Origin of the sequence: Anaerobacillus sp. 1_MG-2023 (assembly GCF_030547345.1) — a bacterium.
In the GTDB taxonomy this organism is placed as follows: Bacteria; Bacillota; Bacilli; order Bacillales; family Guptibacillaceae; genus Guptibacillus; species Guptibacillus hwajinpoensis_B.
In genome coordinates this window covers 1-115,343 of the sequence record NZ_JAUORD010000003.1, presented here as the reverse complement: position 1 = coordinate 115,343, position 115,343 = coordinate 1, and the positions used below count along the sequence as shown (strand labels likewise).

The window sequence follows — 115,343 nt, the reverse complement described above, 5'->3', positions numbered from 1 at the left end:
TTTGCTTCATATTCTTCAATCATTTGTTCAGTTCGCTTAATGTTATCATAGACAGCCTGACGGCTAACTTGAAATTCTTCTGCGATTTCACCAAGTGAATAATCATCAAGGTAATACAATGCCATATAATTACGCTGTTTCGGTGTTAAAAGCGACTGATAAAAGTCGAATAACGAGTTAATTCTCATCGTTTTCTCTAGCATTGTTAACAGCCCCTTGTTAAGGTAATCACCTTTACGTTAATTATATTACTATGCGTCATTTTATTTGTCAAGATTTTTTCTTAACACAAATAATTTAGAATTTATTCTTCGTTTTCTTCCTCTTCTTCAATGATTGAGGAGAAGAGTCCGTATACGAATGTATCAGGATCAAACTCCTGCAAATCATCCATTTTCTCCCCTAGACCTACGAGTTTAACAGGGATATCAAGTTCGTGTCGAATGGCAAGCACGATTCCACCTTTTGCTGTTCCATCGAGCTTGGTTAACGCTATGCCAGACACGTCTGTTGATTGTCCAAATTGCTTCGCCTGACTCATCGCATTCTGTCCTGTAGTAGCATCTAGAACGAGAATCACCTCATGTGGACCCGATGGTACTTCACGTTGAATAACACGTTTTACTTTTTCGAGCTCATTCATAAGGTTTACTTTGTTCTGAAGACGCCCCGCTGTATCACAAAGCAATATATCTGCGTTCCGTGATTTAGCAGATTGCACAGCATCGAAAACAACTGCTGCTGGATCTGAGCCTGCTTGGTGTTTTATTACATCAACTTCAGCTCGTTCCCCCCATACTTCTAATTGCTCGATTGCTCCTGCTCGGAACGTATCCCCCGCTGCAAGAACCACTTTCTTTCCTTCTTGTTTAAACTTATGTGCAAGCTTTCCAATAGTAGTTGTCTTTCCTACCCCATTAACTCCAACGAACAAGAAAACCGTTAAACCTTCTTCTTGTACATTAAGAGAGCCATCTTCATCGGACTTATGAAGAAGCTCTGCTAACTTTTCTGAAATGACGCTTTGCAGTTCTTTCGTATCTTTAATGTTACGCGTTCTCGCTTCATCTTTTAATACGTCAATGAGATCCATTACAGTCGCAACACCGACATCGGCACTTATAAGAAGCTCCTCTAGCTCTTCGAAAAAATCTTCATCAACTTTGCGATAGTTTTTTACGAGGTTATTCATTTTTGTTGAGAAAGACGTTCGTGTTTTCTCAAGACCGTCTTTAAATTTCCCGCTTACTTCATCTGTTTGTGTTGTGAACTTGTCTTTTAACTTTTTAAAAAAACTCACGTTTAATCCCCCTACTCATTATTGCGATATTAATTGCTTCGATTCTTCTAGTCTAACGGAAACGAGTCGGGATACACCTGACTCTTGCATGGTAACGCCATATAGAACATCAGACTCTTCCATTGTACCTTTTCTGTGTGTAATCACAATAAACTGCGTTTTTTCACTAAATTGCTTTAAATATTTCGCAAATCGATTGACGTTCGCATCGTCTAGCGCTGCTTCTACTTCATCCAGAACGCAAAACGGAACAGGTCGAACTTTTAAAATCGAGAATAAGAGAGCGATGGCCGTGAAAGCTCGTTCTCCTCCCGATAGAAGCGCTAAATGTTGAAGTTTCTTCCCTGGCGGTTGCGCTAATATATCCACGCCTGTTGAAAGAAGATTATCCGGATCCGTTAGTACGAGATCTGCTTTACCTCCCCCAAACAATTCCTTGAAGACAATTTGGAACTGCGCTCGTATTTTAGTAAATGTATCTTCAAAGCGCTTTTTCATCTCTTGATCCATTTCCTCAATCACATCATACAGTGTTTTTTTCGCTTGAAGAAGATCCGCTTGCTGTTCACTAAGAAATGTATAGCGATCATTCACTCGTTCATACTCATCTATCGCACCAAGATTAACGGTACCAAGCTCATCAATTTCTAGCTTAATGAGCTTTAGCTTACGCTTAGCATCTTCAGGTTCCAGTGTAAGAATGTGCTTTTCTTTCGCCGCTTCATAAGTCAGTCCATACTCTTCACTTAAAATAGCTAACCTGTTCTCAAGTTCCACATCAAGTCTGTTAATCCGCACCTCAACGGCCTGCATTAATCCCGAAAGCTGCTTTTCCTCTGCGATTAATAGATCGAGCTTGCTACTGACAGATTCAATCTCCTGTTGTAAAGATAACTTCACTTCACGTTCATTCTGTAGTGTTGTAAGAAGCTTCTCTTTCTCTGATCGGAATGAGACGATATTTTGGTCAAGCTTCTCCTCACCATTAGAATTGGAAGACATAGCTTCTGATAGGAGCGTAAATTCTTCGGTTGTTTCGGTTAGCTGAGCATTCGTTTCACTTTGTTCAGACGTTAAGCGGTCGAGCGTCTCTTTCTGATTCTGGAATGATTGCTGGTGCTCCGCCACTTTCACTTTAAGGTCTGTGATCTCAGTTTGAATTGTCTCACGAGACGTTTGCTGCGTTTGTTTCTTTGCAGTCAGGTTCTCGATCTTACCTTCAAGTTCTTCTGCTTGTTGAGTAATCACCTCAAGACGTTCGGTCAAATACCCGTGTCGCTTCTGATGAGTTTCTACTTCCTCATCGATCGCTTTCTTTTCTCGATCGTATAGCTGTAAACGTTCGTTTGTATTCCGTTCGTCTCCTTCAATTGCTCTCAAATCACCAAGAAGAGACTGTTCTTCAAGTCTAAGGTTCTCTCCTCGTTCACGCATTTCATCAAGATTCTCTTCAAGATCAGCTAATATTGCTTTATCCTGTTTAATCTCCTGCTCGACTACAGCGGTCTTCTTCTGCATATCATCAAGCTTGTTGATCAGTAGTTCAAGATCTCGCTGACGACTTAGAAGCGATGATGATTTTTGCTTCACACTACCTCCGCTCATAGAACCGCCTGGATTAACCACATCCCCTTCAAGGGTTACGATGCGCGTTCGATATTGCATGATTTTTGCAAGTTCGTTTGCACCCTTTAGGTCTTTAGCTACGAGAACGGAGCCTAATAAATTCTCCATCACTGCTTGGTACTTCGGATCGTACGTGATGAGTTCGGAAGCCACGCCTACGAAAGCTTCATTTTGCTTCACACGTTCTAAATCATAGTTCGAAATTTTTCTGGATTTCACGACTGACAGTGGAAGGAAGGTGGCTCTTCCGGAACGGTTCTTCTTCAAGAATGAGATCGCCTGTCTTCCTGCAGCCTCATCACGAACAACGACATTCTGCATCGCACCGCCAAGGGCCGTTTCAAGCGCTGTCTCTACATCTTTAGGTACTGTTATTAGTTCCGCAACTGCCCCTTCGATCCCGGTAAGGTCTTCGCGAGCTTTGAGTACTTCTTTAACACCCTGGAAGAAACCAGCATAATCGTCCTGCATTTCTTCTAACATTTCTTTCTTAGACTTATATTGTTGAATATATTGATAAGCTTGATAAAGCTTAGATTCTTTCTCACCAAGCTCTTTCTTTTTCTCTTCCACGTCATGCTTGCTTTTATAGAAGCGTGACACGTGCGCTTCAAGTAGCTTCTTGGATTCGGCTAACTTGGCAGAACGCTCCTCTTTCTTTTCGTCCACAGCGCTTCGTTCTTCAATGTATTTATGATTATCTCCATCGAGTCGCTCCTTACGCTGATTAAGAACAGAAAGCTGATCTTGAAGATAGCGGTTTTCGTTACGAATCGACGCTTGTTCGTTAAGTAGCTCGAAGTAATCCGATTTCATACGATCAAGTTCTTGTTCAATGTCTTGCTCAATATCAGAAAGAAGCTCTGTTTCTTTTTTAAGACTGGCCTTTAAGTCACTTAATTCTTTCTTTTGCTGATCAAAGCGTTTATAGTGATGCTCAATTTCTTTCTCATAATAACTTTTTTTCTCTTGTAAAAACGTCATACGCTCACTCAAATTAGTGCGATTTTGATGCGCATTTTTTTTCCGTTCCTTAAGCACTTCTTTCTTTCCTTCAAGCTTCTCTAACTCTTCACTCGTATCAAGGAGCTGCTGCTGATAAGCTTCTAAATTACGCTCAGACTGATCAAGCTTCAATCTGATATTCGTTAGCTCGTCTTTCTTAACCTTAATGGAATCGCCGAGACTGCTTTCTCTCTCCTTTAACGAATCCAATTCAGCTTTCTTTTGCTTCCATGATTGATGATACTCTTCAATTTCATGAACCGTTAGTGCCGCTTCAATCTTTTCCAAGTCTTCTCGCTTTTGCAAGTAATCTTTGGCGATCGATGCCTGCATGCGGAGTGGTTCAACTTGATCTTCCAGCTCATAAAGAATATCCTCGACGCGATGGAGGTTATCTTCCGTCTCTTTTAAACGAGTTTCCGCCTTCGTCTTGCGGGTTTTATATTTCAACACGCCCGCAGCTTCTTCAAAAATCTTGCGACGTTCTTCAGATTTGCTACTAAGAATCTCTTCAATTCTACCTTGACCAATAATGGAAAATGATTCTTTCCCTAACCCAGAATCCATGAAGAGCTCAATGATATCTTTTAAACGACATGTCTGGTTATTTAATAAATACTCGCTATCTCCTGATCGATATACACGTCTTGTGACACTAACCTCATTATAGTCAATCGGTAGATATTGATTTGTATTATCAAGCGTAAGCGTTACTTCTGCTAAGTTAACCGCTTTTCTCGTATCGCTCCCTGCGAAAATGATATCTTCCATTTTAGCGCCTCTAAGTGACTTGGCTGATTGTTCACCAAGTACCCAGCGAATGGCGTCATTTATGTTGCTTTTGCCGCTCCCGTTCGGGCCGACAACTGATGTTACTCCTGGGACAAACTCAACTGAAATACGATCGGCGAATGACTTAAAGCCGACTACATCTAATCGTTTGAGGAACATCATCTTTCCCCCTCATCTGTTTCATCTATGTATGCGAATCAAAACGTTTGGTTTACTTTTTTCACTAACTGTCTTATTTTATCATAAAACAATGACCTCTACGATACTGAGCTGAGACATGTTACAATAAGGAAAACCCTAAAGCAAGACAATGATTCTCTCATTGTTACTTGATTGGGAAATGGTACATAGCATGGCGACATGTCGTCATTAATTAAGTCAAATGAATAAGGCAGGTGTTACGAATGGATCTTTCCATTAAATCAGAAGAAAATCTAGCATTTATGGTCGAGAGCATTAAAGAAAAAATGCAGGTCATCAATTCTGGCATGATTAAGCCAGAAGCATTCGATTTATCTTCTTATGAAGATATTCATGAAATCTATGTGATGTTAAACAAAAAACAATCACTTAGTGTTGCAGAAATGCAGGCAATCTTAGCTGAACTAGGCAAATTGCGCGCATCCTAAATCGTTAGTTAAAAGAGAATGAATCTAATGAAAAAGAATCCTGGCATCAGGATTCTTTTTCATTACGATCTTTTAAGTTTATAAGTGCTTTTTGAGCAGCCATTTGTTCTGCTTCCTTCTTTGAGCGTCCGACCCCAACACCAAGATCACTTCCATTTAACATAACTTTCGAGGAGAACTCTCTGTTATGTGCGGGTCCTTTTTCATCGGTAATAACGTAATCAATCACGCCAAGGCTTTCACGCTGAATAACTTCCTGAAGCTGGCTTTTATAATCCATCACATGAGAAAAAGCACCGGCGTTAATTTTGGGATAAACAAACTTCTCAAGAAATTCAAAGACGACTTCAAGACCTTGATCAAGATACAAAGCACAGACGAATGACTCGAATACATCAGCAAGAAGGGCAGGGCGCATTCTACCACCCGTCATCTCTTCTCCTTTGCCAAGAAGCACGAGATGTCCAAAATTCATGTCATTTGCAAACTGAACAAGTGATGGTTCACAAACAATTGCCGCTCTTAGCTTCGTTAGCTGGCCTTCACTCATATTCGGGTACTTTTCATATAAGTATCTTGATATCGTAAGTTCAAGTACGGCATCTCCAAGAAATTCAAGACGTTCATTATCCATCTGCGGATGCAGTCGATGCTCATTCACATAGGATGAATGGGTAAAAGCTTGAAAAAGAAGCTGTTCATTTTCGAACGATACACCAATTTCCTTTTGAAAAGCAGTGAATTGCGATCTGATTGCCTCTCCAACCACGAGTTGTCGTGAATGCTTAGGTTTGAAACGTCTGGCTCTCGTTTTTGGTGAATGTTTTGATTTGGACATAGATACCTCCACGACTTATCACTATCCTCTTTGTACTCTGGAGCTTTAATCATTAATAGGAATAAACCCCCAGGCTAGCGAGGTTTATTCCACAACTTCAGGATGATCCTGAAGATTATTGATGGCTGTTTATGTAATCAATTACATCGCCAACTGTTACAATTTTCTCAGCATCTTCATCGGAAATTTCAAGATCAAATTCATCTTCAAGTTCCATGACTAATTCCACTACATCAAGGGAATCGGCACCAAGGTCGTCTTTGAAAGAAGCTTCTGGTTTAATTTCAGATTCTTCAACTCCAAGACGATCAACAATAATTTTTGTTACACGCTCTAGTGTATCTGCCATTAGACTCACCTCCCCTCAAGCTATTATAGGATATATAAAACAAAAAAACTAGATGTTGTTGAAAAGTTACATGATCATGCCGCCGTCAATATGAAGCGTTTGACCTGTAATATAATTGGCATCGTCAGAAACGAGAAATTTCGTTGCTTTAGCGATGTCCTCAGCTGCACCGAGTCTTCCAAGTGGAATTTGTCCTTTCATTCCGCTTTTCACTTCATCAGAAAGTTCGTCTGTCATATCAGTTTCGATGAAACCAGGTGCAAGCGCATTAACCGTAATGTTGCGACTAGCAAGTTCTTTAGCAGTTGTTTTCGTTAATCCGATTACGCCTGCTTTCGCTGCTACGTAGTTAGCTTGACCTGCATTCCCAGCTACACCAACGACAGATGCTACGTTTACAATGCGACCATAACGCTGTTTCATCATTTGACGAGTAACGGACTTCGTACAGTTAAAGACACCTTTTAAGTTTGTGTCGATAACGGAATCCCACTCTTCTTCCTTCATACGCATAATGAGATTATCACGTGTAATGCCGGCATTATTCACAAGCACCTCAAGACTTCCGAAAGTTGAAACAACTTCCTTAATCATGCCCTGAACTTCTTCCATGCTTGCTACGTTTGCTTTAATCGCAATCGCATTTCCACCAGCCGCTTTAATTTCGTCTACAACGCTATTTGCTTTCGCTTCACTTCCTGCATAATTGACAGCTATGTTCATGCCCTCTTTAGCAAGCTCTAATGCAATAGCGCGTCCAATACCTCGGGAGGCTCCTGTTACTAGAGCCGTTTTATTTTCAGCCATCGTTTATTCCTCTCCTAACTTAGCAATGAGTTGATCGAGTTGTTCTGGAGTTCCGACTGCATGAACAGATGCACGACGGTTAACCTTTTTGACTAGACCTGAAAGAACATTACCTGGACCAATTTCAATAAACGTATCAACACCAAGGTCCATTAGTTTTCTTACCGTATCTTCCCATAGAACAGGTGAATAGATTTGCTCCAATAAGTGGTTCTGAATCTCTTCAGCAGAAATAGATGGTTCAGCCGTTACGTTAGCAATGACTGGAATCGATGCATCCTTTATCTCAATTGCTTCAAGTATGCCAGATAGTTGGTCTGCAGCAGGCTTCATAAGACTAGAGTGGAACGGCCCACTTACTTGAAGTGGAATCACCCGCCTAGCGCCCTTCTCTTTTGCTACTTCTGAAGCTTTCTCAACACCTGCTTTGGCGCCTGAAATGACAATTTGTCCAGGACTATTTAGGTTTGCAAGCTGCACAGTATCAGTAGAAGCCGATACCTCGTCAACTACTTGTTGTAACTCCTCTCGCTCCATTCCCATAATGGCTGCCATTGCACCTTCACCTGAAGGAACTGCTTCTTCCATATAAAGCCCCCGGTTTCTAACCGCAAAAACGGCATCGGAAAAGGATAGAGCACCTGAAGCGACAAGGGCAGAATATTCCCCAAGACTATGACCAGCCGTATAATCAGCTGTAATGCCTTTTTCGCGAAGAGCTTCAAGAACTGCCACGCTCGTCGTCACAAGAGCGGGCTGTGCATTTTCCGTTCTCGTTAGCGTCTCAATTGGACCGTTCATAATCAATTTAGTTAATTCAAAGTTTAAGCGATGATCTGCTTCTGTAAATACATCTTTCGATACAGAATAAGCTTCCATAAAATCCTGTCCCATCCCGACAGCCTGTGAACCTTGGCCGGGGAATAAAAAGGCTGTTTTTCCCATAATTACTCTCCTTCCTCTTTAACAAGAGATGATTGAATGGCGGTCACAACATTTCCAGTGACCATCGTTCTAGCTTGTTTAATCGCACTGAAAACAGCTCTTCCATTTGAAGATCCGTGCGCTTTAATAACAGGAGCGTTTAAACCAAATAAGCCTGCTCCACCGTACTCTGAATAATCTAGCTTCGTACTTAAATTCTTCAGCTTCGGTTTTAATACTCCTGCTGCTAATTTACTTGTAAATGAGCTTGTGAGCTCTTCTTTTAGCATCTTAAACATTGTGAGAGCCGTTCCTTCAATCGTCTTTAATACTAGATTCCCTGAGAACCCATCACAGACGACGACATCCGCTTCATTACCAAGGATGTCCCTTGACTCTACATTTCCAACAAAGTTCAATCCACTTTCTTGAAGCAGTGAAAAGGCCTGTTTGCTTAGCTCATTCCCTTTACCTTCTTCTGTTCCAATGTTCAAAAGACCTATGCGAGGGTTCTCGATACCTCGTACTTTCTCAGCATAAACCGAGCCCATATGTGCGTATTGGAGAAGGTGCTCTGGTTTCGCATCCATATTGGCGCCAACATCAAGTAGCACAAAACCAGCTTCGTCAATTGTTGGGAGCGTAGGAGCTAATCCTGGACGATCAATGCCCTTAATACGGCCAACGTAGAGCAATCCAGCTGCCATTAACGCACCAGTATTACCAGCTGATATAGCCGCATCTGCCCGACCTTCCTTTACTTCGTTCACGGCTAAAACCATCGAAGCGTTTTTCTTTCGTCGAACAGCTTTTACTGGTTGATCTTCTGATGATATGTATTCTTCCGTATGTAATACCGTGATTCGATCCATGTTTCCTTTTAATAGCGGATTGATTTTCGTTTCGTCTCCTACAATCGTTACAGACAAATCACTAAATGCTTCAATCGCTTCATATACCCCATCTATGATGGCATCAGGTGCGTTGTCTCCACCCATTGCGTCAATTGCAAGTCTCATTTTCAAACAACTTCCCTTCAGGATTTAGTCGAGCGATACATGACAAATTCACCAGAAAAGACATTCTCATTCTGGACGAAGCTATTCACTTCAACCGTTGTCCGGTCTTTCCGTTGATCTATCACTACAGCTTTCGCAACTACTCGCTCTCCTTCATTCACCTGACTTGAAAAGCGAATATTTGCTTTTGCTGTCAGTGCAAGTTCATCATCAATTATAGCAACAGCAAGTGAATTCGCCTGCGCAAAAAGGTGATGTCCTCTTGCGATTTTGTTTCTTGAAAAAACGTGTTCAGGGCGAATGTCCAATATGGAAATCGCACTTTCATCAAGCTGTAGATCGATCACCTGACCGATTACTTCATCAATCGGAAGTGCTTTCACCTCATCAAGCTGCTGTTGTGCCACATACTTAATTCGTTCTCTTAATTCTGGAATGGAGAGCTCAAGACGATCGAGTCTGATGGTTTGAATGCTCACATTAAATTTATCAGCAAGCTCCTCATCTGTGATAAAGGGAGTGCTCTCAATCGTTTCCTTTAGCTGACTTTGCCGATCTTTCTTACTCCTCTTCATATACTACCGCCGCCTATCTAGCATTAATAAACGGATAAAGAGGATCAAGTTGATCCTCTTTATCTCAGTCTTATGACTAGGTCCTAAAAGGTAGTATATACCGAGCATGTTGATTATGCAAGCTAATCCAATTTTTCTCCACTTAAAACGCCCTGCTCTGTCAGATAGTCTCGTAAACTGCGGTATGTCCCATCTTCCCAAAATGCGGTGGACTCTACGAGAGCAGCTGCATCATTTCGAGCTACTTCTAGCACGCGATAATCATGCACCAGGTCGGCTACTTTAAATTCAGGCAAACCACTTTGTTTACGTCCAAAAAAGTCTCCAGGTCCTCGAAGTTCTAAATCACGCTGAGAAAGAACAAAGCCATCATTCGATTCTGTCATAATTTGCATTCGCTCTTTGCCTACTTCAGATTTCGGATCTGCTAGTAATATGCAATAAGATTGCTCACTTCCACGACCTACTCGACCTCTCAGTTGATGAAGTTGAGCAAGACCAAATCGTTCTGCATCATAGATTACCATAATTGTCGCATTTGGGACGTTTACCCCAACCTCAACAACCGTTGTAGATACAAGAAGCTGGACGTCATTCGTACTGAATTCCTCCATTACGGCTTCCTTTTCATCTGAGCTTAGACGTCCATGCATTAAACCTACTTGATAGTCAGGCAATGCTGTTTGCATTTGAAAATGAACATCAATCGCATTTTGTACATCCAACTTCTCTGATTCTTCAATAAGCGGGCAGATCACATAGCCCTGTCTGCCTTGATCTAATTCTTTTTTCACAAAATCGATAACACGCGGTAGCATTCCTGGCTTTGCCCAATATGTCTCAATTGGTTTACGCCCTGCAGGCATTTCATCTATCGTCGAAACATCCATATCCCCAAATACCGAAATAGCAAGCGTCCTTGGGATAGGTGTTGCCGTCATATAAAGAACATCTGGACTTAGTCCCTTTTCTCTTAGTACTCTGCGCTGCCCTACTCCAAACCGATGCTGTTCATCTGTAATAACTAGGCCAAGATTTTGAAATACCACTTCATCTTGTATTAACGCATGTGTCCCAATTAATAGATCCACTTCTCCAACCGCGAGTCGTTCAAGTATCTCTCTACGCTTCTTACCTTTCACAGACCCAGTTAATAGTTCCACCTTTAGTCTGTTACCTAAGAGATCCTGAAATGATTCGTAATGCTGTTCTGCTAGAATTTCCGTCGGAACCATTAACGCCCCCTGGTGACCAGCTAAGTAAGATGCATATAAGCCAATAGCCGCTACTACAGTTTTACCAGAACCTACATCACCTTGGAGCAGGCGATTCATGCGATAGGAGCTTTCCATATCCTTCAATATCTCTCCTACTACGCGATTTTGTGCACCTGTTAATGGAAAAGGGAGGCTTTGTACAAACTCCTCTAATTTTTCCTTTTCAAAAACTTGTGAAGCTCCTTCAGTGTTTTCACGTTCCCTTTTTCGGAAAATCTGCATTTTCAACTGAAATTGGAGTAGTTCTTCATAAACAAAACGACGTCTCGCTTGCTTAAGTCCTTCATGAGAAGGAGGCGAATGCATCATCAAGACGGCATCCTTCCTTGGCATCAACTTATACCTTTCAAGCATTTGAGGTGGAAGGTTTTCTTCAATTTGTTCTCCAAACTGATTCAAAGCAAGCTGGATATATCGCTTCATTGCTTTCACCGTCACATCTCCACCTACAGGATAGATCGGCTCAATTGTGCCGTCTGGGTTATGACTGGAGAACGTGATTTCATTTGCTGAAAGCGTCATTTTATGTTGATCCCATTTGCCAGTAACAGTAACAATCTGTCCTAACGTAAACTGCTTTTTTAGAAAAGCACGATTAAAAAAAACGGCTGTTATGAGGAATTTTCCTACTAACAGCCTTACGGACAATCGTGATTTTTTCTTTCCATAAAAGCGAACTACCGGTTCACTATGAACTTTCCCTTCAAGTGTAGCTCGCTCTTCATGTTTCACATCAGCGAGATCTTTCAACTCATAATCTTCATAGCGAAATGGAAAATATTCAATTAAATCTTGTATTCTGTTTATGCCGATTGATGAAAGAGACGCTGCTTTCTCATCACCAATTCCTTTTATCTGTGTAATCCGATCGTCCATTGATCTTCACTCATTTCCTATCAAGGGATACTCCAAATATTTTCGCTTCTAACTCTCGGCCAGTTGGCGTTGCTGCAAGTCCTCCTTGAGCCGTTTCTCGAAGAGTAGAAGGCATAGATTGCCCAATTTTGTACATTGCATCAATCACTTCATCACAAGGAATGCGACTTGTAATGCCCGCAAGAGACATATCTGCTGCAACTAGTGCGTTGGAAGCGCCCATGGCATTTCGCTTAACGCAAGGAACCTCGACAAGTCCAGCTACAGGGTCACATACAAGACCAAGCATGTTCTTAAGTGCAATCGCAAACGCATGAGAAGATTGTTCAGGAGTACCACCCATTAATTCTACAATCGCTGCCGCAGCCATCCCAGTTGCTGATCCTACTTCAGCCTGACAGCCACCTGCAGCACCTGAAATGGAAGCATTATTAGCTACAACAAACCCAAATGCTCCTGAAGTAAAGAGGTATCTTACCATCTGCTCTTCTGTAGGATTCACTTTCTCTCGAATTGCAAAGAGTGTCCCAGGCACCACTCCTGCAGACCCTGCTGTTGGCGTCGCACAAATGGTTCCCATCGCTGCATTCACTTCATTCGTAGCGATCGCTTTACTTACCGCATCAAGCATTGTTTGTCCAGACAGTGAATTCCCTGTCTTCATATAGTTTTGAAGCAGCACTGCATCTCCGCCAGTTAATCCTGAATGAGAGCGAACATCCTCATTAATTCCCCGTTCAACTGCTTGCTCCATAACAACAAGGTTATTTTTCATTTGAGCATAAACTTCTTCTCGGGTATTTCCTCTGAAATCCATTTCCTGTTCTATCATAATTTCAGAAATTGGTTTATCTTTCGATTGCGCTAACTCTACTAGTTCTGCTACGTTACGAAACATTCCCATTCCTCCTCTATATCTTAATCGCTAATTTTTGCGACTTGAATAATATTCGGTAATGACTCAACCTCATCTAATACAACTTGAGGGATATTTTGATCCACTTCAATCGTCATCAATGCTTCCTTGCCCTTTTCTTTTCGCGAAACGTTCATATGACCGATATTAATTTCATGTTTTGCTAATGTATTAGATACACCTGCAATGGCACCGAAACGATCATTATGGACTACAAGAATAGCTGGACTGTTCCCTGAAAGACCGAGCGCAAACCCATTTAACTCAATGACTTCAATTTTACCTCCACCTATCGAGATCCCGACAAGCTCAAGTTCACCCTTCTCATCAGTGAGATGAATTCGAGCAGTATTAGGGTGATCTGTTAAGGCATCCTCTTCAGTAAAACGAACTTTGATTTTCTTCTCTTTCGCAATTGTAAGCGCATTCACTATTCGCTCATCGTAAGTATCAAAATCAAGCACGCCACCGATTAGGGCAACATCCGTACCGTGTCCTTTGTACGTTCTTGCAAATGAACCATATAAAGAAATTGTAATTGTCTTTGGCTCACGACCAAACAAATGTCTAGCAACTCGACCAATTCTTGCTGCTCCAGCCGTATGGGAGCTTGAAGGACCAATCATAACAGGACCAATAATGTCAAAAACACTGCGAAACTTCACATTGATGCCACCTTTCACCATATACACTTTATCTCACAAAAGATGTTCTTTACAGAAAAAGAAAACCTGGCTCAAGCCACGTTTCTTTTTCTGCAAATATGAAACATTTATTCCACTGCCATGATATAGCTATATATCGGCTGTTTACCTTCGTGAAGTTCTACTTCTACTTCATCAAACTGCTCTTCAATATAAGCAACAATACTTTCAGCTTCTACTTGATCTGTATCTTCACCATATATGATCGTAACGATTTCATCATCTTCGGTAATCATAGAAGACAGAAGCGACTTCGCGACTTCAAGACGTTCCTTTTCAGAAACAATAATTTTGCCATCTGCGATTCCCATGAAATCATCTTTCGTAATATCGATACCATCAATCTTTGTATCTCTAACCGCAAACGTAACTTGTCCTGATTTAACAGCTGACAGGCTTTCTTTCATTGCTTCCTCATTAGCTTCAGGATCAACCGATGGATTGAAGCCAAGAAGACTAGAAATACCCTGAGGAACTGTTTTAGAAGGAATCACAATTACATTCTCATCTACGACTGAAGCTGCCTGCTGTGCAGTCATCACAATATTACTATTATTCGGTAAGATAATAATATTCTCAGCATAAACTTCTTCAATCGCTTTAATGATATCTTCAGTACTTGGGTTCATCGTCTGGCCACCTGGGATCACATAATTCGCACCTAAGCTTTCAAACAAAGTAGCGATTCCGTCTCCCATGGAAACCGTAATAATTCCGTATTTTTTTCGTTCCGCCGGCTTCTCCTGCTTAGCAGGCTCGGGACGTTCTTCTTTTAAAATTGTAGAATGCTGCTCACGCATATTCTCAATCTTAATTTTAATTAAGCTCCCATAATTCTGTGCATACGTCATAATATTTCCCGGGTACTCTGTATGCATATGTACTTTAACGAGATCTTCATCAGATACGACCAAAAGCGAATCCCCATGTTTATCGAGTTCGTTTCGGAATGCTTCCTCATCATATGGCGATTTTGCAAGCTTCTCATTTTCGAATTGAACCATGAACTCTGTACAGTAACCAAATTCAATGTCTTCCGTTTTCATATGACCCTGCGCACTTTTGTGGTGCTCAGCTCTAACGAGTTCGTCCATTTTCTCTTGATCAACGGATGAATCGGGCGTTTCTTTTCCTTCTAGAACCGCTAGAAACCCTTCATAAATAAGTAAAAGTCCCTGGCCGCCTGAGTCAACGACACCGACTTCTTTCAGAACTGGAAGAAGATCAGGAGTACGATTGAGGGATTCTTTCCCCTCTTTAACTACTACCTGCATTAATTCAACCACGTCTGATATTTTCTTTGAAGACTTCACTGCTTTTCGAGCAGCGTCTTTAGCTACTGTAAGAATTGTACCTTCCACTGGTTTCATAACGGCTTTATAGGCAGAATCCACCCCGTTTTCAAGAGCAGCGGCTAGTTCTACACTTGTGATCTCAGACTTTCCTTCGATCGATTTCGAAAATCCTCGAAATAGCTGAGAAAGAATTACGCCAGAGTTTCCCCGTGCGCCCATTAATAATCCTCTTGCAAAAAGAGATGCGACATCTCCTACTTTATCTGAGCTGCTCGATCTAACTTCAGCTGCTCCAGACGTAATTGTTAAGTTCATGTTTGTACCAGTATCTCCATCCGGCACTGGAAAAACATTAAGCGCATCTACCATCTTGGCATTCTTTGAAAGATTGTTTGCTCCTTCAAGGACCATTTGCGCAAAACGCTTCCCATCAATCTTTTGAATCGTCACAGACTTTTCCTCCTAACTCCGTTTAAGGGTTCGTCACTCTAACCCCTTGGACGTATATGTTTACTGAATCAATTGATAGCCCAAGCATTTGATCAAGCTGATATTTCACTTTTGTTTGCACATTGTGGGCTACTTCAGAAATCTTAGTACCATAGCTCACGATAATATACATGTCAATGTTAAGGTCATCGTCTTCTTCTTTGCGAACGACAATCCCTCTGCTAAAGTTATCTTTTCCCAATAGTTCTGTAATACCATCTTTCAATTGCTTTTGTGAAGCCATTCCAACAATACCATAACAATCAATCGCAGCGCCACCTGCAATCGCAGCGACTACTTCCGTCGAAATATCAATCTGTCCATATTGGGTTTTCATTTCAATTGCCATTATATTTCCTCCCTTAGCGATTTGGGTACTGATCTTTTGACTACTTCTATCCTCGTATAGATTCTGTTCATAAAATAATGGCTAAGTTACTGAACGATGAGTAAAACGAATGTTTCAAGCAAATGAGCCAAAATCGAGAATTCAACACTATAAGCTTACATAGCCAAAATAATAAATAAATAAATCCTATGCACAGCTACCGTTATTTTACTACACTATTAGTCATAATAAAAGTTCATCGTATAAAACCTCTAATATGATAAGCTTTTACTGTTAAGTTTTTTTCTTGATAAGACGTGTTAAACATCTTGCATTCACTACACCTACATGATACTATAGTGGAGGATTTATCCTGCACTTCTTGTGCAATGTAGGACAGTAAGGAGGTAGAAACAATGGCTAAATGTGCAATCACTGGACGCAAAACTTCGTTTGGTAACAAACGTTCTCACGCGTTGAATACAACTAAACGTAAATTTGGTGCTAACCTTCAAAAGGTACGCATCATGGTAGATGGTAAACCTAAGAAAGTTTATGTATCTGCTCGTGCTCTTAAATCAGGCAAAATCGAACGCGCATAGTAACATGCAAAAAAGCACCCACACGGGTGCTTTTTTTTTGTTTCTAAGCTATTCATTTTTTTTGAAAGACCCTAGCACTGCTCTCACAAAACCGCCGAGAAACTTTGGTAATTTAATCGTATAGAACTTCATATTTCCCCCTCCTCAGAAAGTCAAAGATGGACCCCAGGATGAACAATATGAGAATATAAGATGCATTACTATTATATTCGCCGAAATTAAAATAGTACCTAAACCTGCTCGGCGTCCGAACTTCTTACCACCAATAGTATGCCCTGATTAAATGAATAAGACCCATTTTCCTCGATCAGTTCATTGCTAATACATAAACTTGACCCCCATGAAATATGTCTATTCTTAAGGGGATAACGATATCCAATTAGCGTTAAACCTTTGACTTCAGGAGTAAAGGAGAGAAAAGACATATAGGGAAAACGATGATCCTTTTGGACAGTATATGTGCCAGGCTCTTTCATTTCCAATCGATTTAATTTATCCTCAATAGCAAGCTTCACGTGTGACTTCACGCCCTTAATTAACATCTGAACATTCATCCAGCTATGATCAAGCCTACCACCCGTTACCCCATACATTGTAATCTCTTCAGGATCTTCATCGATGGCCCAATCAAGAGCGATTTCTAAATCTGTGTGGTCCTTTTCAGAAGGATAGACGGTAAACGATAAATCGTGTGACTCCATCCATTCTCTTTCTTCATTGGTTACTGAGTCAAAATCCCCGAATCCATGTTCAGGAATAATGTTGTTTTTCAGAAGCGTATAGACGCCTCGGTCGACCCCAATCCACCTTACATTTCTTTCAGTCAAAAGATGAGTTGGAAGATCTTCTTCCGGCCCTCCTGCAACAATATAAATAGGCTTCCTCATTGCTCATGCACCAGCTTAGGTGCTTGATGTGAGAGCAGCGCCAGGACGACAATTGATACAGCAGCAGTTGGTAACAAATAAGATGCATTATAAAGAAAGGAATATAAGGCCACAGGGGTACCTTCTGGTGCCATTTCGCCGAACCAGATCACCCCAGATATAAAATGACTCACAAGTCGAAGCAATGATCCGGTTAAACAGCCAAGAATGATCATGGTGATGCGCTTCCGTTTCGCCTCGTCAACTTTGACACTAAAAATCCCAGCCATACCGACAACCATAAATGCAATTGGATAATCTAATAGAAATTGAATAGGATGCACATAAAAAGGCGGCACGATTAGAGGTTGTAAAATACCAACTAATAGCCCTGTCGTTAAACCGGCACCAAGTCCTCTTCGATAAGCAATTAGAAAAATAGGTACCATTGCTAGCGACACAGAGCCGCCATTTGGCCAAAGCCTGAGTGATAATAAGTCTAAAATCACTCCAACCGCAGCCATTAAAGCTATTTCTACAAGCAAAAGAAGTCGATTATCTTTCTTCATGAATCATAATTCCTCCATAACCTAAACTTTTGTATAAATTCTTATTAAAAAACAGCGGGAGGAGCCCCGCTGTTTTATGATTGACGTATCTGATCAATGGCTGCTTTCCGATCAGAATGATTATAAATGGCTGAACCCGCTACGAGAACAGTGGCACCTGCTTCAATACATGCACGAGCCGTCTCCGCGTTCACACCACCGTCTACTTCGATTTCAGGAGCTACACCAAGAGAATCTGCTAACTGCTTCGTTTCCGTAATCTTCGCAAGAACTCTCTCAATAAAAGCTTGACCACCAAAACCTGGGTTGACCGTCATTAATAGAACTAGATCTACATCCTCAATCACGTGCTTAATGGAATCAACCGGCGTCGCAGGATTAATCACAACACCCGCCTTCACACCTTTACTTTTAATGAGCTGAATAGTGCGGTGGAGATGCGGACAAGCCTCTGCATGGACGGTCAAAATATCTGCTCCAGCTTCAGCAAACTCTTCGATATATTGGTCAGGATTTTCTATCATAAGATGAACATCAAGCGGTAGTGATGTCACTGGACGAAGAGCTCGTACGATTGGTGCACCAATCGTAATGTTCGGAACAAAATGACCGTCCATCACATCTACGTGAATATAGTCAGCACCTGCTGCTTCTACGTCTTTTACTTCTTCACCTAATCTGGCAAAGTCTGATGCCAAAATAGAAGGGGCGATTTTTATCATAATTAATACCTCCGTTTTTGGTCCTTGATTTCCTGGAAGAAAGAAGAATAATGGTCATAGCGATACGCTTGAATCTCTTCTTTTTCGACGGCTACTTTTACTGCACAACCCGGCTCTGATTGGTGGGTGCAAGCGCGAAATTTACATTCACTGCTTTTCATTCTGATCTCCGGGAAGTAGAGCCAAAGATCATCGGCTTCAATTCCTCTAAAATCCAATGAGCTAAATCCAGGAGTATCTGCCACAAGGCCTGAGCCGAAAGGAATAAGTTCTACATGTCGCGTCGTATGTTTTCCTCGGCCAAGGTGAGTCGATATATCACTTGTATCTAGTTCAAGGTCAGGATTAATAGCGTTTAATAAGGAAGACTTCCCTACTCCTGACTGTCCTGCAAACACCGTTACCTTTTCTTGGAAATAAGGCTCGATTTCTGAAACGCCTGAAAGGCTTTGAGCAGAAGAAACGATGACGTCATATCCAATCTCACGATAATCATCAGCATAAGCCATGATCTCACTTTCTTCCACCTCTGCAACCAAATCAATCTTAGTAATACAGATGATTGGCTTAATATCACTAGCTTCAATGTGCACAAGAAATTTATCAAGAAGCTGTGTGTTAAACGTAGGTTGCGTCGCTGAGAAAACAAGAAATGCCTGATCAACATTAGCAATAGGTGGTCGAACCAATTCGTTTTCTCTTTCCTTTATTTCCAATACATAGCCATCCGTTTTGTTCTCGGCTTCATACCTTACAAAATCACCAACAAGTGGCGTGATTTTTCGCTTCCGAAAATTCCCTCTTCCTCTGCACTGATAAATTTCCTTATTCTCTTCATCCTGCACGTAATAAAAGCCACTAAGCGCTTTAATTATTCTTCCATCTGCCATGTAGGACTCCTTACTCATTTTTTCCATATTTTTGTTTCGCTTCGTCATACGTAATGGTCTTTGAATTCTCCTTTTTTTCTTTCCCATCGACATATGTTTTATATGATGCTTCCTCACCGGGGTAAATGGTTAAATCAAACTTAATCTCTTTCGTTTCGGTGATCGTTTCAGAAATTTCTTCTCCTTCTGTCGTTGAATCCTTGTAGAGAATTTCAATTAAATGCTCTTCTCCCTTTTTTACATCGATTTTAAACGAATTTGGAACAACGATTGCCTCATCTTCCGGCGAAGGTTCTGGTTCTGGTTCTGGCTCTGGTTCTGGCTCCGGTTCTGGTTCCGGCTCTGGCTCTGGTTCGGGTTCTGGACCTTTCGATAAAGTAATTGTAATCTCATCGCCAGCTTTCACTTCCGCAGCAGTGCCTGGTGAATGAGAGACGACTTTACCATCTTCAACAAATTCACTAAATTCAGGGTCATTATAAGAGAGATTTAGCTTTTTATCATCTGCATAGCTTTCCACTTCTGCTTTTGTCTTTTCCTTTAAATCCTCTAATGGGAATGGTTCAGGTCCTAAACTATACCATATGATTATTCGATCTTCTGTTGGTAACACCAGCTTCCCAGCCTCAGGATTTTGATCATAGATCTCACCTTCAGGGTCATCTCGGTATTCACCTTCATACTTCACACCTTTAAAGCCTTGCTCTTTCAATAACGGTTCAACCTCATCTTTTGACTTACCGATAAAATCATCAAGCTCTGTTTTTTCAGCACCTTCACTGACATATAAAGTAACGGTGCTATCTTCCTTCACCATCGTACCTGATGTTGGATCCTGCTTAATAACATCGTCTTCCTCGATTTCTTCGCTAAATTGCTCTTCTTTTTTTACATCCAGCTTTTGTTCGATTAGGGCTGATCTTGCTTCTTCATAAGTCATTCCAGATACGTCAGGAACTTCCACATCACTTACTGAGAAGAGATCAGGGATAAAAGTAAATGCAAGCGCGGCTGCACCACCTAAGAGGAGGAGAATCACTAAAACAATAACAGCAATCTTACCGGCCTTTTTCTTCTTTTTAGGTGGCGGATCATCAGACTCTGTCGTTTGCACAGGTTCTTGAGGCCTTGTCTCCTGCATTTTGTCACCAAGACGGCCAGGAGTTACTGGTGCCAACACTTTTGTGGCATCTGCATCATCCTGCTCAGGTGCTTTATCGTAAATTTTAGTTGGACTTAGCGACATCTCAAGCGCTTCATAAAGCTCTTCCGCGTTTTGGTAGCGTTGAACAGGGTCTTTTGCCATAGCTTTCATAATAATATGTTCCACGTTTTTCGGAAGAGAAGTGTTAATTAGGCTTGGTTTAGGAAAACGATCTTGTAAGTGCTTTAGGGCAACAGATACGGGGGAATCACCCGAAAAGGGAAGAACACCCGTGACCATTTCGTAAAGAACGACACCAAGAGAATAAATATCTGACCGTTCATTTGCTACAGCGCCCCGCGCCTGCTCAGGTGAGAAGTAATGCACAGAGCCAAGAACGGAGTTAGTATGCGTAATTGTTGCAGATGTCACGGCCATCGCAATTCCAAAATCCGTTACTTTTGCTTCTCCGTAGTCGTTTATTAGAATATTATGAGGTTTGATATCTCGATGGATGATGTGATTCTCATGTGCATGCTCAATTGCGGATGTCATTTGCTTCATAATATCAATGGCTTCCTCAATCGGCAGTGCTCCACGGTTGCGAATTTTTTGCTTAAGCGTTGTTCCCGGTACGTATTCCATGACGATATAGTAGAAGTCTTCTTCTTCCCCTACATCATAGATGGAAACGATATTAGGATGAGCTAGACTCGTTGCAGATTCTGCTTCTCTTCGAAATCGCTTTATAAAATCATCATCTTGAGAAAATTCGGGCCGAAGCAGCTTGACAGCAACTGTACGATCCAGAATTAAATCTAAAGCTCGATAGACGATTGCCATTCCGCCGTCACCAATGACTTCAAGCAGTTTGTAACGTCCATTTATGTGCTTTCCTAGCATGAGCCTTCACTTCCAGAAATAGAGGAATTCTCAATAATCGCAACTGTGATGTTATCTTCTCCGCCTGCTTCATTTGCTAAGCGAATGAGTTCTGTTCCCTTCTCGTGGAGAGATCGGTCAGAGTTCATAACTTCCTCTAATTCACGATCAGAAACTTTGTTCGTTAAACCATCTGAGCAAAAAAGGGCCGATTGATTCTCATCCCATTCAAAGGTATGCACGTCTACCTTAACGTTTTCATCTGTTCCAATCGCACGTAATAATACATTTTTTCGAGGATGATCTTCTGCTTCTTCTTCTGAGAGCTGACCACTTTTTACGAGTTCATTCACAAGTGAATGATCACTTGTTTTTTGATCAAGAACACGATCGCCGAATAAATATGCACGGCTATCGCCTACATGACCAATTGTAATAAACTCATTTGTACATATAGCTGCTACAAGAGTCGTCCCCATTCCGGAATATTCAGGTTTTTCTTTAGAAAAGGCTAGGATTGTTTCATTCGCTTTACGAATGGTATGTAATAGCCATGCTTCCGCTCTTCCCGGGCGAAATCCAGCTTTCTCTTCTTCCCAACTCATTTCCATCGATTCAACTGCTAGAGCACTGGCAACGTCACCTGCCTGATGACCGCCCATCCCGTCTGCAACAATTACGAGATACTCATTTAGACTATTGTGCACAACCTTCGTGCTATCTTCATTGTATGCCCTTACTTGTCCTTGATCAGTTAATGCTATTGCTTGCATGTGATTACCCCGTCTCCTCTTATCACAAGAATGCGGGAAGAATCGCCTTTTACAAGACGATTCACCAGCACTCAGCATTATTTTTTAACTAAACACGCGATATAAAATCCATCCGTACCAAAATACTGTGGTAGCAACTGTAACTGTCCATCTTCACAATACGTTCTTACTTTTTCTGGTAATCGGTTTGAGAATGATTCATCTAATGAAAAATCAGGATGCTCTTCAAGGAACTGTTTTACCACTTCCTGGTTTTCTGCTCCTTCTATTGTACACGTACTGTAAACCATTTTTCCACCTGGTTTTAAAAGAGAAGCTTGAGAAGCAAGGATGCCTTTCTGAACACTTGTAATCCGCTCAATGTCATCTTCTTTCTTTGACCACTTAATGTCTGGTTTTCTTCTTAGCACTCCGAAGCCTGTACACGGCGCATCAACAAGAATACGATCAAATGATTTTGCCTTGAACCGATCGGCAACGTTTCTACTGTCGAGCGTTTCTGCTTCAATAGCGCGGAGATTAAGACGCTGTGCCTGTTTTTTAATTAATTTAACTTTATGAGGATGCAAATCAAGTGAATTCACATGTCCTGATCCGTTAAGTCTTTCTGCAATATGAGTAGATTTACCACCAGGAGCTGCACAAGCGTCGAGGACTTTTTGACCTGGCTCAATTCCAAGCGCTCTTGCAACAAGCATCGAGCTTTCATCTTGAATGGTTAAATCGCCGCGCTTATACACTTCAGTATCAAGCACTTTCCCCTGGATCACCTTGACGGCATCTACTGAAAGACTACCTTCTACAGCTTCAACACCCTCTTTTTTCAGGTCTTCGATAACTTGATCAACAGAAGTTCGTACCATATTCACACGCGCTGTCACATATGGAGAAAGAAGATTTTCTTCACACATCGCCTCTGTCGCTTCCACACCAAGCTGATCAATCCAGCGTTTGACGAGCCAGAGCGGATGACTTTTCGCAATGGAAATGCGTTCCGCGACATCTTCAATATCTTCAGGATTCTTCAGTCCTTTTCTTTGGGTATTGCGAAGTACCCCATTCACCATTCCACTAATGCCTTTGTGTCCACGTTTTTTTGCTATTTCAACTGCCTCATGGATGATGGCGCGATCTGGTACACGATCAAGATAAACCATTTGATAAAGAGAAAGTTGCAAGAGAGAAATGACCCACGTCTGGATTCTCTTACGATTTGTTAGAAAATCATCTAAGTAGAAATCCAGTGTATTCTTTCGCTGAATCGTACCGTATACGATTTCTGTTAATAAGCCTGTATCTTTCCGGCTTAGCTTATGCTTCTTAATCGTTTCATTCAGCAATAAATTGCTGTATGCCTGGTTTTTGTTAATCTTTTCAATTACATCAAGTGCTGCTTCTCTTACATTTGTCATACTATTCACCAAATCTCTCATTTTTCTCGAATGTTCTTGCTTGTAAATACTGTGCGGATGTCATACGTTTTTTGCCTGATGGTTGAATCTCCGTTAACTTGATTGCTGTTGAGTTGCCTGTTGCTACGACCGGACCATCTGCATCCGTATATAAAACAGAACCTGGATCTGCCTTCTCAGCACTCTCTACTTTCTCAGCCCACCAAATCTTCATCACTTTTCCATCATACTCTGTAAATGCGACTGGCCATGGATGCAATCCACGTACATGGTTATAAATTTCTTCACCAGTCTTCGTCCAGTCGATCTTCTCCTGCTCTCGTTTAATGTTAGGGGCAAAAGTAGCCTCTTCATCGTTTTGCTGTACAGGAGTTAATTCACCATTTAGGAGCTTTGGCAACGTTTCTTTCAAAAGCTCAGAGCCTGAAACACTTAATTTATCATGAAGTGTTCCAGTATTGTCACGTTCTTCAATAGGGACAACGGACTGTGTTAGGATATCGCCTGCGTCCAATTTCTCAACCATATACATGATCGTAATGCCCGTTTCTTTTTTCCCCTGTAGGATAGAGTAATGAATCGGTGCGCCTCCGCGAAGCTCAGGTAGCAATGACGCATGAACATTAATACAACCGTATTTCGGTGCATCAAGCAGCTGTTTTGGTAGAATTTGTCCAAATGCAGCCGTTACGATCAAATCAGGTTCTAAATCTAGAATAGGCTGAAGCTGTGCAGGGTCTTTCACTTTCTCAGGTTGTAACACCGGAAGTCCATGCTTTTCTGCAGCCACCTTAACAGGAGGAGGCGTAAGCACTCTTTTTCTGCCTTTTGGACGATCTGGTTGTGTCACTACACCAACAATGCTATAACCTTCTTCTACAAGCATATCAAGAACAGGAACTGAAAAATCTGGTGTACCCATAAATACAATTTTCGTCATCGTTACTCACTCTCTCCTTCCTGTTCAGGATCGACATACCGAATAACCTTCTCAGTAAAAAGCACGCCATGAAGATGATCGATTTCATGCTGAATCGCTCTCGCAAAGAACCCCTCTGCTTTCAGTTTGAATTCACGTCCAAAACGATTTTGCGCTTTTAGTGTGATCGTATACGGGCGTTCAACTTCTCCAAATAATCCAGGAAAACTTAAACAACCTTCAAGATCCACCTCTTTACCAGAAGCCTTCACGATCTTAGGATTGATTAATTCTAAAGCTTCTTCCTCTCTCGTATCAACAACTGCGACTTGCTGTTTAATGCCAATTTGCGGAGCAGCTAGACCCACTCCATCTGCTTGATACATTGTCTCAAACATATCATCAAGCAACTGATGCAATTCTTTATCGAAATGCTCGACAGGCGCGCATTCCACTTCAAGCACCTCATTCGGGTGCAATACAATATCTCTAATAGCCACTCATATACTCCCTTTCACATTCTACATCATCATATAAGGCTGGGTATCAATAGACAGCTGCAGTCCTCCACGGCTAATTTCCTTCGAAAAGTGCTTTTGGATTTCTTTTAAATGATGATGTAAGTTCGGTTCAGTTTTGTATTTTATCATGCATTGATAACGATATCTATCTTTGATCCGCGGGATAGGTGATGCAACAGGACCGAGAACCACACTAGCTTTGGTTAAATGATCCTTTAAATAGCCCGCAATTTTCTCAGTCACATCAACCGTTTTCGTTAGCTCTTCGTGTGAGACGTTCACCATGGCAAGAAAGTAAAACGGCGGATACCCGAATTGTTTTCTTGTTAGCATCTCACGCTTATAAAACGACTGGTAGTCGTGATCAGCTGCCATTTCAATACTGTAATGTTCTGGCGTGTATGATTGAACGATTACCTCGCCCGGAAGCAGGTGACGGCCGGCACGACCACTAACTTGCGTGAGAAGTTGGAACGTTTTCTCAGAAGCACGAAAATCAGGTAAATGGAGCATTGCATCCCCCGCTAAAACACCAACGAGCGTTACGTTCGGAAAATCAAGACCTTTTGCGATCATTTGAGTACCAAGTAGAATATCCGCTTTTCCTTCTCCAAATTGGTTCAGGAGCTTCTCATGCGCTCCTTTTCTCCTTGTCGTATCAACGTCCATTCTAACAACCCGAGCTTCCGGAAGAATTTTCGTAAGTTCTTCTTCCACTCGCTGCGTTCCTGTCCCAAAGAAGCGAATATGCTCGCTTTCACATTCAGGACAGCGGCTTGGAAAGGGTTCTTCATGGCCACAATAGTGGCATCGCATTGTTCCATTGATTTTGTGATACGTTAAGCTGATATCGCAATGAGGACATTCCGCCACATACCCACAGTCCCGACACATGATGAATGTTGAATATCCTCTTCGATTTAAAAAGAGAACCGTTTGCTCCTTTTTTTCAAGTCGATCTTTCAGTTTGTCATAAAGATCATTTGAAAACATCGACCTGTTGCCGGCTCGCAATTCTTCTCTCATATCGACAATAGATACAGCAGGCATTGCCTGCTTGTTTACTCTTTCTAATAATTCAAGGAGTGTATAGACACCTTTAGACGCTCTTGCAAACGATTCGAGTGACGGTGTAGCACTGCCGAGTACGACGGGACACGCGTAGTGCTCTCCTCGCTTAATGGCTACATCTCTCGCATGATACCTTGGGTTTTCTTCCTGTTTGTAGCTACTCTCATGCTCCTCATCAATAATAATGATGCCAAGATTCGTAAAAGGCGCAAAAACCGCCGAACGTGCTCCAACAACTACTTTCACTTCTTTTCGATGAATTTTACGCCATTCATCGTACTTTTCTCCCCGAGAAAGACCGCTATGTAAAACAGCGACTTCTGAACCGAATCGACTTTTGAATCTGGTCACCATTTGTGGTGTTAATGAGATTTCAGGGACGAGGACAATTGCCTCTTTTCCTTGTTCGAGCACACGATGAATCGATTGCAAATAGATCTCTGTTTTCCCGCTCCCTGTTACGCCATGAATGAGAAACGTCTCGTGATGACGATTTTCAATGCTATGAAGAATTGGAGTAATAGCTTGTTCTTGAAGATCAGTTAGCTCTAGGGCAGTTGAAGGTGTAAACTCTCGACCCTTATAAGGATCACGATAAAGCTCCACTTCTTCTTCCTTTAATATCCCTTTTGACACAAGCGATTTGATCGTAGACCGGGTTGTATCGAGCATATCCATGAGCTCTTTATAAGAAACCGCGCCTTTATATTGAATAAAATGCTGAATAATTTCCTGCTGTTTCAACGCACGATTACCCATTTGTTCTTTTTCGCTTTGAAGTTGATCCTCACTAAGAGCTGCGGAAACCGAAAGGATTGTTTTCGGTGCCGTTTTCTCTTTCACATCATAGCGCACTTCAAGCTCATCATTTTTGATAGCTCGATTTAACTCCTTATGGCTAAAGTGGGAGAGAAAGTCTTCCCACTTCACAACGTTTGAAGAAGTGAGCATGCGATGCCATGGTGCCGCTTCATTCGAACGGTTTCCGAGTACAACTGATTTCGTTACATTCGCTTTCATCGCTGCAGGTAACATAACTTGAAGAGCTGATACGGCATAGCAAAGTGCTTTTTCAGTTAGCCAGAATCCTAGATCAAGTAATTCTTTTGTCAACACTGGCGTAACATCTTTCACTTCACTTATTTCCTTCAATTTTCCATGCTCTGATTCACTAACGACAGAAATAACGAACCCCTGAATTTTTCTTGGACCAAATGGAACGACAACCCTCATTCCAGGTTCGATCATTTCCTCCCATTCTTCAGGTATAGCATAATCAAACATACGATCAGTTTGATTTGCTGGTACGTCAACGATAACTTTAGCGATCATGAATGTGTCACGTCCAAACGTATCACTTCATCCAATATTCGGTTTGCGGCTTCATGTTTTGACTGTAATGGAAGATCTACTCGCTCACCATCTTTTCTAAGGAGCGTCATCACGTTTGTATCTTTGTCAAAACCTGCTCCCTCCGCTTTAATGTTATTCGCACAGATAAGATCAAGGTTTTTCTTTTCTAATTTCTTTAGTGCATATTCATCTAACCGCTCTGACTCAGCAGCAAAGCCGACAAGTATTTGGTCCTTTTTCTGCTGTCCAAGCGTCCATAAAATATCTTTTGTTCGCTCCATTTCAATGACCATGTCCTCATCTGACTTCTTCATTTTCTCAGTAGAGACCATAGAAGGACGGTAATCAGCAACTGCAGCTGCCTTAATGATCACATTAGCATCCTTAGAAGCTGACAGGACAGCTTCGTACATCTCTTCAGCTGTTATCACATCAATACGCTGAACTCGTTCAGGAGTCGTTAACGTAACAGGACCTGCTACAAGAGTGACGTCTGCGCCACGTTTCGCGGCCTGCTCGGCTAGAGCAAAGCCCATTTTCCCGGATGAATAATTTGTAAAGTAACGAACGGGATCAACCGCTTCACGAGTTGGGCCTGCTGTAACGACGACTTTCTTACCAGACAAGTCCCCTACATCATCTTGAAAATATGTTTCGAGCGTTGAGAGAATGTCTTCTGGCTCTGCCATCCGACCTTTGCCAACGTATCCGCACGCGAGTAAACCTTCTCCTGGCTCAAGAAAATGACAGTTGAAGGAGCGCAGTATATCCATATTCTTTTTCACCGCAGGATGATCGTACATATGAACGTTCATGGCAGGGGCTACAAAGACCGGCGCCTCTGTAGCAAGTAATGTGGTGGACATCATGTCATCTGCAATTCCATTAGCTAGCTTACCAATCATGTTTGCTGTTGCAGGTGCAATCAAGACGAGATCGGCCCAATCTGCCAGATCAATATGAGCAACTGATGCTGGATCTTTTTCTTCGAACGTATCTCGATACACATCATTTCGTGATAACGTTTGGAATGTTAACGGCGTTACGAATTCAGTCGCTGAATCTGTCATTAACACTTTTACTTCTGCGCCTGTTTGATACAATTTGCTCGTAAGTGCAGCTGCTTTAAACACCGCAATTCCACCGCTCACACAAAGCAAAATTTTCTTCCCTTTGATACTCACCAGATTCACCTTCCATCTTATTAATTAACATAATATAAATATCGTCACCTTGATAATTGTGGCGATCGTAATGGAATGCTCTCTATAGAATCAAGAAAAAAATAACAACCTATTCTCATAGGTTGTTACTTCTTAATCAGTCTTCTATCATTCCATCAGCAAGTAGTTTGCCATCAAGCACTTCTTCAAGCGCTTTGCCAACAGCCTTAACGGACTTTGGACGATCAACATAAACATTACCAGTTTGTTGAATCGTGCGTGCACGCTTAGCTGAAAGTGTTGCAAGTGTGTACTTTGAATCAATGCGATCCATTAGTGAGTCAATCGATGGGTATAAAATCATAATTAAACCTCCGTTACATTCTTATATTTATGTGCAAGACGATCACGTCTCAGGTGCTCTGCTGTAATAATAGCACGAATTCGCTCGCAGGCTAATTCAACTTGATCATTTTCAACGATATAATCGTATTCATCAATCAATTCGATTTCCTCTTTCGCTACTCCCATACGGTTATCAATTAAATCATTTGATTCCGTACCGCGGTTTACGATGCGATTTCTAAGCTCCGTTAAACTAGGAGGCATTAAGAAAATGAAAGCTCCTTCAGGAAAGTGCTTTCGTACTTGCTTTGCTCCCTGAACTTCAATTTCCAGTAGCACATCTCTACCTGCCTGTAACGTCTCTTCCACATAGTCAACAGGCGTACCGTAATAATTGCCAACATAATGGGCATATTCGAGTAGCTTATTATTCTCGATCATCTCTTCAAATTCCTCATGAGATTTAAAGAAATAATCGACGCCGTTCACTTCACCTTCACGCGGTTTACGGGTTGTAACAGAAATTGAATACTGTACTTCAGCCGCATTTTGCATGAATGCTTTTCTGACTGTTCCTTTTCCGACACCAGATGGGCCTGATAGAACAATTAACAATCCACGTTCTTTTTCCATACTTACCTCCACTTAATTGATGCTACTCGTCTGAAAGCTCGTCTTTGTTTACTAGACGCTGAGCTACTGTTTCAGGCTGGACTGCCGAAAGAATAACATGGTCGCTATCAGAGATAATAACTGCTCGTGTTCTTCGTCCGTATGTTGCATCCACAAGCATATTGCGGTCCCTTGCAACAGTAATGATTCGTTTGATTGGTGCCGATTCTGGACTAACAATTGAGACAATTCGATTCGCATTCACAATGTTGCCGAATCCGATATTGATTAATTTAATACTCATGGTCGTTCCTCCCAGGAATCACGATTCTATTTTTACACCAGTAAGGTGATTTTAAACAAAGCGTTCAGGCTATTCAATATTTTGAACCTGTTCACGAACCTTTTCCACTTCGCTCTTAAGATCAACAATATGCTGGCTGATCTTATGGTGTTGAGACTTGGAACCGATCGTATTCAGCTCCCTATTGATTTCCTGTACTAAGAAATCAAGTTTCCTTCCAACGACACCATCACTACTAAGAATATCATGGAATTGGGCCAGATGACTACGGAGCCTGATGATTTCTTCATCTATACTCGCTTTATCTGCAAGAAAAGCTACTTCAGATAATATCCGTGCTTCATCCACTTCATCTAATTCTTTAAAACTTTCAAGCTTTGTGCGGATCCTATTCTCAAAAGCTGTCGTTACTTCATGAGAAAGGTGTGAAATAGAAATCATTTGATCATTCATGTTGGCAAGTTTTTGGCGTATATCTTGATCAAGTGCCTTTCCTTCGATCTCCCTCATCTCAACGAGCTTATGAATAGCTTGATTTAGCGTATAAAAAATCGATTCCTCAAGCCGCTCGATGTTATGCTCCTTTTCATTCACTTGAAAAACATTCAGATTCATCATGGTAGAAGCTGACAAATCTTCTTTCAAATGATAGCGTTCTGTAGCTTGTTTCAAAATCGTTATGTATTGATCTAGCAAGTGCCAATCTACTTGAACATCAGATGATTGGAAATCAGCTCCATCGATGGTTAAATAAAGTTCGATTTTCCCACGATTGACATAGCTCTGAATCGTCTTCTTCATCTTACCTTCTAGATGAAAGACTGCTTTTGGCATGCGAAATGTTCCATCAAAGTAGCGGTGATTCACAGACTTCATTTCGATTGTGACTTGAACACCCTCATATACATTTGACGCTCTGCCAAACCCGGTCATGCTCTTAACCATATTATCACATCCATTAGCTATTCTAACCAATTGTACCACTTCATCAAACCGAAACAAAGGGATATCTCTCTCGACTATACGTACTACAACAGAAAAACAGAGGGGGCTACCCTCTGCTATGTTTTCTTCTAAAGAGTGTTGTTCCAGCTAGGAGAAATGTTGGAATGCTGGAAAAGACAAGAATTAACATCCATTCTCTCATCGATAAATAAGTTGTATGGAAAATCGGTTGTAATGGTTCATAGTAAATTACTGCCAGAAGCAAGCCAACGGAAGATAGGACAGCAAGAACCAATGCTTTATTCTCAAATGGATTTCGGTGAAAAATCGACCGTTCGCTTCGACAGTCAAAAACATGGATTAATTGCGCAAGAACGAGCGTTGAAAAAGCTACAGTTTGCGCTTGAACGAGGTCATTTGGGTTTTCATTGTAACAGATCATAAACGCTGCTAATGTACATGCTCCGATCATAATCCCTCTAGAAATGATTTTCCAACCTAACCCTCTTGCAAATACGCCTTCTTTCGGCTTGCGTGGGTCTCGCTTCATGACGTTACCCTCTGCAGGATCAAGTCCAAGTGCCATTGCCGGCAACCCGTCTGTAACGAGGTTCACCCATAGAATTTGAATGGGTACGAGAGGAAGCGGCAGCATGAGCAAGATAGCAAATAGCATGACGAGAATTTCGCCTACATTAGATGCTAATAAATAGCGAATGAACTTTCTAATATTCTCATATATGTTTCTTCCTTCTTCAACTGCGTCTCGTATTGTAGCAAAATTATCATCGCTTAAAATGAGCGATGACGATTCTTTTGCCACATCCGTTCCTGTTTGTCCCATTGCAATGCCGATATTAGATGCCTTAATAGCCGGAGCATCATTTACTCCATCCCCCGTCATTGCGACAACATGCCCTTTATTTTGGAGGGCTTTTACAATCTTTAATTTATGTTCAGGCGACACACGAGCAAAAACATAGATGTCTTCAACTTGATTTTCGAGTTCTTCTACTGTCAATGTCGATAGCTTACTTCCTTCCATTACTTTGCCACGCTCTGGTAGAATCCCCAGGTTAAGAGCAATCGCTTTAGCTGTTGTCACATGGTCCCCTGTAATCATAATCGTTTTGATGCCTGCTGTTTTACAATCTGCAACAGCTTGCTTCACTTCTTCCCGTGGGGGATCGATCATACCTTCTAAACCGACAAATGTTAAGCGAGATTCAGCCTGAACGCTATGTAGCATATTCTCTTCATTTTGTATCGGTTTAAAAGCAACTGCAATAGTTCTTAGAGCTAAACTACCAAACGTATCAAGCTGCTCCTGAATTTGTTTCTCATAGCTTTTGCGTAATGGCGCTTTCTTCTCACTCCAAAGAACTGATTCACATTGCTTTAAAACAATATCCGGTGCCCCTTTGGCAATGACATAGCGTTTACCCGAAGAATCTTCCACTATCATACTCATCATTTTCCGATTAGAATCAAAGGGAAATTCTTGAATGATAGTAAACTCTTCTTCTCTTACATCCTCTGTTAACCCAGCCTTCATCGCAGCGGTAACAAGCGCTCCTTCAGTTGGGTCTCCATCAAGTACATATTCACCCTTTTTCTCTATCACTCTTGCATTACTACAAAGAAGACCAAACGTCAGAAGTTGCTTCAAAGACCGTTCATCATCTGAGTAGACACGCGTATTCCCTTTAAAAAAGTCACCGTAAGGAGAATACCCCGATCCGGTCACATCCCACGTTTCCCCTCCAGCCCACAGTTTTGTTACCATCATTTTATTTTGTGTAAGTGTTCCTGTCTTATCAGAACAAATGACTGTCGCACATCCAAGTGTTTCAACAGACGGTAGTTTACGAACAATCGCTTTCCGTTTACTCATTCTCTGCATGCCGATCGCAAGCGCAATGGTCACAATCGCTGGCAATCCCTCAGGAATTGCTGCCACAGCAAGCGATACACCAGCTAAAAACATGCTATACACATCGCGACCTTGAATGATCCCAAGGACGACCACTAGCGCTGTTAACATAAGCGCTGCTGCGATTAAGATTTTACCCAGCTGTTCGAGTCGATGTTGAAGAGGCGTTTCCATCGTATCCGCTGATTGAATTAAGTGAGCGATCTTTCCCATTTCGGTCTTCATCCCTGTTGCTGTTACAATGCCAATCCCTTTTCCCTTCGTAACGAGCGTGCCCATGAATCCCATATTGTGCTGATCCCCTAGCCCAGGATGTTCATCTGGAATCGGCTCTGGATGTTTGTTAACTGGCAATGACTCCCCCGTTAAGGCGGATTCTTCAATAAGCAAGCCCTGACAAGAAAAGAATCGCACATCTGCTCCAATTCGATCTCCACTTTCCATTCGGACCATATCTCCGATAACAGCTTCCGAAGCTTGAATTGTTGTCCATTCTCCATCACGAAGGACCCTCATCTTTGGAGATGACAACTGTTTCAACGCTTGGAGAGACTTCTCTGCTTTTCGCTCTTGAACAAAGCCGAGTATCCCATTCATTAAAATGATTAGGATAATAGCAATGGCATCGAGATACTCTCCAAGTAAACCGGAAATCAACGTAGCTGCAAGAAGCACAACGACCATAAAATCCTTAAATTGAGCTAAGAAGATTAAAATCATAGATGGCCTTTCTACTTCATCGAGCTGATTCAATCCAAATGTCTTTCTTCTTTGGACCGCTTCTTTTGAGCTAATCCCTTCATCGCTTGTCTCTAATTCCTCTTTCACTTCCGCTTTTGTCATGTTATACCAGTTCATTTTCTCCACCCCGATCCTGCACGTAATCTCCCTAATAATTCATCTATATTCAGACAAGCTCAAAAAAATGCTATACTAAGAATAATGTCTATTGATAGGAGTGTAGGTGAACAATATGTCTTTTGACGGTATGGTAATGAGAGCCGTTGCACACGAAACAAATGAATTGTTAAAAGGTGGACGAGTTACGAAGATCTATCAGCCTTATGCAACTGATTTATTACTTGTTATTCGTTCAGGTGGTAAAAATCATCAGCTGTTATTATCGGCGAATCCATCTTATGCAAGAATTCAAACAACACAGGAATCTTATGCAAATCCAAAGGAGCCTCCAATGTTCTGCATGCTTCTTCGTAAGCACTTAGAAGGTAGTATTGTAGAAGAGATTAAACAAATCGAAAATGAACGCATCATCCACGTCACATTTAAAGCACGTAATGATCTTGGTGACTTAACAACAAGGACGTTAGTAGCTGAAATTATGGGGCGTCATAGTAACGTTATTTTACTTAACGAATCAAATATGATTTTAGATAGCATTAAGCATCTTTCTCCGTCTGTAAACAGACACCGGACGGTTCTTCCAGGGCAGGATTATATTGCACCTCCTGCACAGAACAAAATTTCACCGTTCGGCTTAACGAGAGATGATTTTCTAAGACAGATTGATTTCAATGCAGGTAAACTAAGCCAACAGCTCGTTCAAGCTTTCGGTGGACTTTCACCACTGATCGCAAAAGAAGTGATTCATAGGGCAGGACTAGCTAACCGCACAACTCTACCGGAAGCTTTCTTTGATGTCTTCCAAAAGCTAGAGCAGCATCACTACAAGCCACAAATGGTAACAGAAGCGAAAGAATTCTTCTCTGTTGTTGAGCTGTCTCACTTATCAGGAGAAAAAAGAGAATTTGAATCTGCTAGCGAACTGCTCGACCGCTTCTATTATGGAAAAGCTGACAGAGACCGCGTAAAGCAGCAATCGAATGATCTAGAGCGTTTTCTTTCAAATGAATTAAAGAAAAACGAGAAGAAAATTCAAAAGCTCACTCGTACGATTCAGCAAGCACAGGAAGCCGATACGTATCAACTACTTGGCGAGCTGTTGACAGCAAACATGCATATGGTGAAGCGCGGGGATAAAAAGGTAGAAGTGATCAACTATTATGATGAAGATGGTGGAACAGTTCTTATTGAGCTGAATCCTCAGAAAACACCTTCTGAAAACGCTCAAGCCTATTTCAAAAGATACAGTAAAGCGAAGAATTCGATCTCTGTTCTTGAAGAACAAATCAGAATGGCCCATCAAGAAATCGCATATCTGGAACAGCTGATTCAACAATTAACCTCGGCCTCCCCACGTGACATAGAGGAGATACGTGAAGAGCTTGAAGAAGAAGGATACATTAAGAAACGTCGTAAAAAGAAGAAATCCAAACCAACGAAACCTCAGCTTGACGCTTACGTCTCGTCAGATGGTACGGAAATACTCGTTGGGAAGAACAACAAGCAAAATGAGTATTTGACGAATAAGCTTGCTGCTCGAGGAGAAACGTGGCTTCATACGAAGGATATTCCAGGATCTCACGTGGTGATTCGAAGTAAAGAATACACGGAGGAAACGCTCCTTGAAGCCGCCAATCTTGCTGCCTATTTCAGTAAAGCACGCGAATCTGGTTCAGTGCCGGTTGATTATACCGAAGTACGTCATGTGAAAAAACCAAACGGCGCCAAGCCAGGGTTTGTGACGTATGATCAACAAAACACTCTTTATGTAACACCAGATCAGGATTTGATATTTAGGATGAAGAAGTAATTTCAAATTCATAACGAAAGAAGGGCTGATCGCAATTGTATAGCGATCAGCCCTTCTTTTTTTATTCATACTAAAAGATATCTTCTATTACCAGGAGTACTCAATTTCACCTAGATTAATCTTCTATATTGAGTTAGAAGTTCAGAGTATCAGCTGAACACTTCTCCAGAAATTTTCTTAGAAGCATCTCCATGCTCCCACCCACAGAAACGATCATAGAATAGATCATATTTCGCTTGATATTGTTCTTTTACCTGATCAATGTTTTTAATCGAATTAATAATCTCATCGTTTGTAAACACTAACGGCCCAGGTAATTCAGACTCCATATCAATATAAAATCCCCTTAAGGTATCACGATATTTTTCTAAATCATATGTGAAGAAAAGAATTGGTCGTTTCAAGTTTGCATAGTCAAAGAACACGGATGAATAATCTGTGATTAAGATATCGGCTATGAGATATAATTCTGAGATATCATCATACTTAGAAACATTGAAAGCAAATCCTTCAAAATCTTCAGTATTAAGATGATCGGCTATAAAGTAATGCGTTCGAAGAAGCACCACATACTCATCACCTAATTCTTCTTGCAATCGCTCAAGATCAAATTTTAACGAAAACTTGTATTGACCAGGTTTATAAAATTCGTCATCGCGCCAAGTAGGTGCATATAATATGACCTTTTTATCTAATGGAATATTTAACTGCGTTTTAAATCTTTCCATAAGCTGTGTTTTGTTATCACTGTGTAATATATCATTTCTAGGATAGCCATATTCAAACATGCGATTGTTAAATTTAAACGCACGCTGAAATATCTCACTGGAGTAAGAATTTGCTGAAATTAAGTAATCCCATCTTCTAGATTGTTCATAAAAGTCTGCTTTATAATTTGGATTGGCTGAATGAACATCATTCATATCAAACACTAGTTTCTTTAATGGTGTGCCATGCCACGTTTGAAGGTAGATATTTCCCTCTCGTTTCTTTAAAGCTTTTGGAATGCGAGAATTCGAAACCCAATATTTTGCCCGCGCCATGTAATAGAAATAAGCTAATGATAGTCGTTTCACTTGCTTAGCATTACCCGGTATTTCTTTACCTGGTTTAGCGAAAACCCAAATATAATTATAGTCCTTATTTTCGTTAATGAGCTCTTCATAAATGTTTTTAGGACTATCTGAATAATTCTTTCCTAAGAAGCTTTCAAATACGATTGTTTTGTTTTGCATTGGTAGCTTAGTAAATACATAGTTGTATAACGTTCGATAAAGTTTTTGGCGACCCTTTAGTGATCTTGAAGTTATTCTTAAAACTTTATGGAGCTTCAATAGCTTCCTAAGCTTTTTCTCATCCTTATTTCTGATCGCTTTTAGCTCTCTTTTAATAAAGAAGCTAATTCTTCTAGAATATGAATGGGTATCTATAAATTGTACGACTGACGATAAATCCTCCAGGACTTCTGAATAGATGTCTTGTTCTTGAAGAACGAAGATCACGTATTGACAATAATAAGAAACGAACTGATTGCATAGAAATTTAATGGCTTTTGGATTCTCTGAGTACACTTCTGTTAGTTTTTGAAATCTCTCCACATATTCTTTTATTTTAGCTACGTCATCGTGTTGTGTTAATGACTCGGGAGAATCGGGGTCTTTTCGCCATTGTTTTTTATAAATATAGCCTGTTATCGTAGGTACGGTTTTGAAATAGTCAAGGAGAGGTAACAAAAATGTTAAATCACTATAGTATCTGTAGTCCTCATCAAAACGTAGATTTAGTTCATCAACTAACGTACGTCTAAACAATCGATTAAGTACAGATTCATTTCGAAATTTAGATTTTGAATATTTAATTCGATGTTTAACAGGTAAAGTGAGGTTGGCTTTTTTATTTTGTTTGTTGAATGAACCAAATATAACTTCATGATGAGTGATGTTGCTAATAAGAAGACCTAGAGCATATTGATCTAAACTATCGTCACTATCTAAAAAGTAAATAAACTCTCCTGTCGCCACATCTAATCCAGTGTTTCGGGCATGCGCTACTCCTTTATTAACTTTTAAATCTATGGATTTTATTCGAGAATCTTGTTTTTCATAATTCCTAATAATCGATAGACTATTATCCGTTGATCCATCGTTAATCAAAATAGCCTCCCAATTGGAATAGGCTTGATTGATTAATGATTCAATACAATTTTCCAAGTAAACTTCTGTATTGTACACAGGAATGATAATTGATATTTTATTTTTCATGACATTTCACCTTTATCTATGATTTTGAGTTCATTGTTATACTACATTTTTCAAAATCACTATCGATTTTCATGTTGGTTCTTATTGAGATCTTTTATACAATTAATCCAACTATCTTTTTGGCATAAAACCCTTTTTATAACATATGAGGACTCAATTTACTAGATTACCATAGCTTAATCTTTTTGTAAATTTTTGTTTTATTTATTACATTAAAGTAAATAAACGTAAAAACTTTAATAATATCGTTATGAAATTTACAATTATTCAACATCATATATTTTGGTTATGTTAGAGAACATTATTAATATTTGACTCTGCCGAAAATCAAAATAGAGGTTAAACTCTTTACAACAAAAAGGTTCCTGCTAAGTAACTAGCGGGAACCTCTTATTTATTAGGCTTTATTCTCAAAAATTGTGGCTATTGAAAAAATTGTATAAAGAATCACACTTCGCTGATTGAAGCGGAAATACCTCCGCTCAGCAACACTGTTTTAGAAAACAGTCATTTGTTATAATACTGCAACCGTAATAATCGCTAACCCATCAAGCACTTCTACATGTTTCGTTTCCTTCGCACCAAGCCCTTTCAGCTTCTCGCTTAGCTGTTCTGGTGTATAGCGATGTCTTTTCGTTGAAACGTTCGACCACTTTAACAGTGATGTTTGTTCAAAACCGCTCATTCCATGCTTTTTTGCATACTCGAAAGCAGCCATTTGGTCCATTTGAAGAGATGGATTTAACATAACAATCCTACCGTCTTCTTTTGTAACCCGCATCATTTCTTTCATACCTGCTTCAGGCTCTGGTAAAAGGAACATAACGCACGTTGATAGAGACAAATCAAACGTGTCATCGTTAAACGAAAGATTGCATGCGTCATCTTCTGAAAAGTGACTTTTATTCGCTCGATTTAAAAAGAAGAAATTCTGTTTGCTTGCCTTCACCATTTCAGATGATAAATCAACACCTGTCAGCATACTCGCTTCCTCGACGCCACGAAGAAGAAGTCTTCCTGTTCCACACCCTACATCTAGAACTGACTTCCCTTCCCATGATCCTGAAGCTTGTTTTAATTCATCGTGAACAGCTCCAAGCCATTTTGTTCTAGCCATATCATCAAAAAAGGATACGAGCGAATCGAACTCTTCTCCTTGCATTTTTCTCATCTTACCCCTCCTAAACGGAGAGATCTTTCAACTGCTCCAACCATTCTGTTGAAGATGGATTGTCGCGCCAGTGAAGCAGTGATTGAACCTCTCTTTCCTCAATCATACCTGTTTCAACGGCGCTTGTTAACAATTCATCGAAATTGGTAAGGGTATCCCAGGCAATTCGTTCAGCAGCGAACTGCTCTGCCCCTTTTTTCATCCCATATGTAAAGATCGCGGCCACACCGAGAACATTCGCTCCTGCAGATTGTAATTGCTTCACAGCATCAATGGCACTGCCACCAGTTGAAACCAAATCTTCAATTACCACAACTTTTTGACCATCATCTACTTTTCCTTCAATAACATTCCCTTTTCCATGCCCCTTTGCGCTTCCCCGAACGTAAACCATTGGTAGATCTAATACGTCGCTTACCCACGCAGCATGAGGAATCCCAGCTGTTGCTGTTCCAGCAATCACTTCTGCATCAGGGTATTTTTCCTTCACCATAGTAGCAAGCCCACGGGCAATTTCTTTTCTTACCTTTGGATATGAAAGTGTTAAACGGTTATCACAGTAAATTGGTGATAATAATCCTGAGGACCACGTAAATGGGTTATTCGGCTGTAGACTCACTGCCTCAATTTCCAATAAGGCTTTAGCGATTGATTTCATATGAATTCCTCCATTCAGATTTTAGTATGTCATATGCCGCTAATGGATTCTTCGCTCCAGTTACGCTGCGTCCTACGACCATGAAATCACTTCCTAGAGACCGTGCTTTCTTTGGTGAGCAGACGCGGTTTTGATCACCAGCCATATCCCCTTCGAGTCTAATCCCAGGAGTTACCGTTAGAAAACGATCGCCACAAGCTTCTTTTATCATCGGGACTTCGAGTGCTGAGCTCACAACACCATCAAGCCCACTTTCTCTTGCAAGATTGGCGAGAGAAACAACGCTATTCTTCATATTTCCAGTGATTTGCAATTCTTTTCGAAGCATCTCTTCTGACGTACTTGTTAATTGCGTAACGCCGATGCAAAGCGGGCGCTTTTGCCCTGAGCTCGTACCTGATTCAAGCCCTTCTATTGCCGCCTTCATCATACGCGACCCTCCACTAGCATGAACATTGATCAAATCAACACCAAGACCGGCTAATCCTTTCATCGCCTTTTGGACGGTATTTGGAATATCATGAAGTTTCAAATCAAGAAAAACATCGTGACCTTGCTGCTTTAATTCATCTACTAACTTAGGTCCATGTTGATAGTATGCTTCCATACCAACTTTAACGAAAAGCTTTTCCCGCTCAAATAGCGCAAGGAAATCATCTAGCTCATCTTTTCTAGAAAAATCTAATGCGAGGATGATTGAAGATTCCATTCCGATTTCCAACTCCTTCCCGTAAGCTCTGAAATATGGTGAACACCTAACTCATCAAGCAATGCTGGTAAAGACTCAATAATGTTAGGACAAATAAATGGGTCAACGAAGTTTGCTGTTCCAACCGCTACAGCGCTTGCTCCAGCAAGAAAATATTCCACTACATCTTCAGGAGTCTGCACCCCGCCCATACCGATAATTGGGATATTTACTTGTTGACTTACTTGATGAATCATACGAATGGCAACAGGCTTAATGGCAGGACCTGATAAGCCACCAGCCCCATTTGCAAGGATTGGCTTACCGGTTTTCAAGTCAATTCGCATTCCGAGAAGCGTGTTGATCATCGTTAACCCATCCGCTCCAGCACGCTCAACTACTTTTGCCATTTCCACAATATCTGTCACGTTCGGTGAGAGCTTGACGTAAACAGGAACTGACGATACGTCTTTTACAGCTTTAGTTACGTCATATGCTGTTTCTGGTACCGTTCCAAATGCAAGTCCGCCTTCCTTCACATTGGGGCAAGAAATGTTTAACTCTAGCGCATGAACGTTCGGTGCTTTAGAAATCCGTTTAGCCACGGCCACATAATCTTCAATTGTAGATCCGGCGACATTCGCAATAATTGGCACATCAAATTGTGATAACCATGGTAATTCTTCTGTCATGACACGCTCAAGGCCAGGGTTCTGGAGACCGATAGCGTTTAACATGCCTGACGTCGTTTCTGCTACACGAGGTGTAGGGTTTCCGAATCTAGGCTCATTGGTGGTCGCTTTTACCATAATGGCTCCAAGCTGATCTAGTTTGTAAAATTGACTGTACTCTCTACCAAATCCAAAGCAGCCAGAAGCTGGCATAATCGGATTCTTTAAGTCAAGACCTGGTAGCTGAATTCCTAATCGGCTCATAGGACAACCTCCCCTGCTTGAAATACCGGACCGTCACTACAAACTTTTCGATAAGCAAAGCCTGTTTCGTCTCCCTGTACATGACAAACGCACGCAAGACAGGCACCAATTCCACAGCCCATTCGCTGTTCAAGGGAGAGGTACACGCCCTTTTTTGCATGATAGTTTTCTAGCGCTTTTAACATTGGAGATGGACCACAGGCAAAGAGATAATCTGCTTCCATATCAAGCTGATTTGTTACAAACCCTGCTTCCCCATACGTTCCATCCGCTGTTGTAATCGTGACAGGGCCTAATGCTTTAAACTTCTCTTCATAAAAAACTACTGAGCTCGTTTGAAAGCCATTTATGTGCTTCACATTGACGCCGCGCTTCGTTAATTCTTGCGAAAGATAATAAAGGGGGGGCACGCCGATACCGCCTCCTACAAGCAAAGCCGTATCTCCCTCCATTGTTTTATCAACCGGAAACCCTTTACCGAGCGGGCCGAGGAGGTCAACCTCAACCCCCGGCACCATCTCAGATAAAACTTTCGTTCCTTTTCCTTCTGCTCGGTAGATCATCGTCAACTCATGCTTTTTAGGATCAATACGACAAATGCTAATCGGCCTTCTGAGAAGTGGATCTGAACCGAAGCCAGCTTTTACATGAACAAATTGTCCAGGTTGGAAGCTTTCATCAATCTCCTTATGGAAAACTACTGCTTCATAAATCGAAGCTGCAATTTCTTTTTGGGACACGAGCTCGGTTTTTAACTGTCTCATGAACGAACCACTTCTTTTTCGTGAAACTTCGGCATGCTTGTGCTTGTAAAGGTCATTGTTTCAATAACGCGAAGCAGAGCTCTTGCTGTATCAAGAGATGTAAAGCACACAACTCCGTTTTCAACTGACTCTCTTCGAATACGGAAGCCGTCACGAGCCGGTTGCTTTCCTCTAGTGAGCGTATTAATAACAAATTGTGCCTGACCTTCACGAATGACGTGTAGTAAATTCGGCTTTTCTGCCCCAATTTTATTGACGACTGTCACAGGTATTCCAAGATCACGTATGATGTGAGCTGTTCCTTCTGTCGCCAGAATGTGATAGCCGATCGCATTGAAACGCTTCACAATATCGATCGCTTCTTCTTTATCTTTGTCCGCGATTGTGAATAACACTGAGCCGTGAGTTGGAATCTTCATACCTGAAGCAACGAGCCCTTTATATAGAGCTTTCTCCAGTGTGTAATCGCGCCCCATCACTTCGCCTGTTGATTTCATTTCAGGCCCGAGCGTAATATCAACGCGGCGCAGTTTAGCAAATGAGAAGACCGGCACTTTTACATATACATCGTCTCGCTCTGTTCCATACCCTGTTTCGTAACCAAGTGATTCAAGCGATGCTCCTAGAATCACTTTTGTTGCTATGTTCGCCATCGGTACCCCTGTAATTTTACTTAAGAATGGTACCGTCCGACTTGAGCGCGGATTTACTTCAAGCACATACACCTGTTCATTTTGAATAACATATTGGATATTAAGGAGACCTTTGATCTTCAAACCTCTCGCAAGAGCGATTGTCTGTTCAATGAGCGTTTGTTTCACCTCACTAGATAAGCTCTGTGGAGGGTATACTGCAATCGAATCCCCAGAGTGAATCCCTGCACGCTCGATGTGTTCCATAATACCTGGAATAAATACGGTTTCTCCGTCAGAGATCGCATCAACTTCAATTTCTTTCCCCATCAAATACCGATCGATTAAGACTGGGTGCTGCGGATTAACCTTAACGGCATTTTCCATGTAATGAAGCAGTTCGCTTTCCTTATACACAATTTCCATTGCTCTTCCGCCGAGTACATAGGATGGGCGAACGAGGACAGGATAGCCAATTCGCTCAGCAATGGCAACTGCTTGATCAACGGAAGTTGCTGTCTTCCCTTCTGGTTGAGGGATGTTCAGCTCTGCCATCGCCATTTCGAATTTGTCGCGATTCTCCGCTCGATCCATATCTTCTAACGATGTTCCAAGGATTTTCACCCCTCGAGCTGATAGTTCGTCCGCTAGATTTATAGCCGTCTGACCTCCGAACTGAACGACTACGCCTTTAGGCTTCTCAAGATCAATCACATGCATCACGTCTTCAACAGTTAATGGTTCAAAATAAAGCTTATCTGAGATGCTGAAATCAGTAGATACAGTCTCCGGGTTATTATTAATGATAATGGCTTCATAACCCGCTTCACGAATGGCCCAAACGCTGTGCACCGTTGCGTAATCAAATTCAATCCCCTGGCCGATTCGAATTGGCCCCGAACCTAGTACGAGCACACTCTCTTTTGGTGTTTCAAGTGATTCATTCTCATCTTCATAAGTGGAGTAGTAATAAGGCGTTTCAGATTCAAATTCGCCCGCACACGTATCAACCATTTTGTAAACGGGACGGATGGCTTCTCGCGTTCGTAGTTCATAGATTTCAAGCTCCGTTTGATCCCAGAGGGTTGCAATGATATGATCTGAGAACCCTTTTTGCTTTGCTTCAAGCAAAAGATCGAGATTTCCTTTGTTTTCTTTCAACTTGTTTTCAAGCTCAATGATTCCTTGCATTTTGACGAGGAAATAATGATCAATTTTGCTCCAATCATGAATTTCTTTTATCGTTTTTCCTCGTCTGAATGCTTCTGCTACAACGAAGATGCGCTCATCGTCCGCAAAGCGAATTCTTCTCTCCATCGTTTCTTCATCAAGATCAGCTAGTTCAGGAATAGTAAGGTGACTAACGTTCGATTCCAGTGAGCGAACCGCTTTTAGTAGTGATTCTTCAAGTGTACGGCCGATTGCCATCACTTCACCTGTTGCCTTCATTTGCGTTCCTAACTTGCGATTTGCACTTTCGAATTTATCAAATGGCCATCTTGGAATCTTAGATACAACATAGTCTAAAGCTGGTTCGAAGCTTGCATAAGTTTTTCCTGTAACAGGATTTTTCATTTCAGCAAGAGAGAGCCCCACCGCGATTTTCGCTGCAAGCTTGGCAATCGGGTAACCCGTTGCTTTAGATGCAAGAGCGGAAGAACGACTTACTCTAGGATTTACTTCTATGATGTAATATTGGAAGCTGTATGGATCAAGAGCGAGCTGAATGTTACAGCCCCCCTCGATTTTTAGTGCGCGAATGACTTTTAGCGCTACGTTACGTAGCATTTGATAGTCTCGGTCAGATAGGGTCTGACTCGGCGCTACGACGATGGAGTCACCTGTATGGATTCCAACAGGATCGATATTCTCCATGTTACATACAACGATCGCTTGATCTTGACCATCTCGCATCACTTCATACTCGACTTCTTTAAACCCAGCAATGCTTTTTTCGAGAAGACACTGCGTAACCGGGCTGTATTTTAGGCCACTTGAAACAATTTCTTCTAATTCTTCATCGTTGTTCACGATTCCACCGCCTGTACCACCAAGCGTATAGGCAGGACGTACAATAACCGGGTATCCAATTCGATTCACAAATCGATAAGCTTCCTCAAGGTTATGAATAATATCACTTTCAGGAACTGGCTCGTTTAACTCATTCATGAGCGTACGAAACAAATCTCGATCCTCTGCCTGCTGAATCGCATCAAGTTTCGTACCTAAAAGTTCTACTTCATAGTCTTTTAAAACGCCCGCTTCTGATAATTCCATTGCCATATTCAGTCCAGTTTGCCCTCCAAGTGTTGCAAGAAGAGCATCTGGTCGTTCTTTTCGAATAATACGGCTAACAAAATCAAGCGTTAGTGGCTCGATGTATACTTCGTCCGCGATTGTGGTATCCGTCATAATTGTTGCAGGATTTGAGTTTACTAGAATTACTTCATAACCCTCTTCTTTTAACGCCTGACATGCCTGCGTTCCTGCATAGTCAAATTCTGCTGCTTGTCCGATGACAATCGGTCCAGATCCGATCACAAGGATTTTCTTAATATCTGTACGTTTAGGCATATGTTTTTTCCCCCTTGAATGTTGTAATCATCGAGATAAAGTCGTCAAAAAGTTCATTGGAATCTTCTGGTCCAGGTGATGCTTCTGGATGGTATTGCACACTAAAAGCTGGTTCATTCTTATGCTTGACGCCTTCAATGGAACCATCGTTTACGGCAACATGTGTGACTTCAAGGTTGGTATTCTCTAACGTTTCAGCGGCAATCGTATAACCATGATTTTGCGAAGTAATCGCGACCCGTTTTGTTGTTAAATCCATTACGGGATGATTGGACCCTCTATGACCAAATTTCATTTTCTCTGAATCCGCTCCGCAGGCAAGAGCAAAGAGTTGGTGACCTAGGCAAATGCCAAAGAGCGGAATTTTACCGAGAATACCGTTAATCATGTCCACTCCTTCAGGAACATCTTTTGGATCGCCAGGGCCATTACTTAGCATCACGCCATCAGGATTTAGGCGCAGAATTTCTTCTGCCGACGTATTGTATGGGACAACAACAACATCACATTTCCTTTTTGTTAGTTCTCTTAAAATGCCGTGCTTCATTCCAAAATCGACAAGAACGATGCGGAATCCACGACCTGGACTTGCATAAGGTGCTTTAATGGATACCTGCTGTACCTGGTCCCTTTTCAATGGTGTATCTCTTAGATCACGCGCAATCTTCTCTGGATCAACATCCATACTACAAATTTTTCCTTTTAACGTTCCATTTGAGCGGATCAGCTTTGTTAGCTTCCTTGTGTCAATTCCTTCAAGTCCAGGAATGCCTTTCACACGAAGCAATTCATCAAGCGTCATTTCATTTCTCCAGTAGCTTGGTACTTCTGTTGCTTCTTTCACAATAAGACCGTGTACAGATGGGTTTATTGATTCGAAATCATCTCTGTTTATGCCGTAGTTTCCGATCAACGGATAGGTTAGCGTGACGATTTGAGCACAATAGGATGGATCGGACAAAATTTCCTGATAGCCCGTCATGCCTGTGTTGAAAACAACCTCACCACTTTTCTCAATGTCACTACCGAATGCTTTCCCTACAAAAACGGATCCATCTTCTAATATCAGCTGTCTTCTCATCATTGATCGCTCCCCTTTTCAAACACGATTTTGCCATTGACAACTGTTGCCGTTGGCCATCCTTTACAAGTCCATCCATTAAATGGGGTATTCTTTCCTTTCGAAACAAATAACTCTGGATTAATGTCCTTTTGCTCTGTTAAATCGATAATTGTCATATCCGCTAGTGCACCTATTTCGAGAGTGCCGTATTCAAGTCCAAATGCCTGCGCTGGTTTCACCGTTAACCAATCCACAAGTTGCTTGAGTGTAAAGGTCCCTTTCTCAACAAAATGGGTGAATAACAGCGGAAAAGCTGTTTCCAATCCTACAATGCCGAATGGCGCTTTTTCCATTGACTGTGCTTTTTCTTCCTCTGAATGAGGGGCATGATCCGTTGCAATAAAGTCAATTGTGCCGTCAAGCAAACCTTCGATAAGTGCTTCTCGATCTTCTTTTGATCGAAGAGGCGGGTTCATCTTGTAATGCGTATCAAGTCCCGGTATATCATCTTCTGATAAAAGGAGATGATGTGGTGTTACTTCAGCTGTTACGTTAATGCCAGCCCGCTTCGCATCGCGTACAGTACGGACGGACTCCTTCGTACTAATGTGGCAAACATGATAATGAACGCCTGCTGCTTCAGCGAGCAGAACGTCTCTTGCAATATGTACCGCCTCACAAACCGATGGAATACCATTTAGTCCATTCTCTTTTGAGAAATGACCTTCATGAACGCTTCCTCCGTTGATCAACGTGTTTTCTTCACAATGGGCAACAATTGCTAGGTTACTAGCTGCCGCTCGCTTCATCGCTTCTAACATCATTCCTGCATCTTGAACACCAACGCCATCATCTGTTAAAGCAAACGCACCGTTTGTTTTCAACCCTTCAAAATTCGTAAGCTCTTGACCTAGCTGTCTTGTTGTAATCGCTCCGTATGGTAGGACGCGAACACTTGCCGTTTCTTTGATACGTTTCATTAACGTTTGCATCATTTCTTCATTGTCTGGTACAGGTCTTGTATTCGGCATAGCTGCGATTGTTGTAAATCCGCCTTTCGCCGCTGCTTTAGTACCAGTTTCAATCGTTTCTTTATGCTCTCCTCCCGGTTCTCTTAAGTGCACGTGAAGATCAACGAGCCCTGGAACTAGGAGGTTCCCTTTCGCATCAAAGGTTTCGTACTCACCCTTTTCAATGCTCTGTGCGATTGTTTCAATTTGACCTTCTTGATTGATAAGAACATCGCGCTCCATCAATTCTCCAGATTCATTAAGTAGTTTCGCGTTTTGGATTAGCATTACACGACCATTCCTTTCTTATTAGGTTGTAGGACCAAATTCAAGCAGGCCATTCGTACGTAAACACCGTTTTCCATTTGTTTAAAAATTCTTGAGCGTTCACATTCCACTAATGATGTATCAATTTCAACTCCTCGATTAACCGGCGCAGGATGCATGATAATGCTGTGTTTCTTCATACGTCTTTCTCGCTCTACCGTTAAGCCGAATGATTGGAGGTAAGAATCAGTATCGCTTCTTCTTGCATGGCGTTCATTTTGAATGCGGAGTAGCATGAGGACATCCGCCTGTTCAACCGCTTCATCCATTGTGACGTATGGGTAGTCATTCATTGTTTCATCTTGCCATTCACGGGGGCCCGAAAAACTCACTTTTGCACCTAGCCTACTTAATACGTTCGCATTTGACCGCGCTACCCTGCTGTGCTTTATATCACCAGCGATCACAACGTTTAGACCTTCAAATCGCTTGAATTCTTGACGAATCGTTAGGAGATCTAGTAGCGATTGGGTTGGGTGATGCCCGCATCCATCGCCTGCATTAATGATGGACATGGACGTTTTCTCAAGTAGCGGTTCGAAATACTTCTCATCTTTGTGCCTTACGACTACAGCACTTGCCCCAATAGATTCAAGGGTTTTAATAGTGTCGTATAGCGTCTCCCCTTTTTGAACGCTTGATGATGACGTTTCAAAATTCAACACCTCATATCCAAGTCGCTTCTCTGCTACCTCAAAGCTAAATCTTGTTCGGGTTGACGGTTCGAAGAAAAGATTCGCTATAAACACTGGCTCCTGTCTTTGAATACTTTTTCCATTTTTAAAACGTTCAGCCTGCAGTAAAATTTCATGAATTTCATCTAATGTAAGAGAGGTCATATCAAGTAAATGCTTCACATCACTCACTCCGTTTCGTTAATATTTTTCTCAAAAAAAACACCCTGAGCGTTGTCAGGGTGCAGAAGGTTAGACGCGTTTAAGTAAACGCATCTCTTTCCCACCCTTTTAGGTCTCTCTGTACCTTTTTAAAGGATGATGCTATGCAGCTGGTTCGTTATTTTCAAGATCTTCTTCAAACATTTTCTCAACCGATTGTTGTGAGCTTCCGCCAGGCAAAATGAGGTTCAGCGTAATACCAATGACAGTCGCAAGCGCCATTCCTGCAATTTGCAAGTTGTCACTGACCTGGATGAATGCCCCACCTACACCGATGACTAGGATTACGGAGGAGATGATCAAGTTGCGCTTTTCACCAAGATCAATTTTGTTATCAATCAGCATGCGCAAGCCAGATGATGCAATAATTCCGAAAAGAAGGATCGACACGCCGCCCATGACAGCCGTTGGAATCGTTGAGATAAGAGCTGTTACTTTTCCAATGAAGCCGAACATAAGGGCAAGGACAGCAGCCCCTCCGATGACGAACACGCTGAATACTCGTGTTATCGCAAGTACGCCAATGTTCTCCCCATACGTTGTGTTCGGCGGCCCACCAAGGCAAGATGCGATCATTGTGGCTACTCCGTCTCCAAGAATGGAGCGGTGGAGACCTGGAGTTTTCAAGAAATTCTTGCCGGCAACTTTACTTAAAACCATCTGATCGCCAATGTGCTCTGCAATCGTAACAACTGCAATTGGTACCATGATGAATAAGATTTCCCATGAGAAGACATCAACCGGGTTGTAATCCGCAAACGGGATGATGAAATCCGGCATTTGTAAGAATGAAGCTTCTTTAATTGGAGTAAGGTCAACAATACCCATGAAGTAAGCAAAAGTGTATCCAGATACTATGCCGATTAAAATCGGAATCAGGCTGAAAAATCCTCTTAAAAACATGGAAGCGAGAATGGTAACCCCTAGCGTGACAAGCGCGACAGTAAAGTGTGTGCCGCTATAGGCTTCCGTAGCAGGGTTATTCATCGCCATGTCAATCGCCGTTCCTGCAAGACCTAGTCCGATGACCATGATCACGGGGCCAACTACGATCGGTGGAAGAAGTTTTAACAGCCAGTTTAACCCAAGCGCTCGAATCCCAATTGCGACAAGACCGTAGACAATCCCGGCAAAAAAGCTTCCGATCATGGCTCCCTCTGGTCCGTGTAAAGAGACGGCTGAAATGATTGGTGCAATAAAGGCGAATGACGACCCCAGGTATGCTGGGATGCGACCTTTCGTTATGGCAAGATAAGCTAGCGTCCCAAGTCCACTTGAGACAAGGGCAACCGCCGGATCAAGTCCGACGAGAAATGGAACTAATATCGTTGCGCCAAACATGGCGAATAAATGCTGTAAGCTCAATGTAAGCCAGCTTGAAGGTTTGGGTACCTCTCGAATTCCTAATACTTTTTTCATGATGTATTCCTCCTCGGTTGTGCGTGTCCCGGCCATCGTTTTTCTTAACCCTAAGGTATAAAAAAACTCCTTGCATGGCCGCAAGGAGGTACACGCGTGTCCTTAAACGGAACGCGTCTCCTCCCTTGGCCGTCTCTCTGGACGGATTTAAAGGGAGCACGATTTATGATTGTGATAAGCTAACTTGATCAAAGTCATCTACTTCTGTTAGAGCAACTTCAATGATTTCTTCTTTTGCTGTTGGTACGTTCTTCCCTACATAATCGGGACGAATCGGTAATTCTCTGTGTCCACGATCAACTAGCACCGCCAGTTGAATTTGTGATGGACGTCCAAGATCCATTAAGGCATCCATTGCAGCACGAACGGTTCTGCCTGTATAAAGAACGTCGTCAATAAGTATAACTTTTTGATCTGTTACATCCTTTGAAATGCTTGTGCCTTTTATTAGCGGATCCTGATCTTCGTTTTTGTGAGTAAGGTCATCGCGATACATGGTGATATCAACTTCTCCTACTGAAATCGCTGATCCTTCAATTTGTTCGATTCGTTCAGCTAACCTCTCAGCTAAATAAATGCCTCTAGTTTTAATCCCAACAAGCATTGTATTATCAATGCCTTTATTACGCTCTAGAATTTCATGTGCAATTCGCGTAAGCGCTCTTCGAATCGCTTGATCATCGAGCAAAATGCGTTTGTTTTCCATGATGATCGCCCCTCTCTCTTTATCGATCTGTGGCATTAAAAAAACCCTTTTGCCATGAGGGCAAAAGGGTTTTGGGCATATAAATGTACCGATCGTACATAGCCGTTTTTCCTTTGCAGCCTCACGGGACTGTCTTTAAAGGGTATGCTATTGTCTATAAAGAGTATCGCAAAGATCTCTTCTTAAGTCAACCTTAATCTTGTCTAAGTCGCTTTAATAAACGTTCAATATCCTCTGGAATAGGAGCAGAGAATTCAAGCCACTCTTCTGTCACAGGGTGACTGAAGCCTAGAACACCGGCATGAAGGGCCTGACCATCAATCGGAAGCGACTTTCTTCTTGGGCCATATTTAGGATCACCTGCAACGGGATGATCGATATATTTCATGTGAACTCGAATTTGATGCGTTCGACCAGTTTCAAGCTTACATTCAACATAAGTAAATTGCTTATAACGTTCTAGAACATGAAAATGCGTAACCGCATCTCGGCTATTTTCATCCGTTACCGTCATCTTCTGACGATCTTGCTTATCTCGCCCGATTGGCGCATCAATTGTCCCCACGTCATGCTGAATGTTGCCATGAACGATGGCAGTATAACGCCGGTTAACGGTTTTAGCTTGAAGCTGCTTTACAAGTGACTCATGGGCTTTGTCGTTCTTTGCGACCATTAATAACCCTGAAGTATCTTTATCAATACGATGAACGATCCCAGGACGGACAACACCGTTAATACCGCTTAGATCGTTAACTTGATACATTAACCCATTAACAAGCGTTCCGCTAGCATGTCCTGGAGCTGGGTGAACAACCATTCCTCTTGGTTTGTTCACGACAAGAACATCTGCATCCTCGTAAACAATCTCAAGGTTCAGATTCTCTGCTACAATTTCTAATTCTTCAGGCTCAGGAACGGTTACTTCGATCTTATCGCCTGCAGTTGCTTTATAATTGCCTTTCACGTCTTCGCCATTCACTTGAATATTTTTATCTTTAATCCAAGCTTGAACCTGGCTACGCGACCAGTCATTTTCATAAGAAGTAATGAGCTTATCGATTCGCTCACCTTTCTCTTCTTCTGCTACTTTAAATGTGAATTTTTCCATTAGTTTTCCCCTTTAGCCTGCTTACTTTCAAAAATGGTTCCGATAAAGATAAGAATAACACCTACAACAAGGGAGGCATCGGCAACGTTAAAGATCGGAAAATCATAAGAGAAGATAAATGTGTTCACAAAATCTACTACTTCTCCACGAAGGACTCGATCTATAAAGTTCCCTATTGCACCACCAAGTATGAGTGCTAGGGTGACGCTAACGAAACGGCTATGTTTATATTGTTTCATATAATAAATAACCGCTCCAATGACGAAAATGGTAATGATATAAAAGAAAATCATCTGTCCTTGAAGGATTCCGAAGGCGGCGCCCCGGTTTCGATGAGAAGTTAGATAAAGAAAGTCATTAATTAATGTAATGTTTTCACCATATTCCATGTACTTCACAACAAGCCATTTCGTCCACTGATCTAGAACAATGATGCCTATGGCTATGAGATATTTCCACACGAGCGCTCCTCCGATCAAATGTTACTTCCTATGAAAGTTTAGCACAGCTTGCTTCAGCAGACAATCGAAACTGAGCTAACAACAAAGAAAAGACGCTTCGCATCGCAAAGCGTCTTTTCGATTTATTTCTTTAATTAGTAATGATTTTTAACCGTTTCAGCACAGCTAGCGCAAAGAGTTGGGTATTCACTATTAGCGCCAACGTCTTTTTTCACTTGCCAGCAGCGCTCACACGTTTCTCCCTCAGCAGGTGAAACGGAGATCGCTAGTTCTTCATATACTTTCGCTTCCGCTGGTGCTTCAGCCTTCGTACCGGCCACTGTAGCACCTGATACGATAAAGAGCTTCTCAAGATTTGCTACGCCTTCCAGCAAATCCTTCGTACCATTATCAGCATAAATATGAAGCTGAGCGGTTAACGATTTACCGATTTTCTTCTCGTTACGCGCTTCTTCTAGTGCTTTTAGAACTTCGTCACGAAGCTCCATCACATGATCCCATTTTTCTTCAAGATCAGCTGTACCTTCAAAATTCTTCACTTCTGGCATATCGGAAAGCTGTACATACTCTTCCTTCTCACCAGGGACAAACTGCCATACTTCTTCAGCAGTGTGCGGAATGATAGGCGAAAGAAGTTTCGTAAGCGCAACAGCTGTCTGATAAAGAACTGTTTGGATCGCACGACGGTTCGGGTGATCTGCATGTTCAATATAAAGCGTGTCTTTCGCGATATCGAGATAGAACGAGCTCATTTCAATTGTAAAGAAGTTATGGATGGTATTATAAACCGTTAAGAACTGATACTCATCATAAGCTTTTTTCACTTTCGATACGAGATTATTTAGCTTCACAAGCATATACTGATCAAGTTCACCTAAATCCTTATACGCCACTTGATGCTCTGTTGGGTCAAACCCTTCAAGGTTCCCAAGCATAAAACGGAACGTGTTGCGAATCTTTCGGTACACTTCAGCTACTTGTTTTAAAATATCATTCGATACGCGAACGTCAGCTTGATAATCAGCCGATGAGACCCAAAGACGAAGAATATCCGCACCCAATTGTTTCATAACATCGTTCGGTACCATGGTATTTCCTAGCGACTTACTCATTTTCTTTCCTTCACCGTCAAGAATAAATCCATGGCTAAGAACCGCTTTATAAGGTGCTTTACCTGTTACGGCTACAGCTGTTGATAGGGAGGAGTTAAACCAGCCACGGTACTGATCAGAACCTTCTAGATACAAATCAGCAGGTCGTGCAAGGTCGCTTCTTTCTTCGAGAACAGCTTGGTGAGAAGAACCTGAGTCAAACCAAACGTCCATGATATCCATTTCTTTACGGAATTCACCGTTTGGACTATGCTCTGAAGTAAATCCTTCAGGTAGAAGTTCTTTTGCATCCCACTCAAACCAGATGTTTGATCCATGCTTACGGAATAATTCTGATACATGAGCAATTGTCTCATCTGTAATGATGGGTTCATTATTTTCGCCATAGAACACTGGGATTGGAACGCCCCATGCACGTTGACGAGAAATACACCAATCTTCACGATCCTTTACCATATTATGAAGGCGGATTTCACCCCATGATGGGAACCATTTCACATCTGCTACAGCTTGAAGAAGTTCAGGGCGGAACTCTTTGATCGACGCAAACCACTGCTCAGTTGCACGGAAAATGATCGGTTTCTTCGTACGCCAATCGTGTGGATAAGAGTGAGTGAAGAATGTAAGCTTCACAAGCGCGCCAACTTCTTCAAGTTTTTCAGTAATTGGTTTATTCGCTTTGTCATAGAACATACCTTCAAAGCCAGGAGCTTCATCAGTGAAAACACCTTTTTCATCTACAGGGCAAAGGATGTCTAGCTTATACTTTCGTCCGATCATATAGTCATCTTCACCGTGTCCAGGGGCTGTATGAACGCAACCTGTACCTGCGTCAAGCGTTACGTGGTCACCAAGAATCACAAGGGATTCGCGATCGTAGATTGGATGCTGAGCTGTCACGTATTCAAGTTCGCTACCTTTTACGCGCTTTACTTCACTTACGTTGTTCCACTCAAATTCTTCTTTTAATTGATCAACAAGCTCTGTTGCTACAACGTATTTCGTACCATCCGCTTCAATGACGCTGTATTCGAACTTCTCATTCAACGCAATCGCAAGGTTTGAAGGAATGGTCCACGGCGTAGTTGTCCAGATGATAAATTTCTCATCGCCATCAAGAACACCTTTTCCATCTTTTACATCAAACGCAACGTAAATCGATGCAGAGCGCTTATCTTGATACTCGATCTCAGCTTCAGCTAATGCTGATTCAGATGTCGGAGACCAATAAACGGTTTTTTTATCTTTATAAATATAACCGCGCTTTGCCATTTCTCCGAACACTTTAATTTGCTGTGCTTCATAGCCTTTATCAAGCGTAATGTATGGATTATCCCAATCAGCACGAACTCCAAGTCGCTTGAATTGTTCACGCTGGCGATCAACTTGTTTTAATGCGTATTCTTCACATTTCTTTCTAAATTCAGCAACCGTTAACTTCTTACGATCGACGCCTTTTTTCGTTAACGCCTGCTCGATTGGAAGTCCGTGCGTATCCCAACCAGGAACATATGGAGCATTAAAACCGTTCATTGATTTATATCGAACGATGATATCTTTTAAAACTTTGTTCTCTGCATGACCCATATGGATGTCACCATTTGCATATGGAGGGCCATCATGTAGGACGAATAGAGGGCGGTCCTTCGTTCTTTCCTGTACTTTTTCGTAGAGATTAATGTTTGCCCATTCTTTTTGCATGTCAGGCTCTTTATTCGGTAAATTTCCTCTCATCGGAAATTTTGTTTTTGGCATTAAGAGCGTTTCTTTATAGCTCATGAGGTTTCCTCCTTCAACTTATAACGAGCAACAACCGTAACGATCTTCAGCCACTCGGGGATTGTTTCTTCAAAGTGTGCTACAAAATAAAAAAACCTTCTCGTCCCCGAAAAGGGACGAGAAGGTTTTCCCGTGGTACCACCCAAATTAAGCTTTACGCTCACTTTGCATTCGTAACGTGAATGATTCGCCGAGGCTTACTTATCGTTCAGCACGGGACTCAGGGGCGATCTTCTCTGATTGCTTAACACCGGCTCACACCATTCCCGGCTCGCTTTGTTAAGTAAGAATCAGATACTCTTCCCATCTTCGTCGATCGTTATTGCTATTAATAGAAGTATAGTGTAAATAAAAATAAGAAGTCAAGGAAATGACAAAAAATAAATGAGTGCTTTATGCTTTTTCTTCGATTTGCTCCTGTTGTTGCTCTTCTTCCTCATCAAATCGAGCCACTAGGCCATCCCAGTCTTCATTATTCAGCATCTCTAGCTGGGCTTCAACTAGCATACGAAAACGCGTGCGATAAACCGCTGCTTGTTTTTTCAGCTCTTCATTATCCATGGAGATTTTACGCGCTTTAGCGAGCGAATCATTAATAATGCGGTCGGCATTTTTCTCAGCTTCTTTTACAATAAGTTGAGATTCTTTCTTAGCGTTTTGTCGCACTTCTTCTGCTGACTCCTGTGCTACTAGGATCGACTTATTTAACGTTTCTTCAAGGTTTGAGAAGTGTCCAAGTCGTTCTTCTAGAAGCTTCACTCTCTCATTCAATTCTTTCTTTTCTCTGATTACCGTTTCATAATCTTTGATTACCTGATCAAGAAACTCATTGACCTCATCTTCATCATAACCGCGGAATCCGCGTGTAAATTCTTTGTTATGAATATCTAATGGTGTTAAAGGCAATTCAGCCACCTCCGATTTACTCTCATTTTTCATATACCCGGCTTACTCGTATTTCGACAATCATTTGGATATTCCTTCTATTTATGACAAACTATTTACGAATTTGATACGTAATCCGCCATTTATCCCGCTTTGTTTTGCCATCAACAGAAATAATCTTACTTCTACCTGAACCTCGTAACGATAAATAGTCTCCCTCTTTCACTTCAGCAGAGGGTTGACTGACGATCTTCCAATTTAATTTCGCTCGATCATGTTCAATCATCGGAGCAACCTTACCTCTTGATAGATTGTATACTTCTGCAAGTACCGTATCCAAACGGAGGCTTGTTACTGTGCCTGACTGCTCCTGCCAGGAAGCTTCTACGACGCTTACGCTCGTTAATGGAATTTCGTTAGGAGATATGGACGCTTTACCTGCATGTGTTAAATTCATTTTCACGAAATCCGCAATTTCCTTCGCTACGATTAAATGCGCAGCACTATCCTGCACAAGGATATCTCCAAACTTCTCACGCTTAATTCCAAGACCCATCATTGCCCCAAGCAAATCTGGATGAGTAAGTGATACGAATTTGGCTGGATATGTAATTTCAAAAGCGATTATCTCGAAATCTTCAGTTGTTGGTTCAAAGTAAGGAGGAACAAGAAGAGCCCTCTGACGCTCAGACCCTTCAACTCCACCCGAAAAAAACACGCCCACGTCAGAGTGATTTCCAATGATTTGCCTCACCATATCCTGTTCTCTTGGATCAAGAAAATCGGTTAACCTGGGAGCATACCTTTCTTGAACCTCATCCTGCCATTGTAAAACGCGATCGACAAATGTTCTTTCTTCTGGACGATAATGTTCGTAAATAGACATTAGCCTATGAATCTAAAGACCGCAATAATTCCATATTGCACAAACTGAAGTGCGAAAATGGCTACGATCGGCGAAATATCAAGCATTCCACCGATTGGAGGAATAATTTTACGAAACGGAGCTAGATATGGTTCTGCTATAGAAGCAATCATTCGTCCAATAGAAGATTCTCTTGCATTTGGAATCCATGACATAAAGATGTAAATGATGAGGATCCACGTATAAATTTGTACTGCTGAAAGTAGGATTGAAACTATGTTCAAACTTTTCACCCTTTCTTAATTACTGGTCTTCGTAAATTTCATCTGTAATGTTACCTGAAATTTCAACATTGTCCGGTGTACATATAAACGTATCCGGACCGAGTTTCTGAATATCGCCACCAACAGCGTAGACTGTTCCACTTAGAAAATCGACAATGCGTCTCGCCTGATCTTGTGGAATACGCTGAAGATTCATCACAACAGACTTCCGATTTTTCACGTGATCAGCGATATCCTGAGCTTCAGCATACACTCTTGGTTCAACTAGCACAACTCTTGAGTTCTTATGAACGCTTTGAAGACTTACCACATTTTGTTTAGACTGCTTACGATTCGCTCGAGTAACTTCAGGCTCTTCTTCTTCCATATATGAATCTTGCTCCTGCTGCTCATCCAACTCTATCGTTTCATCATCAAGTTCAAAGAACTGCTTGAATTTCGTTTTGATACCCAATTCCCTGCACCTCCTGGAGAGCTTATTTTATTTTTCATTTCCGACAAGTGACGATCCAATGCGAACATATGTCGCGCCCTCTTCAACAGCAATTTCATAATCATTTGACATCCCCATTGAAAGTTCATTGCAAGGAGCATGTGGGAGTGAAAGACTTTGGACACGTTCTCCAAGCTCACGAAGTTTCTTGAAAACATCTCGAATTTCATTTGTATTATCTGTATGCGGAGCCATAGCCATTAATCCTACGACTTTAATAGATGAGAATTCATTAAGTGACTCAATAAAAGGTAGCGTCTCTTCTGGCGATAATCCATGCTTAGATTCTTCACCAGACACGTTAACTTGCACAAAACAGTTTACTTCACCATCAGCTCTCTTTTGTATTTCTTTAGCTAGAGATATACGATCGAGGGAGTGAATATAATCTACAAATGGAAGAATGTCTTTCACTTTACGAGATTGTAGTGTGCCAATAAAGTGCCACGAAGGCAATGTGCCAATAGCTTTTACTTTCTTCAATAGCCCCTCATCACGACTTTCACCGAAGTGAGTAACGCCTGCTTCTAATGCTTCTTTTGTACGTTCGACGCTAACATATTTAGTCACCGCTACAACATGAATATGCTGAGGATCACGACCTGACCGTTCTGCTGCTGCGCTAATTTTACCTTTGATTTTTTCTAGACTTTCTCTTACATTCACGATAATGCTATACCTCCCCGAGTCCTATGTATGCCATCATTCTTCCTGTTTTTCCATTTTCATTTCGATGAGAGAAAAACAGATTGCTACAGCTTGTACAATAGTCACTAACTGATAGTTGACTCGCCTTAATCCCTGACCGAAGGAGGAGCTCGCGATTCACGGCTTTTAAATCAAGCTGGTATTTCCCAGTTGCTTTTTCATCAAAAAACAGATCCTGATCTCCTACTAGCGCTTTAATGTGTTCGATGACGCCATCATCAACTTCGTAGCAACATTTCCCTATTGAAGGGCCGATTGCAGCATAGATATCGTCGGTTTGGATTCCATCGTTGTTCCACGCACGAATCATCTCTCCTGCAATATTCTTCGTTGTTCCTTTCCAGCCTGCGTGGGCAATCCCCACTCTTTTAGCTGCTGGCGCATAGAAATAGAGCGGAACGCAGTCGGCATAAAGAGCGGTTAGAAGAACTTCCGGATCATCTGTATATAGCCCGTCCACTTTCGGAATGGCATCTTGATGATTCGTTGCTCCTCGTCCCTTATCCGCTGCTGTTACATTCGCAATGTCGGCGCCATGAATTTGCTCACCAACGATCCATCGATCAAGGGATTGTCCGATATCATAGGCAAGGGTTTCGCGATTTATTAGTACATCTCTCGCTCGATCTGGTACGTGGAACCCAAGATTCAAGCTAGAAAACGGAGTCTGGCTAACTCCGTTTCTACGGGTTGAAAAACCTGCTATCAGGTTATCGTTCCGTTCAGCTTGATCTGGAAATTTCAGTGCCAGTGATGTTTTATGTGTTGATGGTTGAAATGGTTCTTTTTCCACAGTTGCACCCCTTTATACCATGATACAGTTTATACCTTATTTTATCATAATATGTTGAACCTAAGGGATATAGATTGTTAGATCTTTCTTTCCTTATGATTCTTTCTGAAACGATTCGCCATCAGCTGTATCATGATGTCTTACTAGAATGACATCTGACCCAATTTTCACTATGTTGCGCCATGGAATAACGACATCACTTTCTCGCGCAAACAATCCCATCATTTTACCTGCACCTGGAATCACAATCGCTTCTATTTTTCCTGTCGTTAAATTAATTTCCAGATCAGCGATGTGACCAAGCTTACGTCCATTCGAGACATTCACAACATCTTTCACCTGAAATTCTGATATTTTTATCATCGCGCACCCACCTTTCATCTCATTATATGAAAAGAAGGCAAAAGAAAAGACCTGTTTCCCAGGTCTCGTTCTAACTTTGGATATTTTTATTCATTTGGTGAATCGCCGCTTTCTCAAGTCGGGACACCTGTGCCTGCGAAATCCCAATCTCATCTGCTACTTCCATTTGCGTTTTACCCTGGAAGAATCTCATTTGTAAGATCATGTTCTCTCGCTGATTTAATCTTGTCATGGCTTCCTTTAAAGCAATATCTTCAAGCCACTGGATGTCTTTCTGTTTATCATCACTGATTTGATCCATAACGAAAATGGGGTCGCCTCCATCATTATAAATAGGTTCAAATAATGAAACAGGATCCTGAATCGCATCAAGTGCAAAGACTACTTCTTCCTTCGTCACCCCAAGCTCTTTGGCAATTTCAGTCGGATTTGGTTCTTTGGAATTCTTCGTCATTAATTTATCTCTAATCTGGAGAGACTTATAAGCGATATCTCTTAAAGATCGTGACACTCTGATCGGGTTATTGTCACGGAGATATCTTCTGATTTCACCGATGATCATCGGCACTGCATAAGTAGAGAATTTCACGTTTTGCCCTAAATCAAAGTTATCTATGGATTTCATCAGGCCAATGCAGCCCACCTGAAAAAGATCATCCACGTATTCTCCTCGATTATTAAATCGCTGGATCACGCTTAGAACAAGCCTTAAATTACCATTCACTAGTTCTTCACGTGCCGAAATATCCCCTTCCTGCATCTGCTTAAAGAGTACTCTCATTTTTTCATTTTTAAGTACTGGAAGTTTGGATGTATCTACTCCACAAATCTCGACTTTGTTTCGTGTCAACTCATTCCCTCCTCATCGGAGATGCTGTCAAAGTAAAGTATCTCCGCGAGTGGGAATTTTATGCATCTATTATCCTAAGAAGCTCAGACCATTTTATTGAACTCTTTCCGAAGTCGTTTAATAATGCGCTTTTCGAGCCTTGAAATATAAGATTGAGAAATGCCAAGCAAATCGGCAACATCCTTTTGCGTTTTCTCTTCTTCTCCAGCAAGACCAAACCTTAACTCCATAATTTGTTTTTCTCTTGGATTAAGTGTTTCTAATGCTTTCACAAGTAATCTACGATCAACGCGAGCTTCTATCCCTCGCGTAATGATATCTTCATCTGTCCCAAGAACATCAGACAAAAGGAGCTCATTTCCATCCCAGTCCACATTAAGCGGCTCATCAAATGAAACTTCTGAGCGTATTTTATTATTCCGTCGAAGGAACATTAATATTTCATTCTCTATACACCTTGATGCATAGGTTGCAAGCTTGATTTTTTTCTCAGGATTAAATGTGTTTACTGCTTTGATGAGACCAATCGTACCAATACTAATTAAATCTTCAATGTTGATCCCCGTATTCTCAAATTTCCGTGCAATATAAACGACCAGACGAAGATTACGCTCTATTAAAATCGATCTTGCTGCTTTATCTCCCTTAGGTAATTGGATTAATAAATGCGCTTCTTCATCTTTCGATAGAGGAGGAGGTAGTGCTTCGCTCCCTCCTATGTAATAGATCTCATCAGGTTTAATACCAAGCTTCATTAGGATCCGCTGCCACCATAGAACTAACTTAATTTTCATTTTCCCCATCTCGAACTCCTCCTTGGTCGTCTTGTTTTCTCTTCTATGACGCAGTCGCCTTATGTCCTGTCAGCATTTTCGGATGAAGGATACACGTATAATCTTTTTCTCCTGAAATCGTATGAAAGCTTAATCCAACAAGTACTTTTTTGACAGTTAATGAACGTCCCTCCATCGAGATCAATACTTCATCCGGCTTTACAGCACACAAGAATTGATGATCTTGTCCGACTGCCCGAAACGGAACAATACGTAACCGATGTTCCCAACGATCCTCCTCTCCTTCTTCTTGGAATTCCGTGATGTTTTTGGCTTTCTGAATAAACGATGGTGGAAAGTTCGCTTCATGCACCGTCATATCGAGGATCATAACAGGTGAGCCGCTTAAAGGGTCTTGTAACTGGTTGCCGCTATCGACAAGTGCTTTAGCTGAAATTGTCACATCATCAATTCGGATACTAACTTCTGCTAGTTGATCAAAATGAATTCGTGTTGTCTCGAGATGATCCACTCTTCTTTTTGAAAAAAACCAAACGATAGGGAAACCAACTAACACAAAAAGCCAGCTAACGGGATCCCCAAATCCAGTGCTTTGTGTAGCGACCGCTCCGTTATACACCGTCATATCTTTTTGAAAGAAATAATGTGCCCCCATCATTCCCCCGCCAATCATAAAAGTAACAAAATAGAAGAGAAGCCAACATTGAAAGAAGCTACGAAACCTTGTAAAGCCAAACGTTACCACAACAATAAGTAAGGAGTAGAGCAGCTTCATGAATGGGTTTACCATAAATGTTAGGGCAGGAACAAAAAGAAAAAGCACATAACACGAAGCGATCAATGCACCAGTAGCAAGCCGTCTCTTTTTTACTTGTTTCTTCAGCAGTATCCCAGTTAGCGCAAGCAGCATGTAATCGAAACAAAAATTTAGCAACCAGATCACATCAAGGTATACTGCCACCGAACGCCTCCCCCCTTGCGATTTTGATACTAAGTATAGACTAAGTTTCTTTATAAAACTGTCAGATTGTGCCGGTTAGAGTGAGGTTATTTTGGATAATTATCACTAGTTTTGTCAGGCGACCATCCGTCCAAAAACATAAAAAAAGCCGGCCTTTTAGAGGACGACTTCTCAATTAAATGGATTGATTTTGATAAGCTCCGTACGTTATTTCCATCCCTGTTGACGCAGGTATAAGCAATTCACAACAATACTCAGGAAAAGCTTTTTCTAGCGCTAATTGAAGATCATTCGACGAAGCTTTGGGATGAAAGACAATTAATGTTGGACCTGCACCGCTTAAAGCAGCTCCATACGCACCATTTTCCATAGCAATCGCACGAACCTTTTCTAAGTCTGGCACTAGATGTTTTCGATAAGGTTGATGAAAAAGATCACGCTCCATTAGCTTACCCGCCAATTTCCAATCGTTCTGAAGAGCAGCGCCTACAAAAACATTTGCGATATTGCTTGCCTCTACAGCTTCTTGAAAAGGGAGCATATCGGGCAACACTGATCGAGAATCCGTTGTTTTCAATTTGCGATTTGGTATTAGTGCGATCATCTCTAAATCAGTTACTTGATGTGATATCGTTCCTATTCCTTCCTCTCCAGTTGCAATAACGAGTCCGCCATAAAGGGACGCGGCAACATTATCGGCATGGCCTTCAAATGTTGTGGCAATCTGTACTTTTTCTTCAATCGTTAGATGAAGATCCATTGTAAAGTCCGCAATTTCGACAGCAGCAACAATGGCTGCAGCACTGCTCCCAAGTCCCCTCTCTAAAGGAAGTTCACTCGTCATTGTGACAGTATGAGGAGAAGGTTTCTTTCCATTCCCATACTTCTTTTCGATTTGCTCGATTGTTTGATAAATCATATTATCTTTGCCTGCTGGCAATACATCATCAAAGTCAATGTAATGAAAGGACCATTCTGAAGAAGGTTCCAATTTTACGTGCAAATAGCGATTGATTGCAAGACCTACTGAATCAAATCCTGGTCCAAGATTTGAAGTACTACCTGGAACTTTCAAGTAAAGGCCTTCTTCTCTATTCACTGGCTCACACATCCCTTGAGCTCCTCAAGAAACTGTGTTTTATCTGCTGCAACAACACGTGGTTTTGCAACAACAAGGTCCATTGCAGTGGAAGGATCTTTCAATCCATTCCCCGTTAATACGGCAACAACCTTTGATCCCTTCTTAATCTCTCCTGAGGCAACCTGCTTCATTACTCCAGCTACCGAAGCACACGAAGCTGGTTCAGCAAAAACGCCTTCCTTTTTGGCAAGCTCTTGATACGCATGCAAAATTTCATCATCTGTTACGCTATCGATTTTACCTTTTGATTCAATCACAGCTTCTTCGGCAAGATGCCAACTAGCTGGATTCCCAATACGAATGGCTGTAGCGATTGTCTCTGGATTGGGGATGATTTTCTTTTGAACGATCGCAGCAGACCCCTCAGCCTCAAATCCACGCATTTGCGGTCGACTATCTTCTGACACATATTCTTTAAACCCTTTCCAATAAGCAGAAATGTTCCCAGCATTGCCAACAGGAATCGCTAGCACATTTGGCGCTTCCCCAAGCTGATCACATACTTCAAAAGCCGCTGTCTTTTGACCTTCTAATCGGTATGGATTAACAGAGTTAACTAGAGCAATAGGCTCAGTCTCCGCAATATCGCGCACCATTCTGAGCGCTTCATCAAAATTCCCATCGATCTCAAAAATTTCTGCGCCATAAATCATGGCTTGGGCAAGCTTACCTAGCGCTACTTTCCCCTTAGGTATAACGATAATGCAGCGTAAGCCTGCTCTTGCCCCATAAGCTGCGGCCGCAGCTGCTGTGTTGCCTGTAGAAGCACATATAATAGCGTCACTGCCTTCTTCCTTCGCCTTAGCCACAGCCATTACCATGCCACGATCTTTAAATGAGCCCGTCGGATTTGCTCCTTCAATCTTCACATAAAGGGAAATACCTAGTTCGTTTGAAAGCTGATCAAGCTTTAGCAGCGGTGTATTTCCCTCATTTAGCGTGAGCTGAGGAGTCTCCTCTGTTAGAGGTAAATATTCTTTATATTGCTTAATCAAACCATTCCAGCTCATTACATTCCCTCCACTCGGTAACGACTCTTCACTTCTACGACTACATCCAAGTCTCTCAAACGATTATGAACTTCTTCAAATGCTCGTTGATTCGTTTCATGTGTAATGATGACAAGTTCAGCCGTACCATTATTCACAACTGGCTCTTGAATCAATTTCTCTAAACTTAATCCACGATCCTGGAATAGATGAGAAATTTTTGAAAATGCACCCGGTTCATCTTTTACAATTAACCTGATAAAATGTTTGCTTTTAATTTGCTCATCGCTTGTTAACTTCCGCTCATGCTGTGGAAGAATAACGCTTTTTCCATTCACACCTAATCGCATATTTTTAATAACAGCTACGAGATCGGATACAACCGCAGTGGCAGTCGGTAATTGACCTGCACCAGGGCCATAGAACATTGTTTCTCCTACCGCTTCACCATAGACATACACCGCGTTATATTCATCGTTAACGGACGCTAATGGGTGTCTTGAAGGAAGCAATGTTGGCTGAACCGAAAGTTCAATAGATCCGTCTGTTGAGCTCGCAATGCCTAATAATTTAATTGTGTAACCTAGCTTCTTACTATAAGCAATATCTTCTTCATCAACACGTGTGATGCCTTCTACTTTTACATCATCTAATCCAACCTTCATGGAGAAGCCAAGCGTCCCAAGAATCACCATTTTTCTAGCAGCATCTAACCCTTCTACATCAGCAGTAGGATCCGACTCCGCAAATCCAAGGTCCTGAGCTTCTTTTAAGACACTCTCATATGGGACATTGTTTTTTGTCATTTTAGTTAAAATGTAGTTTGTTGTTCCATTCACAATTCCCATTAGCTTAGTAATGCGGTCAGAAGATAATCCTTCTACTAAACTTCTAAGGATAGGAATGCCACCCGCTACACTAGCTTCATAGAAAAGATCACTTTCATTATCAACTGCAGCAGTTAGTAATTCTCTTCCATGGATCGCCATCAGGTCTTTATTCGCTGTTACAACATGCTTATGATTCTTAAGAGAAGCAAGAATGAACTCTTTCGCCTGATCAATCCCACCAATTACTTCAATCACAACATCGACCTCTGGATTATTGATAACATCTTCAGGATCTTGAGTGAGAATGCTTGAATCTAGATCAACGTTTCTTTCTTTATCCATATCTCTTACAAGCACCTTTGCCACTTTCACCTGACAACCCACTCGCTGCTGTAACTCTTTCTGGTGGGAATCAATCATATGTACAACACCACTACCTACTGTGCCAAGTCCTAACAATCCTACAGATACGCAATCCTTCATATACTCTCCACTCCTTTGTCCTTCTGGTGAGGACACTTGTTTTTATATAATGGACATTATACGTGTGATTGCCCACGAACACAACACCGTTTTCAGAAATAAATAAATTTTATTTATATTAACACAAAAAGCGGAAGTGGTCGACTAGGTCCGACAAGCGCTGGAACCTTTCGATTGGAACACGCCCTTTGTGTTCTAAACGAACGGTGAAGCGGCTCGAGGACCTGACCACTGGAGCTGGATTACATAAAAAGCGGAAGTGGTCGACCAGGTCCGACAAGCGCTGGAGAGAGAAGAAATGAAGAGATTTAATAAACGACTAACCGAACTTTCCCAAATAAGAAAACCAGCTCTAAAAAGAGCTGGTTTTCTGAGTTATCTTCTATTACGTTTGCGGTTACGAAGGAAAGTAGGGATATCTAGCGTATCGTTAGACTCTTCCGTTCTTGTACCGAATTTAGATGGCTCCGGCTGAACTTCTTCCTCTTCATGCTTCTGCTGTTGTATCGGAGCGCTTTGCTTCGATTGTGCAGAAGGACGTGGAACCGTCTTCTTCTTATTTTCGTTCTCGTCAAAGCCAGTAGCGATCACTGTAACAAGAATTTCGTCCTTTAAATCTTCGTTAATTACAGAACCGAAAATCATATTCACATTCTCATCAGAAGCTGATGAAACAATGTCAGCTGCTTCATTTACTTCGTACAGGCTCAAATTAGATCCGCCCGTAATGTTCATAAGCACCCCTTTTGCACCATCAATAGATGTCTCTAGGAGTGGACTGGAAATAGCTTTTTTAGCAGCCTCAGAAGCGCGGTTTTCGCCTGTTGCAATACCAATTCCCATTAATGCAGAACCACGTTCAGTCATAATGGTTTTAACATCTGCGAAGTCAAGGTTAATAAGACCCGGTACTGCAATAAGGTCTGAAATCCCTTGAACACCTTGACGAAGAACGTTATCCGCTTCACGGAACGCTTCAAGCATTGGAGTGTTTTTATCAACAATTTCAAGTAGACGATCGTTAGGGATTACAATTAACGTATCGACTTTTTCCTTAAGCATTGCAATTCCAGTAACGGCTTGTGTCGAACGCTTCTTACCTTCAAAGGTAAATGGACGTGTGACAACTCCTACTGTTAATGCACCAAGTTCTTTGGCAATTTCAGCAATGACAGGTGCAGCACCTGTTCCAGTTCCGCCACCCATTCCTGCGGTAACGAATACCATATCAGCACCGCTAAGCGCTTCCTGAATCTGTTCTTTGCTTTCTTCAGCAGCTTTCTTTCCGATTTCCGGATTAGCTCCTGCACCAAGACCTCTTGTTAATTTACCACCAATTTGCATTTTAACTTCTGCTTTAGCAAGGTTCAATGCCTGTGCATCCGTGTTAACAGCAATAAATTCAACACCTTGGACACCATTCTCGATCATACGATTGACAGCGTTGCTTCCGCCTCCGCCGACACCGATTACTTTTATCTGTGCTAATTGTTCCATATTCATATCAAACTCTAACATCTCAGGTCCTCCTAATCTTGTAATAGCCCTTTATTCAACAAATAGATTAAAGAAATTCTTCACTTTCTCTTTCATACCTGGTGAAGAAGATTTCTCACCTGGTTGAGGTTCGGCTTTTGTTCTACGCTTGGGCTTCACTTCTTCTTCAGGGTTGAGTGATGCAGCCACTTCTTTCCCCTGAATCTTCACGTTTTTATACGTGAACTGGATAAGACCAATGCCAGTTGTGTATTGCGGTTCGCGTACGCCGATATAGTCAGGGACCGCAACACGTACATTGTGCTGCAGAATTTCACGAGCAAGTTCAAGAACTCCGTCCATTCCGACCATACCACCGGTTAGAACAAATCCGCCCGGCAATTCACGAATTCCCATTCGCTTAATTTCGTCTTCTATCAATTCTAACATCTCTTCGATCCGAGGTTCTATAATATGAGCTAATTCGTACTGATTAAATTCTTGTTCAGCCGAACTTCCTATTGTCGATACTGTGAAAGCTTCCTCTTCTGAAGCAAGATCAACGAAAGCATTGCCATGCTTAATCTTAATTCGCTCAGCTTCTTCAGTCGTTGTTCTAAGACCAATCGAAATATCTTTGGTTACGTGATCGCCACCAATTTGAAGTACAGATGTGGCTTTCAGTGAGCCTTCTTCAAAGATAGAAATCGTAGTAGATCCAGCACCCATGTTAACTAGTGCTACACCTAAATTACGCTCATCTTTTGATAAAGCCATTGACCCACACGCTAGCGGTTGTAGACAAATATCAGCAATTTCAAGACCCGCTTTTTCAACGCATCTTAATAAATTATGTAATACTGTTTTTGAACCTGTGATGATTGTTCCTTCCATTTCAAGGCGAACACCAATCATCCCACGTGGATCCGTAATGCCGTCGAGTCCATCAACTACGAACTGTCCTGGAATCACATCAATAATTTCTCGCTCAGGAGGGATAGAAACAACCTGTGCTGCGTCAATTACTCTAGCAATATCTTCATCATGAATTTCACGATCCTCACTCGATACAGCCACTACCCCATGACAGGGTTGTAACTGTACGTGATTGCCGTTAATCCCCACAATCACAGAACGAACCGATAAACCTACCATTCTTTCTGCGTTTTCTACTGCCTGCTTAATTGAACGAACAGTTTCATCTATATCCACAATCGATCCTTTACGAATTCCATCGGAAGGCGCGCTGCCGACTCCAAGAATATTTAAAGAATCGTTCGTCATCTGGCCAATGATTACTTTCACATTGGATGTACCGATGTCTAGACTCACATAAATCTCATTGCTGTTCATTCTCCTGGCACCTCCTTCAAAATGCTACCATGTTCAGGTATTAATAGTTTCTCTATAATAGGGTTGAAAAAATGTCCAACACCTTTATATACACAATAATCTCTTGAATTAAACTTCCTCAAGGCTCGCTTCATGAAGTCCCGGGAAGAATGTGATATAAGGACTCTATTCCACAAATCCGTTTATTTCCCTTCTTTTATACGAGATTTCCTCTTATTTTTTTGGGTGACACTCCCCTACTCTCTTCGGTTCATTCCTTTTTTACTGAAGAGATGTACAAAGCAGTGCATAAGTATTAGTCTACACCATGTGAAAGCAGTAGAAAAGTCACTGTTTTCGTGATTGGAAAGAATTTTGCTGTTTTCTTTCATTTTTACATGAAAATGAGTTATTAAACATAAATTGCCCTGCTCATAAACCTTCGTGAACAAAGAGCATTCCCTGTCCATTAGAACAGGGATTATCTATACATTTTATCGTCAAGATTCCTTCTTTTCCTCTTCTTCAGTTGAAACGTCCTCATAAGGCTCAAGCCAACTACCTTCATTTAGATAAAGAATACCTTTGGCTTTATCTTTAAGCTTCTCAACTATTAACGGGTAGCTATTCACCTTCTCAGAAAAATCGCTAATGCTTGTTTTCACTTCATATCCGTCTGTCATATAAAGAGTTAAGTTAAAAGCTTTATCCCCATTCGGCGTATAGTGAATCTCAGAAATACGATTAATAATACTTAATTCTACTTTCCTGAGCTCGCCTGCCATTTCTGATAGCTCTGTACTTTCGTTCCATTGCATCAAAATAGGAGCGCTCACTGGCGTTTCACCTTTAGGGAGTGCATCAAGAATAGCACCAGATTGCAAAATCGGGAAATATTCACTTCCCTTTTTTAGATATGCGACTCGAGCATTCTCCACAACCTCCACTTTAGCAGTCGCAGGAAACTGTCTAGTCACAGTTACTTCTTTAATTTCTTTTGATTTTTCTACCTTTTCTTCTACATTTTTAGCATTTAAATTCCAAAAGCTCACGCTATTATTAAGCTCACTTAACTTAATAATTTCTTTTTCTGAAACATAATTGTTGCCAGAAACCTCAACGTTCCGAATGTGACTTAAGGAAGATTGGAAGTAAATGATCAGCAAAATGAGAAAGAAGAAGATTGATAAATAGACGATTAATCTTCTGTTAGCGCGCTGTTTACGCTGTGCTTTCAACGTGGGAATCCGATCTTCAATTGTTACAACTTTGCGATCTTCCATTGTCTTGCCTCCGTCTCCGGTAAATGAACTTCTGTCTATACTTACGATGTTACTAACGCTTATCATGGCAACCGAACGGCATGACCCAGCTGTTTGTCCTCATTTCAATCATTATAGCATAAGTTAAGGTGTTATTAGCCTCTAGAAGGAAATTCATCCCAGAGAATTGTTCTTAATAATAAGCTATATTACTTAACATTGTTTATTTCAGCTCTGTGCCGACAAATAGAATGAGCCAATACTTAAGAATCACTAGTATAAGCTAACAAAGATATATAATAAATAGGGAAATTCAAAGGGTTACCTCGTAATTTGAATCAATCATGTAAATCATAGAAAAAGAGCGCTCTCTAATGAGCGCTCTTCCATGATCTGCTTAAAACTTTGCGTACCGACTGATATTGAGTAACACTCCCATTGCTACAAGCATGAGCGTTAAGGAAGAGCCCCCGTAGCTAAGGAAAGGGAGGGTAATCCCTGTTACAGGCATTAAGCCAGTTACAACGCCAATATTGATCATTACTTGAATCGCAAGCATCCCGATGATACCAACAGCAAGAAGACTACCAAACAAATCAGGAGCTCTTAGTGCAATGCGAATCCCTCGCCACAGAAGAAGTGAAAATAAGAGAATCACAAAGCTTCCACCGATAAATCCGAGTTCTTCAGATAAAATTGCAAAGATAAAGTCTGTTTGCGGTTCAGGTAAATAATAAAATTTCTGTCTACTTTGGCCTAGCCCAAGCCCCATCAGTCCACCCGGGCCAATGGCATAGAGCGATTGAATGATTTGAAAACCACTACCGAGTGGGTCACTCCACGGATCAAGGTAGGAGGTGATTCGCGCAATTCGATAGGGCGCTGATAAAATCAGGACGGCAAAGCCGGCTAAACCAAGCATACCAAGCCAAACAAAGTGGGCTATTCTTGCCCCCGAGATAAAAATCATTACGACGCACGTACCAACCATAACCGCTCCAGTTCCAAGATCCGGTTGAAGCATAATCATACCGAAAGCTATGAACACAATACCAAGCGACGGCACTAGTCCTTTTTTGAATGACGTAATGCGTTTTTGATTTTCGGATAAATATTTAGCAAGAAAAGCAATCATTGCAAGTTTTGTAAATTCAGATGGTTGGATTGAAAACGCACCAACACCAAGCCAGCTTCTCGCTCCCCCTCGAACAAGTCCAACTCCTGGGATCAGGACTAGAACAAGCAGAATGAAGCAGATGAGCACGCCTACTTTTGACCAGGTGCGCCATGTCCAATACTCAACGTTCATCACGAAGAACATGGCCACAACACCTACCCCCGCAAAAAGAAGCTGTCTTTTTGCAAAGAAAAATGCATCGTCAAATTTATAAGAGGCCCATACAGCGCTGGCACTGTAAACCATGATTAATCCAATTGCTAACAACACTAATGTTGCAGTTAAAAAGACCAGGTCTGGCGTTGATTTTGTTTTCGGCAATAGACCCACACTCCGTTTTGTCGATTTTACCTAACCGAACTCACCGGATAAGCAAGACAACCTCTCATTAGAGTCTATGCATTGCCTCAATAAAGATGTCTCCACGTTCTTCAAACGTTTTGAATTGATCCCAGCTTGCACAAGCCGGTGATAGAAGAACAACATCCTCCGCTTCGGAAAGATTATAAGCTGTTGTAACAGCTTCCTCTACATTATCGACAACAGTCACAGAATCCAGTCCTGCTGATGAAGCTGTTTTTTCTAATTTAGAGGCAGTCTGACCAAACGTAATTAAGTGCTTCACTTTTGTTTGGAAATACGGAATTAAATCGTCAAACCCGTTCCCACGATCAAGACCTCCAGCGAGAAGAATCACGGGCTTTTTGAAGGAATCAAGCGCTTTTTTAGTAGCAATTGAATTCGTTGCTTTAGAATCATTGTAAAATTTACGTGCGTTAACTTCTCCTACGAACTGTAGACGATGTTTCACACCGTGAAAGTTTGTTAGTTCTTGATGGATTTTTTCATTTGAAACACCTGACAACTTCGCTACAGCTATAGCAGCAAGCGTATTTTCCACGTTCTGCTTCATTGATAGATCTTCAATCTTAATCACTTTTTCCTCTTTAAACACGATCCACTCTTCATCAATACATACGCCTGAATCTAATGTTTTTGTGGCTGAAAAAGGAACGAGTGAAGCATTAGAAGCCTCAGCAAAACCAGTGACAAGTTCATCGTCGGCATTATAAACAGCAAAATCTTCCTCGGTTTGATTTTGGAACAAACGAGCTTTAGCTGCGGCATAAGCCTCTTTAGTTCCATGATAATCAAGGTGTGCCTCATAAATATTTAGAAGTACTGAAATATGAGGATGGAAGTTCATTGTTCCTTGAAGCTGAAAACTAGAGAGTTCTGTCACAAGCGTTTGATTAGGTGTAGCTTCCGCAGCTACCTCACATACAACTGTTCCAATATTGCCTGCCACAATCGGATTAGACTCTGTATGTCTTAATAATTGTCCAATAAGAGTTGTTGTGGTTGTTTTCCCGTTCGAACCTGTTATGGCGACAAACGGAGCTTCTGATATTTCACCTGCGATTTCAACTTCTGTCACAATTGGAATCTCCCTCTTTTGAGCTTCTGCTAAAAGTGGATTTTCATAAGGTATCCCGGGATTCTTCACAATTAAATCGACGCCATCTAGAAGTTCAAGAGGATGCCCACCGCCTACAACGGTGAACCCTAATTCTTGAAGTTCCATTGCTTTAGGATTGTTTTTCACTTCTTCGCGATCATTCACTTTTACTTTAGCGCCAAGAGATCGTAGGAGCTTCGCTGCCGCAAATCCACTTTTCGCTATTCCTAAAACAAGAACAGACTTATTTTCATAATTAACTCTTTTCATTACATCCACACCTCAAGATAGATTCCAAACGTTGCACATAGTAAACCAACTGTCCAAAATGTAGCGACAACGCGCCATTCCGTCCAACCAGAAAGCTCATAGTGGTGATGAAGAGGACTCATCTTAAACACACGTTTACCTGTCGTTTTAAATGAAGTCACCTGAATAATAACGGATAGGGTTTCAATGACAAACACCCCACCAATAATCACGAGAAGAAGCTCAAGCTTCGTCATAATGGCAACAGCCGCAAGTGCCCCCCCAAGCGCAAGTGATCCAGTATCACCCATAAATACTTTCGCAGGGTGAGCATTAAAGACAAGAAATCCTAGTACTGCGCCAACGACACTGACGGAGAAAATAGCCACATCATACATGTATACTGACGCCGCAAGAATGGCAAATGCGCCGAAGGCAATAGCCGACGTTCCTGCTACAAGCCCGTCCAGTCCATCTGTCAGATTGACAGCGTTTGACGCGCCAACTAGCATGACAAAAAGTAAAATCACATATCCAATGCCAATGTCAAAGCTCCACTCTGTCCCTGGAACATGAATCGCTGTATCAAATCCAACGGTTCTTAATCCAAAATAAACAAGGATCGCAATTAGGAGCTGACCTAATAGTTTTTGTTTTGATGTTAATCCAAGGTTACGCTTTTTCACAACTTTAATAAAATCATCCAAAAAGCCAATCAGTCCATATCCAACTGTTACAAATAAAAGCAGCCAAATTTGGGTTGAAATTTCATCATATTTAAGAGCGATAATAATAGTCCCGAGAATAATAGACAGAATAATGATCAGTCCACCCATTGTCGGAGTCCCAGATTTCTTTTGGTGTGACTTAGGTCCTTCTTCTCTGATGCTCTGTCCAAATTTAAGCCTTCTTAAATATGGAATAAATACGGGCGATACTAACACCGCAATAATAAATGATGTTAATAAGCTAAAAATTAATAATCTTTCAATCACTGTACTGCCTCCTTAAGATTCATTCTCTAATGCCTTTACGATGGTTTCGAGCCCTAGCCCTCTTGAAGCTTTTAACAAAACGGCTGTTTTATCATCAAGTTGGCCCGATAGATATGATGCGGCATCTTCTTTATTGTCAAAGGAAACAGCAGGCACTTGCTGTGCTTCGTCTTCCACGATCCCATCATAAATCCACTTTGCTTTTTCTCCAACTGTAATCACTTCCGTAATAGACGATTTAATCGCCGTTGCTATGTTACGGTGGAGAAATTCTTCTTGATCACCTAACTCATACATATCACCAAGAATGGCAATTTTCTTATCAAATCCTTCCAATTCAGCAAGCGTTTCAACCGCAGCTTTCATGGATGTTGGACTGGCATTATAGGCATCATTAATAATTAATGCACCGGTTGAACTCGTAAACTTCTCCAGTCTCATCCCAGTAAGGGTTAAGGAAGATAGAGCTTTTCGGATTTGGTCATCTGTCATTCCAAGTTTTCTTCCTGCAGCAATGCTGTAGAGCGCATTCTTAATATTATGTTTACCTAATAATGCAATTTTGAACGGCTCTTTTTCATTTAATAACGTAAACGAATACCCATTATCCAGCTTTACAACTTGATCTACTTGAAGGTCATTTGTCTCATCGTACCCGCAAGAAATCGCATTCTTCTGAAGTGGAGCAAGAAGAGGCTCATCTCCATCAAGCACGAGATGACCATTGGACTTAAGTCCCTCTGCTATTTCCATTTTCGCTTTGGCGATATTTTCTCGACTGCCTAGTTGAAGTAAATGAGACTCTCCAATGTTCGTAATGATCGCAACATCCGGTGTAGCGATCTGGGTAAGAAGGGAAATCTCACCTGCTCCGCTCATCCCCATTTCAAGGATCAATACATCTGTTTCTTCAGGCATAGCAAGAACTGTCATCGGGAGTCCCCAATGATTATTCAAGTTGCCCTGTGTTTTATACGTTTTATATTTAGGACTGAGAACCGCTTCAAGCATATCTTTCACTGTTGTCTTTCCATTACTACCAGTTACACCGATAACATATGGATTTTGTTCTTTAAGAACTTGTTTCGCAAGCTCCTGAAACCCAACGGTTGTGTCGTCAACTTCGTATACATTGATCTTCCCGACGAGATCTTGAGGAAATGGCTTATTTTTATCCCAAAGCGTTCCAGTTGCCCCATTAGCAATGGCTGCATCTATGAAACGATGACCATCGAATACATCGCCAACGATCGGAATAAATAATTTGTTCGTACAGTCTTTCCTCGTATCCGTCGCCACACCTTCAAAGACCAGTTCATGTTCAACTGGTCCCTGACTAATATTGTTTAGTAATTTAGATGAAAAGTTCATCTCTTCCGCTCCTTTATTGCCTGACGTGCTATTTGTCGATCATCAAAATCGAGCACTCGATCGCCGATGATTTGATAAGTTTCATGTCCTTTACCTGCAATAAGGACAACGTCGCCTTCCACAGCGTGAGTAACAGCATGATGAATAGCTTCTGCTCGATCTGTAATACGGATATAATGTCCACTTACACCTTCCACCATATCATCTAATATGCGTTCAGGATCTTCACTCCTCGGATTATCTGAAGTAAGAACCGCTGTATCTGCTAATTCTGTTGCGATCTTTGCCATGAGCGGTCGTTTCGTACGATCACGATCTCCCCCGCAGCCAACGACAGCAAATACATTCCCTTTTGACATCTCTTTAACTGTTAACAGCACATTCTCAAGGCTATCCGGTGTATGCGCATAGTCAACGATAACGGGAAATTCCTGTCCTTCATCAACAAGTTCAAACCGTCCCGGAACACCTGCAATTTGTTCAAGACTCTCTAGAATACGATCAAGTGATAACCCGTTAGAAAGACAAGCTGCAATAGCTGCAAGTGCATTGTAGACGCTGAATTTGCCTGTTAACATCAGTTTCACATCTCGTTCTTCTTCAGGAGTAACGAGGTGAAAACTTGTCCCGTTAGCGGAAAACGAGATGCTGTTAGCCATAATATCAGCGTTATTATCAATTCCATATTTCAAAATGTGCGCTGAAGTCATTTGTTCATATTGCTCACTCGCTTGATCATCGGCATTTAAAACGGCTACCTTTTTTCTCCCTGTATCATATGTATTACCTAACTGTGAAAAAAGAAGACCTTTTGCCTGACGATATTCCTCCATTGTTCCATGATAATCAAGATGATCTTGAGTTAGATTCGTAAAGACCGCTACATCATAATCACAGCCTCTAACGCGACCTAATGTTAACGCGTGAGAAGAAACTTCCATAACAGCCGTTTGAACATTGCTTTCCTGCATTTTGGCAAATTGCTTTTGAAGTAGCAATGGTTCAGGCGTCGTGTTTTTCGTCTCGAATTCTTCATCTGCTATTTTCATATTAATAGTGCCGATTAATCCTGTCGTTTGCTGTTCATTACGATGAATCTGCTCAATTAAATGAGAGACGGTCGTTTTGCCATTCGTTCCCGTTACACCAATTAAAGAAAATGATTTCGTTGGATTATGATAGAAATAATTAGCTAGCTCTGCAAGCGCACGATGAGCATCTCTAACAATAATAACTGGAACAGAAACGTCTAGCTCCTTTTCAGATATAAGTGCAACTGCTCCCTGTTGTACAGCCTGCTCAGCAAAATCATGGCCATCCACTGTGTAACCAGGGATACAAACGAATAAACTATTAGCTTTAACAGCTCGACTATCACTTTCAATCGTTGCTATTTCCGGGTTCCCTTTTCCTACTTGCTTATATGTAAGTAATGCATGGAGAAGTTCTTGTAATTTCATCTCTTTCAAACCTTTCTAGTTCGCTGACATATTTTCAGAAAACAAGCCAAGAGCATACGCCTTGGCTTGTTCACTACTTATTGTACTCACCGGTCGCTTATTTGTCACCCATATAAAGTCGAATTTCTGACCCAGCCGGTAATTTCACTCCAGGTTCAGGGGCCTGAGCCACAACGGTATCCCCTTCACCACTTGAATCAATTTTCAAATTATACATTGCTTTATGAATATCTACAGTAGATAAACCTACTAAATCCGGCATTTCAATCATCTCTTCATCCTGCCATGTCTTTTCTTTCTCAATTTGATCTTCCCTTTTTTCCACACCCATAACCGTCAAACTATCCTGGATAATATTACCTACGATTGGGGCGGCTACGATTCCACCAAATTGGAGCGTATCTTTCGGATTATCAATTGCGACATATACAACAATTTGAGGATCATCCGCAGGAGCAAAACCAATAAAAGAGACGATATGATTATTTTTTAAATAAGCGCCGTCTTTCGCTTTTTGAGCCGTTCCAGTCTTTCCACCTACCCTATAGCCATCTACATAAGCGTTTTTTCCAGTTCCAAGTGCAACGACCGTCTCAAGCGCATGCCTTACTTCTTCTGATGTTTCTTTTGAAATCACTTGTCTTTTCGCAGTTGGCGAGTTTTTACTTACAACTGCTCCCGTCTCAGGATCTAGCCACTCTTTTGCAATGTATGGTTCATAGAGTGTCCCTCCGTTCACAGCAGCTGAAACAGCTGTTACCTGTTGAATAGGCGTAACGGATACCCCCTGACCGAAGGCTGTTGTTGCTAGCTCTAGTGGACCGACATTATCAACATCAAATAATATCCCGCTTGCTTCACCTTGTAGGTCAATGCCGGTTTTGTCACCGAAGCCAAATTTATCAATATATGAAAAGAGCTTTTCTTTGCCCAGACGTTCCCCAAGAAGAACGAAACCAGGGTTACAGGAATTTTGCACACCTTCTAAAAACGTTTGACTTCCATGACCTCCAGCTTTCCAACATCTTAATTTTGTTCCAGCCACTTCAATGCTTCCAGGGTCGTGAAAATGATCTTTCTCAAGATCAACTTCCCCTTCCTCAAGAGCAGCAGCTAGCGTAATAATCTTAAATGTTGATCCTGGTTCATACGTACTCCAAACAGGCTTATTTTGATTCCAGACGTCAGGAGAGACTTGCTGAAATTCTTCTGGATTAAAATCCGGCCTTGAAGTCATCCCGAGAATCTCACCTGTATTCGGATCCATTGCAATGGCTGCCGCTCCATCCGGATGGTAGGTAGCTTCCGCAATATCCAACTCTCGTTCCATAATTGTCTGGATTTTTGAATCAATTGTTAAACGTAGATCAAGCCCATCTACAGGCTCTGTATAGTCATCTGCAAGAGAAGGCATCCGCTTACCTTTCGCATCTGCATAATACTCAACCTGTCCTTTTTCACCGCTTAACTCTTCATCATAGTAGAGCTCAATACCTGTCAAACCTTGATTATCAATACCACTGAACCCTAGCACGTGAGCTAGAAAGTCGCCGTTTGGATAGTGACGTTTGTTATCTTCAGCAATGTAAACACCTGAAAGATTCAATTTCCGAATTTCATTTGCCTTTTCATTCGACATTTTCTTACCTTCAGGACGAATCCAAACCATTGATTGATTCTGGGTGATCGTTTCATAAACCTTTTCTTTACTCGTATTAAGGGAAGCAGCAAGAGCTTCAGCAGTAGCCGCAGGATTTTGAAGCTGTCTTGGAACGATTAGTACAGAAGGGGCACTAATATTCGTTGCAAGAGGCACTCCGTTACGATCCAAGATTTCGCCTCGACTCGGTTCGAACGGAATATTTCGACTCCAAGAATCTTTCGCTTTCTCACTTAGCCAATTTCCCATCACAAGCTGCACATAACCAAGCCTCACGACGACAACCGCAAATACAAATAGACCGATGACAAGCGCCATCACAAGTCTCCTTCGAACAGTAACAGTGGAAACGCGCATAAACTCATCCTCCCTGATTATGCTCGTTCCACTATATGTTCAACACGGTTTAGATAGACCTGCTAGTCTGTAATTGGCTCCGCATCTTCCTCAGCTTCCGTTTGTTCTGGTTCTTCTTCTTCAGAAGAAGGAGACTTCAGCTCAACGACTAGATAGTCGTCTTTTTTGATATTACTTCCTTTGTTAATGCCTTGCTTCGTAACATATCCAGCTCCCATGACATTCGGTTTAAGGTCCATTAGCTCGACTAACTTCATAACGTCAGCTAGAGACCACCCCGTGATTTCAGGCATTTTCGCACTACCTTCTGCACGCAAAATAATTCGTTCATTATCGAGGATTTTCGTACCTGCATGAGGAGATTGACCTGTGACCTCTCCATCACCAAGTACTGTAACCGATAAGCCTTTCGCTTCAAGTTCTTTCTTCGCCTCGTCTGCATTCATGCCCGTCACTTCTGTTAATACTTGACCGCTCTCTTTCTTTGAGCTTTCTTCGGACGTTTCTTCTTTCTTTTCCATCGGATCAATATTTAAATATTGAAGACTATTTTTCATAACTGTGTTAAAGATTAAAGAAACAGGGTCACTTCCTAGTTCAGGATATTCAAGCTGCGGGCGATCAACAGCAACATAGACTACTAACTCCGGATCATCTGCAGGTGCCATACCTATAAACGAAAAGATGTTATTTCCATATCCGCTCATATAGCCCTTTGAACCTTGTGAAATTTGAGCTGTACCGGTTTTACCAGCAATCTCGTAACCTTCAATGTTATATGGGGTACCTGTGCCATCCGTCACTACCGTACGTAAAAGATCTCGCGTTTGTTTAGCGGTGTCTTTAGAAATAGGTTCTCCAGCTACTTCAGGTTCGTGATTCAGCTTCACTTCGTTAGATTCAGGATCAACTATTTTTTCTATGACATATGGCTTCATCATCTTACCGCCGTTAGCTATTGCAGTTATAGCTTGTACTTGTTGGATTGGCGTTATCGTAGATCCTTGTCCAAATCCAGTCGTAATTCGTTCAAGCTCTCCACCATAAGTAATTCTTGAAGAAGACTCCCCTGGGAGATCAATACCTGTTTTCGAATCCAATCCGAATTTAGTTAAGTAATCCTTATACTTCTCATAGCCTAGTTTTTCTTTAACAAGGATGGAAGCTGCAACGTTAGAGGATTGTCGAATACCTTCATCAAAACTAATTGCCCCCCACCCTTCACCACCATTATGATCACTCACTCGGCCACCAGGTACTGAATATTGACCTGATTGAAAGAGCTCGTCTCCATTGTATACACCTTCTTCAATGGCTGATGCAACAGTGAAAATTTTCATAGTCGAACCTGGCTCAAATGCTGTAAGAGCCATATTCGTGTAATTAGAAACGTTTCTTAAGTTTGGATCAAAGGTTGGACGATTGCCCATCGCTAGGATTTTACCTGTATCTGGATCTGCCACAATCGCCGTCATTCGTTCAGGATTGAATTTCTCCTGTGCCTCATTCAAAGCATTTTCCATTAACACTTGGATTTTTTGATCAATTGTTAAATAAACATCGTTGCCACTTTTAGAAGGGGTGATATTTTCGTTTCCATAAGGAAGTCTAAACCCTTCACGATCACTTTGATACGTTTCTTTCCCTTCCTGCGGCATGAGATATTTATTCAATTCCTTTTCTAATCCTAGTAAACCTTCCTGCACGCCATCATCATTTTCATTTGTAAAACCAAGAAGATGGGAAGCAAACTCTTCGTTCGGATAGAGTCTTGTTTTCGTTGGGATGAATCCAACTCCTGGTAAATCCATTTCTTCTATTTTTTCTTTTTGAGTTAAGCTTAAATCTTTACCCGATGCACCAAATTCTACTTGAAAAAGGTCGTCTCTTGATAAAATTTCTTTCACGTCGGATTCTTCCATCTCAATAATAGGTGCAAGCGCAGCAGCTGTTTTATCGACGTTTTCTACATGATCTTCATATTCTTTATCCAAAATCGCTCTTAGCGTAAAGGAAGGAATATCGGTAGCTAGAGCATTCTCACCTGTTCGGTCAAAGATCGTACCGCGATCCGCTTCGAGAATTTTGCTTCTAGTCCACTTATCTTTTCCAAGCTCCATCAAGTCCACTTTTTCACCATCGGAACCTGATACCGCCTGTGTCCACTCGATGTAGAAAAACCGTCCAATAAAAGCAAAAAAGAGCAGGACAAATAGTGACATTAAAATCGCTGCTCCAACATTAATATGTGAGTTCTTGTTTGTTTCTTTCATGACAGTGCAAACCTCCGAAATTATGATCCTTTGTTGATCACTTCTACATTTTGATCATTCAGTTCCATGCCTAATTTATCTTCGGCAATGTTCACAATTCGACCAGGCGCACTTAATTCCGTCACTTTAACCTGAAGCTCTTCATTCTGTTTCACTTGAGCACGTTGGTCTGCTTCCGCTTGTTGCAGGCCAGTATTCAAATTATAAATCTTAGCGTAATTAGAAACCATAAAGATCGACGCCGCCACGAACGTTAGTACAAGCATCATCCAGAGCAACTTCTCTCCTTTAGTGATTCGTCCACGTTCCACATGAACGGCTTGCTGTTTCGTTTCAACTTGTTTTTTTTGCGTTTGCTGCTGCTGATACTTATACGCCAGGTTACTCATCATTTTCCCCCTTGCACCTCTTTATATTTTTATCTTTACACTTTCTCGGCTACACGAAGCTTTGCGGATCGTGCGCGTCTATTTGCTTCTTGTTCTTCTTCTGACGGAAGAATCGGCTTTCTTGTTACAAGCTTGATATCAGGTTGATAGGCGTCTGGAATAATCGGCATTCCAGGCGGAAGTTCAGGCCCAGAGGCCGCTTCCTTCATTGTCGTTTTGCAAATCCGATCTTCAAGAGAATGGAACGTAATCACACTCATTCTGCCACCAGAGTTCAAAATAGACATCCCATCTTTAAGAGCCTCTTCAAATACTTTAAGCTCATCATTCACTGCTATTCGAATAGCCTGAAAAATCCTTTTAGCGGGATGTCCTCCCTTCCTTCTCGCAGGTGCTGGAATAGCGTCCTTAATAATATCAACGAGTTCAAATGTGGTTTCAATCGGTTTTAAGTCTCTTGCTTTTTCAATTTTGCGAGCGATTTGTTTTGAAAACTTTTCTTCACCAAATTTGAAAAAAATCGAGACGAGGCGTTCATACTGCCATTCATTCACCACTTCATACGCCGATAAACTGGAAGATTGGTCCATTCTCATATCGAGCTGAGCATCATGCTGATAACTAAACCCCCGCTCACCTTTATCAAGCTGCGGAGAGGAAACACCTAGGTCGAATAAAATGCCATCAACACCTTCAACACCAAGGTCAGAGAGGGCTTCTTTGATGAAGCTAAAGTTTCGTTCAATAACTGTCAGCTTGTCCTCATAGCCTGCAAGTGTTGTTTTAGCGTTATCTATTGCCCATTGATCCTGATCAAAAGCATAGAGGTGTCCTGTGGTAAGCTTATCCAGGATTGCTTTTGAATGACCGCCGCCGCCAAGCGTACAGTCAACATAAATGCCATCTTCTTTAATATTTAGTGCGTTCACTGCTTCTTCTTTTAATACTGTAATGTGTTCAAACATAGCTACACCTTAACCTTCATTCCATATTGGCCTTCTACAAATCGAAATCCATCATACTTTCCGCGATTTCAGAGAAAGACTCTTCTGATGCATTGAAATACTCTTCCCAAACGGCTTTGTCCCAAATTTCTAATCGATTTGAAACACCAATCACAACGCATTCTTTCTCAAGCCCTGCATACTGGCGTAATGTTCCGGCAATATTTACCCTGCCCTGTTTATCCAGTTGGCATTCAGTTGCACCTGAGAAAAAGAATCGGGTAAAAGCACGAGCATCTTTCTTTGTAAAAGGGAGTGTTTTCATCTTCTCTTCAAGAACTTCCCATTCTGTCATTGGGTAGCCGAAGATGCATTTATCTAACCCGCGAGTGAGGACGAAGGTTTCACCAAGTTCTTCACGAAACTTAGCGGGAATGATCATTCTGCCTTTTTCATCAACAGTATGCTGATATTCCCCCATAAACATGGCTTCCTCCACCTCTCCCACTTTCTACCTCTAAGTTACCACAACTCCCCACTTTTCACCACTAAAAAAATAATTCGTACCACAAAACAAAAATCCTGCTGTTCAGCGGGATTTTTATTTAAAAACATTTGATTTTCAAACAAATAGGCTACTCGCCATTCCGCGGTTGCCTGTCACCCGCTTAAAATCATGCCCTATAGCGGCTATATTGGCCAAAATTAGAATATATTGGCTAAACTCGAATTATATTAGCTAAATCCCATTTTTATTGGCCAAACTTCAAATATATTGGCCAAATCAAAAAAACTGCCAGAATCCTCCGGCAGCTTTCCTTCTATCCCTTAAAGATAAATCACCTTATGCTTATCATTAAATGGAAGCTCAAGTTCCATCACTTGATCCACAAAATCCATACCATGCCAATTTAAATAATAGACTGCGTTCCACTTCCGCTCTTGAGGCGCTCCGTTAGGTTTTAACGCAAAGCCTACTTCATCGAATTTATCCAGCGTATTTTCATGCTGATACTCGAGTGATTGATAAAGTTTTTGCTGAAGAAGATCAAGCTGTCTTTGAAGAAACAGGCCATTTTTTTCAGCAAAGCGATTAAGTCCATGATCAACGGATTCTGTTAATTCGCGAAGGTTTTGATGAATATCGTCCACTTTCAACTTAGCATCCTTAAATGTAGCCCCGATCCCTACATCATCTAAATGACGCACGTAGGATTCTTTCATGTGATCAATCCCTGACTTTAAAATTTCTTCGTCTGATAAAGAGAGATCACCGATATACTTTTGAATATGCCGCTCTACAAACGTAAATGTCAGTCGCGGCACGATGACAGGCATTTTTATTCCGAAAGTATGAAAGGCTGGCTTCAGTAAAGCCCAGTAAGCAAGTTCACCTGGTCCAGCCACGAAACCTAGCACAGGAAACATGACATCTTGCATGATCGGTCGCGTCACAACATTGTTACTTAAATCTTCCGGCTGACGTTCCGCTAATTCAAGCAGCTCTTCTAATGAGTAGGAAACGGAAGCGGTTTTCCCCTCAAATCTTCCGTTTATTCGTTCTAGTAATATCCGTTCGCCGTTTACCTTTACGAATAAATTTGCTTGTAGGTCATCAAGATCGACACCAATTGGATAATTCTCTTCACGAAGATGAGCCGCCTGGGTTAAAACACCTTCATTGATTGTTTCGTTTTGATGAATCATTTGTTTAAACGCGTCCGTCTGTAGACGGCGAAAATCTCGGTTACCTGAATCTACGAGCACAAGTCCATGCTTTGAAAAAAGCTTTGTCATGATGTAACAAAAATGATCCACGTACGTATTAGATTTCTCAGTTACACGTTCTAGAAACCCTTGAATCTCTTTCGTATAAGAGGTTTCGCCAAATCGTTTGAGCATGTCACGCGTCCAGGAGTTAATCGCATCACGATCAAGCGATATATCAGACAATGCCTGCTTTGTCATTTGCTTTTGAGACACTGCCTCTTTGCACTCTCGCCCTTCGTCATACGAATAAATATGATTGACTTCATGATAATCATGATCTTCTCCCGCTACCCAAAAAATAGGGATAACAGGTACACCTAGCTTGCGTTCTTTCTCTGCTGCTAACTTAATGACCGATATCGCTTTATTGATCGTATAAAGGGGGCCAGTTAACAGCCCAGCCTGTTGTCCTGCAACAACGGTTACCGCTTCTGGCTGTTGTAAACGCTCGATATTTGCTAGCGCCGGTCCTTCTGCTTCAAATTGCTTATTAAACTCCATCAAGTGTTGCGTTAAATTCGCACGATCTTGATGACGTTCCATTAACTCTTCGTATCGCTTTTCATATGATGAATCATGCTGATATGTATAGTCAAAAAAAGCTGAGATTCCTTTTTTCTCAGCAATGTAATCTGTCGCAATGACATTTGATCCTGGAAGGAATGTTTCTTTGAGTTTCATTTATATTTCTTCCTTTCTTGACACAAATGCGGAACTCCGCCTATTTAATCCTTTGTTAGTATATCAAACTTCCTCATTGCTACCAAAAAAAAAGCTTATAAGTTAGACCGATAGAATTCGGTGAACTAACCCAATAAGCACTAAAACAATATACCCTGTAGAAAACAATAGAAAATTAAAACGCCACGCACCTTTTATCACTTTGTGAATCTCGACATCATCTTTCATTTTCCAATGAAGCACGGTAAATGCACCAGCCGCCCCAATAATCATTAGTAGAATGACCCAAAGAAATGATTGACCAAGTAATTCAACGAGAATAAAGTGAACGCTTAAGATAAAAAAGATCGTTGAAACATCTACCGCAAGACGAAAGGAGAACTTTTTCTTCCGCGTCGTTTTTACCGTAATAATATAGACCAGGTACCAGGCAAGCAGCGGAATGGTTACGGCCGTTGCTACAATCCATGATAAGAGGTTTTCCATTTCATGAGACTCCTTTCTCTATCTATTTAACATCTCAAGACCCTTCACACTGTCGTAGACAAACCTAGAATAAGGAACGTATTGGCCATTTATTTCAGCTTCTTTAAGAATAAAGCCTGTGATCGCATCGATCTCTGTCACTCTTCCCGCCTTTAAGTCTGCAAGCATAGATGACGCATTCGAGCTCGTTCGCCTGCATATAAGCTGCGTATCATTCCAAGCATCTTCATACTCTAATTGAAGTACGCGACAGGTCTCCTTAACTAATTCTCGCATCACACTATAAAACCTTGGATTTTGGAGCAACTCTCCATTTGTTACTTGATAAATTCCGCTGAGAGGATTAATCGCACAGTTCACAATAAGTTTTTTTGCAAGCATCTGGTACCAGTCACTTTCATAATAAATCGGAAAATTCCTGGTTGAGAGGTTTGCAAGCGGATTAGGAAAACCACTAAATGCACTCACTCTTATAATGCCGCTTCCTGTGTGTTCGACCGTTCTCTCATCTACCTTCTTTGCGCCATGCTCAATAACTCCAACTAGAATATTATGCTGTAGTAATGATAAATGAGAAAGGTGCCCCATGCCGTTTTGTACAAAAAGGATATCAGGTAAATGGTTATCCCGGTATACCTTTTGAATCATCTTTATAACAGAAGGAACTTGATTCGATTTCACTGCAACAACTAGTAAATCCGATTCGTCCCCCGCCAGAAGATGCGTGGATCGCACATGCGCTACGCGTATATTTTCTCCTTGTTTATATGTAATCCCTCGATTGAGCAGATCAGCTTGTTCATTTCGATGACATACGACTGTAACGACGTGCTCTTCCATCGCAAATTTTGATGCTAACAGTAAACCGATTGATCCAGCTCCGATAACCGTAATATTCAACTTTTTCGTCACCCTCTTGTCTAACACATGATATTCTTCTTAAAGTTTAGCACAGGTTCTCGTCAATGATGAGTAAAAAATCCCTTAACAGTTAAGTTAAGGGATTTTACGACTTTTATACAGGATAAACAGGGTGTTTCTTATCTGGCGCTGCCACTTCTTTTGATTCATAGTAGCTTAATCGATCCACTAAAACTCCCCGTAGCTCACTTCCGGGAACAATGTCATCCACAATTAATTCAGAAGCAAGTTTGTAAATATCAATGTGTTCTTTATACTCCTGATGCTTCTCTTTGACGTATTCCATACGTTCCTTAGGATCCTCAATCGCATTTATCTTATTAGCATAAACAGCATTGACTGCAGCTTCAGGTCCCATTACGGCAATTTGTGCAGTCGGAAGAGCTATGCAGCAATCAGGTTCAAATGCAGGGCCTGCCATCGCATACAACCCCGCTCCATAAGCTTTCCTCACGACTACCGAGATCTTTGGTACCGTAGCCGAGCTCATTGCCGCAATCAATTTAGCGCCGTGGCGAATAATCCCAGCACTTTCAACTTTCGTTCCAATCATAAATCCAGGAACGTCCGCAAGAAACACGAGAGGAATATGATAGGCATCGCAGAGCTGAATAAATTTCGCACCCTTATCTGCAGAATCAACGAAAAGAACGCCGCCTTTAACCTTTGGTTGATTGGCAATCAATCCAACTACTCGTCCATCTATTCGAGCAAAACCAGTTATCAACTCTGGCGCAAAGAGCTTCTTCATTTCAAAAAAGCTTTCACTATCCACGAGTGCCTCAATTAAGTCATACATGTTAAATGGCGCATTTTGATTTTCAGGGACGATATCACTGATTGACTTTTCAAGGGAAGGTAGCTTACCTTCTAGATGAGGTGAGCGCTTATGGAAATTCCCCGGAAAATAACTAAGGTAGTTCCTTCCAAGTTCAATCGCTTCCTCCTCGTTTGCAGCAAGAACGTCACCGCACCCGCTTGTACTGCAGTGCATTCGTGCACCACCCATTTGTTCTAACGTTACTTTTTCCCCTATTACTTTTTCAGCCATCCTAGGTGAACCAAGATACATCGACGCGTTTTTATCGACCATAATGACAATATCACAGAAAGCTGGTATGTATGCGCCACCGGCGGCTGAAGGTCCAAACAGCAAGCAAACTTGTGGTACCATTCCAGACATTTTCACTTGATTATGAAAAATCCTTCCAGCCCCACGTCGATTTGGAAACATTTCAAGCTGATCTGTAATTCTAGCTCCGGCTGAATCGACCAAATACAAGAGAGGTACTTTCAAGCTCATTGCTGTTTCTTGAATGCGAATAATCTTCTCAACCGTTCTCGCACCCCAAGATCCTGCCTTAACTGTAGAATCATTGGCCATCACACAAACCTTTTCTCCATTCACTTTGCCAATCGCGGTGACAACTCCATCTGCAGGAAGATCTTTCGCATGATAGTTCGCGAATTTACCATCTTCCGTATATTCACCATTATCAAATAGAAGCTTAAGTCGGTCACGCACAAAAAGCTTATTCGATTCCTTTAGCTTTTGATGGTATTTGTCAGATCCACCACCTTCTACTTCTGTAGCTTTAGTGGCTAAAAGTTCTTCAAGATGATTCATTTTGAATCCTCCTTTGTTTATGATTAGATCGAGCGCTCGTTCAGCTAGCTTCCTTACTTAACGGTAACGAGAACATCACCTTCGTTAACAAAATCACCAACGCTTACTTTCACCTCTGTGACCGTTCCTTCCTCTACACCTTCAATCGGAATTTCCATCTTCATCGATTCAAGCATCACAAGCTCCTGACCTGCTGTAATTGAATCTCCTTCTCCTACCATTACGTTTAATACCGTTCCAGCCATTGATGCTTTTATTTCTTGCATTTTCATCATTCCTTTTCTCATTGATTATTTTTTAATAAGATGACGAGCTAAATAAGACGTCGAATAGTTCCCCTCTTGAAAATGACGCTCAGCTAGTAATTGGGTAAACAACGGACCATTATGCTTGATCCCAGTTAATGAGAAATCCTTAAAGAAAGCCTCTCCTTTGTCGATTGCTTCTTTACGAGTAGCGCCTGACACAATAATTTTGGCAATCATCGGATCGTAGAACGGGGAAACACTTGAACCACTTTCGTAGCCTGCATCAATCCGAACCCCTTCTATTTCAGGAAACTTTAGCGTTTCAATTTTGCCAGGTGATGGCATGAACGATGTTGGATCTTCTGCATATAGCCTAAATTCAATACTATGACCAGTTGGCACAATATCTTCTTGCTTCAAAGGTAAGTCTTTACCTTGTGCAACAAGGAGCTGCCATTCAACTAAATCTACTCCAACAGTTTCTTCCGTGATCGGATGCTCTACTTGTAACCTGGTGTTCATTTCTAGAAAATAAAAGTTTTCATTCTGATCCATCACAAATTCTACTGTCCCAGCATTTGTATAATGAACATGCTTAGCAGCTAATAAAGCGGCTTCTCCTATTTGAACACGAGTCTTTTCGGACAAAAAAGGTGATGGCGTTTCTTCAAGCACCTTCTGATTGCGCCTCTGTATCGAGCAATCTCTTTCGAACAGATGGACGATATTGTCATTGTCGTCTCCTACAATTTGCACTTCGATATGGCGCGCATCGTCAATGAATTTTTCGACGAACATCGCCCCGTTACCAAAATAGGCTTTAGCACGGTTCTGACTTGATGCGAACGCTTTTTCTAACTCTTGATCATTTTCACAGCGCTGCATGCCAATCCCGCCTCCGCCTGCAGCTGCTTTTAACATGATCGGGTAGTTGATTTCATTTGCAAATGCGATCGCTTCGGTCACATCCTCAATTTCACCACTGCCCGGAACGACCGGTACCCCTGCTTCTTGCATTGTTTTTCTCGCGGTGATTTTATCACCCATTGCTTCAACCACATCAGCAGATGGTCCGATAAACGTTATCCCTCTCTCTTCAATCTTTCTTACAAAAGAGGCGTTCTCAGACAAGAAGCCATATCCGGGATGGACTGCATCCACCTTCTCTTCTTGCGCGATTCGAAGAATTTCATCCTGATTTAAGTAGGATTTAGCTGCTGGTGGATCTCCAATGTGATGAGCCGTTGTTGCTTGGTTTACATATGGAAGATCTTTGTCAGCGCTAGAATAAACAGCAACCGTCTCTATTCCTAGTCTGCTGCATGTTCGAATGATTCGTTCAGCAATTTCGCCACGGTTTGCAATTAGGATTTTTTTCAAACTATCGCCCCTCTCATTACAATCATGAACCAGGTTTTTGAAAACCCTTACATTTATCATATCATTAATTCCGCTTCACGTTTCAATAAATATTCAAATTATTCCTTTTATACTTTGTTTTTTGAAATGAGGAAAAGTTTCGTGTTTTCGGTTATAATATAAATGAGAAGGAAGTTTATACTTCTATTCATCTTAGAGATTAAATAAGCACATTTGACGGAGGGGGCCGCTATGGTAGACTTAACAGTTCGTCCACTTGTAATCAATTACAAAACTCTTGAGGAGTTTAAGAAATTTAAAGAGTTCGGCATTCAGGAACTATCCATGATGGAGGATCTTCAGGATAATATCATCGAAAATGATAGTGAATCGCCATTCTATGGCATCTACTACGCTGACAAACTAGTAGCTAGAATGAGCCTTTATCGAATCGATGGAAAATATGATCGTTACTTCGATCCACCACAGGATTACCTGGAGCTCTGGAAGCTTGAAGTGCTTCCGCAGTATCATAATCGAGATTATGGTTCGACTCTTGTTAATTTCGCAAAAACATTTAATGTTCCAGTGAAAACAAATGCGAGACAAGGTTCAGGTGAATTCTGGGAGAAGATGGGGTTTGAAGCCGTTACGTATCAACCTGATCGCGATCGAGGCGAAAATCCGTATGTTTGGTACCCAGAAGGCGTTTCCGAACAAGAATAATAAAGAAATAGGAGCAGCCCTGGCTGCTCCTATTTCTTTATTTTCTCTAAATTCCCATTAGCATCCATCTGAAATCGCAAATTCCCTTGATCTTCTTCTTGGAAAATAACCATCTTTCTTGCTTTTTCCATGATCTCTAATAAAGATTGGTAATCTTCCTGTACTGACATATATTCTTTCTCTAGTTGATGAAGATGCTGTTTGAGTTGCAGGTTTTCAGCCATAGCTTCTTGTAATGAAGCTTCATGTTGATTTGATTCGGCAAGGTGCGTTTTGGATGTGATTAATAAGCTGATCGCTTCGTCAATTAAATCAATGCTTCGATCCTCTTCTACCGATTCACGTTTCGACTGTGATTGGTTCTTTTTCTGTTCCTTACGCTGTTTCTTTGCTAATGTTATCGCTGCTTCGTACTGTTTTCGAATCAAGGAGTTCCATCGGAAACCGCACGCAGCCGGCGTTCGAGAAAGTGTTTTCCCTACTTCCTCAAATGCAGCTAGTTGTGTGCTGAATTCTCTTATATGACGTAAAACGACTTCGGCTAACAACACATCTTCGTCTTTTGACCATGCATCCTGGCGAATTGGTACCAAGCGCAATCCCCCCAATAACCGTTTTACAGTCATCTTATGCATTTACTAGAGGTAGTAGACTCTTCTATTCATGAAAGAATCTATTTTCTTATCTATTGGGTCAATTTCAGATTAAGTCAATCGCTAAAACGTCTATAAAAAGAGCTATGATAGCTAATTATGTTAACTTTAAGGCATAGGATACGATGGAGTTAACGCCTACCACTTTTATTCAAGAATGTTGCCACAGCATGATGGTGCTCTTCGGTCGCCCATAGAATCGCACAGCTTCTTATTTCTTTCTCAACTCTATCTCGAATCAGATTTTGATCTAGACTAGTTAACCAGTAAGACTTATAAGTAGAGAGGATCAAAGGAGAACGCTTTAACAGATTTTCTATGTATTGGTAAGCATCGTCTTGAAAAGAAGCGTGTGTGGTTACATATGTAAGACATCCATTTGCAAGGGCTTCTTGATCAGAATAGCGATCAGCACTCATGAGCATTTTCATCGCTTCCCCATGATTCATTCTTGTTAGAGCATACGTGGATCCGCCCCAGCCTGTCGTTAGCCCGATCGATCCCTGGATGAAACCTACTTGAATATTCTTTTTCGCTATCCGAAAGTCACACGCAATAGCAAGTTCAAGCCCACCTCCAACAGCATGACCATTCAGTAGAGCCACAGTTGGTTTCTGACAGAAAAACAAGCGGTCTAGCACATCACCCATTTTCCGAAGCATCGTATATGCCTGCTCTTCAGTGTAAAGTTCCTTGAAAGCCCTTACATCCCCGCCGCTACAAAATACCTTATCTCCACTTCCGGTTACAACGAGGTATTTTACATTTGGATCAGATTCCGCCTTATCAATTGCCGCCATTAACTGATCCATCACCTCATAATTTATCGCATTTCTTTGCTCAGGGCGATTAATCGTAAGAATTGCTGCTTCGTTACGAATCTCCACTTTTACACTCGTCATCCATCATCCCACCTTATATAGTTCAAATTATTGAGCGCTCATTCTTTTTACTATTCGTAGTTAAATGTTTTTAAATAATCGAATAATTAAAACGTAAAAAAAGCAGAGAGATTTATCTCTCTGCTTTTCAACATTACTTGCTTACTACGTTTTCACCTTTGTAATTTCCACACTCTTTACAAACACGGTGAGAAAGTTTGAATTCGCCGCAATTAGGGCATTTTACCATTCCTGGTACTTCTAATTTATAATGAGTACGACGCTTATTTTTACGCGTTTTAGAAGTTCTTCTAGCTGGTACTGCCATTGTTTCCACCTCCTTAAAAAGTTAACTGATCTTACGGAAGTCAGGCTTAGTTATCTTCATTTTCCTTGTTGAAAAAATCAGCTAAACCGGCCATACGAGGATCAACCTTTTCTTTCGGTTGTTCTTTCGTAATGACTTCCCATCCATTTCCGGATTTTTTTGGCATTTCATCAGATTCAGAGCTGTATTTCACAACTCGAATCGGAATCTCCAAAAGTATATTTTCCTTAATATACGGAACTAAGTCAACCGTATTTCCCGAAACTTGATGAATTTCTTCATCTTCCACCTCAAAATCAACGCCACTTGTGTTTGCTTCAAGCACAAATGTCTCCATTGGGCGAATTACGAACGGAAAATCAACATCCTCTAGTGTGTTGGCACATGGAAGAACCATTTTGCCTTTCACTGTTAGATGAAAGGTAACCTTATTACCGTGAAACGATGTTTCTCCGGTAACATGAACTGGTGTAATCTCACGAATATCTGGATTACGTTCCTTCAGTTCCTCTACATTTACTTCTTCGTCAATTGTAAGGCCTTTTAGTTTAAAGGACTTCAATTGCTCAATTGACCATTTCATCTGTATATCACCTCAAGGCAACAAAAGTATTATAGCTACAAAATACGTAAATGTCAATATTTTTTCTTTACACCAGTTGTTTCATCGTTAATCTTGGTATAATGTTTATCATACCAGAGGAAAAACCTTGAATTCAACTAATAAAAATGTACGTCCCTTATACAAGGGACAGAGAGGAGCAGCCGAATGACATCTGCTGGAGTTATTGTGGAATATAACCCTTTTCACAATGGACATTTGCATCATTTAAATGAAACAAAAAAAGCGGCCAACGCTGATGTAATCGTTGCAGTCATGAGCGGATCTTTTCTTCAGCGAGGAGAACCAGCACTCGTTGATAAATGGACACGAACACAAATGGCCTTAAAAAACGGAATTGATCTTGTAGTAGAATTACCTTACGTATATGCTACCCAAAAAGCGGAAATTTTTGCGAAGGGTGCTATCTCAATCTTAAATTCACTCGGAGTCGATTACGTTTGTTTCGGAAGTGAATCTGGAGACATCGAAGAGTTTCAAGAGACTGCATCGTTTATCGAAATGCACGAGAGAGACTACAACGAACGCATTAAATATTATATGGGACAAGGTAACAGCTATCCGAAAGCTTCTTCACTAGCTTTTGAAAGCCTTGAAGGACACGCTCACGTTCTTGACCTTTCAAAGCCCAACAATATATTAGGCTACCATTATGTGAAAGCCATACAGGCACAGAATGCCCTCATCGAACCATTAACGATACTTCGTACAAAGGCAGGCTACCATGATCAAGACTTCGTTGATAAAAGAATAGCAAGTGCGACTGGCATTCGACGAGAATTATTTAAAGGCAGTTCTCTTGATCAAATTCAGGCTTACGTGCCAGAACCAACTTATTCTGAATTAACAAACTACCAACGGACATATGATTCTTTTCAGGGATGGCATAACCTTTATCATTTGCTTCGCTATAAGCTGCTTACTTCTAGTAATGTTCACCTTTCCTCCATTTATGAAGCGGAGGAAGGACTTGAGAATCGTCTAGCTACAATGGCGAAGCAAGCCCAAACGTTTCAATCCTTCATGGAACTCGTGAAAACGAAACGGTATACATGGACAAGAATCCAACGCTTAGCGCTCCATATTCTAACACAAACAAGTAAAAATGATATGTTGCCTGCTTTGGAGAACAAGGATGCTCCTTACGTTCGAATTCTTGGTATGACGAAAGCTGGAAGATCATTCCTTAATGAAAAGAAAAACTCTCTTCCCGTTCCTCTTGTATCGAACATCAACCAGTTTGATCATCCTTTTCTTACAGTTGAGAGACGCGCTAGTCAAGTTTATGCGCTCGGCTATTCAGGTTTCCATCAAGAAGCGTTTCTACAGAAAGAGCATCAATCTGTCCCAATTATGATCGATTAAAAAATCACCCTGCTATTATGGCAGGGTGATTTTTATAAGTATCCAACGCTCACGTTTTACTTCACGTCTAATTGCTTTAAATAGTCAATAGCATCCTGGAATGTTTCGACTGGGACAATTTTCATATCTGTATCGATATCTTCTGCCGCTTCCATAGCATCATCGTAGTTGGAGTGAGCCACTGGGGCGAAGAATATTTCAGCTCCAGATCCATCAGCTGCCACGATTTTTTGTTTAATCCCGCCGATAGGTCCAACCTCTCCACTTTCATTAATCGTACCTGTTCCGGCAATGTCGTACCCTTTTGTCCAATCTTCTTTGGTTAACTGATTGTAAATTTCTAACGTGAACATTAGCCCGGCTGATGGTCCGCCAATTTCATCTGTATTGATATTAATAGAGGGATCTGTTTCAATTGACGTTGCTGTTACTGGACCAGTGATACCAACGCCAACTTTATCATCTTCTGTTCCATATGCTTCAGGGAATTTCGAGAAACCTAGCTCTATCTGCTTTTCTTGATCGCCTCTTTTGATCGTCATATTAACCGTATCTGACTCCTCATAGGACCCTAGTTCATCAAGCAGCTGTTCCGTTTCCTCAATCCTTTTCCCTTCAACCTCAACAATCAAATCACCCAGTTCTAATTTCCCATCTGCCGGCATGCCTTCTATTATACCCGTTACTAGGACACCATTTTTCGTGACTTTTATCTCTTTCTTTGCGGCTTCATAAGCAACGATTGTGGCACTCGTTTGTGAATTAGCCATCACATCAAGCTGTCTTTGGTGATACTCATCGTCCGATTCACCTTCACGCTTAATTAAGTCTTCTGCGATCAATTCATGATACTCATTAAATTGCGCCCATATATATTGAACTAAGTTTGCTTCTCCGACTCGGACAGTCGTGAGCATAAACTCTCCACCATCTTGTGAGCCACCTTCAACATTGATTACTTCATCTAACACTCTTGCTTCTCCCGGTGTCGTTACATAATATGGGAGATCAATGAATGTAACGGCAGCAACCAATACAATGATAATCGCCCACACATAGGTGAATCTCTTTGTGCCTCGGTTCATTTATTTTTCTCCTTCCACACCTTCACCGCCTGATGAATTTGATCAAGGTGGCGGTAGGCTTCTTCCTCTCCAATTTTAATAATATCCATCACATTCGTAAATGCTCTTGATTGAAATGATTCTAAGCCAGGTTTAATCATGACATCTGCATTAATTTCATGAAGCCTTACCATTTCATTTTGCATAATATCAATACTTTGCATAATCACGTCAATAATTGATGTAACATCAGGCTCTTTCTTTACGTTTGAAACATCAACAGCAATCACAAGATCTGCCCCCATTTCTCTTGCTACAGATACAGGAACACGATCAATCACACCACCATCAACAAGAAGCCTATCACCTATTTTTTCAGGGACAAGAATTCCCGGAATAGCGATGCTGGCTCTAACAGCCTGTGCAACAGGACCAGAACGAAAGACTACTTTCTCTCCTTTAATAATATCCGTCGCCACAATCGCAAGTGGAGGATTCATATCCTCAATTTGCTTTCCCTGCGTTAATGTTTCAATTAAACTCTTTACTTTATTACCTGCAATAAATCCCATCTTTGGTACTGTAAAATCCAAATAATATTTTCGTCGAAAAAGCGATGCCATTTTCTCCATCGTATCGACATCGTGTCCCGAACCATAAATTGCCCCTACTAAAGAGCCCATGCTGCTTCCTGCAATGTAATCAATTGGTATTTTTTCTTGAATAAGTATTTTTAGCACCCCTAAATGAGCGAATCCCCTCGCTCCTCCGGAACCGAGAGCTAATCCGATTTTAGGACGGTTCATTGAGAACGCCTCCCTGTCTATACCTGCTTAATCATATGGTCTAATTGTGCCTCACATACGTATATTTTAATTATCGGACAGGTTTGATGCATATTTGAATTGACTTAAGACGATCAAATAGTGGGAGGAATGTACTTGTGAACGTTCAAGTAGTGAAAACATTATTGCTTGCAACGTCAGTTACGATCGTTGCTCTCGCCGTTATTTTATTTCCAGAACACACTCTAGATGCCTCCAAAAGTGGTTTATCAATGTGGTGGAATATTGTATTCCCCTCTTTATTACCCTTTTTTATTATTTCTGAACTGTTGATTGGTATTGGGGTTGTGCGATTTATAGGGATTCTATTAGAACCTTTGATGCGACCACTATTTCGTGTACCAGGATCAGGTGCTTTTGTTTTTGCTATGGGAGTTGCCTCTGGATTTCCTGCAGGAGCGAAATACACAGCACATCTTCGCCAAAACAATGACATTACAGCCATCGAAGGCGAGCGACTCGTTTCATTTACGAACTGTTCGAATCCGCTCTTTATCTTTGCTGCTGTTGGGGTTGGATTTTTCCATAATCCTGCACTTGGCGTTATTCTTGCTGCCGCTCACTATGGCGGGAATATCATGGTTGGACTAGTCATGCGTTTTCATCACCCGGAAGATCACCATCCCACTGTTACCATACGATCACATCAGTCGAGACTTAGTTTAGCTTTCACTGCACTTCATGACACCCGAATGAATGACAAGCGTCCATTCGGCAAAATGATGGGTGATGCTGTTCATTCTTCTATCAAAACATTATTAATGGTTGGTGGGTTTATCATTCTATTCTCAGTATTAAATGAACTGCTTTCTGTCATTGGTCTTGCACCATTACTTGCTGGAGCACTTAGGTCTATCCTGATTCTCCTTCAGCTTCCACCAGAGCTTGATGTTCCTCTGCTTTCCGGAATGTTTGAAATCACACTAGGTAGCCAGCTCGCAAGTGAAAGTTCAGCTACTCTAGTTGCGCAGGCTATGATTACGAGCTTCATTCTTGCTTTTAACGGTCTTTCCGTACAAGCACAGGTCGCAAGTATTTTGGCAGATACCGATATTCGATTTAAGCCCTTTTTTTTCGCCAGATTACTTCATGGCTTCTTCGCGGCTTTCCTAACGCTCGTCATCTGGAAACCACTCTATTTAAACTATTTATCTTCGGGAAATGGATCGCTTCCTGTTTTGAATCGAGAAGATACACCGTCCATTATTGAATCAGTTTACTCATTTCTTGAGCAAACAGGTCCCTGGATTACACTATTCTTCCTACTAACGTTCATCGTGTTATGCACACAGCAATTTAAGCAAACGAAGCGAAAGGGGTTTAAGTAGAAAAAAGACCCCCGTTAGCCTAACGGGGATTCTCCATACTTTTCTCTGAGGGCATTTTCAACAATCTCTGGAACAAGGTCTGATACAGGGGCGTGGTATTTTGCTACCTCTTTCACAATACTTGAGCTTAAGAATGAATATTGATTGTTTGTCATCATAAAGAAAGTTTCAATTTCATCTTCAAGCTTGCGATTGATTGAAGCAATTTTCATTTCATATTCAAAATCTGAAACGGCACGCAGCCCGCGTAAAATCGTTGATGCTCCTACGCGTTTCGCATATTCGATTAATAGCCCGTTATGGGAATCTACTGTTACATTTGGAATGTCTTTCGTCGCTTCTTTCAATAGCTCGACCCGTTCTTCTACTGAGAACAGCGTTGATTTGCTTTGATTATTTAGAACAACAATCTTAATGTTGTCAAAAACTCTTGCGCCTCGTTTAATAATATCCAGATGACCAAATGTCACCGGGTCAAAACTGCCTGGACAAACTGCAATTTTTCCCATGACTATTCCTCCTTCTCAACACCCGACTGTTCATATGTATAAATTGAAATCGTCGTTTTACCACTATACGTTTCCTCACGAATCATCCGTAAACCCGCAAATTCTTCTGGTAATGTCACTTCTTTCTTGTGCTCGACAACGATTGTTGCATTTTCCTCTAACAAATCATACGCTGTCAGCTTTTCAAGATCATGAAGAATTTGCTCTTTATGATAAGGAGGATCCAAAAGAACAAGTGAAAAAGCTACTTCTCGTTTTTGAAGTGCTTTTAACGCTCGTTTTGAATCATTTCGAAAAACTTCCGCGGATTCCGTAAACTTCGTTTGTTCTAGGTTCCACTTGATCGTTTCAATGGCTTTATTCTCGCGATCAACAAACACACATTTCTCAATCCCACGGCTTAACGCTTCAATTCCTAGCGCCCCACTGCCTCCATATAAATCAAGCGCCATTCCGCCATCAAAAAAAGGGCCAATCATATTAAAAATCGACTCTCTTACTTTATCTGTCGTTGGTCTTGTAGAGGTTCCTGGAACAGGTTTAATATGCCTTCCTTTACAATCTCCTGCAATTATACGCATCTCTCTCACAACCTTATCCTTTCCATATTCCTACTTATCCTACCACAAAAAAAGGGAAAGCTAAAATCAATGTATAAACGAAAAGGCGATGGTGATACTAAACGTAGTAGCATCGTTCATACGAAATGGTGCTGCCAACCGCGGAGAAAGACTTACGTTTCCCCATAAGTTCTTCCTCCGGTTTCTCCTCTCCCATTTGCCTTGGCTTCACAGCTTAAGGCACCCGCAGGATTTCCTGCGGGGTTTTTTGTGAAGTGATATTTGCTCTCTTTTGCTCGATCAGCTAAAAAGAAAGTTCTTTCTTATCCAGGGTCTAAATCAAGTGGCATATCGATCGCCTGAATGCCATCCCAATCATGCTGAATCCAATCCCCAAAAGTTCCTTCATTAATGCCAGTGTGACTAAACAAATAATCTTCAACGTCAGATAGTGATTGATCAGAAAGCATTTCAGCCTCTGCAGCTGTAATAACACCGTGTAAAACTAGAGCTGCTAAGATATCCGCAATAATAAGCCCTTGAATCAATTTTTTATCGATGGTTTCCTCTCTAGCATTTCGTCCTTTCCAGTATAAATAGAGCAAGCCCCCTACTAAAATAACTAGAAGCAGAATCGAGACCATAGAGTTAACCTCCTTTCTTATCATTCTAATGCAAACGCTTTATCCTTTCCATCATAATGAATTCATGCTACATTATGAATGGATTTCTGAAGTGACTGAAAGGAGAACAACATTATGATTCAACGCTTTATTGAACTAGGAGAAGGCTATTCTGATATTTATGAATTAGTTGAACTTGCAAGAACCAATTCCCATCGTGTTCACCGTTTGTTATTACTAAAAACACTCAAAAATGACCGCCAAGTCGTATCGCCTGTCGTCGTTTTAAAACCTGCCGGAGAAGGTAACCTTCAGCCATTGTACATATCTTTAGAAGGAATTCCTTCTAAAGAGCCTTCTGTGCAACGTTTAAAGCTCTTCGAAGACCTAAGCAAGGAATTGGACGTTTCGATCATACCAATGGAAATTAAGCCTTCAAGTGAGTTTAATGAGAAGGATCTATACTTTAATTACATCATCGGTATTCTTCGTTTAAATAACCTGATTCCCCCACTTCAATAATTTCATTAACAAAAGCAGGGGCCAATGACCCCTGCTTTTGTACGTTAAGATGTTATTTCTTTGGCTTCATATATCGCTCGTTTCCGATCAAGAATTGGAAGTACTCTTCTTTTCACATAGGCCACACTTATCAATAATATAATACCTGCAAATAAAAAGAGACCTCTTGTCCCAATAACCGCTACAATCGCTCCTCCAGTTACTGGTCCAAGCAAATTCCCCAAATAGACGGCACTATTAGAAAAGCTATATGTTCTACTTTCCATTCCGACAGGTGACAGTGTTTTCACTAGTGAATTTACGGAAGGCAGTAATCCTCCAATACACAACCCTAACAAAAAGCGCAAAGCTATTAATTGCCACAGCTCCTGAACAAAGGCCTGCGGAATAGAGAAAATCGCCGCTCCTATTAATGAATAATAAAGAACATGGTGTGAACCCTTTCGATCTCCCACTTTTCCGAGTTTAGGAGAAGCTAACATATTGGCAATACCCATAACAGAAGCAGCGATCCCTGCAAATAAAGCCACATTCCCCCCTGAAGTAAGCTGTTGTACAAAGAGTGGAATAAGTGGATTCATTCCAAGAAGCGCAAACTGCACGAGAAAACCTACTAACATTAACGATAGCATCGGTGAATGAACAGTTACTTTCTTGAAATCTTTAATCGCATTACTCTTTTCCTTTTTCGCTGATGGTTCTGGTTTTGTCTCTTCTTTAACAAGAAACAACACAACGAATGCCGCCAGCAATATCACAACACCCGTAATATTAAAGATCATTCGAAATCCTAGCGTTTCAGCCATTAATCCACCAAATAATGGACCACAAATAGCACCAGCTACAGCTCCAGAATTTAAAGTGCCGAGCGCGTATCCGACGTGTTCCTTCGGCGTGTTTGTCGCTACTAGTGCAATAGCGGCAGGTATAAATCCTGAAACAACTCCATTTAACAAACGTAAGCCAAGTAAAGACCAGGGACCTGTGGCAAATCCGGTTAAAATAATCACGACAGCCATACCGAAGCCTGAACGAAGTAGCATAAGTTTCCGTCCATGTCGATCTGCCATACGTCCCCAGAATGGTGAAAATAAAAAGGCCGTTAAAAAATTCGCACCAAAAATAACACCTGACCAAAGACTAATTTGACTTTCTCCTTCTACACCAAGTTCCTGAACGTACAAAGGTAGAAACGGCATAATCATTGTCATAGCACCAAGAACTAAAAATTGACTAGCAAACAAAATCCAGACATTACGTTTCCAATTATCCATTTTGTCACTTCCTTTAATCCGACCATTATATCCTTCGGGCTTCGAAATAATCAACCTTTAAAACTAGATTTTCTTCATTAGGATGAGGGTCCGGTAAAGAAGAGGTTTTCCATAAAGCGCAGGATGAACAACAGAGATTTCTTAAGGCTTATGTGCCGTTGCTTGGTTTTTGACTCTTCCAAGTGAAAGATCGCGCTGTGATGAGGCAAAATAAAAAAGCCATCCTTTAGGATTGGCTTTTTAAAGTCCCATCTTGTAATCATATTGTTTTGCTTTATCAGGCTTTGCATTTTGATATTCCGTCTGCACTTCTGGACGTTTGGATGGCTCCACTCGCTTCACAAAATGGAGAGAGTTCAAGCGCTCTTTCGTTGTTTCCAATTGATCGAGATTAATATAAATCACGACATACTTTTGTTTTGAGGAAACGTAGTGAACATTTCCAAACCTTCTTAACTGCTTGGCATGCTTCAATGACTGAATATAGACTGCCAGGCCAACTCGTTCTACAAACATGACGCGCTTCCCCTTTACTTATGAAATCTACTCGTTCGATGAACAGAGTGATGGTCATTTTATTATGATTCAGTTAGGATAACAGTAGACTGCGTTTATGAAAGGATGCTCTTCAATGAACCTTGATGAAATTTGGAGTCCATTTCTAAATCAACTAGCCACGTCAAATACCGTAAAGTCTGTTTCAAAAAAAACAATCACAGGTATTCCCTTTCTTTATCTTACAGTAAATTCGGATATCATAAAAGCTGAGATTGAAACCTTGATTAAATTAGAGGCGGCAAAATGCATGAGAGGGAAGCAATTGAGAATGGAATATTCATTCGTTCGAGAAGAAAGAAATCTTCTTGTTTATCGAGTGCGCTTTCTCGTACCACAAGAAAAGATGTTTTGCTGCGGAAACTTATGTCCTGACTGTATACGTTACCGAAATTGAAAAACCAGAGCAAAAGCTCTGGTTATCCACATCCACAGCTGCCGCCTGAGCCGCAGCCTCCCCCACATGATTGATTATCAAAGAAAGGATTTCCAGATGGAACTTTGATTGAAGGAGACACTTCACCAGCTAATAGAGAACAAACCTCTACTAGAAGGCCTTCGAGTTCCGTTTCCGCTTGCTTAAATGCCGCTACCGCTTCGTGAAGATCCATGTCTCTCTTCGCTTCACGTACTTTCACAGTAATCGTCATAAAGTCCGGATGATAACGCCCGAAACGTTGAACCTCATCATAAAGTTCCTTCATTTCTGTGAAACGCTTAATCAAACGCTGCGCTTCCCTATTCTTTGATAATTGCTTCTTTGCCTCATGATATTCATGAGCTACTTCTGAATCTTTTATCAAAAATCCAAGCTCTTCGGCCTGGTCTAAAATCATTACACTATCTAGAGTAGCAATCATACGTACACCTCCACATTTATCTTACCACTTCATGGAACCTCCTGACCAGTCCTCTACTATATTAGTAAAGTGAATATCCACGATTTGGTTATTGACTTTTTTTGGTGTAAGCTCTATAATTTTCTAGATTTATGTGTTTTCATTTTAGCTATGTTAGATTGTGGGTCCCTTCATTATTGGCGTATCTACGGCCTTTTTTAACGGTTCGAGAATATTTATTCGCACTCAAAAATGCCAATAATCGAGAGTTCAACAATATAAGCTAGCATGGTTATTTTAGAGAGGAAGAAAAAGAAAACTGTGAAACTTATTACGTTCAATCCGTTTCGTACGCTAGGCATGTCAGGTATTTCTTATGTTAAACCCGATCATATGTTCAAAGAAATTGATGAAATTAGAAGAGCCGATGTGCTTTTATTTCCAGAAAAATGGCAGGTTAATTCTCTTGTTTATGGTCTAAACAAAAATATCTTTCCATCCATCCAATCCATTCAACTGGGATTTGATAAAGTGGAAATGACAAGAGCATTTTGGTCACTTTCACCAGATCTAATGCCTTACACCGAAATAGCAGGTCGTTCCAAAGACACAATTGAACGTATTTTAAATACATTCCCCTTCCCTTTCGTTGCAAAGGAAGTACGCAGTTCTATGGGAAATGGCGTGTTCCTTATCCGTACCGAAGAAGAATTTCTAACTTATGCAGAGCGTAACGACGTTCTCTATGTGCAAGAATATTTACCAATAGAAAAAGACCTCCGTGTTGTTTATGTAGGTAATACAGTTGTATCGGCCTATTGGCGTGTTGGAGGAGAGTCATTTCTTAATAACGTGGCACAGGGAGGAAAGCTGTCTTTCCATCAAATTCCTGACGAAGCACTCGAGCTCGTTGATCGAACAGCCAAAGCTCTCGGAATTAACCACGCAGGATTTGACGTTGTGTATGCAAACGGAAAGTACTACTTTCTTGAATTCAATTGTTTGTTTGGAAATCAAGCGCTTGTTCAACAGGGTATCCATGTAGAGAACTTGATATTTCATTATTTACAGGAGCAGTTTCCACCTATCGTACCGCCGACAACACCTTTCAAGCAAATCTCCTAAATATAAGCCTCCTGAAAAGAGGCTTATTTTATTTCCACTTTCATTTCTTTCAAAGATAAATACCTTCCTCCATCTTCCCTCATAATATCTAAACGAATCGTATGCTTGCCTTCGGGTAAATTTCGAATAACAAAAGCTGCACTTTCTACAGTTTGATGCTTCACACCGTCAAGATATACATTCAGATGTCCATGGTACTCTTTTTCTGTATTTTCTTTATCGAATGAAAAATTAGGAATTAAGCATTCAATAAAGACGTTATGATCTTTCACTCTGTGATTAACGACAACAGGCTCGGTGTTTTCTTTAGCTGCGACGTTATCCTGTAAAGCCTGACTAAATCCAACCACTGGAACACAACAGCCAATCATCAACAGAATGATCATTAACTGTCTTTTACCGCGCTTCAACAACATCTTCAATCACACCCCTTTAAACATAAGTGTGCCCCAAGAATAATAAAAAATAAGAAGATATGATTAGATCAATAGAGAAAACCAGCCTACGCAACCATAAAAAAAGACCCTAATTTTTTAATTGGGTCACTAATGCTAGCATCATATTCACCATATTTAATTGATTTTGAAAGCGATCAACCCGTTGTGGGAAAGTCTGACCATAAAATGTTTTGGAGGCTTCCTCAAATTCTTTTAGTGCGAACGGTTCTCTACTTAAACGCCGATACCAGCTAGGCTGATTACGTAGAAATAGCACCAGATCCTGCCGGTTAGCGAGAAACTCCTGTACTTCTTCACGCATGTGATCTCCTCCTAATCATGTCGAAAGGGAAACGGGGAGTGTGATTGAGAATAAGGAGATTGTGGTTTTGGTTTCGAACGAAATTGTGATAAAACTTCTTGAATAGAATAAACAGCTCCACTAAATTGTTCGATACCTTTTTGAACTTCTTCAAAATTCATTTGTTTAAGGGCCGATAACATGCCACCAATACTTTTCTCTTCTGAGACTTCTTCCAGATCTTCATCCATTTCTTCTTCATACCAGCTAGCATCGTCCTCACCAAAAAGCATCCATTCCTCAAATAGCTCTTGAAGCGTTTTTTCCTTTCGCTTCACCTTTTTTAGCACATGAGGATGAGCTTTGACGAATGTCTTAAATTCCTGAACTTTTTGAGTTCCTTTTTCTTTTGCTTCAGGCAAATTCGCCACCTCCATTTCCATACAAACCAAAATGGTCTTACTACATCATAATTAGACTTTTAACAATTGTGCGCCTATTTATTGGTGTATTCGACCATTACTGGTAAACTAAAAATAATCGCACACTGGAAAAGGAAGGTAGATTATATGGAGAATGAATCAATACATACGTTAATTTCACAAATTTTAGATGAAGCAAATGAGCAAGAAAAACACTCCCTTCGCTTCCTACTTGAGGGTGTTCTAAAAAAACAGCAAGATCATTATAAAACCTATCTAGCTGGGTTCATGGGAATTAGGAGTAAAAAACTTGATGAAGACACTTATGAAAGTATTATTCCGAATCAAGAACTTGTTCATAACCCATTGCATATCGTTCACGGTGGAATAACCGCTTCATTAATTGATATTGCAATGGGCTCACTTGTTCACCAATCACTACCTTCTGACAAAGCAGCAGTGACTTCTGAAATGAATATTCACTTTCTTGCGAAAGGGGATGGTCATGAGTTAAGGTGCCAATCTCATGTTGTGTTTAAAGGGGACGAAAGATGGGTTGTGAAAGCTAACGTCTATCGTGATGATCTGAAATTAATCGCCACGGCAACCGGAAACTTCATGGTTATTCCTAGAAAGGTTTAATGAAATTCTGTGTGTAATATTCACGATAAACCCCTACACCAATTTCAGTGAACTCTTCATTCAATAGAGCTTCACGATGACCTTTACTGTTTAACCATCCAATCATCGCCGCTCCAGCATCTGGATATCTTGCAGCGATGTTCTCTCCAGCATAGCTATAGAGAACGTCGCCCTTCTTTAAGCGATCGGAAAGTTCCCCTTCAGATGGTGAAGTATGCGAAAAGTAATCATTCTCTCCCATATCCTTGCTATGTCCAAAGGCAACTTCTGAAACTTCATTGTTATAGCTTAACGATTGTTTGTCAGATAAAATTCTTAACACGTTTGTCATTGAAAAAATTTGTTTTTCCATCGCATCTTCGACTTTATCCCATTCACTCTGTGATAGCGACTCCGTGTCAAGCAGTTCACCACGATAAGAAACCGCATAAGGTCTTTGCTTCACTAGTACACTCGGCTCAGCAATCCGAACAGCACGTAAACTTCCGTTAAACTTATCAAAATAATACTGTGCGTATAAATCTTCATGTAATTTAATTAAAGGCTTAAGCTGTTTTTCTTCTTCAGTGAGCTGAAACCGATAATCATATTGATCTACCTTAACAGGGATTTCATTTAGAGGCTTCTCTTCTTTGAATATATCAGCCGCTTTCTCCCCCATTGGGTATCGTTCACCAGCGTCAACATTTCCCATAAAGAAAATTGTCACCACCTGTTCATTTTCAATACCAACTTGTAAATAGGCAGAATTAGACTGCTCATAAATCCACCAGTCATACCCAAACGGTGAGGGATCCACTCTGTCTGGTTTCCCCAAATTAGATTCAATCGTTTCTGGTCCTTCCCCTACCCATTTCTCCAGTCCTTTAAGCTCTGGCAATGGCTCATCTTTTTTCACTTCATCTTGTTGGGGTGGAGACTTTTCCGTAGTTTCTTCGAGAACAAACTTTTCTTCATTAATGATGCGCTCAACTTCCTGTCCCAAATGACTCCACTCAATTTTGTCATAAACATCTATTCCGATCACGATGACAACAATCAGCAAAGTGAAGCGAAGTATATTTTTCATGATTCGTTCGCCTCCATTTCATTGTATCTATTATGCCTTATCTCTGTTGTACACCGCAACGGTTAGCCTCTCGGACGCTTAGAGTAACCACCTTAAAAGTAAAAAAAGAAGAGCACCTGGCTCTTCTAGTTTAAGCGTTTATTTTTTCTTTTAGATGGAAGTAAGAGACGATTCCAACAAAACGATCACCGTCTACTACAATAACCTCTGTTAGGCGGGATGCATTCATTAACTCTGCAGCCTGCTCAGGCTTCATATCTGGCGCCAAAGTCATAGATGGCTTTTCGAGGAGTTCCTCAACTTTAGTCATGCCAGCTTGATTATCAGCAAAACCACCAACCGCAATTGCTCGATCTGTCACAATTCCAACCAAATTTTCACCATCACAAACGGGAACAATCGTGACATTTTCATTCTTCATAGTCGCAGCCGCTTCGGCAACACTATCAGAAGGCTTACTCGGAGTAACATATTTAGCAATGTCTCCAACTGATACCATGCTTCGTTGAAGAGCCGAGCCCAGCTGATCACGAAGGGTTTCAAGCTTTTTGTTACATGTGTTAATGATCGTATCAGGAAATTCCTCGTCATATTCCACACCGTGAGGATAATAATGTTTTCCTAAGTATGGCTTACCAAGCTTGATCACTGCATAAGAAGATTCAACCATTCCCTCGATAGCTACACCAGGAACTCGAAGATAGTAAACGTCACCATTTGTCATATCCTCAAATTTATAATCGTATGTAACTCGTTCATAATCCCATTGACCAGCAAGAACTAAACCGTTTTCATGCATAATATGATCTAGAATGGAAAATTGAACGATCGTAGATTCCAGACCAGTCTTGTCAAATTTCATAATTCATTTGCCTCCTTTGTAATTCACAACATGTCCACTCTTTAATAATAGTATAAGGGGCAGTGTGGTTGCAATGTTTACTTCGTTTTCACATGGATAATCCATACATTATTATCCTGTCCAATCGAAAAGAAATTACATGACTTCAAAAGAAATAATAATAATCTGAGTGAAATCGGTCGCTTCTGGTGAAACTACGCTAGAAAGGAGATGATTTCATGAGAAAATCAGTATCATTTTTAATGGTCTTTCTTCTCATAACTTCACTATTAGCACCAACTAATGCCCACGCTCAGAGTACATACACAGTAAGATCCGGTGACACGCTGTGGAAAATTTCCAAGCGCTATAAAATCGGACTTACTGAGATAATCAGTGCAAATCCTCAATTCGATAATCCAGATCTTATTTATCCGGGTGATCATGTTAACGTACCTACAGCAAATCCCTCGATCCAAAAGTCTAAAGACGTGGGACAACAAGTGATGGATTTAACAAATGCAGAGCGTGCGAAAAACGGGCTGTCGCCATTAACGTGGAATTGGGAAGTGGCTAGAGTAGCCAGATACAAATCAGCAGATATGAGAAATAAAAATTATTTTTCTCATCAGTCACCTACGTACGGTTCTCCCTTCTCAATGTTAGAGAATTTTGGCGTTTCCTATCGAAGTGCCGGAGAAAACATTGCCGCAGGACAAGCAACACCTGAAGAAGTCGTTCAAGCGTGGATGAATAGCGAAGGACACCGAAAAAACATTTTAAGTTCTGGTTACACACAGATTGGCGTCGGATACGTCCCAGGTGGTTCATACGGTCATTACTGGACACAAATGTTCATTTCAAAGTAATCAGAAAAGCCTCTTTGTTTAAAGAGGCTTTTCTATATGGATTTATTCATTAAGGTACTCGTCTGTAATAGATAAGGCTGACACAAGCACATTCACTTCTTCCACGTGTAGCCCCGTCATTTTTTCTATATCATTTTTAATTCTTTCTTGCAGAACAAAGCATGTATAGGGAATGATTTCTCCAAAACCAATTGCCACTTCTACTTTAAGTGATAAACCCGCGTCTTCCTGGTAACTATCATATTGGAAAGAAGCCTTCTTCCCTTTCCCAACCATCTTTCTCAATGTCTTTTTAACGGGCGCTTCAATAAATTTTACGCCCGGCGTTTCATTAATCGCTACTTCTAAAATAAAATCAATGACGCTCTCTGAGATGGTTAGGCTTCCTTGATGGAATGATTTTCTCATGATGATCCTTCCCCCCTCTTGCATACACTCTTAATATTATATGAATAGCTCAAAATGAATTATTCGTCTAATAATTCATTTCTCTCTACTGGTAAAGCGTAATCGTCCGTACTATAATATAAGAAGATGGTTTGACTTAGAAAGGAGAACAAGATTGCCAAAGTTCCTCACAAAGCGATTTATATTAACTTTACTTGTCATTGCGATTTTAGCAGTGCTTGCTTTCTGGATCTTACCGGTCTCCATTCCTCTTATTCTCGCGTTTTTCAGTGCTCTAGTCCTTGATCCAGCTGTTAAACTGATTCAGAAGAATACGAAACTTAAGCGGTACTTTCCAGTGATTATTGTCTTTACGCTATTTGTTATTTTCATTTCGTTACTAGGCTACTTCCTTATTACAAAAGTGATAACTGAAGGAATAGCGCTAGTCGAGAACTCTCCTCTGTACATACAAAACATCACCAAGATGTGGGATAGTATGGAATCCAACATGGAGGCCGTATCCAAAAGTTTTCCTCCTGAGTTTGTTCAAGAATTCACCAATCAGGTTGATCGATTTCTTGAAAATACAAAGGATACCATCAGTAGCATTGATTACTTAAAAATCATTACCATCATTGTCACAGGAATTCCAAATTATTTAGTTAGCATTGTTGTATACTTAATTGCCCTCTTCTTATTCTTGATGGATCTTCCAAGACTGAAGAAGCAATCTTATTCTTACTTATCACAACAAACGGCAGAAAAAGTTCAATTTATGACCGGGCGCCTTTCCTACGTCATTTTTGGTTTTTTTAAAGCTCAGTTTCTTGTCAGCATTATCATTTTCTTTGTTAGTTTAATTGGACTATTATTCATTACGCCGAAGGTTGCCCTTCTAATGGCGTTTATCATTTGGGTCATTGATTTTATACCGATTATTGGTTCGATCGTTATACTCGGGCCCTGGGCGATTTATTATTTAATAACTGGCGATATCGCCACTGGAAGTCAAATGGCGATTCTAGCGGTTGTGCTTCTAGTCATTCGTCGAACAGTAGAACCAAAAGTAATGGGACGACATATCGGACTATCTCCGTTATCTACGTTAATATCCATGTACATTGGTTTGAAACTTCTCGGTATTATGGGCTTCATCATCGGGCCAATCCTTCTCATTGCCTTTAACTCTGCAAGAGAAGCCGGGCTAATAAAAATTAATTTCAAAGTTTAACGAAAAGTGCAGCTTATAGGCTGCTCTTTTTTTGTTTGAGTTTACGTAAAAATAAAAAAGAAGCTGTTTCCATATGGAAACAGCTTCTTTTGGATCAATTTACCAAATCATACCCATTAGGGCGACAACACACGTGCCAGCTACGAATACTCCAAAGAATATTCCCCATGCAGGATACTGATGTCCTTTGTGGCTTAAATGCATGAACATGTATAGCTGAAATACGAGTTGGATACCAGCTAGGATCATGATAAAAACAACTGTAAAAGCATCAGATATCGCATCGCTAGCTACTGCTACGAACGCAATCATCGTCAGGAAGATCATCATGGCAAAGGAAACAAGTTGTTGCTTAAATTCCTTCTCATGAGCAATCTCGTGATGAATGTCGAGATGACTTTGATCGTGCTCTGACAGAGTATCGTGACCTTCATGATGTGCCATAAAATTAACCCACCTTTCCCATTAGGTAAACAACTGTAAAGATGAAGATCCACACAACATCAATAAAGTGCCAGTAAAGAGCAAAGAGATAAAACTTCGGTGCTGTATACAGGTCCATTCCTCTTCTTAAATTACGAATAATAAGAATCGTAATCCAGGAAATCCCCACTAATACGTGAGCTCCGTGAGTACCTACAAGTGTGTAGAAAGCAGATCCCCATGCACTACTTTTAATGGTATGACCATATTCATGTACATAATGATTAAACTCATAAATTTCAAGACCTAGGAAAGCAAGCCCAAGAAGTCCTGTAACAACAAACCATCCAATCATTCGCTTAAAATGATTAGTCTTAAGAGCCATTGTTGCAAATACAGACGTTAAACTACTTGTTAATAAAAGCATAGTTGCAATAAAGACTAGTGGAAGCTCAAACAGTTCGTTTGCTGATACTCCACCATTTGTGGCATTCCTTAGTCCTAAGTATACCCCAAAAAGCGAGGCGAAAAGCACGGTTTCGCCTCCAAGGAAGAACCAGAAACCAAGAAATTTGTTTTTACCATCTAACGTAGCCCGTTCTGGATTGGCAGGCAATTTAGTCATTGTTTCGTTCGATTTCATTTGCCTTCCCTCCCTTCAGCAGGCAGATCTTCTTTATGAATATGATAGCCATGATAATCAATAACAGAGCGTAAAATCATCGCTAATACCGTGACCACAAGACCACCAATGGCAATTATCCAATTTGAGTAGATCGCTGCAAGAGCCGCAATAAACAATCCAAGAGAAAGAACAAGTGGAAGAATAGAAGAATCCGGCATATGGATATCATCTAAAGGTTCCGCGGCAACCATAGCTTTATTACCTGCTCGTTTTTCTAACCACCAAGCATCAAGACCGCGTACTAGCGGTGTTTGGGCAAAGTTATATTCTGGAGCTGGTGATGAAATCGCCCACTCAAGAGTACGCCCGTCCCAAGGGTCGTTTCCAGCTTTTTTACCTTTAACAGAAGTTTGGATAATGTTCCAAACCATAATAATGGTTGCAAGTCCCATTAAGAAAGCACCCATCGTTGCTGCGAAGTTCGCTTCATCAAGGCTTTGACCAGAAAGATACGTATAAACTCGACGCGGCATTCCCATAAGTCCGAGGAAGTGCATCGGGAAGAACGTTAAATGGAAACCGATAAAGAATAACCAGAAATGAAGCTTTCCAAGAAATTCGTTCAATACTGTTCCAAAAATCTTCGGCCACCAGTAGTACATACCGGCAAATAGACCGAACACTACCCCACCAACAATTACATAGTGGAAGTGAGCTACAACGAAGTAGCTATCGTGGTACTGATAGTCAGCAGGTGGAACGCTTAGCATTACCCCTGTCATACCACCAAGTACGAAAGAAGGAATAAATCCTACTGCAAATAAGTTTGCTGTTGGGAAGCTCACTTTTCCTCCCCACATTGTAAAGAGCCAGTTAAAGATCTTAACCCCAGTCGGAACTGCGATTAACATTGTTGCAACAGCAAAAATAGAGTTAGCAATTGGTCCTAGTCCCACCGTAAACATATGGTGAACCCATACCATAAAACCTAAGAAACCAATAAGAGCTGTCGCGAAAACCATTGCTGAATAACCAAACAGACGCTTTCTTGCGAATGTTGCAATGATTTCAGAGAACATACCAAATGCAGGTAGAACGAGAATGTAAACTTCCGGGTGCCCGAAGATCCAGAATAGATGTTCATAAATAATCGGGTTACCTCCCGCTTCAGCTGCGAAAAACTGCGATCCGAACAAACGGTCAAACATGAGTAACGCTAGACCAATTGTTAGAGCAGGGAAGGCAAAAAGAATAAGACCAGAAGTAATAAAACTAGACCATGTGAACAACGGCATACGCATAAATGTCATACCCGGTGCCCGCATGTTTATGATGGTAACTAGGAAGTTAATTCCCCCGATTAACGTTCCGATACCTGAGATCTGAAGCCCTAGAACGTAAAAATCGACTCCGTTCCCTGGACTTGTTGTTGATAGTGGTGCATAACCGGTCCAACCAGCATCCGGTGCTCCGCCCATGAACCAACCAAGGTTCAGTAGAATACCACCCGCTGTAAATAACCAAAAGCCTAATGAGTTAACGAATGGGAAAGCTACATCTCGCGCTCCAATTTGAAGCGGAATGATCGCATTCATAAACCCAAATATTAGTGGCATGGCTGCCAGGAAGATCATTGTCGTCCCGTGCATCGTAAGCAGCTGGTTAAATGTTTCAGCTCCCACAAAATCAAATTCTGGATAAAGCAACTGCACCCGCAGTAAGATTGCTTCTAAACCACCGAGTAGAAAGAAGAAAGCACCGGAAGCGAGATAGAGAATCCCGATCTTCTTATGGTCAACGGTAGTAAGCCAATCCCATACAGGATTTTTCTTTTTATAAGCATGTGCTGACACGTATTAAACCTCCTTATTTCCGATGACTATTCTTCAACTTTTAGTCCTTGCAAGTAAACAACTAAAGCATCAAGCTCCTCATCATTTAGCTGATCTCCAAACGCAGGCATGTTATTACCAGGTTTGTATTCCGACGGATCGCTAATCCAGCCCTTAATGTTCTCATCTGTATGTTCGAGAACGCCCGCTACTTTCTCACGGTCACCAAAGTTTGTTAAGTTCGGACCTGTGTTACCGCCTTCACTGCCAACGGCGTGACAGCCGATACAGCTGTTTGCGAAGATTTCTTCCCCTTGAGCTGCTTGATCAGAAGCTGCCTGTGAACCGGCTTCTTTCATGTTTTCTGCCCATGCTTCAAAATCTTCTTTTTCTTGAGCAATTACTTTAAAGTCCATCAAAGCGTGTGATGGTCCACACAGCTCAGCACACTTCCCATAATATGTACCTGGTTCCTGAGCATTTAGCCACATTTTATTCTCTGTAGCTGTATTCGTATCCATTTTTCCACCTAGAGTCGGAACCCAAAAAGAGTGTGTGACATCTTTGGAAACGAGTTCAAAATAAACTCTTTCTCCTGTTGGAATGTGTAAATCTTGAGAAGTCTTCACTTCAAGATCAGGATACTCAAATTCCCACCAATACTGATGAGCTGTTACTTTGACAACGGTTGCACCTTCAGGTACTTTTTCAGTGCCCTCATCTAATGCAAACGTAGTCATTACTGTCGGAACGGCAAGGATCAAAAGAAGGATAATAGGAACAACAGTCCATAGTATCTCAAGAACGACATTACCTTCCGTTTGTTCTGGAATTTCATTGTCGCTTTCACCACGTCGTCTAAAACGAACAAGCACAACTGTATAAATGAGTGCTACTACAACGAAAACCCCGATCATGATGTAAAGGCTTAACATCATGAGATTAAATTGCATTTCAGCCCCTTCTCCCTTAGGGAGCATAGCTGTTAGTTGTTCGTTACCGCAACCCGTAAGCGTTAACGCAATTACCGATAGCAGTGGTAAAAAACGCCAAACATTTTTCCAACGTTTCATTTGCACCTTAAACCTCACTTTCTTTAGTAGCTTTTACTCAAAATTGAGTTATAGGAAGACAAGGAGGGCATCCCTACCCACCTTGTCTGACCATACATTAATCATCCCTTAAGGATTAATATTTACTGCAATCATAACAATAAACAGGATTGTAATATAGTTAAGCGAATAAACAAACATAATTCTCGCCCACTTAATATCATCTTTCATGAAAAATCCTGCAATTCCAATCGCTAGCCATCCAAAACCAAGGATAGCTGCGACAGTGATGTACACTGGTCCAAAGCTGTATAGCAATAGTGACACTGGTACTAAAGCAGCCGTATATAAAACGATTTGGCGCTTCGTCATTGGAAAACCGGCTACAACAGGTAGCATTGGAATTCCAGCGTCACGATAATCATCTACACGCTTCATAGCGAGTGCTAAGAAGTGTGGAGGCTGCCAGATAAACATGATTAAAAACATTCCCCATGCTACAGGGCTTAAGTTAGGATCAATTGCAGCCCAGCCAATAAGCGGCGGAAGTGCACCTGAAAATGACCCGACAACTGTATTTAAAGAAGTTGTACGCTTTGTCCACATTGTATATAACACAACGTATATAACAAGTCCTAAAAGACCCAGTAACGCAGCCATTGGTTCAACAATCAATAGCATTATTGTACCAACAATGGCTAAGCCAAGACCTACAAATAACACCTGGTTAGCAGGAATTTTACCTGTAACTGATGGTCGCGTATTCGTTCTCGCCATCACTTGATCAATATCACGGTCAATGTAGTTATTCAAAGATGTTCCCCCGGCAACAACAAAAGCTGTTCCCAACATCGTGAGAATGAGTACCATTGGATTAGCGAATAGATCAAATCCTGCAGCAACTGATGCAACCCATAAGCCAGTGAAAGCTGTAATTAAATTATCAAATACAATGCCTAATTTCGTAAGTGTCAGAAAGTCTTTCCACGTACCAGATGGATTTGCTTCTGATAGCGGGCCCGGCTCCATAACGCGATTAGATGCTTCGTATGCAGTTCTAGCTTTACTCAATCTACACACCTCCTTTTTCATTTGACTGAAGTAAATCAGCCATTCTATCGTTCATGTTAGACAATCTTATTAGAAGACTGTATAAGCCCTGATCATTATGTTGTATCACGATTACCCCTCCAGGTTACTCACATGCTGTTAAACAAAATGTAATTCAATCTTCACATCTTGCTATTAAAACTCGATAACAGCTATGGTAAGATAATGTTGGTTTTGTGAAAGGAAGCAGTATCCGCAATCCTTATCCATTATAAACGAATCTAATTGTTTTGTATACGTCGTTTCATAATGGGAGCTCATCCTTTCATTCGTGCAAAGATGTGCTTGCCTCTTCACACATTCATTGTACTATGATTTACACACAATTAGATAAGAAGGTGTTATTTGTGAATAAATTGTTGAAATTATTCGGGATTATTACGTCACTTGGAATGCTTCTCGTACTCTTAATGGGTGCAGTCGTAACGAAAACAGGATCGGGTGATGGCTGTGGGAACTCTTGGCCTTTATGTTATGGAAAGGTTCTACCTGAAGCACCAGAAATAGAAACGATCATCGAGGTCAGTCATCGGATCGTTTCAGCAGCCCTCGGTCTGCTCGTGATTATTCTTGCCATATGGGCTTGGAGAAAAATCGGACATATTCGAGAAACAAAGTTTTTAGCGATTGCTTCAGTCTTCTTAATCGTCTTTCAAGGTTTGTTAGGCGCTGCCGCTGTTGTATGGGGCCAATCAGATATTATTCTTGCATCTCATTTTGGTTTCTCACTTGCTAGTTTTGCGAGTGTTGTTCTGCTAACTATTCTCGTTTTTGAAGCGTCAGGGGATAAAAGAACGCCTCATGTACCTAAACGTATTCGTTTTCATTTATACGCGATTACAATCTATTCATATATTGTCGTTTATACAGGAGCGCTCGTGCGCCATACAGGCGCCAGTATGGCCTGTGACAAAGTTCCGTTTTGTAGCGATGGTCAACTGCTCGCTTTCTCTGGTCCACAGGGAATCCAAATGTTACACCGAACGGCAGCCGTACTCATCTTTGTATGGTTACTCTACATTCTCATCATAGGATTACGAGAGTTCAAAAACAAAGGGACGATGCGAACTGGTATTATTTTAGCTTTTGTTTTCATTTGTTTACAGGCGTTGAGCGGTATTCTGGTAGTCGTTTCAAACCTGAATTTGTTTCTCGCACTTTTCCACGGACTCTTTATATCTGGTTTATTTACAGTTCTGCTCTACCTTGTTATGCTTTCACTTCGAAGTGGCAGGCAATAGAAAAAAGCTGCGCAATTTTGATATTATCCCCTTTAAGTAGACATTCAAAAAAACCTCCATGATATGGTGGAGGAAAGAATGATGCTTGGAGGGG

At 41.2% G+C, this 115,343-nt stretch carries 114 protein-coding genes and 1 other annotated feature (1 of these 115 running past the window's edge); of the genes, 13 read left to right on the top strand and 101 right to left on the bottom strand.

Features of this window, described 5'->3' with window-relative positions:
* From Q4550_RS06920 to smc, 3 genes are all read right to left on the bottom strand, one after another.
* On the bottom strand, positions 1-203 hold the 5' portion of the coding sequence (locus tag Q4550_RS06920; protein WP_194221400.1) for a putative DNA-binding protein. It extends 127 nt beyond the left edge of the window; 203 of the gene's 330 nt are visible here — the first part of the coding sequence; the start codon lies at positions 201-203; its stop codon lies off the left edge, out of view.
* Between the two features lie 101 nt (positions 204-304).
* The gene (ftsY, locus tag Q4550_RS06915; protein WP_194221399.1) at positions 305-1,300 is read right to left on the bottom strand and encodes a signal recognition particle-docking protein FtsY; all 996 of its coding nucleotides are present in this window, start codon (positions 1,298-1,300) and stop codon (positions 305-307) included.
* An 18-nt stretch (positions 1,301-1,318) separates the two neighbouring features.
* Positions 1,319-4,882, bottom strand: coding sequence for a chromosome segregation protein SMC (gene smc, locus Q4550_RS06910; protein ID WP_303531258.1), 3,564 nt, complete (start codon positions 4,880-4,882; stop codon positions 1,319-1,321).
* A 245-nt stretch (positions 4,883-5,127) separates the two neighbouring features.
* Between smc and Q4550_RS06905 the strand changes: the two genes are divergently transcribed.
* The gene (locus tag Q4550_RS06905; protein WP_226612818.1) at positions 5,128-5,352 is read left to right on the top strand and encodes a DUF1128 domain-containing protein; all 225 of its coding nucleotides are present in this window, start codon (positions 5,128-5,130) and stop codon (positions 5,350-5,352) included.
* A 46-nt stretch (positions 5,353-5,398) separates the two neighbouring features.
* On the opposite strand, the gene rnc is transcribed toward Q4550_RS06905, so the two are convergent.
* From rnc to Q4550_RS06850, 11 genes are all read right to left on the bottom strand, one after another.
* The gene (gene rnc, locus Q4550_RS06900) at positions 5,399-6,190 is read right to left on the bottom strand and encodes a ribonuclease III (protein WP_194221396.1); all 792 of its coding nucleotides are present in this window, start codon (positions 6,188-6,190) and stop codon (positions 5,399-5,401) included.
* Between the two features lie 115 nt (positions 6,191-6,305).
* Positions 6,306-6,539 (bottom strand): acyl carrier protein, encoded by a 234-nt coding sequence (gene acpP, locus Q4550_RS06895; RefSeq protein WP_048309824.1) that lies wholly within the window; start codon positions 6,537-6,539, stop codon positions 6,306-6,308.
* Positions 6,540-6,605: 66 nt separating this feature from the next.
* Entirely contained in the window at positions 6,606-7,346 is a 741-nt protein-coding gene (gene fabG, locus Q4550_RS06890) for a 3-oxoacyl-[acyl-carrier-protein] reductase (protein WP_194221395.1), read from the bottom strand.
* A gap of 3 nt (positions 7,347-7,349) precedes the next feature.
* The gene (gene fabD / locus Q4550_RS06885; RefSeq protein ID WP_303531254.1) at positions 7,350-8,291 is read right to left on the bottom strand and encodes an ACP S-malonyltransferase; all 942 of its coding nucleotides are present in this window, start codon (positions 8,289-8,291) and stop codon (positions 7,350-7,352) included.
* 2 nt (positions 8,292-8,293) lie between these two features.
* Positions 8,294-9,289, bottom strand: coding sequence for a phosphate acyltransferase PlsX (plsX, locus tag Q4550_RS06880; RefSeq protein ID WP_303531252.1), 996 nt, complete (start codon positions 9,287-9,289; stop codon positions 8,294-8,296).
* A 17-nt stretch (positions 9,290-9,306) separates the two neighbouring features.
* Positions 9,307-9,864 (bottom strand): transcription factor FapR, encoded by a 558-nt coding sequence (fapR, locus tag Q4550_RS06875; protein WP_303531250.1) that lies wholly within the window; start codon positions 9,862-9,864, stop codon positions 9,307-9,309.
* A gap of 122 nt (positions 9,865-9,986) precedes the next feature.
* Positions 9,987-12,017 carry an ATP-dependent DNA helicase RecG gene (gene recG, locus Q4550_RS06870; protein ID WP_303531248.1) on the bottom strand — a complete coding sequence of 677 codons (2,031 nt, stop codon included), beginning with the start codon at positions 12,015-12,017 and terminating at the stop codon, positions 9,987-9,989.
* A 10-nt stretch (positions 12,018-12,027) separates the two neighbouring features.
* Positions 12,028-12,915, bottom strand: a complete 888-nt coding sequence (gene sdaAA, locus Q4550_RS06865; protein WP_303531247.1) for an L-serine ammonia-lyase, iron-sulfur-dependent, subunit alpha — start codon at positions 12,913-12,915, stop codon at positions 12,028-12,030.
* Between the two features lie 20 nt (positions 12,916-12,935).
* Positions 12,936-13,598, bottom strand: coding sequence for an L-serine ammonia-lyase, iron-sulfur-dependent subunit beta (gene sdaAB, locus Q4550_RS06860; protein WP_303531246.1), 663 nt, complete (start codon positions 13,596-13,598; stop codon positions 12,936-12,938).
* Between the two features lie 107 nt (positions 13,599-13,705).
* The gene (locus tag Q4550_RS06855; protein ID WP_303531244.1) at positions 13,706-15,382 is read right to left on the bottom strand and encodes a DAK2 domain-containing protein; all 1,677 of its coding nucleotides are present in this window, start codon (positions 15,380-15,382) and stop codon (positions 13,706-13,708) included.
* A 22-nt stretch (positions 15,383-15,404) separates the two neighbouring features.
* A complete protein-coding gene (locus Q4550_RS06850) occupies positions 15,405-15,770 on the bottom strand; it encodes an Asp23/Gls24 family envelope stress response protein (protein ID WP_194221387.1) in 366 nt (121 codons plus the stop codon).
* Between the two features lie 395 nt (positions 15,771-16,165).
* On the opposite strand from Q4550_RS06850, the gene rpmB reads away from it, so the two are divergent.
* Positions 16,166-16,351, top strand: a complete 186-nt coding sequence (rpmB, locus tag Q4550_RS06845; RefSeq protein WP_098443343.1) for a 50S ribosomal protein L28 — start codon at positions 16,166-16,168, stop codon at positions 16,349-16,351.
* A gap of 48 nt (positions 16,352-16,399) precedes the next feature.
* Here rpmB and spoVM read toward each other — a convergent pair whose 3' ends face one another.
* The 17 genes from spoVM to Q4550_RS06760 all read right to left on the bottom strand — a co-directional run bounded on the left by spoVM (position 16,400) and on the right by Q4550_RS06760 (position 33,633).
* On the bottom strand, positions 16,400-16,483 hold the full coding sequence (gene spoVM, locus Q4550_RS06840) for a stage V sporulation protein SpoVM (protein WP_048309835.1): 84 nt from the start codon (positions 16,481-16,483) through the stop codon (positions 16,400-16,402).
* A gap of 98 nt (positions 16,484-16,581) precedes the next feature.
* Complete coding sequence (locus Q4550_RS06835) at positions 16,582-17,238, bottom strand: thiamine diphosphokinase (RefSeq protein ID WP_194221386.1); 657 nt, start codon at positions 17,236-17,238, stop codon at positions 16,582-16,584.
* Positions 17,235-17,786, bottom strand: coding sequence for an energy-coupled thiamine transporter ThiT (gene thiT / locus Q4550_RS06830; protein ID WP_194221385.1), 552 nt, complete (start codon positions 17,784-17,786; stop codon positions 17,235-17,237). Before thiT ends, Q4550_RS06835 begins: the two co-directional genes overlap by 4 nt.
* 74 nt (positions 17,787-17,860) lie before the next feature.
* Entirely contained in the window at positions 17,861-18,508 is a 648-nt protein-coding gene (rpe, locus tag Q4550_RS06825; RefSeq protein WP_303531240.1) for a ribulose-phosphate 3-epimerase, read from the bottom strand.
* A 2-nt stretch (positions 18,509-18,510) separates the two neighbouring features.
* Entirely contained in the window at positions 18,511-19,398 is an 888-nt protein-coding gene (gene rsgA, locus Q4550_RS06820) for a ribosome small subunit-dependent GTPase A (protein ID WP_303531239.1), read from the bottom strand.
* Between the two features lie 10 nt (positions 19,399-19,408).
* Positions 19,409-21,445 (bottom strand): Stk1 family PASTA domain-containing Ser/Thr kinase, encoded by a 2,037-nt coding sequence (gene pknB / locus Q4550_RS06815; RefSeq protein ID WP_303531238.1) that lies wholly within the window; start codon positions 21,443-21,445, stop codon positions 19,409-19,411.
* Positions 21,439-22,197 carry a Stp1/IreP family PP2C-type Ser/Thr phosphatase gene (locus Q4550_RS06810; RefSeq protein ID WP_194221381.1) on the bottom strand — a complete coding sequence of 253 codons (759 nt, stop codon included), beginning with the start codon at positions 22,195-22,197 and terminating at the stop codon, positions 21,439-21,441. Before Q4550_RS06810 ends, pknB begins: the two co-directional genes overlap by 7 nt.
* Before the next feature lie 77 nt (positions 22,198-22,274).
* Positions 22,275-23,609, bottom strand: coding sequence for a 16S rRNA (cytosine(967)-C(5))-methyltransferase RsmB (gene rsmB, locus Q4550_RS06805; protein ID WP_303531236.1), 1,335 nt, complete (start codon positions 23,607-23,609; stop codon positions 22,275-22,277).
* 1 nt (position 23,610) lies between these two features.
* On the bottom strand, positions 23,611-24,549 hold the full coding sequence (fmt, locus tag Q4550_RS06800; RefSeq protein WP_303531234.1) for a methionyl-tRNA formyltransferase: 939 nt from the start codon (positions 24,547-24,549) through the stop codon (positions 23,611-23,613).
* Between the two features lie 2 nt (positions 24,550-24,551).
* Entirely contained in the window at positions 24,552-25,028 is a 477-nt protein-coding gene (gene def / locus Q4550_RS06795) for a peptide deformylase (RefSeq protein WP_194221378.1), read from the bottom strand.
* 21 nt (positions 25,029-25,049) lie between these two features.
* Positions 25,050-27,452 carry a primosomal protein N' gene (gene priA, locus Q4550_RS06790; protein WP_303531231.1) on the bottom strand — a complete coding sequence of 801 codons (2,403 nt, stop codon included), beginning with the start codon at positions 27,450-27,452 and terminating at the stop codon, positions 25,050-25,052.
* Entirely contained in the window at positions 27,449-28,651 is a 1,203-nt protein-coding gene (gene coaBC / locus Q4550_RS06785; RefSeq protein ID WP_303531751.1) for a bifunctional phosphopantothenoylcysteine decarboxylase/phosphopantothenate--cysteine ligase CoaBC, read from the bottom strand. Before coaBC ends, priA begins: the two co-directional genes overlap by 4 nt.
* A 142-nt stretch (positions 28,652-28,793) precedes the next feature.
* Positions 28,794-29,000 carry a DNA-directed RNA polymerase subunit omega gene (gene rpoZ / locus Q4550_RS06780; RefSeq protein WP_202407214.1) on the bottom strand — a complete coding sequence of 69 codons (207 nt, stop codon included), beginning with the start codon at positions 28,998-29,000 and terminating at the stop codon, positions 28,794-28,796.
* Between the two features lie 2 nt (positions 29,001-29,002).
* Positions 29,003-29,614 (bottom strand): guanylate kinase, encoded by a 612-nt coding sequence (gene gmk, locus Q4550_RS06775; RefSeq protein WP_303531230.1) that lies wholly within the window; start codon positions 29,612-29,614, stop codon positions 29,003-29,005.
* Between the two features lie 22 nt (positions 29,615-29,636).
* Entirely contained in the window at positions 29,637-29,897 is a 261-nt protein-coding gene (remA, locus tag Q4550_RS06770) for an extracellular matrix/biofilm regulator RemA (RefSeq protein WP_159782328.1), read from the bottom strand.
* Positions 29,898-29,966: 69 nt separating this feature from the next.
* The gene (locus tag Q4550_RS06765; RefSeq protein WP_303531226.1) at positions 29,967-30,842 is read right to left on the bottom strand and encodes a YicC/YloC family endoribonuclease; all 876 of its coding nucleotides are present in this window, start codon (positions 30,840-30,842) and stop codon (positions 29,967-29,969) included.
* A gap of 106 nt (positions 30,843-30,948) precedes the next feature.
* Positions 30,949-33,633 carry a calcium-translocating P-type ATPase, SERCA-type gene (locus tag Q4550_RS06760; protein WP_303531225.1) on the bottom strand — a complete coding sequence of 895 codons (2,685 nt, stop codon included), beginning with the start codon at positions 33,631-33,633 and terminating at the stop codon, positions 30,949-30,951.
* 115 nt (positions 33,634-33,748) lie between these two features.
* Here Q4550_RS06760 and Q4550_RS06755 point away from each other — a divergent pair, with 115 nt between their 5' ends.
* The gene (locus Q4550_RS06755; protein ID WP_303531742.1) at positions 33,749-35,446 is read left to right on the top strand and encodes an Rqc2 family fibronectin-binding protein; all 1,698 of its coding nucleotides are present in this window, start codon (positions 33,749-33,751) and stop codon (positions 35,444-35,446) included.
* A gap of 149 nt (positions 35,447-35,595) precedes the next feature.
* Here the strand turns inward: Q4550_RS06755 and Q4550_RS06750 are convergent, their stop codons facing one another.
* The 47 genes from Q4550_RS06750 to Q4550_RS06520 all read right to left on the bottom strand — a co-directional run bounded on the left by Q4550_RS06750 (position 35,596) and on the right by Q4550_RS06520 (position 88,966).
* Positions 35,596-37,707 (bottom strand): bifunctional glycosyltransferase/CDP-glycerol:glycerophosphate glycerophosphotransferase, encoded by a 2,112-nt coding sequence (locus Q4550_RS06750; RefSeq protein ID WP_303531224.1) that lies wholly within the window; start codon positions 37,705-37,707, stop codon positions 35,596-35,598.
* Between the two features lie 514 nt (positions 37,708-38,221).
* Complete coding sequence (locus Q4550_RS06745; protein WP_194221371.1) at positions 38,222-38,878, bottom strand: class I SAM-dependent methyltransferase; 657 nt, start codon at positions 38,876-38,878, stop codon at positions 38,222-38,224.
* 10 nt (positions 38,879-38,888) lie between these two features.
* Entirely contained in the window at positions 38,889-39,536 is a 648-nt protein-coding gene (pyrE, locus tag Q4550_RS06740; protein ID WP_303531222.1) for an orotate phosphoribosyltransferase, read from the bottom strand.
* Positions 39,520-40,245 (bottom strand): orotidine-5'-phosphate decarboxylase, encoded by a 726-nt coding sequence (gene pyrF, locus Q4550_RS06735; RefSeq protein ID WP_303531220.1) that lies wholly within the window; start codon positions 40,243-40,245, stop codon positions 39,520-39,522. The genes pyrE and pyrF overlap by 17 nt, the downstream gene beginning before the upstream one ends.
* On the bottom strand, positions 40,218-41,159 hold the full coding sequence (locus tag Q4550_RS06730) for a dihydroorotate dehydrogenase (protein ID WP_194221368.1): 942 nt from the start codon (positions 41,157-41,159) through the stop codon (positions 40,218-40,220). Before Q4550_RS06730 ends, pyrF begins: the two co-directional genes overlap by 28 nt.
* Positions 41,156-41,923, bottom strand: coding sequence for a dihydroorotate dehydrogenase electron transfer subunit (locus Q4550_RS06725; protein ID WP_194221367.1), 768 nt, complete (start codon positions 41,921-41,923; stop codon positions 41,156-41,158). Before Q4550_RS06725 ends, Q4550_RS06730 begins: the two co-directional genes overlap by 4 nt.
* Positions 41,920-45,129: a carbamoyl-phosphate synthase large subunit gene (gene carB / locus Q4550_RS06720; protein ID WP_303531219.1), complete on the bottom strand. Its 3,210-nt coding sequence runs from the start codon at positions 45,127-45,129 to the stop codon at positions 41,920-41,922. The genes Q4550_RS06725 and carB overlap by 4 nt, the downstream gene beginning before the upstream one ends.
* A complete protein-coding gene (locus Q4550_RS06715) occupies positions 45,122-46,210 on the bottom strand; it encodes a carbamoyl phosphate synthase small subunit (RefSeq protein WP_303531739.1) in 1,089 nt (362 codons plus the stop codon). The genes carB and Q4550_RS06715 overlap by 8 nt, the downstream gene beginning before the upstream one ends.
* On the bottom strand, positions 46,210-47,490 hold the full coding sequence (locus tag Q4550_RS06710) for a dihydroorotase (protein ID WP_303531218.1): 1,281 nt from the start codon (positions 47,488-47,490) through the stop codon (positions 46,210-46,212). The genes Q4550_RS06715 and Q4550_RS06710 overlap by 1 nt, the downstream gene beginning before the upstream one ends.
* On the bottom strand, positions 47,490-48,386 hold the full coding sequence (locus Q4550_RS06705; protein WP_303531217.1) for an aspartate carbamoyltransferase catalytic subunit: 897 nt from the start codon (positions 48,384-48,386) through the stop codon (positions 47,490-47,492). Before Q4550_RS06705 ends, Q4550_RS06710 begins: the two co-directional genes overlap by 1 nt.
* A 141-nt stretch (positions 48,387-48,527) precedes the next feature.
* On the bottom strand, positions 48,528-49,844 hold the full coding sequence (locus tag Q4550_RS06700; RefSeq protein WP_303531215.1) for a solute carrier family 23 protein: 1,317 nt from the start codon (positions 49,842-49,844) through the stop codon (positions 48,528-48,530).
* A 163-nt stretch (positions 49,845-50,007) separates the two neighbouring features.
* A complete protein-coding gene (pyrR, locus tag Q4550_RS06695; RefSeq protein WP_194221361.1) occupies positions 50,008-50,550 on the bottom strand; it encodes a bifunctional pyr operon transcriptional regulator/uracil phosphoribosyltransferase PyrR in 543 nt (180 codons plus the stop codon).
* Positions 50,551-50,743: 193 nt separating this feature from the next.
* Positions 50,744-51,658: an RluA family pseudouridine synthase gene (locus Q4550_RS06690; RefSeq protein WP_303531213.1), complete on the bottom strand. Its 915-nt coding sequence runs from the start codon at positions 51,656-51,658 to the stop codon at positions 50,744-50,746.
* Positions 51,658-52,119, bottom strand: coding sequence for a signal peptidase II (lspA, locus tag Q4550_RS06685; protein WP_303531211.1), 462 nt, complete (start codon positions 52,117-52,119; stop codon positions 51,658-51,660). The genes Q4550_RS06690 and lspA overlap by 1 nt, the downstream gene beginning before the upstream one ends.
* 134 nt (positions 52,120-52,253) lie before the next feature.
* The gene (gene ileS / locus Q4550_RS06680; protein WP_303531210.1) at positions 52,254-55,010 is read right to left on the bottom strand and encodes an isoleucine--tRNA ligase; all 2,757 of its coding nucleotides are present in this window, start codon (positions 55,008-55,010) and stop codon (positions 52,254-52,256) included.
* 109 nt (positions 55,011-55,119) lie between these two features.
* Positions 55,120-55,329 (bottom strand) — a binding site (T-box leader).
* Positions 55,330-55,403: 74 nt separating this feature from the next.
* Positions 55,404-55,916, bottom strand: coding sequence for a DivIVA domain-containing protein (locus Q4550_RS06675; protein ID WP_194221357.1), 513 nt, complete (start codon positions 55,914-55,916; stop codon positions 55,404-55,406).
* 91 nt (positions 55,917-56,007) lie between these two features.
* Positions 56,008-56,781: a YlmH family RNA-binding protein gene (locus tag Q4550_RS06670; RefSeq protein WP_194221356.1), complete on the bottom strand. Its 774-nt coding sequence runs from the start codon at positions 56,779-56,781 to the stop codon at positions 56,008-56,010.
* Positions 56,781-57,044: a YggT family protein gene (locus Q4550_RS06665; RefSeq protein ID WP_194221355.1), complete on the bottom strand. Its 264-nt coding sequence runs from the start codon at positions 57,042-57,044 to the stop codon at positions 56,781-56,783. The genes Q4550_RS06670 and Q4550_RS06665 overlap by 1 nt, the downstream gene beginning before the upstream one ends.
* 19 nt (positions 57,045-57,063) lie before the next feature.
* Positions 57,064-57,498 carry a cell division protein SepF gene (locus Q4550_RS06660; protein ID WP_194221354.1) on the bottom strand — a complete coding sequence of 145 codons (435 nt, stop codon included), beginning with the start codon at positions 57,496-57,498 and terminating at the stop codon, positions 57,064-57,066.
* Between the two features lie 27 nt (positions 57,499-57,525).
* On the bottom strand, positions 57,526-58,203 hold the full coding sequence (locus tag Q4550_RS06655; RefSeq protein WP_303531209.1) for a YggS family pyridoxal phosphate-dependent enzyme: 678 nt from the start codon (positions 58,201-58,203) through the stop codon (positions 57,526-57,528).
* Between the two features lie 7 nt (positions 58,204-58,210).
* On the bottom strand, positions 58,211-59,038 hold the full coding sequence (pgeF, locus tag Q4550_RS06650; RefSeq protein ID WP_194221352.1) for a peptidoglycan editing factor PgeF: 828 nt from the start codon (positions 59,036-59,038) through the stop codon (positions 58,211-58,213).
* A gap of 93 nt (positions 59,039-59,131) precedes the next feature.
* Entirely contained in the window at positions 59,132-59,401 is a 270-nt protein-coding gene (locus tag Q4550_RS06645) for a YlmC/YmxH family sporulation protein (RefSeq protein ID WP_098443312.1), read from the bottom strand.
* A 70-nt stretch (positions 59,402-59,471) separates the two neighbouring features.
* Positions 59,472-60,251: an RNA polymerase sporulation sigma factor SigG gene (sigG, locus tag Q4550_RS06640; RefSeq protein WP_194221351.1), complete on the bottom strand. Its 780-nt coding sequence runs from the start codon at positions 60,249-60,251 to the stop codon at positions 59,472-59,474.
* Between the two features lie 83 nt (positions 60,252-60,334).
* Entirely contained in the window at positions 60,335-61,054 is a 720-nt protein-coding gene (gene sigE / locus Q4550_RS06635; protein WP_194221350.1) for an RNA polymerase sporulation sigma factor SigE, read from the bottom strand.
* Between the two features lie 34 nt (positions 61,055-61,088).
* Positions 61,089-62,006 (bottom strand): sigma-E processing peptidase SpoIIGA, encoded by a 918-nt coding sequence (gene spoIIGA, locus Q4550_RS06630; RefSeq protein WP_283152268.1) that lies wholly within the window; start codon positions 62,004-62,006, stop codon positions 61,089-61,091.
* A gap of 175 nt (positions 62,007-62,181) precedes the next feature.
* Positions 62,182-63,117 carry a homoserine kinase gene (gene thrB / locus Q4550_RS06625; RefSeq protein ID WP_303531204.1) on the bottom strand — a complete coding sequence of 312 codons (936 nt, stop codon included), beginning with the start codon at positions 63,115-63,117 and terminating at the stop codon, positions 62,182-62,184.
* Positions 63,102-64,157 carry a threonine synthase gene (gene thrC / locus Q4550_RS06620; protein WP_303531202.1) on the bottom strand — a complete coding sequence of 352 codons (1,056 nt, stop codon included), beginning with the start codon at positions 64,155-64,157 and terminating at the stop codon, positions 63,102-63,104. The genes thrB and thrC overlap by 16 nt, the downstream gene beginning before the upstream one ends.
* The gene (locus tag Q4550_RS06615; protein ID WP_303531200.1) at positions 64,157-65,449 is read right to left on the bottom strand and encodes a homoserine dehydrogenase; all 1,293 of its coding nucleotides are present in this window, start codon (positions 65,447-65,449) and stop codon (positions 64,157-64,159) included. Before Q4550_RS06615 ends, thrC begins: the two co-directional genes overlap by 1 nt.
* 375 nt (positions 65,450-65,824) lie before the next feature.
* Positions 65,825-66,967: a cell division protein FtsZ gene (gene ftsZ / locus Q4550_RS06610; protein ID WP_194221345.1), complete on the bottom strand. Its 1,143-nt coding sequence runs from the start codon at positions 66,965-66,967 to the stop codon at positions 65,825-65,827.
* Between the two features lie 30 nt (positions 66,968-66,997).
* The gene (gene ftsA, locus Q4550_RS06605; protein WP_194221344.1) at positions 66,998-68,278 is read right to left on the bottom strand and encodes a cell division protein FtsA; all 1,281 of its coding nucleotides are present in this window, start codon (positions 68,276-68,278) and stop codon (positions 66,998-67,000) included.
* A gap of 479 nt (positions 68,279-68,757) precedes the next feature.
* Complete coding sequence (locus Q4550_RS06600; RefSeq protein ID WP_303531197.1) at positions 68,758-69,540, bottom strand: cell division protein FtsQ/DivIB; 783 nt, start codon at positions 69,538-69,540, stop codon at positions 68,758-68,760.
* A gap of 376 nt (positions 69,541-69,916) precedes the next feature.
* Positions 69,917-71,017 (bottom strand): stage V sporulation protein E, encoded by a 1,101-nt coding sequence (gene spoVE, locus Q4550_RS06595; RefSeq protein ID WP_194221342.1) that lies wholly within the window; start codon positions 71,015-71,017, stop codon positions 69,917-69,919.
* Between the two features lie 67 nt (positions 71,018-71,084).
* The gene (gene murD, locus Q4550_RS06590; RefSeq protein ID WP_303531196.1) at positions 71,085-72,425 is read right to left on the bottom strand and encodes a UDP-N-acetylmuramoyl-L-alanine--D-glutamate ligase; all 1,341 of its coding nucleotides are present in this window, start codon (positions 72,423-72,425) and stop codon (positions 71,085-71,087) included.
* Positions 72,425-73,399, bottom strand: a complete 975-nt coding sequence (mraY, locus tag Q4550_RS06585) for a phospho-N-acetylmuramoyl-pentapeptide-transferase (RefSeq protein ID WP_194221340.1) — start codon at positions 73,397-73,399, stop codon at positions 72,425-72,427. Before mraY ends, murD begins: the two co-directional genes overlap by 1 nt.
* Before the next feature lie 12 nt (positions 73,400-73,411).
* Positions 73,412-74,770: a UDP-N-acetylmuramoyl-tripeptide--D-alanyl-D-alanine ligase gene (locus tag Q4550_RS06580; RefSeq protein WP_303531195.1), complete on the bottom strand. Its 1,359-nt coding sequence runs from the start codon at positions 74,768-74,770 to the stop codon at positions 73,412-73,414.
* Complete coding sequence (locus tag Q4550_RS06575; RefSeq protein ID WP_303531194.1) at positions 74,767-76,230, bottom strand: UDP-N-acetylmuramoyl-L-alanyl-D-glutamate--2,6-diaminopimelate ligase; 1,464 nt, start codon at positions 76,228-76,230, stop codon at positions 74,767-74,769. Before Q4550_RS06575 ends, Q4550_RS06580 begins: the two co-directional genes overlap by 4 nt.
* A 97-nt stretch (positions 76,231-76,327) precedes the next feature.
* The gene (locus Q4550_RS06570; protein WP_303531192.1) at positions 76,328-78,247 is read right to left on the bottom strand and encodes a stage V sporulation protein D; all 1,920 of its coding nucleotides are present in this window, start codon (positions 78,245-78,247) and stop codon (positions 76,328-76,330) included.
* 62 nt (positions 78,248-78,309) lie between these two features.
* Positions 78,310-80,520: a penicillin-binding protein gene (locus Q4550_RS06565; RefSeq protein WP_303531189.1), complete on the bottom strand. Its 2,211-nt coding sequence runs from the start codon at positions 80,518-80,520 to the stop codon at positions 78,310-78,312.
* 20 nt (positions 80,521-80,540) lie between these two features.
* A complete protein-coding gene (gene ftsL / locus Q4550_RS06560; RefSeq protein ID WP_303531187.1) occupies positions 80,541-80,909 on the bottom strand; it encodes a cell division protein FtsL in 369 nt (122 codons plus the stop codon).
* A 35-nt stretch (positions 80,910-80,944) separates the two neighbouring features.
* Entirely contained in the window at positions 80,945-81,874 is a 930-nt protein-coding gene (rsmH, locus tag Q4550_RS06555) for a 16S rRNA (cytosine(1402)-N(4))-methyltransferase RsmH (protein ID WP_303531185.1), read from the bottom strand.
* 34 nt (positions 81,875-81,908) lie between these two features.
* The gene (gene mraZ / locus Q4550_RS06550) at positions 81,909-82,340 is read right to left on the bottom strand and encodes a division/cell wall cluster transcriptional repressor MraZ (protein WP_194222283.1); all 432 of its coding nucleotides are present in this window, start codon (positions 82,338-82,340) and stop codon (positions 81,909-81,911) included.
* Between the two features lie 341 nt (positions 82,341-82,681).
* Positions 82,682-84,304: a bacillithiol biosynthesis cysteine-adding enzyme BshC gene (gene bshC / locus Q4550_RS06545; RefSeq protein WP_303531183.1), complete on the bottom strand. Its 1,623-nt coding sequence runs from the start codon at positions 84,302-84,304 to the stop codon at positions 82,682-82,684.
* 102 nt (positions 84,305-84,406) lie between these two features.
* On the bottom strand, positions 84,407-84,790 hold the full coding sequence (locus tag Q4550_RS06540) for a DUF3397 domain-containing protein (RefSeq protein ID WP_194221332.1): 384 nt from the start codon (positions 84,788-84,790) through the stop codon (positions 84,407-84,409).
* Positions 84,791-84,808: 18 nt separating this feature from the next.
* Positions 84,809-85,690: a 2-dehydropantoate 2-reductase gene (locus Q4550_RS06535; protein ID WP_303531181.1), complete on the bottom strand. Its 882-nt coding sequence runs from the start codon at positions 85,688-85,690 to the stop codon at positions 84,809-84,811.
* Between the two features lie 115 nt (positions 85,691-85,805).
* Complete coding sequence (locus tag Q4550_RS06530; RefSeq protein WP_303531180.1) at positions 85,806-87,338, bottom strand: acyl-CoA carboxylase subunit beta; 1,533 nt, start codon at positions 87,336-87,338, stop codon at positions 85,806-85,808.
* A 53-nt stretch (positions 87,339-87,391) separates the two neighbouring features.
* Positions 87,392-87,604: a biotin/lipoyl-binding carrier protein gene (locus Q4550_RS06525; RefSeq protein ID WP_194221329.1), complete on the bottom strand. Its 213-nt coding sequence runs from the start codon at positions 87,602-87,604 to the stop codon at positions 87,392-87,394.
* 24 nt (positions 87,605-87,628) lie between these two features.
* Positions 87,629-88,966, bottom strand: coding sequence for an acetyl-CoA carboxylase biotin carboxylase subunit (locus tag Q4550_RS06520; RefSeq protein WP_303531179.1), 1,338 nt, complete (start codon positions 88,964-88,966; stop codon positions 87,629-87,631).
* Between the two features lie 231 nt (positions 88,967-89,197).
* Here Q4550_RS06520 and Q4550_RS06515 point away from each other — a divergent pair, with 231 nt between their 5' ends.
* Positions 89,198-89,671, top strand: coding sequence for an N-acetyltransferase (locus Q4550_RS06515; RefSeq protein WP_194221327.1), 474 nt, complete (start codon positions 89,198-89,200; stop codon positions 89,669-89,671).
* A 29-nt stretch (positions 89,672-89,700) separates the two neighbouring features.
* Here Q4550_RS06515 and Q4550_RS06510 read toward each other — a convergent pair whose 3' ends face one another.
* The 4 genes from Q4550_RS06510 to Q4550_RS06495 all read right to left on the bottom strand — a co-directional run bounded on the left by Q4550_RS06510 (position 89,701) and on the right by Q4550_RS06495 (position 92,116).
* Positions 89,701-90,264, bottom strand: coding sequence for an RsfA family transcriptional regulator (locus tag Q4550_RS06510; protein WP_194221326.1), 564 nt, complete (start codon positions 90,262-90,264; stop codon positions 89,701-89,703).
* Between the two features lie 191 nt (positions 90,265-90,455).
* The gene (locus Q4550_RS06505) at positions 90,456-91,226 is read right to left on the bottom strand and encodes an enoyl-CoA hydratase/isomerase family protein (protein WP_303531178.1); all 771 of its coding nucleotides are present in this window, start codon (positions 91,224-91,226) and stop codon (positions 90,456-90,458) included.
* A 133-nt stretch (positions 91,227-91,359) separates the two neighbouring features.
* Entirely contained in the window at positions 91,360-91,533 is a 174-nt protein-coding gene (gene rpmF / locus Q4550_RS06500; RefSeq protein WP_048309912.1) for a 50S ribosomal protein L32, read from the bottom strand.
* A 46-nt stretch (positions 91,534-91,579) separates the two neighbouring features.
* The gene (locus Q4550_RS06495) at positions 91,580-92,116 is read right to left on the bottom strand and encodes a YceD family protein (protein ID WP_194221324.1); all 537 of its coding nucleotides are present in this window, start codon (positions 92,114-92,116) and stop codon (positions 91,580-91,582) included.
* 186 nt (positions 92,117-92,302) lie between these two features.
* Here Q4550_RS06495 and Q4550_RS06490 point away from each other — a divergent pair, with 186 nt between their 5' ends.
* Positions 92,303-93,520 (top strand): nucleotidyltransferase, encoded by a 1,218-nt coding sequence (locus Q4550_RS06490; RefSeq protein ID WP_303531177.1) that lies wholly within the window; start codon positions 92,303-92,305, stop codon positions 93,518-93,520.
* A 56-nt stretch (positions 93,521-93,576) separates the two neighbouring features.
* Here Q4550_RS06490 and Q4550_RS06485 read toward each other — a convergent pair whose 3' ends face one another.
* Positions 93,577-94,605: a SepM family pheromone-processing serine protease gene (locus Q4550_RS06485; RefSeq protein WP_303531176.1), complete on the bottom strand. Its 1,029-nt coding sequence runs from the start codon at positions 94,603-94,605 to the stop codon at positions 93,577-93,579.
* Complete coding sequence (locus Q4550_RS06480; protein ID WP_303531175.1) at positions 94,602-95,390, bottom strand: patatin-like phospholipase family protein; 789 nt, start codon at positions 95,388-95,390, stop codon at positions 94,602-94,604. Before Q4550_RS06480 ends, Q4550_RS06485 begins: the two co-directional genes overlap by 4 nt.
* Before the next feature lie 137 nt (positions 95,391-95,527).
* Between Q4550_RS06480 and ylbJ the strand changes: the two genes are divergently transcribed.
* Complete coding sequence (gene ylbJ / locus Q4550_RS06475) at positions 95,528-96,757, top strand: sporulation integral membrane protein YlbJ (protein WP_303531173.1); 1,230 nt, start codon at positions 95,528-95,530, stop codon at positions 96,755-96,757.
* Positions 96,758-96,771: 14 nt separating this feature from the next.
* On the opposite strand, the gene coaD is transcribed toward ylbJ, so the two are convergent.
* The 3 genes from coaD to Q4550_RS06460 form a co-directional block, all read right to left on the bottom strand.
* Entirely contained in the window at positions 96,772-97,266 is a 495-nt protein-coding gene (gene coaD / locus Q4550_RS06470) for a pantetheine-phosphate adenylyltransferase (protein WP_303531172.1), read from the bottom strand.
* Between the two features lie 2 nt (positions 97,267-97,268).
* Positions 97,269-97,856: a 16S rRNA (guanine(966)-N(2))-methyltransferase RsmD gene (rsmD, locus tag Q4550_RS06465; protein ID WP_276511842.1), complete on the bottom strand. Its 588-nt coding sequence runs from the start codon at positions 97,854-97,856 to the stop codon at positions 97,269-97,271.
* Positions 97,857-98,149: 293 nt separating this feature from the next.
* Entirely contained in the window at positions 98,150-98,470 is a 321-nt protein-coding gene (locus Q4550_RS06460; protein ID WP_303531169.1) for a hypothetical protein, read from the bottom strand.
* Between the two features lie 114 nt (positions 98,471-98,584).
* On the opposite strand from Q4550_RS06460, the gene Q4550_RS06455 reads away from it, so the two are divergent.
* Positions 98,585-98,971 carry a DUF7147 family protein gene (locus Q4550_RS06455; protein ID WP_283152286.1) on the top strand — a complete coding sequence of 129 codons (387 nt, stop codon included), beginning with the start codon at positions 98,585-98,587 and terminating at the stop codon, positions 98,969-98,971.
* Between the two features lie 44 nt (positions 98,972-99,015).
* Here Q4550_RS06455 and Q4550_RS06450 read toward each other — a convergent pair whose 3' ends face one another.
* On the bottom strand, positions 99,016-100,245 hold the full coding sequence (locus Q4550_RS06450) for an MFS transporter (RefSeq protein ID WP_303531166.1): 1,230 nt from the start codon (positions 100,243-100,245) through the stop codon (positions 99,016-99,018).
* Positions 100,246-100,485: 240 nt separating this feature from the next.
* Entirely contained in the window at positions 100,486-100,761 is a 276-nt protein-coding gene (locus tag Q4550_RS06445) for a YlbG family protein (protein ID WP_098443273.1), read from the bottom strand.
* Positions 100,762-100,876: 115 nt separating this feature from the next.
* Between Q4550_RS06445 and Q4550_RS06440 the strand changes: the two genes are divergently transcribed.
* Entirely contained in the window at positions 100,877-101,197 is a 321-nt protein-coding gene (locus Q4550_RS06440; protein ID WP_194221314.1) for a hypothetical protein, read from the top strand.
* A gap of 22 nt (positions 101,198-101,219) precedes the next feature.
* Here Q4550_RS06440 and Q4550_RS06435 read toward each other — a convergent pair whose 3' ends face one another.
* Positions 101,220-101,660: a YlbF/YmcA family competence regulator gene (locus Q4550_RS06435; RefSeq protein ID WP_226612726.1), complete on the bottom strand. Its 441-nt coding sequence runs from the start codon at positions 101,658-101,660 to the stop codon at positions 101,220-101,222.
* A 300-nt stretch (positions 101,661-101,960) separates the two neighbouring features.
* Here Q4550_RS06435 and Q4550_RS06430 point away from each other — a divergent pair, with 300 nt between their 5' ends.
* On the top strand, positions 101,961-102,764 hold the full coding sequence (locus Q4550_RS06430; protein WP_303531162.1) for an ATP-grasp domain-containing protein: 804 nt from the start codon (positions 101,961-101,963) through the stop codon (positions 102,762-102,764).
* Between the two features lie 23 nt (positions 102,765-102,787).
* On the opposite strand, the gene Q4550_RS06425 is transcribed toward Q4550_RS06430, so the two are convergent.
* The 3 genes from Q4550_RS06425 to ylbD form a co-directional block, all read right to left on the bottom strand.
* A complete protein-coding gene (locus Q4550_RS06425; protein WP_194221311.1) occupies positions 102,788-103,180 on the bottom strand; it encodes a hypothetical protein in 393 nt (130 codons plus the stop codon).
* 109 nt (positions 103,181-103,289) lie between these two features.
* Positions 103,290-103,523: a YlbE-like family protein gene (locus Q4550_RS06420; protein WP_226612723.1), complete on the bottom strand. Its 234-nt coding sequence runs from the start codon at positions 103,521-103,523 to the stop codon at positions 103,290-103,292.
* 11 nt (positions 103,524-103,534) lie between these two features.
* Complete coding sequence (gene ylbD / locus Q4550_RS06415) at positions 103,535-103,924, bottom strand: spore coat protein YlbD (RefSeq protein WP_303531161.1); 390 nt, start codon at positions 103,922-103,924, stop codon at positions 103,535-103,537.
* Positions 103,925-104,071: 147 nt separating this feature from the next.
* Here ylbD and Q4550_RS06410 point away from each other — a divergent pair, with 147 nt between their 5' ends.
* Positions 104,072-104,566, top strand: coding sequence for a PaaI family thioesterase (locus Q4550_RS06410; RefSeq protein ID WP_303531160.1), 495 nt, complete (start codon positions 104,072-104,074; stop codon positions 104,564-104,566).
* Here Q4550_RS06410 and Q4550_RS06405 read toward each other — a convergent pair.
* Together Q4550_RS06405 and Q4550_RS25150 are read right to left on the bottom strand one after the other, a co-directional pair.
* A complete protein-coding gene (locus Q4550_RS06405) occupies positions 104,553-105,635 on the bottom strand; it encodes a CAP domain-containing protein (RefSeq protein WP_303531159.1) in 1,083 nt (360 codons plus the stop codon). The two genes, Q4550_RS06410 and Q4550_RS06405, sit on opposite strands and share 14 nt — an antisense overlap.
* Before the next feature lie 130 nt (positions 105,636-105,765).
* Positions 105,766-106,497 (bottom strand): YugN family protein, encoded by a 732-nt coding sequence (locus Q4550_RS25150; protein ID WP_483298556.1) that lies wholly within the window; start codon positions 106,495-106,497, stop codon positions 105,766-105,768.
* 218 nt (positions 106,498-106,715) lie between these two features.
* Between Q4550_RS25150 and safA the strand changes: the two genes are divergently transcribed.
* The gene (gene safA / locus Q4550_RS06390; RefSeq protein WP_303531158.1) at positions 106,716-107,345 is read left to right on the top strand and encodes a SafA/ExsA family spore coat assembly protein; all 630 of its coding nucleotides are present in this window, start codon (positions 106,716-106,718) and stop codon (positions 107,343-107,345) included.
* A gap of 42 nt (positions 107,346-107,387) precedes the next feature.
* On the opposite strand, the gene Q4550_RS06385 is transcribed toward safA, so the two are convergent.
* Entirely contained in the window at positions 107,388-107,753 is a 366-nt protein-coding gene (locus Q4550_RS06385) for an Asp23/Gls24 family envelope stress response protein (protein WP_303531156.1), read from the bottom strand.
* Positions 107,754-107,907: 154 nt separating this feature from the next.
* On the opposite strand from Q4550_RS06385, the gene ytvI reads away from it, so the two are divergent.
* Entirely contained in the window at positions 107,908-108,966 is a 1,059-nt protein-coding gene (ytvI, locus tag Q4550_RS06380) for a sporulation integral membrane protein YtvI (RefSeq protein WP_303531154.1), read from the top strand.
* Between the two features lie 99 nt (positions 108,967-109,065).
* On the opposite strand, the gene Q4550_RS06375 is transcribed toward ytvI, so the two are convergent.
* From Q4550_RS06375 to cyoE, 5 genes are all read right to left on the bottom strand, one after another.
* A complete protein-coding gene (locus tag Q4550_RS06375; protein ID WP_194221302.1) occupies positions 109,066-109,410 on the bottom strand; it encodes a cytochrome C oxidase subunit IV family protein in 345 nt (114 codons plus the stop codon).
* 4 nt (positions 109,411-109,414) lie between these two features.
* Entirely contained in the window at positions 109,415-110,032 is a 618-nt protein-coding gene (locus Q4550_RS06370; RefSeq protein WP_303531152.1) for a cytochrome c oxidase subunit 3, read from the bottom strand.
* Entirely contained in the window at positions 110,029-111,867 is a 1,839-nt protein-coding gene (gene ctaD / locus Q4550_RS06365; RefSeq protein ID WP_303531151.1) for a cytochrome c oxidase subunit I, read from the bottom strand. Before ctaD ends, Q4550_RS06370 begins: the two co-directional genes overlap by 4 nt.
* Positions 111,868-111,893: 26 nt before the next feature.
* Positions 111,894-112,919, bottom strand: a complete 1,026-nt coding sequence (gene coxB / locus Q4550_RS06360) for a cytochrome c oxidase subunit II (protein WP_303531149.1) — start codon at positions 112,917-112,919, stop codon at positions 111,894-111,896.
* 108 nt (positions 112,920-113,027) lie between these two features.
* Entirely contained in the window at positions 113,028-113,969 is a 942-nt protein-coding gene (cyoE, locus tag Q4550_RS06355; protein WP_194221298.1) for a heme o synthase, read from the bottom strand.
* Between the two features lie 386 nt (positions 113,970-114,355).
* On the opposite strand from cyoE, the gene Q4550_RS06350 reads away from it, so the two are divergent.
* Positions 114,356-115,249, top strand: a complete 894-nt coding sequence (locus Q4550_RS06350; protein ID WP_483298555.1) for a COX15/CtaA family protein — start codon at positions 114,356-114,358, stop codon at positions 115,247-115,249.
* Positions 115,250-115,343: the final 94 nt, after the last annotated feature.

What these genes read in the sequence shown, in the direction of transcription:
- smc (WP_303531258.1), bottom strand. Translation starts at nt 4,882, where the DNA reads ATGTTCCTCAAACGATTAGATGTAGTCGGCTTTAAGTCATTCGCCGAT.
- Q4550_RS06905 (WP_226612818.1), top strand. Translation starts at nt 5,128, where the DNA reads ATGGATCTTTCCATTAAATCAGAAGAAAATCTAGCATTTATGGTCGAG.
- rnc (WP_194221396.1), bottom strand. Translation starts at nt 6,190, where the DNA reads ATGTCCAAATCAAAACATTCACCAAAAACGAGAGCCAGACGTTTCAAA.
- acpP (WP_048309824.1), bottom strand. Translation starts at nt 6,539, where the DNA reads ATGGCAGATACACTAGAGCGTGTAACAAAAATTATTGTTGATCGTCTT.
- fabG (WP_194221395.1), bottom strand. Translation starts at nt 7,346, where the DNA reads ATGGCTGAAAATAAAACGGCTCTAGTAACAGGAGCCTCCCGAGGTATT.
- fabD (WP_303531254.1), bottom strand. Translation starts at nt 8,291, where the DNA reads ATGGGAAAAACAGCCTTTTTATTCCCCGGCCAAGGTTCACAGGCTGTC.
- plsX (WP_303531252.1), bottom strand. Translation starts at nt 9,289, where the DNA reads ATGAGACTTGCAATTGACGCAATGGGTGGAGACAACGCACCTGATGCC.
- fapR (WP_303531250.1), bottom strand. Translation starts at nt 9,864, where the DNA reads ATGAAGAGGAGTAAGAAAGATCGGCAAAGTCAGCTAAAGGAAACGATT.
- recG (WP_303531248.1), bottom strand. Translation starts at nt 12,017, where the DNA reads ATGGACGATCGGATTACACAGATAAAAGGAATTGGTGATGAGAAAGCA.
- sdaAA (WP_303531247.1), bottom strand. Translation starts at nt 12,915, where the DNA reads ATGTTTCGTAACGTAGCAGAACTAGTAGAGTTAGCGCAATCGAAAGAT.
- Q4550_RS06850 (WP_194221387.1), bottom strand. Translation starts at nt 15,770, where the DNA reads ATGGCAATTGAAATGAAAACCCAATATGGACAGATTGATATTTCGACG.
- rpmB (WP_098443343.1), top strand. Translation starts at nt 16,166, where the DNA reads ATGGCTAAATGTGCAATCACTGGACGCAAAACTTCGTTTGGTAACAAA.
- spoVM (WP_048309835.1), bottom strand. Translation starts at nt 16,483, where the DNA reads ATGAAGTTCTATACGATTAAATTACCAAAGTTTCTCGGCGGTTTTGTG.
- Q4550_RS06835 (WP_194221386.1), bottom strand. Translation starts at nt 17,238, where the DNA reads ATGAGGAAGCCTATTTATATTGTTGCAGGAGGGCCGGAAGAAGATCTT.
- thiT (WP_194221385.1), bottom strand. Translation starts at nt 17,786, where the DNA reads ATGAAGAAAGATAATCGACTTCTTTTGCTTGTAGAAATAGCTTTAATG.
- rpe (WP_303531240.1), bottom strand. Translation starts at nt 18,508, where the DNA reads ATGATAAAAATCGCCCCTTCTATTTTGGCATCAGACTTTGCCAGATTA.
- rsgA (WP_303531239.1), bottom strand. Translation starts at nt 19,398, where the DNA reads ATGGCAGATGGAAGAATAATTAAAGCGCTTAGTGGCTTTTATTACGTG.
- pknB (WP_303531238.1), bottom strand. Translation starts at nt 21,445, where the DNA reads ATGCTAGGAAAGCACATAAATGGACGTTACAAACTGCTTGAAGTCATT.
- Q4550_RS06810 (WP_194221381.1), bottom strand. Translation starts at nt 22,197, where the DNA reads ATGCAAGCAATAGCATTAACTGATCAAGGACAAGTAAGGGCATACAAT.
- rsmB (WP_303531236.1), bottom strand. Translation starts at nt 23,609, where the DNA reads ATGACAAATGTAAGAGAAGCAGCACTTGATGTAATTGAAAAGATTAAC.
- fmt (WP_303531234.1), bottom strand. Translation starts at nt 24,549, where the DNA reads ATGACGAAAATTGTATTTATGGGTACACCAGATTTTTCAGTTCCTGTT.
- priA (WP_303531231.1), bottom strand. Translation starts at nt 27,452, where the DNA reads ATGATCGCTAAAGTTATCGTTGACGTACCAGCAAATCAAACTGATCGT.
- rpoZ (WP_202407214.1), bottom strand. Translation starts at nt 29,000, where the DNA reads ATGATTTTATACCCATCGATTGACTCACTAATGGATCGCATTGATTCA.
- gmk (WP_303531230.1), bottom strand. Translation starts at nt 29,614, where the DNA reads ATGGAAAAAGAACGTGGATTGTTAATTGTTCTATCAGGCCCATCTGGT.
- remA (WP_159782328.1), bottom strand. Translation starts at nt 29,897, where the DNA reads ATGAGTATTAAATTAATCAATATCGGATTCGGCAACATTGTGAATGCG.
- Q4550_RS06765 (WP_303531226.1), bottom strand. Translation starts at nt 30,842, where the DNA reads ATGGTTAAGAGCATGACCGGGTTTGGCAGAGCGTCAAATGTATATGAG.
- Q4550_RS06760 (WP_303531225.1), bottom strand. Translation starts at nt 33,633, where the DNA reads ATGAACTGGTATAACATGACAAAAGCGGAAGTGAAAGAGGAATTAGAG.
- Q4550_RS06755 (WP_303531742.1), top strand. Translation starts at nt 33,749, where the DNA reads ATGTCTTTTGACGGTATGGTAATGAGAGCCGTTGCACACGAAACAAAT.
- Q4550_RS06750 (WP_303531224.1), bottom strand. Translation starts at nt 37,707, where the DNA reads ATGAAAAATAAAATATCAATTATCATTCCTGTGTACAATACAGAAGTT.
- Q4550_RS06745 (WP_194221371.1), bottom strand. Translation starts at nt 38,878, where the DNA reads ATGAGAAAAATGCAAGGAGAAGAGTTCGATTCGCTCGTATCCTTTTTT.
- pyrE (WP_303531222.1), bottom strand. Translation starts at nt 39,536, where the DNA reads ATGAAATCAATCGCTAAAGCCTTATTGGAAATTGAGGCAGTGAGTCTA.
- pyrF (WP_303531220.1), bottom strand. Translation starts at nt 40,245, where the DNA reads ATGGAATCTTCAATCATCCTCGCATTAGATTTTTCTAGAAAAGATGAG.
- Q4550_RS06730 (WP_194221368.1), bottom strand. Translation starts at nt 41,159, where the DNA reads ATGAGCCGATTAGGAATTCAGCTACCAGGTCTTGACTTAAAGAATCCG.
- Q4550_RS06725 (WP_194221367.1), bottom strand. Translation starts at nt 41,923, where the DNA reads ATGAGACAGTTAAAAACCGAGCTCGTGTCCCAAAAAGAAATTGCAGCT.
- carB (WP_303531219.1), bottom strand. Translation starts at nt 45,129, where the DNA reads ATGCCTAAACGTACAGATATTAAGAAAATCCTTGTGATCGGATCTGGA.
- Q4550_RS06715 (WP_303531739.1), bottom strand. Translation starts at nt 46,210, where the DNA reads ATGAGAAGACAGCTGATATTAGAAGATGGATCCGTTTTTGTAGGGAAA.
- Q4550_RS06710 (WP_303531218.1), bottom strand. Translation starts at nt 47,490, where the DNA reads ATGCTAATCCAAAACGCGAAACTACTTAATGAATCTGGAGAATTGATG.
- Q4550_RS06700 (WP_303531215.1), bottom strand. Translation starts at nt 49,844, where the DNA reads ATGAAAAAAGTATTAGGAATTCGAGAGGTACCCAAACCTTCAAGCTGG.
- pyrR (WP_194221361.1), bottom strand. Translation starts at nt 50,550, where the DNA reads ATGGAAAACAAACGCATTTTGCTCGATGATCAAGCGATTCGAAGAGCG.
- Q4550_RS06690 (WP_303531213.1), bottom strand. Translation starts at nt 51,658, where the DNA reads ATGGAAAAATTCACATTTAAAGTAGCAGAAGAAGAGAAAGGTGAGCGA.
- ileS (WP_303531210.1), bottom strand. Translation starts at nt 55,010, where the DNA reads ATGAGCTATAAAGAAACGCTCTTAATGCCAAAAACAAAATTTCCGATG.
- Q4550_RS06670 (WP_194221356.1), bottom strand. Translation starts at nt 56,781, where the DNA reads ATGTCTATTTACGAACATTATCGTCCAGAAGAAAGAACATTTGTCGAT.
- Q4550_RS06645 (WP_098443312.1), bottom strand. Translation starts at nt 59,401, where the DNA reads ATGATAAAAATATCAGAATTTCAGGTGAAAGATGTTGTGAATGTCTCG.
- sigE (WP_194221350.1), bottom strand. Translation starts at nt 61,054, where the DNA reads ATGGGGAAAATGAAAATTAAGTTAGTTCTATGGTGGCAGCGGATCCTA.
- thrB (WP_303531204.1), bottom strand. Translation starts at nt 63,117, where the DNA reads ATGTGTGAGCCAGTGAATAGAGAAGAAGGCCTTTACTTGAAAGTTCCA.
- thrC (WP_303531202.1), bottom strand. Translation starts at nt 64,157, where the DNA reads ATGAGCTGGAATGGTTTGATTAAGCAATATAAAGAATATTTACCTCTA.
- Q4550_RS06615 (WP_303531200.1), bottom strand. Translation starts at nt 65,449, where the DNA reads ATGAAGGATTGCGTATCTGTAGGATTGTTAGGACTTGGCACAGTAGGT.
- ftsZ (WP_194221345.1), bottom strand. Translation starts at nt 66,967, where the DNA reads ATGTTAGAGTTTGATATGAATATGGAACAATTAGCACAGATAAAAGTA.
- ftsA (WP_194221344.1), bottom strand. Translation starts at nt 68,278, where the DNA reads ATGAACAGCAATGAGATTTATGTGAGTCTAGACATCGGTACATCCAAT.
- Q4550_RS06600 (WP_303531197.1), bottom strand. Translation starts at nt 69,540, where the DNA reads ATGGAAGATCGCAAAGTTGTAACAATTGAAGATCGGATTCCCACGTTG.
- murD (WP_303531196.1), bottom strand. Translation starts at nt 72,425, where the DNA reads ATGAAAAGAGTTAATTATGAAAATAAGTCTGTTCTTGTTTTAGGAATA.
- Q4550_RS06580 (WP_303531195.1), bottom strand. Translation starts at nt 74,770, where the DNA reads ATGAACTTTTCATCTAAATTACTAAACAATATTAGTCAGGGACCAGTT.
- Q4550_RS06575 (WP_303531194.1), bottom strand. Translation starts at nt 76,230, where the DNA reads ATGAAATTACAAGAACTTCTCCATGCATTACTTACATATAAGCAAGTA.
- Q4550_RS06570 (WP_303531192.1), bottom strand. Translation starts at nt 78,247, where the DNA reads ATGCGCGTTTCCACTGTTACTGTTCGAAGGAGACTTGTGATGGCGCTT.
- Q4550_RS06565 (WP_303531189.1), bottom strand. Translation starts at nt 80,520, where the DNA reads ATGAAAGAAACAAACAAGAACTCACATATTAATGTTGGAGCAGCGATT.
- ftsL (WP_303531187.1), bottom strand. Translation starts at nt 80,909, where the DNA reads ATGAGTAACCTGGCGTATAAGTATCAGCAGCAGCAAACGCAAAAAAAA.
- rsmH (WP_303531185.1), bottom strand. Translation starts at nt 81,874, where the DNA reads ATGTTTGAACACATTACAGTATTAAAAGAAGAAGCAGTGAACGCACTA.
- mraZ (WP_194222283.1), bottom strand. Translation starts at nt 82,340, where the DNA reads ATGTTTATGGGGGAATATCAGCATACTGTTGATGAAAAAGGCAGAATG.
- bshC (WP_303531183.1), bottom strand. Translation starts at nt 84,304, where the DNA reads ATGAAACTCAAAGAAACATTCCTTCCAGGATCAAATGTCATTGCGACA.
- Q4550_RS06540 (WP_194221332.1), bottom strand. Translation starts at nt 84,790, where the DNA reads ATGGAAAACCTCTTATCATGGATTGTAGCAACGGCCGTAACCATTCCG.
- Q4550_RS06530 (WP_303531180.1), bottom strand. Translation starts at nt 87,338, where the DNA reads ATGAATCATCTTGAAGAACTTTTAGCCACTAAAGCTACAGAAGTAGAA.
- Q4550_RS06525 (WP_194221329.1), bottom strand. Translation starts at nt 87,604, where the DNA reads ATGCAAGAAATAAAAGCATCAATGGCTGGAACGGTATTAAACGTAATG.
- Q4550_RS06515 (WP_194221327.1), top strand. Translation starts at nt 89,198, where the DNA reads ATGGTAGACTTAACAGTTCGTCCACTTGTAATCAATTACAAAACTCTT.
- Q4550_RS06505 (WP_303531178.1), bottom strand. Translation starts at nt 91,226, where the DNA reads ATGACGAGTGTAAAAGTGGAGATTCGTAACGAAGCAGCAATTCTTACG.
- rpmF (WP_048309912.1), bottom strand. Translation starts at nt 91,533, where the DNA reads ATGGCAGTACCAGCTAGAAGAACTTCTAAAACGCGTAAAAATAAGCGT.
- Q4550_RS06495 (WP_194221324.1), bottom strand. Translation starts at nt 92,116, where the DNA reads ATGAAATGGTCAATTGAGCAATTGAAGTCCTTTAAACTAAAAGGCCTT.
- Q4550_RS06490 (WP_303531177.1), top strand. Translation starts at nt 92,303, where the DNA reads ATGACATCTGCTGGAGTTATTGTGGAATATAACCCTTTTCACAATGGA.
- Q4550_RS06485 (WP_303531176.1), bottom strand. Translation starts at nt 94,605, where the DNA reads ATGAACCGAGGCACAAAGAGATTCACCTATGTGTGGGCGATTATCATT.
- Q4550_RS06480 (WP_303531175.1), bottom strand. Translation starts at nt 95,390, where the DNA reads ATGAACCGTCCTAAAATCGGATTAGCTCTCGGTTCCGGAGGAGCGAGG.
- coaD (WP_303531172.1), bottom strand. Translation starts at nt 97,266, where the DNA reads ATGGGAAAAATTGCAGTTTGTCCAGGCAGTTTTGACCCGGTGACATTT.
- Q4550_RS06460 (WP_303531169.1), bottom strand. Translation starts at nt 98,470, where the DNA reads ATGGTCTCGATTCTGCTTCTAGTTATTTTAGTAGGGGGCTTGCTCTAT.
- Q4550_RS06455 (WP_283152286.1), top strand. Translation starts at nt 98,585, where the DNA reads ATGATTCAACGCTTTATTGAACTAGGAGAAGGCTATTCTGATATTTAT.
- Q4550_RS06450 (WP_303531166.1), bottom strand. Translation starts at nt 100,245, where the DNA reads ATGGATAATTGGAAACGTAATGTCTGGATTTTGTTTGCTAGTCAATTT.
- Q4550_RS06445 (WP_098443273.1), bottom strand. Translation starts at nt 100,761, where the DNA reads ATGTTTGTAGAACGAGTTGGCCTGGCAGTCTATATTCAGTCATTGAAG.
- Q4550_RS06440 (WP_194221314.1), top strand. Translation starts at nt 100,877, where the DNA reads ATGAACCTTGATGAAATTTGGAGTCCATTTCTAAATCAACTAGCCACG.
- Q4550_RS06435 (WP_226612726.1), bottom strand. Translation starts at nt 101,660, where the DNA reads ATGATTGCTACTCTAGATAGTGTAATGATTTTAGACCAGGCCGAAGAG.
- Q4550_RS06425 (WP_194221311.1), bottom strand. Translation starts at nt 103,180, where the DNA reads ATGTTGTTGAAGCGCGGTAAAAGACAGTTAATGATCATTCTGTTGATG.
- Q4550_RS06420 (WP_226612723.1), bottom strand. Translation starts at nt 103,523, where the DNA reads ATGCGTGAAGAAGTACAGGAGTTTCTCGCTAACCGGCAGGATCTGGTG.
- Q4550_RS06410 (WP_303531160.1), top strand. Translation starts at nt 104,072, where the DNA reads ATGGAGAATGAATCAATACATACGTTAATTTCACAAATTTTAGATGAA.
- Q4550_RS06405 (WP_303531159.1), bottom strand. Translation starts at nt 105,635, where the DNA reads ATGAAAAATATACTTCGCTTCACTTTGCTGATTGTTGTCATCGTGATC.
- Q4550_RS25150 (WP_483298556.1), bottom strand. Translation starts at nt 106,497, where the DNA reads ATGAAATTTGACAAGACTGGTCTGGAATCTACGATCGTTCAATTTTCC.
- safA (WP_303531158.1), top strand. Translation starts at nt 106,716, where the DNA reads ATGAGAAAATCAGTATCATTTTTAATGGTCTTTCTTCTCATAACTTCA.
- Q4550_RS06385 (WP_303531156.1), bottom strand. Translation starts at nt 107,753, where the DNA reads ATGAGAAAATCATTCCATCAAGGAAGCCTAACCATCTCAGAGAGCGTC.
- Q4550_RS06375 (WP_194221302.1), bottom strand. Translation starts at nt 109,410, where the DNA reads ATGGCACATCATGAAGGTCACGATACTCTGTCAGAGCACGATCAAAGT.
- Q4550_RS06370 (WP_303531152.1), bottom strand. Translation starts at nt 110,032, where the DNA reads ATGAAATCGAACGAAACAATGACTAAATTGCCTGCCAATCCAGAACGG.
- coxB (WP_303531149.1), bottom strand. Translation starts at nt 112,919, where the DNA reads ATGAAACGTTGGAAAAATGTTTGGCGTTTTTTACCACTGCTATCGGTA.